We start from the raw sequence: 115066 nt of genomic DNA on the forward strand, positions 1-115066 counted from the left end.
ATGTCGGCGTTGCGCAGCAGGTCCTCGGGCCGCTCGCCCCCGCTTTCCGCCAGCGCGATGCCGATGCTGGCCGCGGTGAACAGCTCGTAGTCGCCCAGCGTGACCGGCTCGGCCAGCGACGAGGCTACGCGCCCGGCGATGAGCGTGGCTTCCCCGGCCGCTTCCAGGCCGTCCAGCAGCACGGCGAACTCGTCGCCGCCAAAGCGCGCGACCGTGTCCGTCAGGCGGACGGCGGCGCGGATGCGGTCGGCCACCACGTTCAGCAGTTCGTCGCCCACGTGGTGGCCCAGCGAGTCGTTGACCACCTTGAAGCGGTCCAGGTCCAGAAAGAGAACGGCGCACACTCCGCTTTCCCGCCGCCGCACGCGCAGCAGCGCCGTCGTCAGCCGCTCCATGAACAGGTGGCGGTTGGGCAGCCCGGTGAGCGGATCGTGCAGCGCCTGGTGAATGAGCCGGTCCTCCACCCGCTTCTGCTCCGTCACTTCTTCGCCAAAGACGTGCACCGCGTTCAGCGACGGCTGCGGATGGTACGTCCAGGTAAAGACGCGCGGGCCCACGGTGGCCTCGCGGTGGCGGATTCCGGCGGACTGCTGCAGGCAGCGGCGGATGAGCGATTCGTGGTCGCGCGGAAGCAGGGCGGCGGGCCCGTCCAGCCGCATGTCCAGAATCAGCCGCTCCGCCGCGGGGTTCACGTACTGCGGCGCCCCGGCCAGGTCGCATTCCAGCAGGGGATTGGGCGACTGCTCGGGGATGGCGGCCAGGCGGCGGATCTGGTCGTCGCGGCGGCGGCGCTCGGTGACGTCGCGGGAGTTCACCACCACGCCGCGCACCACCGGGTCCAGCAGCAGGTTGCGCCCCACGCCCTCGAAGATGCGCCAGCTTCCGTCGCGGTGCCGCACGCGCACCTCCAGCGGGAGCCCCGTGGAGGGCACGGCGCGCGCCCTGACCAATTCTTCCAGGATGCGGGCCGCGTCCTCCGGGTGCACCAGGTCCATCACGTTGGCGCCGATCAGCTCCTCGGGCTCGTAGCCCAGCAGGCGCTTGACGGAGGGCGTGATGTAGCGCGTGGTGCGGTCGGCGTTGATGACGTGGATGACGTCGCGCGCGTTTTCCACCAGTGAGCGGAAGTACGCCTCGCTTTCGCCCCGCGCGGCTTCCGGGCCGGGGAGCGCGGGCGGATCGTCGGACGGCGGGAGGATCGAGTACGGCCGGTCGGTGACGGGCACAGCGGGGCGGGGACGAGGAGACGGGGCGGCGAAGTGCCGGCCCGGGCGCAAGCAGTGATGTGGGTGATGTTTGTCGAACGATAACGGATTGCGGTGTGTCACGCCACGGCGGAATCCGGCCGCCATCGATCCGCCAGATTGGCCCGCCCGCCCCGCCGGAGCAGCCGCGCCGGCCGTCCATCCCAGCGTGATGCATCCCGCCCGGACGGGACCTTTTCCGACCATCCCCCCCGGACAACTCCGCCGCCCGGACGGATGCTCCGCCCGTCCGCCGGCCCTATTCCCTATTCCCCATTCCCTATTCCCTGCAGTTGCCCCTATCTCTCCCCCGCCAGCTCCGCGGCCGCCACCGCCGCCTCGCCGCGCCCGGCCAGCGCAAAGTACGCCACCATCGCCGAAGCAAAGACCGCGGCCAGCGCGAGCTTGGCCTCGCGCGGCAGGTCCGAGGGGGAGATGAAGCCCTCGATCATCCCGGCGATCACCAGCATCATCGCCGTCCCCATGATGAGCGCCACCGCCTCGCGGCCGCGCGTCACCAGCACCTCGCGCCGCGTGCGCCGGCCGGGAAGGAGAATGCCGGAGCCCATCCACAGCCCCGCGCCTCCCGCGATGCAGATGGCCGTGAGCTCGATGCCGCCGTGGGGGAGCACGAAGGTCCACAGGTGCAGGCTCTGCCCCACGTTGGCGAACATGGCGGCCACGGTGCCCAGCAGCACGCCGTTCATGATCAGCACGTACGCCGAGCCCAGGCTGGCCAGCACGCCGCCGGCGAACGCCAGAAAGGTGACCTGCACGTTGTTGCTGATCAGCCGCGTCGCCATCACGGGCATGAAGATCTGCGGCACCTCCACGTACCCCTCGCCGCGCGCCTCCTTGGCCGCCGCGTTCTCCGCCCGCGCCATCATCTCCGCGGGCACCAGCTCGCGCGCCATCTCCGGCCGCGCGCGGATGGCGGCGAAGCAGAGCAGGGCGGGGAGGTAGAAGAGGACGGAGGCGATGGCGATGGGCTTCCACAGCCGCCGCGCCAGCGCCGCGAATCCCCCGCCGGCGAAGTCGCGGAACCGGCGCCAGGTGCGCTGCGGCGGGCGGTAGAACAGGTTGTGCCCCGTCCCCACCATCCGCTCCAGGGAATAGAGGAGCTCCGGCGAGCCGCCGTACGTCCGCGCGCGGGCCAGGTCCGCCGCCACGCCGCGGTACAGCGTGGCAAAGCGCGACACGCGCCCCTCGTCCAGCGTGTCCAGCCCCATGCGCCGCGTTTCGTCCAGCGTCTTCTGGTACTCCGCCCACTCCGCCCGCTGCCGCCGCACCAGCGCCGTGGCCTGCGCGGTTCCCGCCCGCCCGCCCGCGCCCGCGGCCCGGCGGCGCTCCGTCTCTTCCTGGTGCAGCAGGGAGAGATAGGCGTCCGGGCTCATCGCCGTGCGGCGCGCGTCCTCCATCACGTGCCGCTCCACCCGCGCCATCAGCTTGCGCGAGAGCTCCGCGCGCACCGATCCGTCCAGCGAAAGGCGGCGCTGCACGTACATGGACACGGCGGTGAACTCCTCCGTGCTCATCCGCGGCGGGCCCAGTGCCGGCCCGGCGGGCGCGGTGGATTCCTCGGGGATGGCGTGCCCGGTACGGTCGCGCACCACCACCGTCCCCGCGGCCAGGTCGCCGATGCGCTTGGTCTGCGGATGCAGCATCATCGACAGCCCGCCGAAGATGCACGAACCCCCGGGCTGGATGTCGACGATCACCTTGATGAAGGTCCGCACGGCCGCGGCGCGCACCGTGACGGGATAGCCGCCGTCGTGCACCACGCGGATCCCCATCCGCTTCTTGCCCGGCGTCTGCCCGTCGCGCAGCCCCTCGAAGAAGATGAAGTAGCCCCAGACCATCAGAAAAATGAGGATCGTCACCACACCCATCCCCAGGCCGCCCACCACGTTCTCCGCACCGATGGCGGAAAGGATGAGCGAGGCGACGATGCCGAATCCGAACACCGAGCCCATGAGGATGAGCGCGTCCAGCAGCAGCGCGGTAAAGCGCGAGCCCAGGTCCGCCAGTTCGTAGCCGATGGCGACGTGCTCGGGGGTTTCCACGTCCACCTGGCGGTCGGCCAGGACGTGTGCGGGGGCGGTCTGTACCAGGGTCATGCGGAGGGCGGATCGGCGGGGAAGGCGTGCGCGGACGCGTGCGCGCGGAATCTATCCGCGTCCCGCCACCCCCGCGAGTGCGCACGGAGCGGATCGCGCGGCGAGGGGCGCCCTCCATCGACCCGGCGCGCGGATGGCTCTAGATTCGTCCGCGGGCGGAAATACCGGATCATCACCAGCAAGGCGGGCGGGATGCACGAAACGGGAGAGGTGCGGCTGCACCGGGAGGCGGAGGGCGTCACGCGCATCGACCACGGTTGGCGCGGCGCGGGGTTCATCGCCTCGTATCTGATCGAGGACGGTGACGGGCTGGCGCTGGTGGAGGCCGGCCCGGCGTCCACGCTGGATACGCTGCTGGCCGGCATCCGCGCGGCGGGGCGGGACCCGGCGGAGCTGACGCACATCCTGCTCACCCACATTCACCTGGACCACGCCGCGGGCGCCGGGCACCTGGCGCGCATCGCCCCGCGGGCGCGCGTCGTCGTTCATCCCCTGGGCGCCCACCACCTGGCGGACCCGTCGCGCCTGCTGTCCAGCGCCGCCCGCATCTACGGCGACCAGATGGAGGCGCTGTGGGGAACCATGATCCCGGTGGATGACGAGCGCATCGACGCCGCGGAGGACGGCCTGGCGGTGCGGGTGGGCGGGCGCACGCTGCGCGCGGTGGAAACGCCCGGCCACGCGGACCACCACCACGCCTGGCACGACCCGGACGCGGGGCTCGTGTTCAGCGGCGACGTGGGCGGGGTGCGCCTGGACCACGCGCTGCACGTCCGTCCCCCCACCCCGCCACCGGACGTGGACACCGGGCGCTGGCTGGCGAGCGTGGAGCGGCTGCGCGCGCTGCGCCCCCGCATCCTCCTTCCCACCCACTTCGGCGGAATCCACGATCCGGAGTGGCACCTGGACGATCTGGAAAGCCGGCTGCGCGCGTGGACGGCGCTGGCGGAGCGGTTCGACCTCAAGGACCGGGACGGCTTGGCGCGCGCGCTGGCGCAGTCGGCGGACCCGGAGCTGCTGCAGGCGAGCGGCGACCCGGCGCTGGTGGGGCGCTACGCGGAAACCATCCCGTACGACATGATGGCGGCCGGCCTGCTGCGGCAGCGCGGGCGCATCGCCCGGGAGCAGCGGTGACCGAGGGAACGGAGCGGGGAGAGGCGCCGGGGTTCCGGCTTTCCGAGGTGATTTCCGCGCTTTCCTACGCGCTGGACCTTACCGAGGGACAGCCGGAAGGCCACTCCATCCGCACCTGCCTGATCGGAATGCGCATCGGCGAGGAGCTGGGGCTGGATGCCGGAACCCGCGACTCCCTCTTCTACGCGCTGTTGATGAAGGACGCCGGGTGCTCCGCCAACGCGGCGGAAACGTCGGCCCTCTTCGGCGCGGACGATCCCGCGGTCAAGCGGTCGTGGAAGATGGTGGACTGGCGGCGCAGCGGCCCGGGGCTGCGGCACGTGCTGCGCAGCGTGCGCCCGGGGGAGCCCGTGGGCCTGCGGCTGAAGCAGGCATGGCGCATCGTCGCCGGACCCCCGATCACCGCGGATCTGGTGCGCGCCCGCTGCGAGCGCGGCGCCGACATCGCCCGCATGCTGGGCCTTTCCACCCAGACCGCGGCCGCCATCCGCGCGCTGGACGAGCACTGGGACGGCGGCGGCGTGCCCCTGGGGCTGCGCGGGGAAGAGATTCCGCTGCTGGCGCGCATCGCCTCGCTGGCGCAGACGGTGGAGGTGTTTCACGCCGCGCGCGGAACTGCGGCGGCGCTGGCCATGGCGCGGCGGCGCGCCGGGCGGTGGTTCGACCCCGCCCTGGTCCGCGTCCTGGACGGCACCCGCCGCGACACCGCCTTCTGGAACGCGCTGCGGGGCGACGTGCGCGCCCGGGTGGCCGCGCTGGAGCCCGCCGGGCGCGAGATGCGGGCCGACGACGGCGCGCTGGACCGCATCGCCGAAGCGTTCGCGCGCGTCATCGACGCGAAGTCGCCTTATACTTTCCGCCACTCCGAAGGGGTGGCGGCGTACGCCGAGGCCATCGGGCGCGTTCTGGGCTTCTCCGCGCCGGCCCAGCGCGACCTGCGCCGCGCCGCCCTGCTGCACGACATCGGCAAGCTGGGCGTAAGCAACCGCATTCTCGACAAGCCGGGAAAACTGACGGAAGAAGAGTTCGCCGCCATGCGCCTTCATCCGGAGTACACGCACCGCATTCTGGCCCGCGTGGGCCCCTTTCGCGAGCTGGCGGAGCTGGCCGCCTCGCACCACGAGCGCATGGACGGGCGGGGCTACCACCGGGGCATTCCGGCGTCCACTCTTTCCGAGGCCGCACGCGTTCTGGCCGTGGCGGACGTGTGCGACGCCCTCAGCGCCGCGCGGCCGTACCGGGGGGCGCTCCCGCGCGAGCAGGTGCTGGAGATCCTGGGGCGCGACGCGGGCCCGGCGCTCTGCCCCGTTTCGGTGGATGCGCTGCGCCAGGCGCTGGACGCCGATCCCGGGCTGGGGCCGCCCGCGGAGGGGCCGTCCGGAGTGGTGGGTTCTTCCGCTGTTTCGGCGTAATCGGAGCGTCCGGCGCCGCGCGCTCCGTAACGGTTTGGAGACGCTGCCAGAATCGCCGCAACTCGTTTCACACCATCATCTTCCCCTTCGGAACCCCCGATCCGGGGCAGTGTACGCCTCCTTCGCGCCGGAGCAGCCCGTACATCGGTGCGGGGCGGGTGCTTGACAGGGGCGGGAGCACCGTGCACCTTAACCGGCGAACCCTGCCAGCAGGGCTCGCGGCGCGGTTTTCCCGTACGTGAGCGGACGACCCTCCGTCAGGCGCCCTCCCGGGTGTGTGGCGGAGTTTCGATCTAACGTTCGCTTGCCGGACGCGGGGCGGGGAAAATCACCTTGCCGGGGGCCGGTCAGAATCTGGGCCGATCGTTCGTTCGGTATCCGGAGCCGGGGGTCGCCTACCGGGCGCAATCAGAGATCCACGCGGGAGGAGGGCAATGTTCAACAAGCTCGTCGCGTCCGAGGGCCGAAAGTCCGGCTTTCTGTCGCCGACCAACGTCTTCATCTCCGGAGTGCTGCACGTGGTGCTCATCGGGGGCCTGGTGGCCGCCGGTGTGAACGCCGCGGAGCGCGCGTCCCGGGAGAAGGAGGAACTGGTCGATTTCGTGGAGGTGGAGGAGGAGAAGCCCAAGGAGCCGGAGCCGGAGCCGGAGAAGCCCAAGGAGCCGGAACCGCCGCCACCGGAGCCGGAGCCGGCCGCGGCGCCGCCCGTGGTGAAGGGGTTCCAGACGCTGACGCCGCCGGCTGAGCCGCCGGCCACCATCGCGCCGCCCAACCCCAACCAGCAGGCGGTGTCGCCCGAAGACTTCACCGCGCAGGGTCAGGAAGGCGGCGTAGCCAAGGGCGTGGAGGGCGGTGTGGCGCAGAGCACGGCGGAGCGCGAGGCCCCGGCCGACGTCGGCACCTACGAGCTTTCCGCGGTGGAAGAACAGCCCCGCCCCACCAACGTGGCGGAGCTGCAGCGGCAGCTGGAGCGCAACTATCCGCCGCTCCTGCGCGACGCCGGGGTCACGGGCACGGTGCAGGTCCGCTTCCGCGTGCTGGAAGACGGCCGCGTGGACGCCGAAAGCATCCAGGTGACCAACTCGTCGCACGAGCAGTTCAACGACCCGACCATCCGGTCGGTTCAGCGGCTGCGGTTCCGTCCGGCCAAGGTGAACAACCGGGCGGTGAAGGTGTGGGTGGAACTCCCCATCCAGTGGCAGGTGGCGCGCTGAGCGCGTGCGCCCCGGGAATCCGGGGCGCGGCAGGACACCAGGGCGGCGCGGCCGGGCAGGTCCGCGCCGGACAGCAGGCAAACATCACGGAAGGCGCAGGCGCGCTGAGGAGATCGTAGAACCATGGATATTGCGAAGATCTGGGCCGACACCGGGTTGCTTAACCGCGGCATCGTAATCTTCCTGATCCTGATGAGCATCACGTCGCTGACGGTTGCGATCTGGAAGTGGCTTCAGTTCCGCCGGATGGCGGCCGCGACCAAGCAGTTCGCGCCCGCCTTCTCCGCGGCGCTGGAAAGCGAGAACATTCCGGAAGCCCTGGCGCTTGCTGATCAGTACCCCAAGTCGCACGTGGCCCGCGTGCTGGGCGAGTCCCTGCGCGAGGTTGCCCCGCTGCTGAGCGATCCCCGCGCCGCCGGCGCCGCGATCGTGTCCTGCGAGCGCTCCGTGGAGCGTGAGCAGATCCTGCTGGCCAACGAGCTCAAGAGCGGGCTGGGCCTGCTGGCCACCATCGGCTCCACGGCGCCGTTCGTGGGTCTGCTGGGCACCACGCTGGGCATCGTGAACTCGTTCATGGGCATGTCGGAAAAGGGCGGCGGCCTTGAGGCCGTGTCCGGCGGTATCGCCGAGGCCCTGATCGCCACGGCCATCGGCCTGGTGGCGGCCATCCCCGCGGTGTGGCTGTACAACTACTTCACCGCCAAGCTCGACACGCTGTTCTCGGAACTGGCCTACGCCGGTCGCGAAATGATCGACTGGATGATGACGCGCCAGGCCCGCCGCGAAGTGGGCGGCGCCACCTACGGAGACTGACCTATGGCTGGAGGACATGGCGGAAGCGCAGCCTTTGGCGGATCGCCGCTCCCCACCGTGGCGGGCGTGACCTCGAACGTGACCTCCGACATCAACGTCACGCCGATGATCGACGTGATGCTGGTGCTGCTGATCATCTTCATGGTGGTGACGCCGTCGCTGGCCTACGAGGCCAAGCTTCCCAAGGCGCGCACGGCGCTTCCCGAAAAGGAAGACCGCGTTACGCTGGGTGTGGACAACCAGGGCAAGTACTGGCTGGAAGACGTTCAGAACCCGGGCCCGATCCCGCTTGCCCAGCTGGAGCAGCGGCTGCGCGACGAGTACGCCAAGCGCCCGGGCGACCACAACCTGTACCTCAAGGCCGACAACGGCGTGGAGTACTCGGTCGTGCTGAGCGCGATCGACGCCTCGCGCCGGGCGGGTGTACGCCGCATCGGCCAGATCACGGAACTGCCCGCGGGGGCGCGCGTCCGCCGCGAGTAGGTTCGTGAAGCCTTTCGCCTTCGCCGCGCCGTATGGCGCGGCGGGGCACCGACACTGAGCACGGAGAGTCAATCCCATGGCTATGGGAGCCGGCGGGAGCAAGGGCGGCGCCATGAGCGAGATCAACATGACGCCCATGATCGACGTGCTGCTGGTGCTGCTCATCATCTTCATGGTGGTGCAGCAGGGCCTTCAGCGCGGTCTGGTCGTGCAGGTGCCGCCCCCGAAGGAAAAAGAAGAAATCTCGCAGAAGCCGCCCGATGACGACCAGATCGTGCTCGAGGTGGAGCCCGGTCCGCGGTACGCGGTGAACCGGCAGCCGGTAGAGGCGGCCAACCTGGAGCCGTTCCTGCGCCAGGTGTTCACCGGCCGGGCCCGCAAGGTCATCTTCGTCAAGGGCGCCGAGAACCTTACGTACGGCGACGTCGTGCGCGCGGTGGACGCAAGCCGCGCGGCCGACATCACCATCGTGGGCCTGGTGCCGCGTCCCGAAGTGGGACCGGCCACCGTGGTGGCGCCGCCGGCGCAGTAAGCCGCGGCCGCTTCTGGAACGCTGATGGACAACGAACCGGCGCCTTTCCCCTCGCGGGAAAGGCGCCGGTTCGCTTTCGTGCATCCCTGTCAGAATACGGGCACTCCGGTGCGTTGGATCAGTACACCCGCACCGGAGCCCCCCGCATGCACCGCGACCCCATCGCCGGTTTCCGCGACCCGCTCGCCCGCATCGACCTGACGCCCTTCATCGGCGTGGCGCTGGTGCTGCTGCTCGTCTCCATGGTGATCACGCCCGGGAACGGCCCCTACCACTACACTCCGAAGGCACGCACCTCGGCGGAGATGCGGCGCGGCATGGTGACCGTCTACCTGGGCCCCTACGATCTGGCCTATGTGGAGGGCGCCCCTTCGGCCGGTCCGGTCCGGAGGACGGAGATCGCGCACTGGATGGGTGTCGCGCTGCGGGCGCTGCCGGAGGATCGCCGGGGGACCGTGTACCTGGATGCGCATTACAACGCCCCGTACGCGGACGTGCTTTCCGTGCTGAGTGCCGCCTCGGACAACGGCGTTCGGCGGGTGGGGCTCATCACGGTTCCGCCGCGCGACTGAACCGCGCGGATTCTTCTCACGCAAAGCCGGGAGGATGCAATGGCGATGGGAACTGTCGGACGGCGGGGCGGGTTGACTGCGACGATCAACATGACGCCCATGATCGACGTGGTGATGGTGCTGCTGATCGTGTTCATGGTGGTGCAGATGGGGCTGCAGCGCGGGCTGGTGGTGCAGGTGCCGCCGCCTGAGCCGTCGTCCATCGACAGCACCGATCCCACCGCGCTGGTGCTGCAGGTGCGCGCGGGCGGCCGGTACGCGGTCAATCACCAGCCGCTGGACGGAGAAAAGGTGCGGGAGCAGTTGGCGGCGATCCTGGCGCCGCGGCCCCGGAAGGTGCTGTTCGTGGCGGGTGAGGGACCGCTCTCGTACGGCGAGATCGTCGCGGCGGTGGACGTGGGCCGCGCGGCTGGAGCCGAGGTGATCGGGCTGAGTCCGGCGAACTGAGCGCTCGCGGAGGGACGCGGGGGTGGCGGGGACGCGCGGGGGAGCAGATGAGGGAAACGGACGAGGCCGGCGGCTCTGGAGAGCGCGCCGGCCTCGTTGTTCATCCACCGAAGACCGAGATCAGGCGGCGGCGTCCACGCCCAGGTTGCGGCGCAGCAGCGCCTCCGGGTCCGGATCGCGGCCCATGAAGCGGCGGAACAGCTCCGCGGGATCTTCCGCGTCGCCCTGGCTCAGCACGTGTTCAACGTAGGCGCGGCCGGTTTCGCGGTTGAAGAGCCCTTCCGTGGCAAAGCGGCTGAACGCGTCCGCCTCCAGCACCTCAGACCACAGGTAGCTGTAGTAGCCGGCCGCGTATCCGCCGGAAAAGATGTGGGCGAAGCTGGTGATGAAGTGGTCGCGGGCAAAGCGCGGCGCGAGCGAAAAGTCTTCCATCACCCGCTGCGCGCGCGCCACCGGGTCCTCGCCGGAAGCGGGGTCAAAGCGCGCGTGCAGCTCCAGATCCACCGTGCCGAAGCTCAGCTGCCGCATCTGATGGTGGGCGCCCATGTGGATGCGGGCCGCGCGCATGCGGTCAAAGAGCGCGTCGGGAATGGGCTCGCCCGTCTGCCAGTGCCGCGCGAACAGGTCCAGCGCGGGGCGCTCCCACGTCCAGTTCTCCATGATCTGCGACGGCAGCTCCACCCAGTCGGTGGGAACGCGGGTGCCGCCCAGCGCGCCGATCTCCACGCGCGAAAGCATGTGGTGCAGCAGATGACCGAACTCGTGAAAGACGGTCTGCACCTCGCGATGGGTGAGCAGGGCGGGGTGGTCACCCTCCGGCGGGCTGACGTTGGCGGCCACGAAGCCCAGATGCGGCTCCCACCCGTGCGCACGCGGGCCGCCCAGGATCATTCCGCTCATCCACGCGCCGCCGCGCTTGTCCTCGCGCGGAAACCAATCCGTGTAGAAGCCGCCCAGCCGGTTGCCACCCTCGTCCGCGACATCGTAGAAGCGCACGTCGGGGTGCCACACGGCCGCCAGTTCGCGCGGCTGCACGGTGACGCCGAACAGCCGGTGCGCGATTTCAAACAGTCCCTCCAAGACGCGGTCCAGCGGGAAGTAGGGGCGAAGCGCCTCGGCGTCCAGGTCAAAGCGGGCCAGCCGCATCCGCTCCGCCGCGAACGACACGTCCCACGGCTCCAGCTCGCTCATCCCCAGTTCGTCGCGGGCAAACTCGCGCAGCGCGGCGATTTCGCGGTTCCACGCCGGGCGGGTGCGGGCGGTGAGGTCCTCCTCGAACGCGATGGCCCGGTCGCCGCTGCCGGCCATGCTTTCCTCGAGCGTGTACTCCGCCCAGTCGCGAAATCCCAGCACGCCCGCCAGCTCGCGGCGAAGCTCCAGCAGCCGGCGGATGAGCGGGCGGTTGTCGTGCTCGCCGGAAGAGGCGCGATTGCTGTACGCCTCGTACATGCGCCGGCGCAGATCCCGCCGCGCGGAGTACTGCAGGAACGGCTGAAAGGAGGGAATCTGCAGGGTGAAGCGCCACCCCTCCACCCCCTTGGCCTGCGCGGCGGCGCGCGCCTGTGCGCGGGCGGATTCCGGCAGCCCCTCCAGCTCCGCCTCGTCCGTCACCACCAGTTCGAACGCGTTTGTGGCGTCGAGCACGTTGTTGGCGAACTTCTGCGCGACGGACGACAGCTCCACCCGCAGCGCCTCGATGCGCGACTTGGCCTCGTCCGGCAGGTCCGCCCCGGCGCGCACAAAGGCGCGCACCATCTTCTTCAGGTGCCGCGCGCGCACGCCGGTGAGCGCCCGCGCGGCTTCGGTGTCCGCGTACGCCTTGACCGCGCTCCACAGCCCCGGGTTGAGGGCGATGCGGGCGTTGAAGGCGGAGATCTCGGGAACCATCTCCTGCCACGCCGCGCGCAGTTCCGGCGTATCGTGCACGCCGATCAGGTGCGAGACGGGGCGGGTGACGCGGCCCATCCGCTCGCTGACCTCCTCCAGTTCAAGCACCGTGTTCTCGTACGTCCGCTCGCCCCCGAGGGTGACGATGGCCTCCAGTTCGGCTTCGGCGCGCGACAGGGCGGCGCGGACGGCGGGAACGACGTGCTCCGCCTGGATCCGGTCGAAGGGGATCGGGAGTTCGGTCCGCAGCAGGGGATTGTCGTGGTCCGCGAAGTCGGTGCGAGCGGTCATGTGCGCAAGTACGAGGGGTGCGGTTGAAAGGGGCGGACGGACCGGCGGAACCGCACGGCGCGGGCCAGCGCGGGCGTTCAGGCCGCGGGTGCGGGGGCGGCGAAGCCGGACACGGTGCGGGCCCATTCCGGGCGGGCCAGGACGATGCGGAACCAGGGCGTGAACGCGGCGGGGTCGGCGCGCATCTCGTCCTCGATCTCCTCCGGCGAGGCCCAGCGCCACCCGTCCACCTCGCCGGGCTCGGGGTTCGGCTCGCCCTCCCAGCGGCCCAGAAAGACGTGGTCGAACTCGTGCTCCACCAGCCCCTGCCCCACGTCGGCGCGGTACACAAAGGTGAAGGCGGGCTCCATGGGGCAGTCGAAGCCCATTTCTTCGCGCACGCGGCGGCGCGCGGCGGCGTCCACCCGTTCGCCGGGGCGCGGGTGCGAGCAGCAGGTGTTGGTCCACAGCCCGGGCGAGTGGTACTTGGACGCGGCACGGCGCTGCAGCAGCATCTGCCCCTCGCCGTTTACGACAAAGACGGACAGCGCGCGGTGCAGGCGCCCCTCGGTGTGGGCAAGCTGCTTTTCCAGAACTCCCACTTCGGCATCGTTTTCGTCGACCAGCACGACGCGTTCTTCCATGCGGCTCCGCTCCCGTGACCGCCGAAGATTCGGCGGAGGCTGAACGAACATTCTACATCCGACGGCCGCAACCTCCGGGCCGCCGCTCACGCCGGGGCGGCGGATTGGAGCAGATCGCCCCATGCGTGCGTGCTCTGATGCGGTCCGGATCTGTACGTCCGGCGGAGGCGGATCGTTCCGCGCACCGGGGCGGGTCCCGTCCAGAGATTCGGCCGGATGGGGGGCGCGAACGCAAGGGAGCGCTCGATCCCGATTTTCTGCGGAAAGCTTTGTACGTCGGCGGCCGGGGAGGCCCCTCCCCCGGCCCCTCCCCGTGCAAACTGCCGCACGGAGAGGGGGGGAACTGCAACGACTTCACACTTCGGATTGTGCCGCGGCCGGAGAGGGCCCACTCTCCCCGGCCCTCTCCCCGCTGTCGCGCGAGAAAGCGAGACCTCAGCGCGCGGTCGGCCTGTGGCACCGTCCGCCTGCTGTTGTGACGGTAAAGGTCCACACCTGTTCGATGCAGTACATCCCGTTGCTCATCCCAGGCTCGCGGTCCATCAGCGGGCGACATCCGGAGAGCGCAGAACCCATCGCGTCAGACGATGCGGACGCCGCGGCGGACGGTGACGGGGGAGCCGTCGGCGAGCAGGGCGGAGCGCGGCGGGCCGGACAGGCACTCGGCGAAGGCGGAGCCGTAGAGCGCGCCCACGTCGCCGTCCAGCACGGCGGATTCGGCGCGCCACACGTTCCAGCGCGGATGCTGCACCTGGTACTCCACGCAGCCGCCGTCCCGCTGGCGCGCGTAGCCCCAGTAGTGCTCGGTGATGAACTCCTCTTCCGATCCCGCTACCAGCGGCGCGGAATCGCCCGTGACGGCCACGCGCAGCAGCGACGGGCGGCGGCGGTGGCGCCATCCGTACTCCACATCGCCGCCCGTGCCCGGCCGCACGGTCACGCGGTGGCGCATGGGGAGGGCTGCGTAGTTTTCGTTGTACACCCAGCGCGCGACCGCCGCGATGGCCATGCGCGGCACGATCTCCTTGATGAACACCACGCCGCGCCGCCATCCCTCCGGGCCTTTGCGCCGGACATAGAAGCGCAGATTGAGCTCTTCGAAATTGCGGTGGAACGGGATGGGGATGCCGAGCACGCGCGTGTTCAGGAAGCGGAAGCCGACGACGCTGGCGTAGGTGACGCCGTTCCACGCATCCAGCTCCGTCCCCGCGGGCACCAGCGGACGGAGCAGGGCCGGCGGCATCTCGTAGTTCAGCATCGCCAGCCAGCGCCATTCCGCGGTCAGGAATGCGCCGCGCGCGGGTTCGTCGGGAGCGGAGTCGGCCATGGGGCAGGAACGGCGATGGAGGAGCGCGGACCGCGTATCGCCGGGAAGGTCGCGCGGGCGGGGAGGGCGGGCAAGGGTGCTTCGGGCGGCTCGGGCGCGCTTCCGGTGAATGCGGGTGTGGCCCTCACCCCGCGTGCTGCGCACGACGACCCTCTCCCACGAACGGATGTGGGAGAGGGAGCACACACCAGAATCGTGCGTTCCGGATGGTGACGTGCGGCGGCGGGCTCCCCCCTCCCCCCAGCCCCCTCGCCCCGCAAGCGGGGGAGGGGGAGCCGTTCGGTGCGGAGGCGGGGCCGGTGCGCGTCCCCGGTTACCGCTCCGCGGTGAGAACCTCCTTGGCCGACACGAATCAGGCCGCGGCAGACTGCATCCTCAACCGACGTCAGGCTCCGCGCAGTTGAAGCCCCGAACGTGGACGCGACAGCGGCCACGTGTCGGGGGTTACCGCTGTTTGAGCGGCGGATTTATTCGCTCAGGAGAGCCGCGGAAGCGTCCGATGGCGTGGTCGATCCCCGGGGCTGGGGTTTCTTTCTCCCGCATCTCTCCGTGCGCACGGACGCACGGACGCACAGAGAGATGCGTAGATGAAGGGCACCGCGGTCCATCAACCCAAACTGCGCGCGTCAGATGCCGCTGGGAAAGGTCTCGGGCGGCTCGTCGTTGACCCACAGGGGCGTGCGCTCCAGCGGGTGCAGGGCGCGTGTGGTGTCGAAGTGGATCACGCCGTCGAACTGCTCGGAGAGCGACGCGTGGAAGTAGTGGCTCCAGCGCTCCGTCTCCGGCTTGTAGATCACCCCGATCGCCCGCTCCAGCCGGTCCGGGCGCAGCGCATCGGCCACGGCGCCGTCCGTGATCGGCAGAAAGAAGTTGGGGATGCCCGCCTGATGGAAGAGCGCTTCGTAGCTCCCCTCCATCCCCGGCCGCACCTTCTTGCGCTCGGCGGGCGCGTCCCACTCCGACGCGGCGGTCACCGTGCCGGTGTAGGTGCTGAAGCCGATGAGCCGCGCGCGGTCGCCGTGCCGCTCGCGCATGAGCTGGCCCACGCTCCACTCGCCCTCGCGCCCCATCTGCGTGGCGCTCGCATCGCCCAGGTGGGAGTTGTGTTCCCACACCACGATCCGCGGCGCGATCCCCTTGCTCTCCAGGTGCGCGGCCAAGGCATCCAGCGTATCCGCCATGTGGCAGTCGCGCAGGTTCCACGACGACACGCGCGCGGCGAACATGCTGCGGTAATATTCCTCCGCGTTCTTTACCAGCCGCGCGTTCTGCTCCGCGAAGAACAGCTCGTCCTCCGCGCCGCCCACGGAATCGCCGGCTCGTGCGCGAAGCTCCTGCAGCTGCCGGACAGCTTCGTCTTCGCACGCGCGGGTGATGCCCAGTTCCGCCGCGTACCCGTACGACTGCGGATCGCCGCCGCCCACGCGGTGAAAGCAGCCGTAGCGCTCGCGCGCGCGGCGGGCCGCCTCGGGATCCACCTCATCCAGGTACCCGATCACCGCTTCGATGGAAGAGAACATCGAGTACAGGTCCACGCCGTAGAAGCCGGCCTGGGTTCCGTCATCCCCCAGCCCCGCGTTGTGGTCGCGCAGCCAGGCGACGAGCTCCACGATGTCGTCGTTGCGCCACATCCACTGCGGAAACCGCTTGAACCCGCCCAGCGCCTGTTCCGGCGTGGCGTCGTCGCCCATGCCGCGCACGTAGCGGTTCACGCGGTACGCATCCGGCCAGTCCGCCTCCACGGCCACGGCGGTGAACCCGCGTTCGGTGATCAGCCGCCTGGTGATTTCGGCGCGGGCGCGGTAGAACTCGTGCGTGCCGTGCGTCGCCTCGCCCAGCAGCACGAACTGCGCGTCGCCCACCAGATCCAGCAGCGCGTCCCAGTTCCCCTCCGGCCCCGCCAGCGGGATCGCGGCCGCCCGGATCGCCGCCAGCGCCGCCTCGTCGTTCCGCTCCTCCACCCGTCTCGCCATCTGCCTCCCTCCCGTTCGCGTGGATCGCGGCGGGCGCGCACCGTCCATGCCACCCCGAGCACAGCGTTGGGCGTGGATGACGGACGTGCCCGGCGAGCGTAACGGCCCGCGTCTCGCTACTATCCCGCCGGTCGGCGCGGCTGAGTTTTCGGTTTACCGTGGATGGGGATGATGAGCGGATCGGGCGTGCGGCGGATGATGGGGTTGGCGATGGTGACGGCGGTGACGGCGGTGGCGGCTTCGGTGGATGCGGCCGCGGCGCAGCGGGCGGAGCTGGCGGGATGGGCGCGGATGGCGGCGGACACGTTCACGGACGGCCCGCCCTCCGGCCAGTTCGACGCGCAGGGTGTGCGTGCGTCCTCACCGCGCTTTCCGTCGCAGCCGGTGCAGGGGTTCAGCGGAATCCAGTTCGGGCCCGCGTGTGGCGCTTTCTGGTCGACGGGAGACAACGGCTTCGGCACCCGCGCCAACAGTCCGGACGCGCTGCTCCGCATCTACCGTCTGACGCCGGAGTTCCAGACCGCGCGCGGCGGCGCGGGCCGGCTGCGCAGCGACGGCTTCATCCCGCTGGCGGACCCGGACAGGCGCGTTCCCTTTCTTCTCGTTCGCGAATTCGTCGGCGACCGGCTGCTCACCGGCGGCGACCTGGACCCGGAGTCCATCGTCGCGGCGCTGGACGGCACGTTCTGGCTGGGCGACGAGTTCGGCCCGTTTCTGCTGCACGTTTCGGCGGACGGACGGCTGCTCGCGCCGCCCATCCCGCTTCCCAACGGCGCCGCGGGGACGGTACGCTCGCCGCAGAATCCCGCGCTGACGGCCACGGGCACGGCGCCGGGCGCGGCGGGCGGCGCCAACCTGGGCGGCTCGCGCGGGGTGGAAGGAATGGCGCGCATGCCGGAGAGCGGAGGCCTGCTCGCGCTGCTGGAGGGTACGGTGGCGGGCGACCCCGCGGGCCGGCTGCGGTTGTACACGTTCGATCCCGCGCGCGGCACCTTCGGCGACACCATCCGCTACTTTCCGCTGGATGACCCGTCGCACTCCATCGGCGACATGGCGGCGGTGAACGAGCACGAGTTCCTGATCGTGGAGCGCGACAACGCGTTCGGCGACAGCGCCGCGTTCAAGCGCGTCTTCCGCGTCGACCTGGCGCGCGCGGACGCGGAGGGCGTGGTATCCAAGGAACTCGTGGCGGACCTGCTGGACATCGCCAATCCGCACCGCCTGGGCGGATTCGGCACGACGTACCGGCTGCCGTACATCACCATCGAGAACCTGCTGGTGATGGACAGCCGCACGCTTCTGGTGATGAACGACAACAACTATCCCGCCACCGGCGGGCGCGGGCGCGACGTAAAGGACGCGACGGAGATGATCCTTATCCGCCTTGCGCGGCCGTTGAACCTGGCGCGCGGCGTGGGCCGGCCGGCGGAGTGTGCGGACCCGCTCGCGGGAGCACGCCGATGACGGATTCCGGTACCATGCGTCCCGGCCTGCCGCGCCTGTCGTTCTTCTGCGAACTGCGGCCGGAGCCGCTGGCGCGCCTGTTCGCCGACGCGCGCGTCCCCCTCCTTCTGGCCGAGCTGGAGGCGACGGTCACGCTGGGGTTGATGGACCTGAGCGACGAGCGCGCCGCCGTCGTTCGCATGCTGAACGAGCGCGGGATTCCGCTGAACGCGTGGATTCTGCTGTCTGAAGAGGGCGGGTACTGGTGCCACAGCGGCAACGGCGGCGAGGTCTGCGCGCGTTATGACGAGTTCCGCGCGTGGACGGAGCGGCACGGGCTGCGGTGGGAGCGCGTGGGCATCGACATCGAGCCCAGCATTCACGACGTCCGCGACGCGCGCGCCAACCCGTGGACGCTGCTCACGCGCGGCGTTCCGCGGCTGTTCGCCCGCATCGACGAGGCGCGCGCCACGTACGAGGGGCTGGTCGCCAGCATTCGCGCGGACGGCTATCCCGTGGATGCGTACGTGTTTCCGTTCATCCACCACGAACGGCGCGCGGGGACGGCGGCGCTTCAGCGGCTGACGGGAATGCTGGACGTGGCGGTGGACCGCGAGGTGTGCATGCTGTACACGAGCTTCGTGCGGCCGTACGGGCCGGGGCTGCTGGACCTGTACGCGGAGCACTTTCCCGCGGTGGCCATCGGCGTCACGGGCGGCGGGGTGGAGGAGGGGCTGCGCCCGCCGCCGTCGCTGTCGTGGGACGAGTTCGCGCGCGACCTGCGCATTGCCCGGCGCCACACGGACGACCTGCACGTGTTCAGCCTGGAGGGATGCGTGGACCGTGGCTGGCTGGCCCGGCTGACGACGTTCGACTGGAACGTGCACGAGCCCGTGCCCGAGTTCCGCGCCCGTGCGGAGGTGCTCGCGGGGCGGCTGGAACTGGCGCTTCGCGTGCTGGAGCGGCCGGGGCTGGCCGCGGCGGCGGCCGGGCTTGGCGCGGGGCTGCTGGCGTGGGGCGGGTGGCGGGCGGTGAAGGGAATAGGGAATAGGGAGTAGGGAATAGGAACGACGGTTCGTTGGCGATGAGAGTCTATCGGCGGGGCAGAGCGCTGGGGGTTGACCTAAGTGATTGATAAGTATATAATTACAGCACGCACGAGACCGGAGGCTCCCTTGTTTGAGCCGACTCCATTGAAGCCGGGGGCCCACTCTGGCGATGGATGCAGCGCCCGCAAGGATGCCGCAGAAGCCGCCGACGGGTCACCCACCTGATCAGAAACTTGATCTGGCTTCAAACACAGTCTCCGGTCATGTGCACTCGTCGCGGGGTGGAGCAGCCTGGTAGCTCGTCGGGCTCATAACCCGAAGGTCGCGGGTTCGAATCCCGCCCCCGCTACTACAGAACACGCCTTCGTACCTTTCCGGTGCGAAGGCGTGTTCTGCTTTCCTCGCTTTCCATCCCGGCTCATGACCCACGCTGACGGGAAAAGGCGGCGCTTCCGCGAGCGATGATCCTGTGCTAAATTTTGGCACACTCCGTTGCGAGGCTGGATGAGCAATTCCGAACCATCATCGCTGCGCCTGATTTTTCCATCGATGTCGATGGCGCGGCTGGTCATCTTCTTTTTCGTGCATCCCGGCGAGCGCCTGCACATCCGCGAACTGATGCGGCGAACCGGGCTTCCAAGCGCCTCCGTACAGGCGGAACTCCGTCGCCTGACCGCGATCGGAGCGCTGGCGCGCACGGATGAGCCGGGCCGGTCGCTGTACACCGCGAACGATGCACATCCATCATGGCGCGCGTGGGCGATTCTGATTCAAGCCTGCGCGGCGCCATCCGACGTGATCCGCGAGGCTCTGGCCGGCCTTCCGGAGATCACCTGTGCCTTCATTTTTGGATCCACCGCGCGGGGCACCGCGGCTCCGGAAAGCGACGTGGACGTGTTCATTGTCGCGGAGCAGCCAGCACGCGCAGCCACAGAACGCGTCCTTGCCGAGGTGCCGATCCTGATTGGCCGTGAGATCGACGTGATCGGGTACGACGCGGAGGAACTGAGCGCCCGGCTGGAGTCGGGGAACGCATTCGTTGAAGATGTTCTTGCCGCGCCCAGGATCTGGATCCGCGGCGGCCCGCAGAGCATTCCCGTACTGGAGCCGGCGTGAATACTCGCATTCAGTTGATGCTGGACAGCCGCCAGTTGGAAGAACGCCAAGCCAGCGATTCCGAGGTGGAAGGCATATGGAACAAGGCCGTCCGGAGCCTCAACAGTTCCATGCTTCCGCGGTTGGATCCGGATGCAGCGTTCACACTGCTGTACCAGGGAGCGCTGCAGGCATCCACCGCCGTGGTGCGTGCCTCTGGGCACCGGGTGCGCGGAGACGGCCATCACCACCACACGTTCTTCGCTGTAGCGGCCCTCGGGGCTGGTGCGCTTTCCGGCGCCGCGCGCGACCTGAACGTGATCCGCCAGCAGCGGCATGGCGCCATCTACGACTGGGAGCGCACGACCGATGAAGCGGCTCTTTCCGCGCTGACCGCCGCCGCACGAAAGCTGTTCGCGGCGGGTGAGGCGTGGCTGATCGCCGAGAGGCCGCGGCTCGCGCTTGCTCCGCCGCCGTTCCCGGACTGACGCGCTCGCCGCCTCGCCGGAATTTCGGGCATCTCGCGGCACCACAGTCACTTGCAGAGACTCCCGCGGGAACCTTGTCCCGCACTCCGGGGGTACGCCGTTCATCGCACCCATGCCGCACCCCTCCCGTAACCCACTGTCCACGCTGGCTTTGGGGAACGGATCATGCTTTCTTCGCCCAGGCGAGGGGGGCGCGGCACGCGCGCGGCCCCTTGCTCACCGGGGCCGTCCGCGCTCCGCCCGCAGTCTTCGTGGTACGCATGACCCGACATCCAACCGCACGGCTCTGGGCAGCCTTCGTGGGACTTTCCACGGGGCTGGCCATCAGCAACGCCTCTGGCGAGCGCGCTCTGATGCGCGCCGTTCCGGGCGTGGCGGCGCTTTCGCCATCCCTTCCCGGCGACCCCGTTCCCCGCTTTACCAACGCGCGCATGGCGGTGGCGGTGGAGGCCGCGCGCGAGCACCTGGATGCGAACCGGCCGTGGGCGGCGTGGAAGGAACTGCGCGGCTTCGTAAAAGATCCGTCCGAGGCGCCCGACGCGGTGGTGCTCATGGCCGCCCGCGCCGCGGCGGGATGGGATGGATGGGCCCAGGTGCGCCGGCTGCTGGAAGGCCAGACCTGGCTGGAAGAGCGCAGCGGCGGCGAAGGGCTGTTCCTGCTGGCCCGCGCGGAGGAAGCGCGCGGCGACTGGTCGCGCGCGGCGGACGGATACCGGCGCTACCGCGCGGTCCGCAACGCCCCGCGCGAGGCGGAGGCCAGCGCGCGCATGGGCCGCGCGCTGTCGCGAAAGAAGGATCCGCGCGCGGCGGACGCGTTCGGCGACGCCGCGGGCGAACTGGGCGCGCAGGGCGACTGGATGCGGGTGCTGCAGGCGGAAGCGCTGGCGCGCGCGGGCGATCCCCGCACGCCGGGCATCGCGGACGCGCCCAGCACCAGCGCCGCCGTCCGCGTCCGGCTTGCCCGCGCGGACGCGGGCTACCGGCTGGCCAAGGGCGACACCGTCTTTGCCCTGCAGCGGCTGACGCGCGAAGAGTCGCTCCTGCGCTCCGCCGGGGCGGACCCGCACGCGGCCGAGCTGGCGCTGGAGCGGGTGCGCATTCTGGTGAACACGCGCCGCCCGGACGAGGCGCGCCAGGTGCTGCGCGGCCTGTGCGCGGACACGTCCGTCCCCGCCGCGCTCCGCCTGCGCGCGGCGACGCGGCTGGGCGAGGTGGCGGACGGCGGCACGGCGGATGAGCAGATGGCGCGCGCCGCGGCCTATGAGGCCGCGAACCGTCCCGGCCTGGCCGCCCGCAGCCTGCGCGCGGCGATCCGGGCGGGCGCGTCCAGCGACCCCGCGCAGCGGCTGCGGCTGGGACGCCTGCTGTACGAGGAGCGCGACTTCCGTCCCGCGCGCGAAGTTCTTGCGGGGCTGGGCGCGGATCTGTCCGATCCGGCGCAGGCCGCCGAGGCGGAACTGTACGCCGCGCGCGCGCTCAGCCGCGTGGACGCGGGCGCCGGGCTTGCGGAGCTCCGCAAGCTGGCGGAGCGCCGTCCCGGCACGGCCGCGGCGGGAACCGCGCTCTTTCTGCTGGGCGACGCCGCGGGCGACGTGGAGACCGGGATCGCCTACTACCGCCGCGCGGCGGACATTCCCGCGTCGCCGGACGCGCGCGAGGCGCTGATGCGGCTGGGCGACCGGCGGCAGAAGGCGGGCGACCCCACCGGCGCGACCGCGGCGTGGGAGTCGTACGTGGCGCGGTATCCATCCGGAGAAACGACGGCGGAGCTGGCGTACAAGGTGGGCGTGCAGCACGAGCGCGCCGGCCGTGCCGACCGGGCCCGCTCCATGTACGGGGCAGCGATCCTCGCCGATCCCGTGTCGTACTTCGCCATCCGCGCGGGCGACCGCTCCGGGGCCGACCCGCTGGCCCGCGCGCTGGCCAACAACCGCGCCTGGCCCGCCACCCCGCGCGACGCAGGCGACGCCAAGGAAGCGCTCGGCAGGCTGGAAGTGCTGGACCGGTTGGGGCTGCAAACGGAGTGGAAGGAAGAGCTGGACTGGCAGACCGTGCGGCTGACCCCGCGTCCCGCCGCTCTGCTGGCGCTCGCCGAGGGGCTGACGACCAGCGGACATCCGGTGGAGGGAATCCGCCTGGGCCGCGCGCTGCTGGAGCGCCGCAACGGCGAGTGGGACGCGCGGCTGCTGCGCGTCGTGTTCCCCTTTCCGTTCCGCGACGTGCTGACGGCGGAAGCGGATCGCGCGGACGTGGATCCGTATCTGCTGGCCGGGCTGGTTCGGCAGGAGTCGTCTTTTCGGCCCGACGCGAAGTCGTGGGTGGGCGCGACGGGGCTCAGCCAGATCATGCCGGCGACCGGCGCGTGGCTGGCGCCCAACGCGGGCGTCAGCAACTTCGACGCGAGCCTGCTGGCGGTTCCCGAGATCAATCTGCGGATGGGCGCGCGCTACCTGGGCGACCAGCTGGAGCGGTACCGCGGCAAGCGCGATCTGGCGCTGGCCGCGTACAACGCCGGTCCGTCGCGCGCGGACCGCTGGCGCCGCGAGCTGGGCTACGGCGCGGACGTGGACGCCTTTCGCGAGCGCATTCCCTTTGCGGAAACCCGCGAGTACGTGCATGTGGTGCTGCGCAACGCCGCGGTTTATCGCCGGCTGTACGGCGGATCCCGCTCGCCCGGTCTGGCTGGCGACCGCTGATCCGCCGGACGCCGGTCATCGAACGATGATCTTCGGATGATGATCGTCGGGCGCCGGTAGTCGGACGATCAATGTTCGGAGATGATCATCGGGCGCGTGACCTGTCGGACTGCGGTCCGTCGAAGGAACCGTGGACGATGATTCCGAGCAATGATCGTCGAACGATGCGCCGGGTGATGCCTGCGTGGCGATAGCCGACGGAGGCTGTCTGGACGGCGTTCTTCGACCGATGATCCGCCTGGCGATGGTCGGCAAGCTGGCCGGGCGTTGACCGTTGCGCCCCTTGATCCTTACACTGTGCGGCCGCCGTTTTCTGGCGGTCCGTTCTGCCTCGTGACGTACTTCATGCACATCCACCGAATCACCGCCGTTCTGCTCGCCGCCGCCGCGCTTGCGGCGGGGCCCGCACGCGCCCAGTCGCTGCAGGGCTCGCCCGCGAGCATCGAGCGCATGTACCGCCAGGCCCGCGCGCACGACCTCACGTTCTACCGCACGGCAAGCGGGGTTCGCGGCGCGGCCCGCGACGGCGACCTCGTGCGGCTGAGCGGCAACGAGGACTACCGGCTTTCCGGCGTGTCGCAGCCGTACGCGCTGGCCATCACCCGCACCTTCGTGCAGCGGCTGGCGGAGCAGTACCACGACGAGTGCGATGAACGGCTGGTCATCACCAGCGCCGTGCGCCCGCGCTCGGTGCGGCTGGTGAACTCCACCGAACTGACGGTGCACCCCACGGGGATGGCGGTGGACATCCGCCGTCCCGCCGCGCGCCGCTGCCTGGCGTGGCTGCGCAACCGGCTGAGCTACCTGGAAGGGGAGGGCGTGCTGGAGGCCACCGAAGAGCGGCGTCCGCCGCACTTTCACGTGGCCGTGTTCCCCGGCCCGTACCGCCGCTACATCGGGCGGGACGAGTCGGGGCCGAGCACGGAGCGGCGTACGGCGGCGAGGCCCGCTGCGCCCGCCCGTCCGCGCAGCAGCACGTACCGCGTGCGCGAAGGCGATTCGCTGTGGACCATCGCGCGGCGCCACAACCTTACGGTGGAGCGGCTGCGGACGGTAAACGACATGCGCAGCACGCGGATCGTGGCGGGACAGGTGCTCATCATCCCCACGCGCTGAACGGGACGAGGGACGACAGAACGCGGAGCCGGCGGAACCTTTCCGCCGGCTCCGCTTTGTTGTGTGTGGGGATGGATGACGGCGCGCAACCGGAGGACGGATCGCGTCCACCGGGCGGGACATCGCGCGGATGACAATCGACAGAAAACCCAGCAACGGCGCGGGATTCGGACGGGCACCCGCGTTGCCCTGCGGCATGGTGCGCCGTGCGGACGTTCGCCCGGCTGTCCACCACGGATCCGTGGCAAATCAAGCGGGAGAATGCATGATGAAAAGGTTCCTGCGCGGCCTGGCGATGGCCGGGGCGCTCGTGCTGGGCACGAGTTCGGTCGCGTGCGCCGGTACGGGATGGGAAGACGTGCTGTCCAACGGCGGCGGCCTGTACGACCGGCAGATCAGCGGCGAGGTGCGCGGCGTGAACACCCGTGCGCGGCGCATCGAGCTGCGGACCGACCGGGGTGGATACGAGACGGTGCGGTACGATTCGCGGACGGAAGTAGTGTACGGAAACCGGCGCTATGCCGCGTCGTCGCTGCGCCAGGGCGACTGGGTGAGCCTGCGCGTGAGCCGCGACCGCCGCGGCGACCAGGTGGCGGAGCGCGTGACCGTGCGCGAATCCGCCCGCGACCGTTCCGCGCGTTCGGACGACCGGTACGACCGCCGCAATGACCGGCGCGACGACCGCCGGGACGACAACCGCGGCCGGTACGACGGACGAAGCGCGGTGCGGTCGCTGGACGGGCGGGTGGGGCGCGTGGACCGCAACCGCCGCATGTTCGAGGTGCGCACCAGCCAGGGCACCGTGTGGGCGACGGTGGTGGGCGCCACCAGCCGCGAGCGCGACCGCATCCGCGACCTGCGCGCGGGCGAGTACGTGCGCCTCCGCGGCCGCTTCACCAGCAACTCGCGGTTTGAGGTGGAGTCGTTCCGGTAAGGCGGATGGAGTGGTTGGATGATCGTCCCGGATCGGATTTGATCCGGACGATCTGACGAAAGTAAAGAGCCCCGGCACGTGGACCGAATCAGCGGTCGCATGCCGGGGCTTTTGTTTGTTCGGGTGGGATGGCTGCGTGAGTGATGGATGGCGGCCCGCGTCCCCAGGCTGTGAGGCCCCTCCCCCGGCCCCTCCCCGCTCCCCTCCCGGCCGAAGCAGAAGAGCGGAGAGGGGAGAACTGCGGCTCATCCCGTTCCGGAAGGTGCCGGGCGGCCGGAGGGGGCCCCCTCCCCCCAGCCCCCTCCACCCGCTCCGCGGGAGAGGGGGAGCCGTTCGGCGCGGGGGCGGGCTGCGGCGCGCACCCGCCGTCCGATGCAGTTGAAGCCCCCATCATGGACGCGACAGCGGCCGTGAGTCGGGGCTTTGCGCCCTTGGAGCGGCGGATTCATCCGCTCAGGGAAGGTAGCGATCCGCGCCAAGATGGGTAGGCCGGAGGTCCCGCCGTCCATCTCTCGTGCCACGATCCTAGTCCGCCGCGGCGTCGCGGGCGGGCTGCGCGCCGGCGGTGGGGCGGCCGAGGGGAAGGGTCAGGGTGAAGGTGCTGCCCTCGCCCTCCTGGCTGACGGCCACGAGATCCCCCTCCATCGCCCGCGCCAGGTCGCGGCTGATGGCCAGCCCCAGTCCCGTGCCTTCCGCCGCGCGCGTCAGCGCCGGATCCACCTGCACGAACGGCTCAAAGATCGCCTCCAACTTGTCCGGCGGAATCCCCCGCCCGGTGTCCCGTACGGAGATGCGCGCCGAGTTTCCCTCCACCGTCCACTCCAGCTGCACCGCCCCGCGCCGGTCCGTGAACTTGACCGCGTTGGAAAGCAGGTTCAACACGATCTGCTCCAGCCGGTCGCGGTCCGCGCACGCGGTGACCGCCGGGTCGCCGCCCGCGTAGGTGTAGCGAAGCTCCTTGGCGCGGATCTGCGGCTCCACCAGCGGCTCCACCGAGCGCAGCACCTCGTCCAGCGGCACCTCGCGAAGCTCGTACTGTACGTGCCCCGCCTCGATCTTGGCGAAGTTCAGCACGTCGTTGATCAGCCCCAGCAGGTGCGTCTGGTTCCGGTGGATCTTTTCCAGCGCCTCGCGCTGCGGCTGCGTCACCGGGCCGTGGATCCCCATCTCCAGCAGCTGCGTGTAGCCCGCGATGGCGTTGAGCGGGGTGCGCAATTCGTGGCTCATGGTGGCCAGAAAGGCGCTCTTGGCGGCGTTGGCGTCGTCCGCGGCGGCGCGGGCGCGCTCGGCTTCGATGGTGCGCTCGGCCAGGTTCTCGTACGCGTGCTGCAGCTCCTCGTGCGCCATCTCCATCTCCGCCTGCGCCTCCTCCAGCTCGCCCGTCTGCTGCTCCAGCACCACGCGCGCCTCCTCCGTTTCCCCGAACAGCCGCGCGTTGTCGATGGCGACCGCGGCGCGGCGGGCCAGCTCTTCCGCCAGGGCGAGGTCCTCATCGTCGTAGCGGCGGCCGGACTCGGCGTAGACGAGCGAGATGGCGCCCAGCACCTTGCCCCGGGCGATCAGCGGCACGCACACGTAGGAGCGCAGCCCCAGCGCGCGCACCGCGGCCAGCTGCGCGGCCTCGCGCGTGTTGGCCACCAGCAGGGCGTCGGGGATCTCGGGCGCGATCTCCGCCTTGCCCGTGCGCAGCACCGACGACACGCCGTAGGGCGCGTCCAGGTCCGTGGGCCAGCGCTCCTCGATCTGCCGCACCAGCTTCACCTTGGCCGGATCGGTGTGCTCCACGGCCAGTCGGCGCATGACCCCGTCTTCCGTCAGCATGTCGACCGCGCACCAGTCCGCCAGCGCGGGCACCACCAGCCGCGCCACGCTCGCCAGCGTCGTCTCAAAGTCCAGCGACGACACCAGCACGCGGCTGGCTTCGGCCAGCAGCTCGCGCCCGGCTTCCGCCCGCTGCCGCTCGGTGACGTCGGAAGCGGCGCCCACCCACTCGCGGATTCCGCCGTCCTCCTCCGTGACCGCCACGGCGCGCAGGGCCAGCAGCCGCCACTCGCCGTCCGTGCGCAGCACGCGGTGCATGGCGTCCACGTCGCGCACTTCCTCCACCGCTTCGCGCCACAGGCAGGCCGCGCGCTCCCGCTCGTCGGGGTGGATGGCGTTCAGCCACCCCCACCCGCGGTACGCCTCGAACTCCATCCCCGTGTACGCGGCCCACTGCGGCTGCTCGGCCAGGATGGCGCCCTCCGGCCCGGTGGTGAACACGACTTGGGACGACGCGGTGACCAGCGAGCGGAAGCGGGCGGCACTCCGGCGCGCGGCCTCGGCCTCGGCGGTGCGGGTGCGCAGCCGGCGGTCCACCAGCGTGGTGAGCAGCGTGATGCCCAGAACCACGAGCGTGCCCAGCACTACGCCGCTGGCCAGGCCGTTGGTGCGCAGCACGTGGTCGTCGGGGACGAGCATGGGGCCGGGCAGGGTGCGGAAATGCGCGGCGGACATGGCGGTGTAGTGCATTCCCGCGATGGCCAGCCCCATGACCACCGCGCTCGCCATCTTGGCCGCCAGCCCGCGCCGGGTGTCGTCGTTGCGGTAGCGCAGCGCCAGCCAGAGCGCCGCGCCCGACGCGCCCACCGCCACGGCGACGGATTCCGCCACGCGCACGGGATCGTAGCGGATGACGCCGTGAATGCGCATGGCCGCCATCCCCACGTAGTGCATTCCCGCGATCCCGGCGCCCATCAGCAGCGAGGCGGCGGCGAGGGCCAGGGCGGTCACGCGGGGGCGGCTGGTGACCCAGAGCGCCAGGAGCGACGCGGCCACCGCCACCACCATGGAGACGATCCACCGCGGCACGTCGTAGGTGATGGGCACGTCCAGCCGGAACGCCAGCATCCCCACGAAGTGCATGCTCCACACGCCGATGCCCAGCGCCAGGCTGCCCCCCGTGAGCCACGCCGCGCGAAAGCGGCCGCTGGCCTGGCTGACCCGCGCGGCCAGCACCAGCGCCGTATAGGAAGCCAGAATGGCGATCACCACCGAGAATACCACCAGGGTGGTGCTGTAACTGCCTTTCATGATCCCGTTTGCATCAGTGCGAAGACCGTCCCGTATGCCGGGGGATACAGGCAAGAAGACGGCCTCGCGGAGCGATGGCCGCCGCCCCGCCCATCGTCCATGCACGGAACTTGCCCCCGGCCCGCCCACCCCGCCGTCCGGCGGGACGAGTTGACGTGATCTACACGCGAACGGAGAGGACCCACATGGCCGACATCGACATCGAGCGCAAGAAGAAAAGCCCGCTTCCCTGGATTCTGGGACTGCTGGCGCTGGCCCTGCTTCTTTTTGTGCTGATGCGCAGCTGCGGCGGCGACGACACGGTGGAAGAGACCGGCACGGTGGTGGACACCACGACGTCGCAGACGGTGGCCCCCGTGGCCCCCATGCCGGTAACCGACACCACCGCGGCCGCGACGGGTGCCGCCGCGGCGGGCGCGGCGGCCGGCACGGGCTGGATCGCCTCGGTGCTGGGCGGCCAGATGGCCGGGCAGACAGCGTCGGGCGAGGCTTCCGTCCCCGCCACGCCGTCGGACCGCGGCTTCTGGCTGGAGGAGAACGGCCAGCGCGTGTACGCCATCCTGGCGGAGCGGTATGAGCAGATCAAGGACATCGATCCCGGCCAGCGCGTGCGCATCAGCAACGCAAAGGTGATGGCGGGTTCGGAGTCGGCGCAGATCCCGGCGGACGTGGATGCCGAGGCCAAGGCCACGGCCGCGCAGCAGCCGTACTTCCTCCTGGTGCCCGCCAACGGGGTGGAGATCACGGCCGGGGGCAACACCACGGCCAACTGACCCGGCCCGTCTCCGGACGGGCGCCGCGGGTGATGGATGAGGGCGGGAGCAGATTCTTGCTCCCGCCCTCATCTGTTCCCGAAAAACGCTTGTTCCCCAGCGGCTACAAGGGATTTACGAGCAAAGTCGATTTTCCGGCACCCCGCTTGCACAACGCCGCCGCCCGATCCGGGGCGGGGGCCCCGGACGGATGGTGGACAGCCAATGGGAGCAGACGATCATGGCGACGAACGAACCGATGGACCGCGTGGTGCCGCTGAACAGCCTGCCCTCGTACAAGGTCGCCGACGGCGAGCCGGACATCCGCGGCTGGGACGTGATGTCGGCCGACGGCCGCCGCATTGGCCGGGTCGACGACCTGCTGGTGGACACCGGCGCCAACAAGGTGCGCTACGTGGACGTGGAAGGCGACCGGGGCCACATGTGCGTCCCCATCGGCCTCGCCCGCCTGGAGCGCGACTCCCGCCAGGTGATGGTAGACCGCATGCAGGCCGACCAGTTCGGCGCGCTGCCCACGCACGAGCGCGGCAACGTGACGCGCGACTACGAGATGCAGTTGGGCCGCGCGATGGACACGGACTTCGACACGCGCACGTCCAACGGCACCAACCTGTACGGCCATGAGGGCTTCCGTGACGAGGGCGCCGTCCGCCTCGTGCTTTCGGAAGAAGAGCTTGCCGTGGGCAAGCGCCAGGTGGCCGCGGGCGAGGTGGGCGTGAGCAAGCGCGTGGAGACCGAGCACGTCACCGACCAGGTGTCGCTGCGCCACGACGAGGTCGACATCGAGCGCCGGCCTATCACCGACGGCTACTCGGCCACGGGGATCAACGAGATCGGCGCCGAGGAGATCCGCGTGCCGCTTCACGCCGAAGAGGCGATCGTGGAAAAGCGCGTCGTCCCCAAGGAGGAGCTCATCGTCCGCACCCGCGAGGTGGTGGAGACGGAGACCGTGGAGGCCGACCTGCGCCGCGAGCGCGCCGAGGTGCACCGCGAGGGCGTGACGGAGCGCACCGTTACGGACCGCCCGCTGACCGACAACGACGGCCTGAACAACCGCTGATCGCTGCACGGGCAGGATGATGACGGGCACCCCGCGAGGGGTGCCCGTTTTTTTCCGCTCTGGCGATCCGCGGTGTCAGGGCGCTTCCAGAAAGCGGGTGATCCACAGGTTCATCTCCGCCTTCTGCGCGTCCGTGGCGCCATCCAGCATGTCGTTGTGGATGGTGCCGGGCAGGCGGATGACGGTCATCCCGTAGCGCGCCTGCTCCTCCGCCGACGGCAGTACGCCCAGGTCCGCCAGCTGGTCGGCGGACCGGAGGGAAAGGATCGCCGGCCGGGCCGATCGCGGGAAGGGAAAGCGGCGGCTGTCAAAGGAGATGACCTTGTCCACGTCCTCCGGATGCTCGCGCGCAAAGAGCATCACCATGTCGCCGCCGTTGGAGTGGCCCATCAGCAGCGGGTGACCCGTGTCCAGCGAGGGTTCGCGGCGGTGCAGGGCCCGCAGCGCGAAGGCGATGTTCTCCGCGCCGCGGCGCCAGAAGGGGAGGCGCGCCGGATAGATTTCGCCCGTCGTGGGCATGGGCCCGTCGCCGGGAAGCTCGTGCTGCAGGCTGGCGACGTAGTAGCCGTGCGCTACCAGGGTGCGCGCCACGAACGAGTAGTCCGTGTTCCGGCCGCCGTATCCGTGGTTGATGATCGCCAGCCTGCGCGGCGGACCGCCGGCCGGCCGGTCGTAGGCGACGACGGGGATCAGGCGGCCGCGTGCCGAGTCGAACAGGTCGAAGCGCGCGGTCCGCATCTGCGTCCCGGCTTGGGACGGGACGGCGGCGTTCGGCGCCGGGCCGCCGCCGCCCGCGCACCCGCAGAGCAGGGCCAGGGCGGCGCAGGCGGAAAAGACGCGCATCGTACGCGATCGGGGCGGACGGTGGAGCGGGTTCATCATCCGCGGCATGTTGAAGATCGGGGGCGTTGGGGCGTATGTTGGCGCCCGTCTATTCACATCCATCAGAACCCAGCGGCGGAGTTCGCCATGAAGATTACCGGAACCGTCCTTGTCACCGGCGCCAGCGCGGGGATCGGGGAAGCGTGCGCCCGCGCCTTTGCCGCCGCGGGCGCGCGCCTTGTGCTCACCGCGCGGCGCGAGGACCGCCTGCGCGCGCTGGCGGACGAACTGCGCGTGGAGCACGGCACCGAATCGCACCTGGTCACGCTGGACATGCGCGACCGTGAGGCGGTGCTTTCCATGCTGTCGTCGCTGCCGGGCGAGTTCGGCGCGGTGGACGTGCTGGTGAACAACGCCGGGCTGGGCCGCGGGCTGGACAAGGTGCAGACCGGCGACGTGGACGGCTGGGACGAGATGGTGGACACCAACGTCAAGGGCCTGCTGTACGCCACGCGCGCCGTCACGCCGGGGATGGTGGAGCGCGGGCGGGGGCACGTGATCAACATCGGCTCCGTCGCCGGGCACGAGGTGTACCCCGGGGGCGCGGTGTACTGCGCCACCAAGCACGCGGTGGGCGCCATCACCAGGGGCTTGCGGATGGATCTGCTGGGCACCGGCGTGCGGGTGAGCACGGTGGACCCGGGGATGGTGGAAACGGAGTTCAGCGTGGTGCGCTTCGCGGGCGACCGGGAGCGCGCGGACGCCGTCTACCGCGGATTGACGCCGCTGGTGGCCGCCGACATCGCGGACGCGGTTCTGTGGGTGGCGAGCCGGCCGGCGCACGTGAACATCGACGAAATCATCATCAAGCCGACGGACCAGGCGAGCGCCACCCTCGTGAATCGCTCCTGACGAACAACTGCCGTTTCACACGGAGGTCACGGAGGGTTTCACGGAGGTCACGGAGGAAAAAATCAACAAAAAGCCTCACACAGAGCCGCAGAGACACGGAGAGAAAAGGATGGGGATGAATCCACTCCCATTCCTTCTTGATCTTTCTCTGCGGCTCTGCGTCTCCGTGTGATGTTCTTCCCTTCCTCCGTGACCTCCGTGCATCCTCCGTGGACTCTGTGTGAAACGGCAGTTCTCCTAGCCGGCGGCCGGGGACAGAAGCTTGGGCGCGGGCGCCATGAGGGTGCGGGGATTGGCGTAGGCGCGCTCCTGCAGTTCCGGGATGGTGGCCCCCGCGACCAGGAACTTGCCCGCGCCCTCCACGAAGCGGCGGCGCAGAAGCTCCGCCTGCTCGGGGGAGATTCGTCCCTCCGCCAGCGCCTCGCGCACGCGCTGCAGCACGGGAAGGCTTTCCGCCGCCTGCCGGTAGCGCTGCGCCGCCGTCAGCTCGCGGTAGAAGACGACGCGGTCCCACAGCGCCAGGATCAGCTCGCGGACGGCGTCGATCACCGGCGCGGCGCCCATCAGCTCGAACGTCTTGTCCGTGCCCGCGTCGCAGCCCACGACGCTCAACCCGCCCGGGTCCAGCCCCTGCAGCGTGGCGCACGCGCCGTACAGCTGGTCCACGCCGTCCAGCAGCGTGGCCAGGCGCGCGGGAGTGCTCCAGCGGCGCGGCGCCTCGATGACCTGAATGGTGAGCAGCGCGTTGCCGGACGCGGTTCCGCCGCGGCGCAGGGCGTCCAGCGCGGGCACGCCCTCCTGCGCCAGAAGGCCGGCCACGCGCGGCAGGTGCTGCGTGGCGAACCGCACCCGCTCCGCAAAGCCGAACGCCTCCTGCGCCCGGTTCTCCGCGGCGATGAGGAGCGACCACGTGTCGGCCTGCTCCAGCGCGGACAGGCCCAGTTCTTCCGCCAGCATGCGCGCGGGACGGGTGTAGCGGCTGGCGCGCAGCCCGTACTCGCGCAGGGCGGAAAGCAGGCGCGTGAGCAGCTCGCCGGGCACGGGCTCGCGCCGGTACCCCAGCCGCGCCACCTCCACCAGCGGCAGCTCCAGCGCGCTTTCCGCCAGCGCGCCCACAAGCTGTTCCACGCCGTGGATCAGGTCCGATTTGCGCATGGGGACGGAGGTCGAAAGTCGGGCAGAAAGGGGAGGCGGAACGTAGGCCCGCGGCAGTGGTGCGGCAAGCGCCTTCCGGTGTACCACGGGACGCGCGATGCAGGACGCTCCGCACGCCCCGGCGTGAGGTGGCGAGAGGCGCCGTGCATGCGTAAGTTGTTGCGGCTCGCCCTGCGCCGGACCGGCGGCGGGGCCTTGAGGCGCGCCGCCTCCGCGCCACCACGAGGGTAGTTTCCATGGCACAGCTTCGCGAGTTCACCGGGCCCAACGCGGCCTACGTGCTCGACCTGTTCGAGCGTTATCAGCGCGACCCCGCCTCGGTGGACGAGGGCTGGGCCGGCTGGTTTGCATCCCTGTCCCCCGCGGACCTGCAGGCGCTGGAAGGAACTCCGGCCCCCGCGCCCGCCGCCTCCGGCACCGTTCCGCAGGCCGACTTCGCCAAGGCGCTGGCCGCGCGCGAGCTGGCCCGCTCCATCCGCGGCCGCGGGCACACTGCGGCCCGGCTCAACCCGCTGGGCGGCGAGCCGGACGTGGATCCCATCCTGGATCCCGCGTACCACGGCATCACCGAAGCGGACCTGGCCGCGCTCCCGGCCTCCGTGGTGGTGGGGCACCGCAGCGACGCGCCCAACGCGCTGGCCGAGATCCAGCGGCTGCGCGGCATCTACAGCGGCACGGTGGGATGGGAGTTCCTGCATCTCCCCAACCCCGAGGAGCGCAGCTGGCTTCGCGAGGCCGTGGAGTCCGGCGAGTACGCCCGTCCCCTCCCCGCCGAGCGCCGCCGCGCCCTGCTGGACCGCGTGTCGCAGGTGGAAGGATTCGAGCGCTTTCTGCATCGCGCCTTCTTCGGGCAGAAGCGGTTCAGCATCGAGGGAACGGACCTGATGGTTCCCATGCTGGACGAGGTCATCAGCGAGGCGGCGCGCGCCGGCGCGGGCGACGTGCTCATCGGCATGGCGCACCGCGGCCGGCTGAACGTGCTGACCCACGTGCTGGGCAAGCCGTATTCGATGATGCTGGCCGGCTTCGCCAGCGCGGCCGCCGCGCCGTCGCTGGACGCGTACCAGAACAGCGACGAGCCGTCCGGGGACGTAAAGTACCACATGGGGTGGAGCGACACGCGGCAGGTGGAAGGCCGCGAAATGCGCGTTCGCCTGTCGCCCAATCCCAGCCACCTGGAGTTCGTGGGGCCGGTGGTGGTGGGAATGACGCGCGCCGCGCAGGACGACACCACCGGCCCCGGCGCGCCGACCGTCGATCCCAAGCGCGCCGTTGCGGTGCTCATCCATGGCGACGCGGCGTTTCCGGGGCAGGGCACGGTGCCGGAAACGTTCAACATGCAGTCGCTGCCCGGCTACGCGGTGGGCGGCACGCTGCACGTCATCGCCAACAACCAGGTGGGCTTCACCACCGATCCGCAGCAGGGGCGCTCCACGCGCTACGCCAGCGACCTGGCCAAGGGCTTCGAGGTTCCCGTCGTCCACGTCAACGCGGACGACGCCGAAGCCTGCCTGGCCGTGGCGCGCCTTGCGTTCGCCTACCGCGCGCGGTGGAGCAAGGACATCGTCATCGACCTCGTCGGCTACCGCCGCTGGGGGCACAACGAGGGCGACGAGCCGCTCTTTACCCAGCCGGTGATGTACGGGGTGATCAAGGACCATCCCACCGCGCGCGAAGTGTACGCCGCGCGGCTGGTCGAGGACGGCGTGCTGACGCGCGAGGAGGCGGACGCCGCCTACCAGCGCGTGCTGGATGAGCTGTCGAAGACGCTGGAAAACCTGGGCGACAGCGCGGCACACCCGCACGACGAGCCCTCGCCCAACGGACGCGGCGGGAGCGAGACGGCCGTTTCGCGCGACGTGCTGCTGGAGCTGAACGGGGGGCTGACGGCGCGGCCGGAGGGCTTCGTGCCCAACGCGCGGCTGGAAAAGGTGCTGCAGAAGCGCGCCGAAGCGGGCAACGGCGAAAAGAACATCGACTGGGGGCACGCCGAGGCGCTGGCCTTTGCCTCGCTGCTGGCGGAGGGCACGCCCATCCGCATCACCGGCCAGGATGTGGAGCGCGGAACGTTCAGCCACCGCCACGCCGTGCTGCGCGACGCGGGCACCGGCGCGCGGATGAACGTCTTTCACCTGCTTCCGCAGTCGAAGGCGTCGTTCGAGATCCACAACTCGCCGCTCTCCGAGATGGCGGTGATGGGCTTCGAGTACGGCTACAGCGTGGCGGATCCCGCGTCGCTGGTGCTGTGGGAGGCGCAGTTCGGCGACTTCGTGAACGGCGCGCAGGTGATGATCGATCAGTACCTGGCGTCGTCGCACCAGAAGTGGGACCAGCGCTCCGGCCTGGTGCTGCTGCTGCCGCACGGGTACGAGGGGCAGGGCCCGGAGCACAGCAGCGCGCGCCTGGAGCGCTTCCTTCAGCTCTGCGCGGAAGACAACCTGCGCGTGGCCAACTGCACCACGTCCGCCAACTACTTCCACCTGCTGCGCCGCCAGGCCGCGCTGCTGCAGGGCGATCCGCGGCCGCTGGTGGTGATGAGCCCCAAGAGCCTGCTGCGCCATCCGCTGGCGCTGTCGTCCATCGACCAGCTGGCGTCGGGCGAGTTCCAGCCCGTGATCGCGGACGCGTCGGCGGCCGAGCGCGCGGAGGGCATCACGCGCCTGGTGCTGTGCTCCGGCAAGGTGTACGTGGACCTGGTCGGCAGCACGGAGGACCATCGCAAGGAGCGCGCGGCGGTGGAAGGCATCGAGCGCGTCGCCATCGGCCGGGTGGAGGAGCTGTATCCGTTCCCCGCCGAGCAGATCGCGGCGCTGGCCGCCACCTATCCCAACCTGCGGGAAGTGGTGTGGGTGCAGGAAGAGCCGCGCAACATGGGCGCGTGGAGCTTCATCGCGCCGCGTCTGGCGGCGGTGATCGGCGAGGTTCCGCTGCGGTACGAGGGGCGTCCGGAGCGGGCGAGTCCGGCGGAGGGCTACATGCACCGGCACCTGGCCGAGCAGAACCGGCTGGTGTTCGCGGCGCTCAAGGATGCGCCGGAGGCCGCCGCGCCGGGCCGGGCGGCGCGGCTGATCGGGAAGCGAAAGTCGTAAGGGCAGGGAATAGGGAATAGGGAATGGGGAATAGGTGAACTGATCAGATGGATCGGGATCAGGCGCCGGTCCTGATGACCCGGTTGGATGAGGAGTGCGGGTGAGGTGAGCCCCGCCGGTTGCCGTCCCTATTCCCCATTCCCTATTCCCTATTCCCTGCAGTTCCATCATCTGCTGCGGAGCACGAAAGCATGGCCGTTGAAATTCGCGTCCCGCCTCTGGGCGAGTCCGTCGTAGAGGCGACGGTGGGACGGTGGACCAAGAAGCAGGGAGACCAGGTCGCCAAGGACGAGGTCCTGGTGGAGCTGGAGACGGACAAGATCACCGTCGAGGTGGCGGCCCAGGCGGCCGGCGTTCTCGGCGCGATCGCCAAGCAGGAAGGCGAAACGGTGGGGGTCAACGAGCTGCTCGGCTCGCTGGAGGCCGCCGGCGGCGCGTCCCCCGCGGACCAGGCGGGGCTGACGGCCAGCGCGAAGTACGAAGAGAAGCCGCAGAGCGACCAGCCGGTCGCCTCCGCGCCCGCGGGCGAGGCGCAGACATCTCCGGCTGGCCGCGCGCTCGCGGCGGAAAAGGGCATCGACATCGCCTCGGTCCCGGGCACCGGGCCCAACGGCCGCGTGACGCACCAGGATGTGCAGGGCGCGGTCGCTGGTGGCGCTTCGGCTCCGGCGCAGGCCCCCGCGGCTCCGGCCCAGGCCGCTGCCCCGGTGGCGGCGCCCGCTGCGGCCCCGGCTCCCACCGCGCCCAAGGCGGCTCCGGCCGCGGCGCAGGCCGGGCGCGAGGAGCGGCAGAAGATGACCCGCCGCCGGCAGACCATCGCCCGGCGCCTGGTGGAATCGCAGCAGACCACGGCCAGCCTCACCACCTTCAACGAGGTGGACCTCAAGGCGGTCATGGACCTGCGCAAGGCGCGGCAGGACGACTTCGTCAAGAAGAACGGGGTGAAGCTCGGCTTCATGTCGTTCTTCACCAAGGCCGTCATTGGCGCGCTGCGGCAGTTTCCGCGGCTCAACGCCGAGATCCAGGGTGACGAGATCGTCCTGAAGCACTACTACGACATCGGCATCGCCGTCGGCGCGGAAGAGGGCCTGGTCGTGCCCGTGATCCGCGACGCGGACCGCATGAGCTTCGCGGCGATCGAAAAAACGATCGGCGAACTCGGCAAGCGCGCCAAGGACGGCAAGCTGACGCTGGAAGACATGCAGGGCGGCACCTTCACCATCACCAACGGCGGCACGTTCGGGTCGATGCTGAGCACGCCCATCCTGAACCCGCCGCAGGTGGGCATTCTGGGGATGCACAACATCGTGGAGCGGCCGATGGTGGTGAACGGGCAGATCGAGATCCGCCCGATCATGTACGTGGCGCTGACGTACGACCACCGCATCGTGGACGGCAGCGAGGCCGTGCGCTTCCTGGTCACCGTCAAGCGGATGCTGGAAGATCCGATGTCGATGCTGCTGGAAGGGTGAACGGAAGTGCGTTAGTGCTGCGTGCGTGAGTGCGTGAGTGCTTTCGGTGGATGAAAGAGCCTGCTCCCGGTCCGGGGGCAGGCTCTTTTCGTTCGCGGAGGACGGATGTGGGGAGGTTCGATTGGATCGGGCGCATGCTGAGGCAGCCCTCACCCCCCAGCCCCCTCTCCCGCAAGCGGGAGAGGGGGAGACCTGATCGTGGCGGCTGATCGCGGCACCCGGCCGCGCGGTTCTGCGCTGTTGAAGCTCCGAACCGGACGCGCCAGCGGCCGGTGTCGGGGGTTCCCGCTGATTCATTCGCTCAGGAATGCCGAGGCCGCGCCGGACTCCGCCTGCGCGCTGGAACCTCCCGCCCCGACCAACCCTCCCCCAGTCCGTTTTGGGGGAGGGTGGGCGAGTAGTGCGAGCCCGGGTGGGGGCCGCCGTGGAGCCCGCCCGCCGCACGCGTCTGGGGTGTGCTCCCTCTCCCACATCCGTTCGTGGGAGAGGGTCGTCGCGCGCAGCGCGCGGGGTGAGGGCGTCACTCGCGGACGCGCGCCACCCCGCCGGCCACATCCAGATTCCTCCGCTGCACCCATCCCGGCAGCAACGACAAACGGGGCGGCTCTCGCGTGGAGAGCCGCCCCGTTCCGTCCATCAACCAGCCGTTGCTCAGGCCGCCGAAGCGCCCAGCAGCTTGGCCAGTTCCTCGGGCGACAGGTCCTTGCCGGCGTTCTTGCCCATGCGGCGACCGCGCGACGCACGCGCTTCCTTCTGCGTGGGCTTGGTGTTCATCGTGACCGTGGTGGTCTCGCTGCCTTCCTCGCTGAACACGCTGAACCCGGGCACGTTCACCCGCGGAATCCGCGCGCCCACCAGGTGCTCCACCGCCGCCACGTCGCCGATCTCGCCGCCCGACATGAAGGTGATGGCCACGCCCGTCTCGCCCGCGCGCGCCGTGCGTCCCACGCGGTGCACGTAGCCCTCGGGGTCCTTGGGCGCGTCGTAGTTGATGACGTGGCTGATGCCGTCCACGTCGATGCCGCGCTGCGCCACGTCCGTCGCGATCAGGATTTTGACCTCGCCCGCGCGGAACGACTCGAGCGCGCGGACGCGCTGGGCCATGTTGCGGTCGCTGTGCATCGTCTCCACCGTCAGCCCGGCGCGCGTCAGCTGCCCGGCCAGGCGGTCCGCGCCGAACTTGGTGCGCGTAAACACCAGCGCCGAACGAACTTCTTCCTGCTTGAGGATCTTGAGCAGCAGCTCGGGCTTCTTGCTGGGCTCCACCGGGTAGACGAACTGCTCCACGCCTTCCGCGGTGGTCACCTTGGGCGCGGCTTCCACCGTCACGGCGTCGTTCAGCATCTCGTACGCCAGCGACTTCACCGAGTTGGGCATGGTGGCGCTGAAGAACAGCGTCTGCCGCCCGGTGCGCTTGCAGCGCCGCAGGATGTTGTCGATCTGGGGCTTGAACCCCATGTCGAGCATGCGGTCGGCCTCGTCCAGAATCAGCACTTCGATGTTGCTGAGGTCGACGTTGCCGCGCTCCAGATGGTCGTTCAGGCGGCCCGGCGTGGCGACCAGAACCTCGACGCCGGCGCGCAGGTCGCGCAGGTCCTTGTCCAGCGGCACGCCGCCGTACACGATGCCCACGAACATCTCGGTGTTCACCGCGTACTGCCGCGCGTTGTCGGCCACCTGAATGGCCAGCTCGCGCGTGGGGCACAGAACCAGGCAGCGAAGCCCTTCCTTGCCGCGCAGGCGGTGCAGGGTGGGAAGCATGAACGCCGCCGTCTTGCCCGTGCCGGTGGGCGCCTTGCCCAGTACGTCACGGCCTTCGAGGGCGGCGGGAATGGCCTGCTGCTGAATGGGCGTGGGCGTTACATAGCCCATCGCGACTACGTTGCGCAGGAGCTCCGGCGCAAGGTTCAGTTCAGTAAACTGCATGTTCTCTCTTGTGTCGTCCGCAGGTGGCCCGGGCTCGTCACTTCCGGGTCCGAATTGCAGGGTGGCCGCGGTTCGCCGCGGCCGCATCGTGGATGTGTTCGTTCAAACAATCCTGTAAGATAGTGGAAAGGGGCAATTTGCGCCACGGGGCCGCGCCCGCGTGCACGGATGTTGCCCCTCCTGCGGATGACGGAACGAATCCGTTCCATGCCCGGTTCCGTTTCGTCCGCATCCCATCGTCGTTCTGTGACCGGTTCCGCCTCCTCAACGAGCACTTCGCGGCTGGTACGCGCGCCGCGGCAGGCGGTGTACGACGCGTTTACCCGGCCGGACGCGCTGGCCGCCTGGCTGGCGCCCGAGGGGATGACGGGGCGCGTGCACCAGTGGGATCTGCGCGTGGGCGGCGGATACGTGATGTCGCTCTACTATCCGAAATCCATGGGGGACGGGCACGGCAAGACGGCAGAGGGCGAAGACCGCTACACGGCGCGCTTCGTGGAACTCGATCCGCCGTCGCGCGTGGTGCTGGCGATCGACTTCGAGTCCGATGATCCCGCGTTCGCCGGCGAGATGATCATGCAGACGACGCTGGAGGAGCGGCCCGGCGGAACGGAGGTGACCATCGCGTTCCGCGGCCTGCCGCCCGGAATCCGGCCGGAGGACAACGACGAGGGCACCCGCTCGTCGCTGGAGAAGCTCGCGCGCTATGTCGAAACGGCGCGGGACGGACAGGCCCGAGCCGGACATCATTGATCGCGTGCATCACGGCCCGTGCGGGTCATTCAAAGAACGTTTCAGGAGATGGGTGGATGGAAGAAGCTGGGATCAGCAGAATCGGAATCTCCTGGTACAAGCGCGAGCAGTACGGCGCGATCCGGGCGTTGATGACGGACGGCGGCAACCTGCCGGTGACGTACGATGCGTGGTTGCAGGCCGCCGAAACGCTGCTTGCCCGCACGCGCGGACGCGGCATGCGCGCCGTAATCGATGCGGACGAGTTTCGCGCGTGGTGCAAGGCGCGGCGCATTCGCCCCAACGGCGACGCGCGCAGGCTGTGGGCGAACAAGGTCGTCGCCGAAGCCGCGGGGTCTGCGGGAGCCGCGGCCGAGTAGGGTTGTTGATGGGTGATGGCGGGACGAGAGCGAGGGGCGGCCGGTGCCTCCCCTCGTCTTTCTTCATCAAAATCGCCTGATGGGATATCCTGACGGTGGAATCGTGTACTCCGGATAACCCGGCGCGGCCGCGGGCAGCCCTCTCCCCCCGGCCCCCTCTCCCGCAAGCGGGAGAGGGGGAGACCTCAGCGCGGCGGCAGACGGCGGCACCGGCGACGCGGTTTTGTGCTGTTGAAGCCCCGAACCGGACGCGCCAGCGGCCGGTGTCGGGGGTCCCCGCTTCCGGAGCGGCGGATTCATTCGTTCCACGGCATTCGCCCACGCGCCGATCTCAGCTGCCCGCACCAAACCATCCGCCCCGCCCCAACCCTCCCCCAGTCTTTTTTGGGGGAGGGTGGGCTGGTGGTGCCGGCCCGGGTGGGGGCCGCCCGTGAACTCGCCGCAAACACCGGCAACCATCCCGCACCCAACCGCAGAAACGCAAACCGCCCCCGTCCGGCGTGGACGGGGGCGGTTTGATCGATCGACCGCGTGCCGATCAGCGGATCAGCGGATCAGCGATCAGCGGTTGCGCGAGCTTTCCACCCGCAGCGTGTAGTCGCCCGTCTGGCCGCTCTGGTACGAGTTGGCGCGGATCACGTACTCGCCGTCGGCGGGAAGCGTCACTTCCAGCAGGGTGTCGGTGCCCTCACCGCCGTCATCCATCTTGGCGACCTCCTCGAACTCGCCGTTCACCATCCGCCCGATGGTCACAAAGGTGTCGAACGCCTCGGACGCCATGGTGATCTTGATCTGTTCGCCGGCGCGCCCGGCGTACGTCCATGCATCGTAGAACGAGCCGTCGGACTCCAGCGCCATGTCGTCGTCTTCCAGCGTGCCCGTGGCCGTGACGCCCGCGCGCACCGGCTGCGGCGTGTGCACCACCGCCTGGCGCTCTTCCATCGACACGATGTAGTCGCCGGTGCCGTCTTCGCCGTACGCGCTGGCGCGGATCACGTAGTCGCCGTCGGCGGGAATCACGAAGCGCAGGCGGGAGTTGGTGCCTTCACCCGCGCCGTCGTCGTCCGTGGCCAGCGACGTGAAGGCGCCGTTCTCCATCCGCCCCAGGTCCAGGTACGTGTCGAAGTCCTCCGCCTCCATCTTCACGGTGACGCGCTGTCCGGCGCGGCCGCGGAAGGTGTAGGTGTCGTACGGGCGCTCGGACTCGTCGTCGATCTCGTCCGTTTCGCTGATCTGCCCGGTGGCGCGCTGGCCCAGCGTCAGCGGCAGCACCGTGGCGTTGGAGGCGGGGGCCGGGTTGAGCGCCAGGGTGTAGCTGCCGGCGCCGTCTTCCGGAAGCGACTGCGCGATCAGCAGGTACGAGCCGCTTTCCGGCGCGGTGAAGCGCACGCGCGAGTTGGTGTCGCCGCCCCCGTCGTCGTCGCTCTTCACCGTTTCCATCACCGGACCGATCATGCGCGCGACGGTCAGATAGGTGTCGAAGTCGCCGGACTCCATGGTGGCGACCAGACGCTGCCCCTTGGCCGCGTCAAAGCGGTAGGCGCGAAACGGCCCGCGCTCCAGCGCGCTGGGGTTGCTGCCGCTGAGCGAGCCCTGCAGCCGCTGCCCCACGCCGATGCGGCCGCCCTCGGCCGGGCCGGTCGCCATGCCGCCGGGCGCGCACGCCGCCGTCGCGCAGATCACTGCCAGTGCCGCCGCCCCGCGCTTGATGGTGCTCATGTGTGTTCCTGAAAGGAAAAAGGAGAGGTGCGCAGGGCGCACCTTCAGCGACGGGACCGTGCCACCAGCACGTACGCCCCGGTTTCACCCTCGCTCAGCGCATTGACGCGAATGGTGAAGGTCCCCGTGCGGGGAAGAGTCACCACCAGCCGCGCGTCCTGGTCCTGCCCGCCGTCGTCATTGCTGTCGATTTCTTCGAACGACTCCCCGGTCCCCGTTCCCAGGTACAGGTACGAGTCGAAGTCGTCCGACGACAGGTCCACTGTCACCTGATCGCCCGCGCGCCCGTCCCAGGCGTAGTCGCGGTAGTGCGAGCCGTCTTCCATCGTGGGATGCGCGGCGGTGAGCTCCCCGCTGGCGGGGGTGCCGGGCCGCAGCGTTTCCACCGGGAAGTCCGCGAGGACGCCATCAGCCCCGCCGTCCGGCATGGCAATGGTGTCCTCCATCTCGACATCTTCCGATTCCAATTCCGGCTCGGCGACGTCGCCCTCCTCCACGCGCACGGTGTAGGCGCCGAGCCCGGCGTCAAAGGCGAAGACGGCCACCTGGTAGACGCCGGTTTCGGGAAAGGTGTAGACGGCCTGCGAGTTGGTTCCCTCGCCGCGATCGTCGTTCCCCCCCAGCTCCTCCCACGCTTGGTCCACCGGCTGCCCGATGGAAACCTGCGTGTCGAAGTCGCTGGATTCCACGCTGACGGTCACGGTCTGCCCCGCGGTGCCGCGCAGCGTGTAGCGGTCTTCCGGCCCGTTGGCGGCGGCGAAGTCGTTGTCGTCCAGCGTGCCGGACACCCGCCGGCCCACCGCGAGCGGCGTGGTGGACGGATCGCGCCACGCGCGGGTGACGAGCTGGTACGCGCCCCTCTGCCCGGCTTCCAGCGCGGAGGCGCGCAGCAGGGAGCGGCCGGCGCGGTCCAGCGTCACCAGGATGTACGAGTTGGTTCCGGTGCCCGCGTCGTCGTTGCTTTCCGTGGGGGTCCACTCGCCCTGCGCCGGGCCCGCGTGCAGCATGGTGTCAAACTGCTCCGACGTCATCCGCACGATCACGCGCTCGCCGGGGCGCCCCTGCAGCAGCCACGCGTCGTACGACTGTCCGTCCTCCATGCGCGGGTCGGCGGACGACAGGCTTCCCGCGGTGTTCTGGCCCACGCGCAGCGGCTCCTGCGCGTGCAGCGGCGCGGCCAGCGCGGTGCCGGCGAGGAGAAGAAAAGACGTGATGCGGACCATGCGAAGGCTTCCCGTGCGTCTGATGCGGATCATGCGGGCGCGCGTCGCCCGCCGGACGCGGAGGGTATGTAGCAGAATGAGAGCCAGCGCGTAATCTACGCCCCCGACGTGGACGCGAAAGCGGTCGCCCCTGCCGGTCCACGATCTTCGGGGCCCTGCTACCTGTTTCTGTTCCAGCAAGTTCCCGCTCTGCGCGCGGGCGAGCCATGCGGGCCAAACCGCAGGGCCGGGCGATCCATCCGGAGGCGGGCGGGCGGCATACGCAGCGGGTGCGGAGGCCCGCGGTCCGGCCGCTGTTCATCCACCGGGATCGCTGTAGATTGATGTCGCTGAACCGCCGTCGTGGAAAGCACTTCCCGCCACGGCGGATGCATCCGTTCCGATTCTGACCGACCTTTCGCGGCCGCCGCTTCCGGCCGCCGCGCGTACCGCAATCCGATGAACGTTTCCGAAGTCCGCCCGGCCGGCCGATGGACTCCCCGGCGCATCGCCGGGTTTCCGCTGTTCGCGGCGCTGCTCTGGCTCATCGGCGCCGGCCTGGTCGCGCCGCTGCTCATCCACCTGCTGGGCGCGAACTCCGTCCTCACACCCGTGCTGGCGGACTGGCGCGCGCACCTGCGCGACGGCGTCCTGATCCTGGGTGTGCTCGCCATCACCGTTCCCGCGGTGGCGGCATTGGGTCCGGAGCGCATCGGGCGGTGGCTGCAGCCGGCCACGGCGGAGGCGCTGGCGGCTATCCGCGTGTGGATCTCGCTCATCCTCCTGGCCAGCGTGGCGTGGGAAGACCTGCCGAGCAGCGCCGCGCTCCCCCGCGGCATGCTGAAGATGAACGGCCAGTGGCTGGTGGAGCTGCTGCACGGCCTGCCCATCGGCTTCGACGCGTTCCTGGCGAGCGAGCCGTCGCTGCGCGTGTTCGAGTGGGCGACGGCCGTGCTGCTGGTGGCGGCAATGGCGGGAGTGTGGTCACGATGGACGGTGCCCGCGGCGGCGGTGGCGTACATGCTGTTCGCCAGCATTCTGCGCAGCTACGCATGGGGCTACCACACCGGCGTCATTCCGCTGTACTGCCTTCTTCTGCTGTCGTTTACGCCCTGCGCGGACGCTTGGTCGGCGGACCGCTGGCTGCGCGCGCGCCGCGGCCTGCCGGTGGAGCCCGCGCGAGTGCCGCGGCTGCGCTACGCCATCGGCCGGTACCTGGTGTGGATGGCCATTGCGCTCCCGTACACGCTCGCCGCGCTCAGCAAGCTGCGGAAGGGCGGGTTCATGTGGTGGCGCGGCGACTACATGGAGCAGCGGTTGATGGCGGGGGTGCTGGAGCCCATGCACTTCGACTTTCAGGTCGTCTTCTACATGATCCGCCTGCCGCTGTGGATCTTTGGCGTGCTGGGCTTTGTGGCGCTCATGGGCGAGCTGACCTTTGTGCTCGTTCTCGTAAACCGCGCCGCGCGGCTGGTGCTGCCGGTGGTGATGGCGGGAATGCACGTCGGCATCCTGCTGCTGCAGAACATTCTGTTTCCCGACCTGATCGCCATTCAGGCCGTGTTCTACGACTGGACGCCGGTGCGCGACCGGGTCGCGGCATGGGCGGGAAAGGCGCGGGTGGCGGCGTCGATGGCGATGGACGGGGCGCTGGACGCCGGCCGGCCGGTGATGCGGCAGGCGCGGCTGGCGCAGGCGTTTCTGCTGATCGCCGTGGGGTGCTGGGCCACGCGGACGGAGCGCTTTCCGTTCACGGCGATGCAGATGTTCAGCGGCGTGCACCGGCGCGAGCCCGTGGAGTACGTGCGTCCGATGGTGGTGTACGAGGATGGGAAGCGCGAGCCAGCGAAATTCGAGAACTGGATCGGCGCGGTGGCGGATTCGCGCTACCGCTGGCTGCTGCGCTCGTGGGACACGGACACGGCGCGCATCACGCGGCTGCGCGAGTTTCTGGACGTGGCGGCCGAGCGCGCCGACCGGCACGCCGCGCCCGGGCGGCGCGTGCGCGAGTTCCACATGGAGGTGCGCCGTTGGGACTACGCGCACAACCCGCGCGATCCGGAGCGCGGGCGCCTGCTGTACGAGGTGCGCCACGTTCCGCGCCGCCCGGGCCAGGGCCGCGCCGTCGCCGCCGCGCCGCGGTAGCGCCTCTCCACCGCACGGACGCCTGAGATGCGCTGACGAACCGTTCTTTCGGATGATGATCGGGCGGAGCGGACCTCCACGTGATCGCCCGTCCTCCGCGAGGGTGTGTGACCCGGCGTGGAGCGCGGGGCCGATCAGATGCTGGGCGTGGCGGCTTCGATGGTGATGCGGTACGCGCCCGTCTTGTGCGGGTCCAGCGAATTGGCGCGCACGACGATCCTCCCCGCGTCGGGAAGCGTAAGGACCAGGCGGCTGTCCGTTCCGCCCGCGCCGTTATCATCGCCTGCCGTCTGCCGCCACAGCGCGCCCGCGCCGGAGCCCGCGGCCAGAAAGGCGTCGAACTCCGTGGAGCGCATCACCAGCGTCACCCGCTCGCCCGGCCTGCCGCGGACCTCGTACTCGTCGTAATACGATTCATCTTCCGCCTGCGGGTCGCTCTCCTCCAGCCGCCCGCGGGTCTCCTCGCCGCGGTTGAGCACCACCGGCGCGGGATGGGCCTGCGGCGGCGGGGAGACGGAGAGGCCGCACCCTCCCAGCGCCGCGGTGAGCGCCAGGACGGCGGGGCGGGGCAAAAGCCTGCAATCAGCGGAGTTCATCGGTCCGGTGCGCGTGCGGTTGATCGTCAGATCGCGGATCAGGTGGCCGGGAGCACGGAGCGGGCCGGAGCCGCCGCATCCGCCCGCAGCCACGCGCGCCCGGCGATCACCGCCACGCACGCCCACGCCAGCAGCGCCCCCGCCGCGACCACCATCCCCGGCGACGGCTCCAGCACGGGGCGGCCCGCCACCGTCTGCCACGCGATCCCCGCGCACGCCGCCAGCCACGCCAACCCCGCAGCGTGCACCAGCCCGCGTGTGCGCGCCCCATCCATTCCCGCCCAGGTGAGCAGGATGGCGACTACGGGAAGCGCCTGCAGCCCGTGAAAGCCGATGGCGTGAAGCGGAAGGATGCTTCCCTCGCCCACTCGCGATCCGGCGACCGTGCTCATCCACAGCCCGGACGCGAAGGCGGCGCCAAAGGTGGCCACGGCGGCGTAGCGGAGGGAAAGGAGGAGCGCGCCGTCCGCGCCGTCCATCCGGCGCCGCAGGATCTTCCACGCCTGCACCGCGAAGAGCACGATCAGCCCCACCGCGGTCAGAAAGAAGACGCCGCCCAGAATCTGGTCCGCCACCGCGCCCGCCCGGGTAAAGCGCGGATCCAGCCCGCGCGCGATCTGCACGTTCTCCAGCGCGAACGCGTACGCCACCAGCACCACGTTGGCGGTGCGCCACGCCATCAGCCCGCGGGCGCTGAAGCGGGCGAGCGGGAGAAACAGGATCAGCGTCAGCAGGTAGATGCCGACCGCGATGTCGAACGTCATCGCCTTCTGCAGATGGCCTTCCGGGGCGACGAACTCGCCCCCGCGCACCACGATCGCCGCCGCGCATCCCATCCCAAGAACGATCCCGAGCAGGGCCAGCGCGGTGAGCACCCGCTCGCGGCGGTACAGCGCCATCGCCCGCGACACCGCCAGACGCGCGGCGGTCACGACGCCGTCCCGCGCGCTGATGCGATCGACCGTCGGCGTGGTCTCCGCGGGTTCCGCGTGCGCGGTGCGGCGGCTTCGGCTCAGGCCGCGCAGGGCCAGGTACGCCAGCAGCCCCACCGGCCCGAACATCAGTGTCGTGAACAGAACGACGGACTGCACGGGGAGCGGCAGCCAGCGTTCGCGCATGTTGTCACGGTAGATCCACAGCGCCACGGCCTGATCGAACGCCAGGATGTGGATCCACGCGACCAATGCCACGTCCGGCATGGCCAGCAGGCGCAGCACGCCCTCCGCGTTGCCGAAGTCGCGCATCATCCCCGGCCCCAGACGCGCGAACAGCGGAACGATGCCGGCCAGGTAGATGATGGAAAGGAAGATGGGGAAGACGGCGCGCTCCGCGATCCACCGCGTGACGCGAAAAGTGGGGAGCAGGATGAGCAGCAGCCAGCCGATCATCGCCACGCCGGCGATGCTGAACAGAGTCATGTACATCGGGGCGAACTCCGGGGAGGCGGGGGAACAGCCGACTGCATGGGAACGTCGGAACGGGCGCCCGTGTTTCGGCGGAGGGAAAAGAGGACCTCACGCAGAGCAGCAGAGGCGCAGAGAAAAGATGGAAGAAGACGATCAACCGTCTTGTCTGTTCTCTCTGCTGCTCTGCTGCTCTGCGTGATGCTCTTTTTTTTGCGGGGGCGGCACCGGAACAAAATCGCGGATGCCGCACCAGGGCGGCATCCGCGATTTCGTTCATCCGATGGCGATGGCCGCGCTCAGGCGACCATCATCATCGGTTCTTCCAGATACTGCTTCAGCGTCTGCAGGAACGCCGCGCCGGTCGCGCCGTCGATCACCCGGTGGTCGCAGCTCAGCGTCATGCGCATGCGCTGGCGGACGACCATCTCCCCGCTGTCATCCACCACCACCTTGGGCCCGATGGCGCCCACGGCCAGGATGGCGGCCTCCGGCGGGTTGATGATGGCGGTGAACTCCTCGATGCCGAACATCCCCAGGTTGCTGATGCTGAACGTGCTGCCCGTGAACTCCTCGGGCTTCAGCTTCTTTTCCCGGGCGCGTCCGGCGAGTTCCTTGACCTCGGCCGAGATCTCGCCCACACCCTTGCGGTCCGCGTCGCGAATGACGGGCGTAATGAGCCCTTCCTCGATCGCCACGGCCACGCCGATGTGCACCTGCTCGTACAGGTGGATGGAATCGCCCGTCCACGCCGCGTTCACGAACGGGTGGCGGCGCAGCGCCATCGACACGGCCTTGATGACCAGGTCGTTGGGGCTGGTCTTGATGCCTTCCTTGGCGAAGCGCTCGTTGATGCGCCCGCGCAGCGCCATCGCCTCGCCCATGTCCACCTCGACCGTGAGGTAGAAGGTGGGCACCGGGCCGATGGACTGCGCCAGCCGCCGCGCGATCGCCTTGCGCATCTGGCTGATGGGGTGCTCGCGGAAGCGCGCGTCCGTCGTGGGCGCCACCGCCGCGGCCGCCGGCTGCGCGGCAGCCTGGGCCGGCGCGGAGGCCTGCGCCTCTGCCTGCTGCCCGCCGCGCGCGACGGCGTCCTGAATGTCGCGCCGGATCACGCGGCCGCCGGGGCCGGTGCCCTGCACGGCGCCCACCTGCAGCCCCGCCTCGGCCGCCAGCCTGCGGGCCAGCGGCGACGCCTTGACGCGTCCGCCCTCGCCCTGCGCGGCTTCCGCCGGAGCGGGCGCCGCGGCGGCGGCCGGAGCCGCTGCCTGTGCGGGCTCGGCCTTGGGCGCTTCCGCCGCCGGAGCCGCCGTTTCCGCCTTGGGAACCTCGGCCTTGGGTGCTTCCGCCGCGGGGGCCGGGGCGGAGGTGCCGCCGCCTTCCAGCGCGGAGATGTCCTCGTCGGCCTTGGCCACGATGGCGATCATCACGCCCACGTTGGCCGTGTCGCCCTCGTTGATGAAGCGCTTGCGCAGCACGCCGGATCCGCGGGCCGCCAGCTCCATGGTGGCCTTGTCGGTTTCCACCTCGGCCAGGACGTCGCCCTCCTTTACCTCGTCGCCCTCGGCCTTGAGCCAGGTGACCAGGCGCCCTTCCTCCATCGTGGGGGAAAGGGCCTCCATGTAGACTTTCGTCGCCATCGTCTGCTTCGGTTCGAAAGTGCGTGAGTGCGGCGTGCGTGAGTGCGTACGTGCGAAACCCTTCCGCACTCACGCACCCGGCACTGACGCACTATCGGTAAAGGACCTGGTTCAGCTTCTGAATCACCAGCTCAACGCTGGGCTTGGCGGCCTTTTCCATCGCCTTGGCGTACGGCATGGGCACGTCCGCCTGGGTGACGCGAAGGATGGGCGCGTCCAGCATGTCGAACGCTTCTTCCTGGATCATCGCGGCGATCGTCGCCGTGATGCCGCCGAACGCCCAGCCCTCTTCCACCAGCACCACGCGGTTGGTCTTGGCGACCGTGCGCATGATGGCGTCGGTGTCCAGCGGGCGCAGCGAGCGCAGGTCCAGCACCTCCACGCTCACGCCGTCCTTTTCCATCTGCGCGGCGGCCTGCAGCGCGGTGTGGATCATCTTGCCGTGCGTGATGATGCTGACGTCGCTTCCCTCGCGCTTGAGGTCGGCCACGCCAAGGGGGATGATGTAGTCGTCATCCTCCGGAACCTCGCCCTTGAGGTTGTACAGCATCTCGCCCTCGAAGACGCACACCGGGTCGTCGTCGCGGATGGCGGCCTTGAGCAGTCCCTTGGCGTCCGCCGGGGTGCCGGGGACCACCACCTTGACGCCCGGATAGTGCGCCACCTGCGACTCCAGCGCCTGCGAGTGCTGCGCCGCCAGTTGCAGCGCCGCGCCCGTGGGGCCGCGGAAGGTGATGGGCATCTTGAACTGGCCGCCGCTCATCGAACGCATCTTGGCGGCGGAGTTGAAGATCTGGTCAAACGCCAGGATGGCGAAGTTCCAGGTCATGAACTCGATGACGGGGCGAATGCCCGTCATGGCCGCGCCCACGCCCAGGCCGGCAAAGCCCAGCTCGGTAATGGGCGTGTCCACCACGCGCATGTCGCCGAACTTTTCCAGCAGCCCCTTGGAAACCTTGTAGGCGCCGTTGTACACGCCGACCTCTTCGCCCATCAGAAAGACGTCGGGATCGCGCTCCATCTCCTCGGCGAGAGCCTGGTTGAGCGCTTCGCGATAGGTGATCACCGCCATATCAGCGTTCCCTCATGTCGAAGTACAGACGGCCGTTGACGTTCTCTTCGGCGTAGATCTCGGTGTACAGCTCGCTCACTTCGGGCTCCGGCGACTTTTCGGCGAAGTCGGCGGCCTCTTCGGACACCCGCTTCACTTCTTCATCCATCTTTTCCAGCTCTTCCTGGCTCAGGATGTTCTGCCTGGCCAGCAGGTCGGCGAAGATGCGGATGGGGTCGTTGGCCTTTTCGTTCTCCACGTCTTCCTTGGTGCGGTACACGCCGCTCACCGGGTCGGACATGGAGTGGCCCACGAAGCGGTACGTGCGCGCCTCGATGAGCGTGGGGCCGCCGCCGCTGCGGGCGCGCTCGACGGCTTCCTTCGTGACGCGGTACATGTCCAGCACGTCCATGCCGTCGGCGACGGCGGACGGCATCGCGTACGCCGTGGCCTTCTGGTAGATGTCGTAGAGAGACGACGCGCGCTCCCACGCCGTCCCCATGCCGAAGCGGTTGTTTTCGACGATGAGGATCATGGGAATCTTCCACAGCGCCGCCATGTTCAGCGACTCGTGGAAGGCGCCCTGGTTTACCGCGGCCTCGCCGCAGTACACCTGGATGACGCGGTCTTCCTTGCGGTACTTGATCTTCCACGCTACGCCCAGCGCCAGCGGAATCTGGCCGCCCACGATGCCGTGGCCGCCCAGGTAGTTGTGCTCGGCGCTGAACATGTGCATGGAGCCGCCCTTGCCCTTGCTGCAGCCGTCCGCGCGGCCGTACAGCTCGGCCATGATGGCGCCGGGGGTGATGCCGCACTGCAGCGCGTGCACGTGCTCGCGGTAGGCGGTCATCACGTAGTCGTCGGGCGTCTGCGCGCTGATGGCGCCGATGGCGACCGCTTCCTGCCCGATGTACAGGTGGCAGAAGCCGCCGATGCGGCCCAGGGCGTAGGCTTCGGCCACCTTTTCCTCCAGGCGCCGGGCCAGCAGCATGTCGTACATCATTTTCTTGAGCTGATCGGGGCTCAGCCCCTGCATCCGCTCCTCGTCCGACAGGCGGGGCTTGTGCTCCGTCTGCGACGCGCGGTCGAGCTCGCCGCCCGCTTCCGCCGCCGCTTCCGGCGACCGGTCTTCCGCCTGGACGGTTTCCGTCACGGCGGCCGAGGTGTCCTTCTTCTTGTCGTCTGCCATCAGTCCGTTATCTCTGTAGCGGTGATCGGGCACCCCGTGCCGCCATTTGTTCCGAGCCGGAACATTCTCCCCGTACTCCCTCCAAGGCGCGACGGAGAGTTCCCCGCCGGCGCCGTCCCGCATTTGCTGCCCTTCTCAGCGGGCGCGTCCTGCTGCAACCCCTGAACCACGCTCATCCGCCGGGCGCGATTCCGCCCCTCATGACCTTCGTTGGCCGGCGGATCACTCCGCCGGCGCTTCTTCCTGTTCCGCCGCCCCAAGCCGCAGTCCGGCGTAGATTCGCGCCAAGCTCAGCGTGGCGTTCAGCGACTCGATGCGGATCTCCGAATCCCGTCCCTCGGTCTCGCTGAATCGCCAGAAGCGCGAGTCCTGCCGGGTGTACTGTTCCACCCGGGGCCGATCCTGCGAAACCAGCAGATACTCACGCAGGCTCGGGATCCGGCGGTAGTTCTCCCACTTGGTCACGTGATCATAGTTCGCCGTCGTGGGCGACAGCACCTCGATCAGAACCACCGGATTCAGCATCATCTCAATGCCGCGAAGCCGTTCGTACTCCGGCTCGCCGCAGAACACGATGACATCCGGCACAAACTTGTTGTCCGCTACTCCCGCCGCCACAAGCGTATCGCGCAGAATCTCGCATCCGGAGTTCTCCAACTGCCGGTCCAGCGAGGAGGTGATACGCTGGGCGATGCGCCCGTGAAGGATGGACGCGCCGCTCATGGCCACGATCTGCCCGTCGACGAACTCCAGCCGCTGCTCGCTGGCTTCGGCGGCCGCGATGAAGTCGTCCAGCGTTACCGTCGCGTTCTTCGGATTCGTGGCCATGACCGCTCCCTCCGGTTCAGCGCAGGCCGCCGATCTGAACCAAGCGCGGCGCGGGCGGCGTCACCATCGCGGCGCGGATCGCGGCTTCCTCGGGGTCGATCACCGCGCCGGAATCCACGTCGGCCTCCAGGATCTGCGTAATGCTTCCCGGACCGCCCGCGTCGATGGTGCGCGCCTGCTCCTTGGCGTGGTACGACGAGCGGACCAGCGGCCCGCTTTCCACGTGGCCGAAGCCCAGCTCGCGCTCGCCGATTTCCTTCCAGCGGCGGAACTCGTCGGGGTGCACCCACCGGTCCAGCGGCACGTGGTGCTCCGACGGGCGCAGGTACTGGCCCAGCGTGAGGATGTCGACCGAGGCCTCGCGCAGGTCCTTCATGGACTGGTAGATCTCGTCCTCGGTCTCGCCCATCCCCAGGATGATGGCGCTCTTGGTGAGCTGCGCCGGGTTCATCCGCTTTACCGCGCCCAGAAAGCTGATGCTGCGCCAGTAGCGCGCGCCGGGACGGATCAGCTTGGACAGCCGCTCCACCGTGTCGATGTTGTGCGCCAGGATCTCCGGGCGCGCTTCCACGACGTTGCGCAGGGCGTCCTCGTTGCCCTTGAAGTCCGGAATCAGCACCTCGACGGTGCAGCCGGGAACGCGCTCGTGAATCTGGCGGATGGTTTCGGCATAGATGGTGGAGCCGCCGTCCTTGAGCTCGTCGCGGTTCACCGAGGTGATCACCGCGTGCTCCAGCCCCATCGTCACCACCGAATCGGCCACGCGGCGCGGCTCATCCCAGTCCAGTTCGGTGGGCATCCCGTGGGCGACCGCGCAGTACTTGCAGGCGCGGGTGCAGACGTCGCCCAGGATCATGAACGTGGCCGTGCCGCTTTCCCAGCACTCGCCGATGTTGGGGCAGTGCGCTTCTTCGCAGACGGTGTGCAGCCCCTGCGACCGCATCAGCGACTGCAGGCGCAGGTAGTTGGTGCCTCCGGGCGCGCGGACCTTGAGCCACTCCGGCTTGCGCGCGCGATGGGCCACCGGCTCGCTGCCGTCGGGGCGCGGCAGGTTGACGGTGCCCTTGCTCTTTACGATCCCGTTGTCCTTGCCGGCGGGCGCGTAGCCGCGCGCGGGGACGTCGGGCGTGGAGATGCCGCTCATATGACTGCTCCGTGGGGCGAACCCCACCGTTGCACTCGGTTGGCTCCGGCCACGGCGCAACGCCGCGGGGCGGAACCGGGTTTCGCGAATGGTGCAAAGGTACGCCCCGGCGCCGCTTGGGGCAACGCCGGGGCCCATCTTTCTTGCACGTTGAGCGCGGTTCAGTCCCTTTCCGCCATCCCGCGCGGGGGCGATTCGGCCAGCAGGCGCGCGTCGTCCACATCAGCGGAACGAAGCTGGTCGATTCCGTTTGCTGCCAACCGGCGCGCGGCGGCGGCCGGGCGCGCGTCCCCGCGGTCCAGCGCCCACTGCGCGTGCGCGGCGAGGAGGGCGGCTTCCATCCCGCGCCCCAGGGTGAGCGCAAAGCGCCGCGCGCCCGCCTCCACCATCACGCGGTCCGCCACGTTCGCGCCGAGCCACGCCATTGCTCCGTGGATGGCGGACGACGCGGATTCCGCCACGGCGCGGAGCGACGGGTCGCGTACGGCCGCGGCCAGCGAGGCCGCTTCCGCCGCCAGCCGCTCCGGCGCGCCGGGCGACGACAGGGCGCGCAGCGTGTCGAGGGCGAGCACGTTGGTCGTCCCTTCCCAGATGGTGAGCACCTGGGCGTCCCGCAGCAGCATGGGGATCCCCGTGTCCTCCACGTACCCGGCGCCGCCGAACGCCTCCACCACCTCGCTGGTGACGGAAACGGACTGGCGCGCCGTGGTCAGCTTGGCGAGCGGCGTCAGCACGCGCAGCAGGGGGCGGTCCCCCTCCTCCATCACCCCCGCCTCGTCGCGGCCGAGCAGTTCGGCGACGCGAAAGGTAAGGTGCAGGGCGCCCTCGAACTCCGCCTGCAGCCCGGCGAGCGTGTCCGCGTGCAGCGGCTGGTGGATGAGGCGCGTGCCGAACGCTTCCCGCCGCGCCGCGTAGTCCCGGGCGAGGGCGATCCCGCGGCGCATGAGGGCGCAGGCGCTGACCGCGTTCCACGTGCGCGTCACGTTCAGCATGGGCGCGATGGAGCGCACGCCGCCGGAAAGCGCGCCGACGGGGATGGCGGGCACGCCGTCCAGCGTAAGCTCCGCCGTGGGCAGCTTTTTCGTCCCCAGCTTCTCCTTCAGGCGGTCGATGCGGATGTTCCGCAGCCGACCGTTGGCGTCGCGCGGCTCCAGGTAGAAGAGCGCGAGCCCAGCCCCTCCCGGCGGATTCCCCTCCGGCCGGGCGAGGGTGAGCGCCATCTGCGAGGTGGCGGCGGAGGTGAACCACTTTCGGCCATGCAGGCGCCATCCGCCGTCCGCGTCCCGCCGCGCGACGGTTTCCGAGCGGCCCACGTCGGAGCCGCCCGTGGTTTCCGTCATCCACTGGCCGCTGGTCCAGACCGCGGCGGGGTCGCGGGAGGTGAGATGGGGGACGGCGCGGGCGATCAGCTCCTCGTTTCCCGACGCGAGCAGGGCACGCGCGGCGCCGTCCGTCATCGCCAGCGGGCAGGAGTAGATGTCCGTGGAGGGCGTGAACAGGTAGGCGAGCGCGAACTGGTGGATGCGCGAGAGCGCGCCGTGCGCCCGCTCGTACGCGACGGCCACCACGCCGTGCTCGGCCGTGATGCGCTCCGCCTGCCGCCACAGGGGCGTCAGTTCGATGCGGTCCACGCGGTTGCCCCATGCATCCCACTGCGTCAGCGTGGGCTCGCTCGCCCGGTCCGCCAGCTGCGCGGGATACAGTTCGGCGGAGACGCGGCCCATCTCCCGGAGCGACGGTTCCACAGCGGCCAGGACGCCGGGCGGGAGCAGGCGCGCGAGGAGGGAGAGCAGCGCCCGGTCATCGTCGTACTGGTTGGCGAGCGCGGGCGGGGTCTGCGTGAAGGGCATGGGGCGGGTTGTGTGTCTGGGGAGGGGCGGACGCATGATCATTGATGCAGAGCCCGTGCACCGTCAAATGCCCGGGATCGCAACGAGCAGGCGCCGCCGATCTCCGTGAAAGATGCGCGGTCCATCATGGACAGCCGGGCTCACGGCCGGCTGTCAGGTTCTTCTGCCGTGACAGGCGACACCCCTCATCGGGCTCGGGTCCGCGGCCCGTCCGCCTCCGGGCTACGCGACTGTTCTTGGGCAGCCCATTCTTGTGCTGCATTTCAAAGTAACCGGAGGGGTTTCTTCTCCTGTGCAGATAGAGTCTCCAAACGGTGGATTGCCGCACTTAGCTCGGTGACAATCGCACACGACTGATCGGTAAGCTCAAGGGAGATTCTGTCTCCCAAGTGCCGATTGCGACTTCATCCGGCACAATGGAAATCTTCCGCCGTTTGCGAAGGTCTTTTGTCGGATTCCGAAGTGTACAGGCCACGGTTCCGGGCATCAGGACCGCTATTACGCGCCAGCTTACAACCTTTCAAGGGCGCGGTTATCATCGGTCTGCATCACGGCGCGGCTCCCGTCCTCCCCGGGCCGCATTCCTTCCAGACGCTTCCATGCCGCAACACTCCCGCTCCGCCCTCGCCCGCCATGCGCGGGTACTCGTTTTCGTCCCCTTCCTCTCCGCCGCGGGCTGGCTGGGCCTGCGCGAACTCGCGGCCCGTCCATCCGCACCCGCGCGACCGGCGGCGAGCGCGGGGCACGCGGCTTCATCCTCCTCCAATCCTGACAAGCTGCATGCGGCCGCGAAGCCGGGCGCCGGCGCGAGCGGGATGGCGGCTGCGTTCGCGCCGCCCACGCCGCCCGTGCCGCCCTCCCCGCTCCCCGCGCTCAGCGAGGTGGTGCGGATGGCGTACCGCCAGGTGCTGGACCGCGATGCGACGCCGGCGGAGATCACGGCGCGCGTGTCGTGGATCTCCACCGGGGGCGGAACGGTGGCGGCGCTGGTGGCGGATCTGGCGAAGTCGGCGGAGTACCAGGCGGCGTTCGTGACCGGCCACGGCGCCGATGTGGCGGTGGACTCGCTCTTCCGCCACCTGTGGGACCGTCCCGCCACCCCGGCGGAGGTGACCAAGTGGAGCCCGCGGGTCACGGCTGGCAACTACCGGCAGGTGGTGGACTCCATTCAGGCCGACTGGTACCCGGCGGAGCAGTTCGGGCGCGACGCGGTGCCCGGCCGCCCCGTGACGCACTGGGACTCGCGCGCGCCGGTGATGGTGGTGCCGGGCACGGGAACGGATGCCTCGCGCGGCCAGTGCCTGAGCGCGCCGGCCGGCCTGGACGGCGTATACGAGTGCGGCGAACTGCGGGTGGCGCACGCGCTTCCCGCCGTCCGCGTGCTGAACCGCAGCCGCGCCCCCACGCTTCTGTACGGCAGCGACCAGGCGCACCCGATCCCCACGTTCGGCGTCTACGTGACGCCGCCGACGGGGCGCGCCGCGCTGACGCAGGTGACTGTGCGCGTTCACACCGGGCGCAGCATGCCGGAGGCGGGGGTGCTGCAGGCGCAGGCTACCTGGCGGGGGAGCAACTTCACCCCGGGGCAGACCAGCCACGTCTCGCTGAGCTACAACGCGCTGGAACAGAACACGGGCGTGTACGACTACTTCCTCGTGGTTACCGCCACCTACGCGGACGGACAGACGCAGGACTGGATCCGCCGTGGACGGTTCGCCATCGTGAACCGCAGGAACAGCCCGTTCGGCCGGGGCTGGTGGCTCGCCGGGCTGGAGCAGCTGGTGCTCTCGCCCAGCAACAACGGCTACAAGGAGATCCTGTGGGTGGGCGGGGACGGGAGCACGCGCCTGTACCAGCAGGGTCCGCTGGCGCGCGACAACGGGATCTGGGTGGCCCGCAACCCGGGCGGGCGGCCGGATACGCTCCGCACCAACACCACCTACCAGGACGCGGCGTACGTGCGGCGGTTGCGCAACGGCGCCAGCATCTACTACAGCGCGGACGGCAGCCACATCGCCACCGTGGATGTGCTGGACCGGCATACGCACTTCTGGCACGACTCCGGACGGCTGCAGGCCGTGTTCACGCCCACGGGCGTGGGCTACCTGGCGCACAAGCCGCCGTTCCGCTTCTACTACGACGCGAACGGCCGCCTGAACCGCGTGACCTCGCCCGACCTGGCGGGCAACGCGGCCCGCACCGTCACGCTGGGTCCGGACGCGACGGGGCGGCAGCTGTGGATAAAGGATCCGGGCGTGCCGGCGCGGCAGTTTCAGTACGGGGAAAACACCGAGCCCGGCCGGATGACGCGGAGCATCAGCCTGCGCGGCACCACGACGCGGTACGAGTACGACTGGGGCGCGGAGCTGTCCCGCGCGACCGTGTGGATGGGCGACCCGGCCAGGGACATCGGGTACGTGTACTACAACGCGTCCACGCGCGGGCACCCCAACATGGGCCTGCCCGTCCCCGCCGCGCAGGTCATCACCACCATCGACGGGCCGCGCCAGAACGCGGCGGACACCACGCGCTTCTGGCTGGACCGCTGGGGCGGGCCGGTGGCGGCGCAGGACCCGCTTGGGGCCGTGACCACCGTCACCCGGGGGGATACCCGCTTTCCCGCGCTGCCGACGGAAACGGTGGCGCCCAACGGACTGCGCTCCACCGCGGAGTACGACGCGCGCGGCCGGGTGACGTCGACGCAGGTGATCAACCCGCTGAACGACGGGCGGAACTCGCGGACCACCGTGCTCTACGACGACACGTGGGACGCGCCGGTGCGGATCGCCCGCTATGAGGTCTCGTCGACCGGTGCCCTGACGCAGCTGGTGGGCAAGGACACCATGGCCTACGACGCGGCGACGGGGAACCGGCTGTGGCAGCAGCTGGGGAACGACGCCGGGCGCCGCGTGAACTACGGGTACTATCCCGCGGGGAGCGCCTTCGCCGGGATGCCGGCCACCGTGCGCACGCCGGCGAACGTGGAGCACGGGGTGATGGGCGACTCCATCTACTACGACGGCGTCGGGAACATGGCCTCGACGGTGAGCCCTACCAAGATCCGTACCGAGTACGTGAACGACGGCCTGGGTCGCCCGTGGATGACCACCAGCCCGGTGGACCCGGCGCACGGCCTGTTCCGCCGCGACAGCGTGGTGTATGACTCGGCGGGCCGCGTGGCGCTGACGGTCAGCCGCGGGCCGGCCATGTCCATCGCCACGACCAATCCGTCGCTCGGTGCGCCATGGACCACGCCGGAGGAGCGTCTCTACGTCGAGAACGTGTACAACACGTACGGCGAACTGACAGCCGTGCGCCGCTGGGCCGTGCCCGACACCGCGCACGTAGGTGTATTCCATACCGGGTTCGAGTACGACGCCGCCGGGCGCAAGACGGTCGAGATCGACGCCAAGGGAATGCGCGACTCGACGGTGTACGACAACGCCGGGAACGTGGTGGCCACGCGGTCGCGTCGCGGCTACCGCATCACCCTTGCCTACGACGCAGCCAACCGGCTGCGGACCCGCACCATCCCCGGAGCCGGGGTATCTCGCCGCGACACTATTCCCGCCGGCGGGCCCAATAACTTCCTGTTCCCCCGGTTCGGGACGGACGCGTCGGGGAACGCTACGGTCGCGAACGGGACGGTCGACCTGCAGGGGGATGTGGAGCGGTACTCGTACGACGTGATGGGCAACATGTTGTACGCGGCCAACCGCGACGCCATCGTGCGGCGGGGATACAATCCCAATGGTTCCATCTCGGGCGACACGCTGGTCATCGCCACGTACGCCACGCGCGACACCACGCAGCACGTGTACGGGCTGCGGTACGCCTACGACATGGCGGGGCGGCGGACGGCCCTGGTCCACCCGGCCACGCTGGCTCCCACGGGCGGGTGGACCGTCTATAACAACTACGATCCCACTACGGGCGCGCTTGCCTCGGTGCAGGATCCCGTGGGTACGCACCAGTTCGCCTACAACGTCGCGGGTGAAATGACGGGCGAACTGTACCCGAACGGAGTGACGGAAGTTTACGCGCACGACGGGGAGGGACGACTGCGCAGCAGGCGGCTGACGATCCCCGGCCCGGGGCTGGTGGATTCCGACTCCATGGTGTACGACGCCCGCGGCAAGATGGTGTTCGTGCAGCAGCAGATCGGCACCGTGCAGAACTTCTACTCGGGGCTGGGCAGCCTTGCGTGGTCGCGGATCGGAGACGGGACCTCGTACACCGAGCAGGGCTACATCCAGGACGCGCTCGGCAACACCGCGACGGAAGAAAAGTTCGACTACGCCACGCAGGACATTCCGCAGCTGCACGTGCGGAGGCGGATGTACGAAGCGGGCACGGGCCGGCTTGTCAGCGAGGCTGGGGCGCCGGGGTGGAACGCCGACAACACCGCGGTCCGTCAGGTCCGGTTTGATTCGGCGGGCAACACACGCTGGTCCAGTGACAGCCGCCTGTACGACGGCATGGTGAACACCCGCCGCAACGAGGGCAGGGTCAGCTACTACGACCCGGCCGACCGGCTGCGCGTCGTGGACATGAAGGCGTGCGCGTGGAGCACGGCATCCATTCCCCACAGCGTCTACTGGCGCTTTCCGCTGGGCGCGACGGAGATGAAGTGCTACATGCCGCGCGCGGGTGACCGGTCGGTGTACGAGGAGTACCGGTACGATGCGCTGGGGCGCCGTGTGCTGGTGCGCAGCCGTGAAATCTGCGAGATGGCGTGCCTGGACAAGGTGACGCGGACGGTGTGGGATGGAGACCGGCTGCTGTGGGAGATTCGCGCCGGGGGTGAGGATCCCGAGCGCGACGTGACCCCCGCGGGTCAGCTTCCGCCGTACCAGATCACCACCGGGCGGGTGGCGTACACGTTCGGAGCGGCGCTGGACCATCCCCTGGCGGTGCACCGGTTCGACTACCGGGACTCGCTGTTCACCCGGTACGACACCGTGCAGGCCCCGCTCAGCATGCAGCCGCTGACCATCTACCCGCACACGAACTGGCGGGGCGACTACAAGATGGGCACGTTCATCACGGGCGAGCGGCAGCGGTGCGCGCGGGTGCCCACCACGGAAGGCGACCTCGAGACAGTGGACGGTTACCAGCCGGGCGGGTCCAGCGAACAGGGCGCGCTTCCAAACGTGAACGGGATGTACTGGTACTGCTTGGCCGCGGTGCAGTGGTCCGGCAGCCACATCTGGCTGGACAACAGCCAGAGGGGCACGCCGCCCGGCAACCCGGACTTCTGGGTGGGGAGCCTGGTGCACAACAAGCGGGACCTGACGGGAAACCTGTACATGCGGAACAGGTACTACGATGCGCAGGCGGGCCGCTTCAGCCAGGAAGACCCCATCGGCCTCGCGGGCGGGCTGAACGCGTACGGGTTCGCGGCGGGGGACCCGGTCAGCTACTCTGATCCGTATGGCTTGAGCGTGGATTCAATCAAGGTTCAAGGTCGAATTGCACAAATGAACATCACCTACCTGAGGAATCACTCGCGCGCGTTCAGACGCCTTTATGATGAACTCGATGCAGATCCTAAGGTTCGTATTCTGATTCGCGAGGCGAGGAATGAGGAGGAGGATCAAATTGGAAGAAACTCATTCAGCCCGCCAACTCAACCGGGTGGATGGTCCGAAATATTCCTGAGCCGTTCTTTCACTGAACAAGCGAATTACGACAACGCCAGATTGGGGCGCGACTGGCGATACAATTGGGCAGCTACTCTAGGGCACGAACTGGGGCATGCTGGGGGGTACTACGGAAAGTTGGACGCGAGCTGTGGAGCCGACCCGAACCCGGGCGGAACGGGCTGTATCATAGACTTTGAGAACACGGTCCGCTCGCAACTTCCGTCCGTTATGCGAGCGTGGCTAGGGGTTCGGCAATATTACTGATCTCAGTTCCAGAGTTGCGGAGACCGTGGTGATGAATCTTCTTCGAGCAATGCGAATGGTCGGTGTACCGCTCTGTCTGGCAAGCGCTTGCCGCAGCGCCGATCCGGTATTCTGGCAAGCGGGTGAAATCTACCGGTTGACTCTCGTTGCGAGGGAGCGGCCAGATCTCAGCCCCAGCGCGAGAAAGTACCATGGCACGTTGCGGGATACACTTGTTCTTTTGTTGAGAGTAGATTCTGTCTCCGATTCTGGTGCACTCGGCGTCTACAGTGGTCAGTTGCGTGGATTCGGAGTGCGAATAGGTGCTCCTACGCCTGCTGGCAGGGAGTTCCAGGCGTCCGGCGACAGTGTGCTTATCATGGAACTTGCCCCTCGTGTAACTGATGGCGGACTTAGCTTGAGGGGAGAAGTACATGAAGGATCGATTGCGGGGAACTGGTCCACGGAATCGGTTCCACAGGCGACAGGAGTATTCACGATAACAAAGCAGTAAAAGGCTCGGTTGCGGGATGCGATGTTGCTGGTCTTTTCGTTGTTGTCCGGAGCCGGACGGGCAAACTTCGAGGTTGAGGCTGTTCAGTGAGCCGAGGCCAAGGCTGTCACTGGAGATCTCTCTTTCGGCGGACCCGGTCTCCGAGTGACTCTGCCAGTATCTACGCTGCAGTACTCCGGCGGTACGGGGCGGGTTCATCCCGGTTCGACAACCAGCCCGGGCCGTGGCGGTGCAAGTGGAGAGGAAACCAGGCGGGCTCGCTGCTCCCGGAGTTCGTGACTTTCCTCTGAGTTGGCGGGTGGGGAACACGTTGGTTTTCATCCCGGCCCGGGGCGGCGACCCGCTCCGCGCGAACCGGCTCGCCAAGCCGCACACAATCGGCCCCCGTCATCGCTCGTGTACCCGGCTGACGCGTCACACCGGCACCTCCACGCGCGAGACGACCGGGGCCAGCCGCTCCGCACTGAGCGCCCGCAGCGCCAGGTCCACCCGCTGCCAGCCCACCGGCCCGGTGACGGCCACCCGCCGGTCCCCGTCCGCCAGCACGGCGGTGGACACGATCCCCGCCCGGCTCAGCGTGCGCTCCAGGATGCCTCCGGCCGCCTGCGTGCGCGCGACGCTGAGCGCCCAGCGGTGCTCGCGCGTGTCGGCAACGGAGAGGGGCGCGACCGGGGCGGGGCGGGGAAGGCGGCCGGCGCCCCGCACCAGATCCGCCAGCAGCGAACTCGCCGTCGGTGATCCGCCCGCGCCGGGGCCGCTGAGCGCCACGCCGCCGTTGGCCCGGCTCTCGATCACCACCACGTTCTCCTCGCCGCGCGTGCGGCCCAGCGCACCGGCGGAGGGAACGATCACCGGCTCCACCGCCGCCACCACGCCCGCCTCCGTCTGCACCGCTTCGGCGACGAGGCGCGGCGCGCCGCCCAGCAGCCGCGCGTCGGCCGCCAGCCGCTCCGGGTCGGGGTCGATGCCGCGGCGGCGCAGGACCAGCGCGTCGGGGCGGATGCCGAACGCCAGCCATCCCAGGATGCGCAGCTTGTCCGCCGCGTCCTCGCCGGACAGGTCGCGCGCGGGGTTGGCCTCCGCGAATCCGCGCGCCTGCGCGTCCGCCAGGGCATCCGCGTACCGCCATCCCTCGTCCAGCCGGGTGAGGATGAAGTTGGTGGTCCCGTTCAGCACGCCGCGGATGCGCGCGATCCCCGTAAGCCCCAGTGAGTCGCGGAGCGCGCGAATGACGGGAATTCCGCCCGCGACGGCGCTCTCGAAGTCGATGCGCGTGCGGTGCCGGCGCGCCAGCTCCGCCAGTTCCGGCCCGTGCGCGGCGATCAGCGCCTTGTTTGCCGTCACCAGCCGCCGCCCGCGGCCCAGCGTCGTCCGCGCGATGCGCAGCGCGGGATCCAGCCCGCCGATCGCCTCGACGACGACGTCCGCGTCCTCCGCCAGAAACGCGTCCAGGTCCGTGGTCAGCAGCGCGGGGTCCAGCTCCGATGGACGGGGCCGGCCCGCGTGGGCCACCAGGACGCGGACCAGCCGCACCCGCACGCCGTGCCGCGCCCGGATCTCCCCTGCGCCCTGGTGAAGCAGGCGCACCAGCTCGCCGCCCACGGTGCCGCAGCCGGCCAGCGCCACGCGCAGCGTCCGCGGTTCGCGCGGCGGTGGCGTCAAACGGACCGGCGCGCCGTCAATCTCCAGCAGGGTGCTCATCGTCTTGCTCCTTGGGCGGCGCGTGTGCGCCTGCGAGTGCGTCGGCCAGAATGCGCCCGGCCTGCTCCGGTTCCAGCAGAAAGGCGTCATGCCCGTGGATCGAGTGGATCTCGCGGTACGCGGCGCCGGACGCATTCGTCCACGCCCGCACGTCCGCGGCGCCGTACAGCAGGTCGCCGGGGATGCCGACGCCCACGAGCCTGTCCGCAAGCGGATGGAGCGCCGCGCGAATTCCGCCACGGCCGCGCCCCACGTCGTGCGAGTCCATCGCGTGCGTCAGCGCCACGTAGCTGCCGATGTCAAAGCGGCCGCGCAGCTTGCGTCCGTGGTGCTCCAGGTACGAGGCGATGGACCAGCGCCCGTCCTCCTCCGTCCCGCGCGCAAAGCGGATCTCCTGCTCCTCCGCCGTGCGGTACGTCATCATCCCGATCATCCGGGCGATCTCCAGCCCGCGCTCGCCGCCCGCCGCAATCGCCTGCCGCTGGATGTGATTCCACGCGATGGCGGATGCCGTGTGCGCGGCCGGCGCGGCAAAGATGACTGCGGCGCGCGGGATCGACGGGTGTTCCGCCATCCACTCCAGCGCCACCATTCCGCCCAGCGACCCGCCGGCGACGAGCGCGACGGAGCCGATCCCCAGTTCTTCGATCAATCGATGGATCAGCCGCGCCTGATCGCGCGTGGTGACGCGCGGAAGCGCCTCCCTGCCCGGCTCGGACGGACCCGTGGTTCCGTAGCAGGAGCCGAGCAGGTTGGTACACAGCACGGCGTACCGGTCCGTGTCGATGGGCAGCCCGGGGCCGATGGTTCCGCGCCACCAGTCGCCCGCGGCGTCGGCGGAGCCGGTGAGTGCGTGGATCACGAGGACCAGGTTGTCGCGCGCGGCGTTCAACTCGCCGTCCAGGTGGTACGCCTGCCGCACGTCGCGCAGGACCTCGCCGCTTTCCAGCGTGAACTCGGGAACGTGCTGCGTGCGAAGCTGGCGATCGGTCACGCGGCCTCCGAAAGCGCGGCGGCGGGGCGGATTCGGGTTCCCCCGCGGCCGGAAAGCGGCGCCCACCACGCGTAGACGCGCAACGGAACGCGGTCCGCCAGCGCCCGGCGCGCGGCTTCGGGATGGACGACACGCGCCCCCGCCTCGGCGAGAACGACGAGGGCGAGCGGATCGATTTCCGCCAGCGCGCGGGCATCCGCATCCGTCCGCGGATCCTGGTCGTGCACCGCGGAAACGTCGGTGATGATGTGGCACTCCGCGCCCAGCGCCGCCGCGATCGCGACCGCGGACGTGTCTGATCCGCCGCGCCCCAGCGTCAGCGTTTCCCCATCCGCCCGCGCGCCCTGAAAGCCGCTGACCACGGGGACGACGCCGGATTCCAGGAGGGCGAGGAGCGGTCCCTCATCGACCCGCTCGATGCGGCCGCCGCAGAACTCGCCTGCGGCGCGCACCCCCGCCTCACCGCCGCGCAGGCTGCGCGCGGGGACGCCGAGCCCCGCCAGCGCCGCGGCCAGCAGCGCCGCGCTCAGGTCCTCGCCCGTGGCGAGCGCGCGATCCGCCTCGCGCGCGTCCGGCCGCCCGCCGGGAGCGACGGCGGACAGCCGGCGGACCAGCAGGTCCGTCGTCCGCCCCGCCGCGCTCACGACCACCACGGGCCGCCGTCCGCGCGACACGTGCGCCGCGATGCGCGCCGCCGCCCGGCGCACGCGCCCGGCCGAGCCGAGCGACGTGCCGCCGAACTTCAGGACGATGATCCGCCCGCTCACAAGCCGACGGCGGCGCGCAGGGCCGCATCCAGATCCGCGATCAGGTCCACCTCGTCCTCGATGCCCACGGACAAACGGATCAGGTCCGCCGTCACCCCCGCTGCCTCGCGCTCCACCGGCTCCAGCTGCTCGTGCGTGGTGCTCCAGGGGTGGATGATCAGGCTCTTGGCGTCACCCACGTTGGCCACGAGGGAAAAGAGCTTGCTGGCCTCGATCACCTTCTTGGCCGCGTCCTCCCCGCCCAGCACGCCAAAGGTCAGCACCCCACCGAATCCGCCATCCAGGTACTTCTTCGCCGTCTCGTGCGTGGGGTGGCTTTCCAGCCCGGGATAGCTGACCCACGTCACCGCCGGGTGCCCCTCCAGAAAGCGGGCGACGGCGAGCGCGTTGTCGCTGTGACGGCGGATTCGGAGATGCAGCGTCTCCAGCCCCTGGAGGAAGAGGAAGGAGTTGAAGGGCGACACCGCCGCGCCGATGTCGCGCAGCAGCAGCACGCGCAGGCGGATGGCGTAGGCGATGTTGCCGAACGTGGGCGCGAAGCTGAGGCCGTGGTAGGCGGGTTCCGGATCGACGTAGAACCCGCGGAACCGCTCGCTGGCGGCGTAGTCGAACGTCCCGCCGTCAATCACCACGCCGCCGATGGCCGTTCCGTGCCCGCCGATCCACTTGGTGGCGGAGTGGACCACGACGTCCGCGCCGTGCTCCAGCGGGCGGGCCAGGAAGGGCGTGCCGAAGGTGTTGTCTACCACCAGCGGAACGCCGGCCGCGTGCGCCACGTCGGCGATGGCGCGAAAGTCGGGGACCTCCAGCTTGGGGTTGCCGATGGTCTCCACGTAGACCGCTTTCGTGGTCTCGTCGATGGCGTCGGCGAACGCCTGCGGATCGTTTCCATCCACGAAGCGCGTGGTGATGCCCAGCCGCCCAAGCGTGTACTTGAGGAGCGTAAAGGTGCCGCCGTACAGCGCGGATGAGGCGACGATGCTGTCGCCGGCCTGCGCCAGGTTGAGCAGGGCCAGCGTCTGCGCGCTCTGGCCGCTGCTGGTGGCCACCGCCGCCACGCCGCCCTCGAGTTCCGCGATGCGGCGCTCGAACACGTCGGTGGTGGGGTTCATGATGCGCGTGTAGATGTTGCCGAACTCCTTGAGGCCAAAGAGGCTGGCCGCGTGGTCCGGGCTGTTGAACACGTACGACGTCGTCGCGTAGATCGGCACGGCGCGCGCGTTCGTGGCGGGATCGGCCAGTTCCTGCGCGGAGTGCACGGCGCGGGTGCCCAGGCCCAGCTTGCGTTCGGTTTCGCTGATGATGCTCATGATTCGGTGCTCCTGGCGTGGTGATGCGATGGACGAAAAAAAGCCCGGCCCTCTCCGTGGGGAGAGGGCCGGGCGGGGTTCAGATTGGCGGAGGCTGGCTCCGGCGATCCGTTCGCGCTATCCGTGCGACCTGCGTGCACGTGCGCGCCCGTCCGTCTCTCCCGTGGGGAGGACGCACTGACACATCATGCACATGCACATCAGGGAAGCGGCGCGGATCGCCATCGTCGTGTTCTGCTCGTCTGTGGTGGGCGGATGATTCCGCCCGCTGGTTCTACTATGGCCCGGAGCTCCGGGCCCTGTCAACCCGCGTGATCACGGGCCCTGCACGATACTCCCCCGCGTACCTCCGCGTACCTCCGCGACCTCCGCGTGAGATGCAGTTCCAGAGTCAGCGGCCCGCGCCCATCATCGAGACCACCAACGTGGAATGCCTGCCTACCGCTCCCAGGGCAGCTCGGACTTGCCGAAGTGGCCGTAGTTGGTGGTCTGGCGGTAGATGGGCTGCAGCAGTTCCAGCCGCTCGATGATGGCCGCCGGGCGGAAGTCGAAGTTCTCGCGCACGTACTCGGCCGCGGCGCGCGCGTCGCCGGTGCCGAACGTGTCCACCTTCACCGACACCGGCTGCGCCACGCCGATGGCGTACGCCACCTGCACCTCGGCGCGCTGGGCCAGCCCCGCCTTGACGATCTCGCGGGCCACGAAGCGGCAGAAGTACGCGCCGCTGCGGTCCACCTTGCTGGGATCCTTGCCGCTGAACGCGCCGCCGCCGTGGCGTCCCATGCCGCCGTACGTGTCGACGATGATCTTGCGGCCGGTCACGCCGGCGTCGGCCGACGGGCCGCCCTGCACGAAGCTGCCGGTGGGGTTCACCATCACCCGCACGTCGTCGTGGTACCAGCTGCCCAGCGCCTCGGGAATGACGGTGGTCACCACGAAGTGGCGGATCTCTTCGCGGCTCACGTCGGCCGAGTGCTGCGTGCTGATCAGCACGTCCGTCACGGCGACCGGCGTGTTGCCTTCGTACACCACGGACACCTGCGTCTTGCTGTCCGGGCGCAGCCAGCTGACCGTGCCGGCCTTGCGGTGCTGGGCCAGAATGCGGGACAGGCGGTGCGAAAGCAGAATGGGCAGCGGCATCAGCTCCGGCGTCTCGTTCGTCGCGTAGCCGAACATGATGCCCTGGTCGCCCGCGCCCTGCTCGCCGCTCTCGCTGGTGTCCTCGTCCACGCCCTGGGCGATCTCGGCGGCCTGCGCGGAAAGCAGGCTCACGATCTTCACCGTGTCGGCATGGAAGGGCTGGTCCGCGTCCGTGTAGCCGATCTCGCGGATGGCCTGGCGGACGACGGCCTCGAAATCGACCTTGGCGTTGCTGGTGATTTCGCCGGCGAGCACCACGTGGTCCTCCTTGACGAGAACTTCGCACGCCACGCGGCTGGCCAGGTCCTGCTGCAGGTGGGCGTCCAGAATGCTGTCGGCGATGTAGTCGCAGACCTTGTCCGGGTGCCCTTCGCTCACCGACTCGGAGGTGAACGTGTACGTCACGGTGGCCGGCGCGTCCGTGGAAGTCAGCACGGTGCTCATCGGTGCTCCTGCGGTGGTACGGTGATCAAAAAGGATGCAGAGGCCGCCGGATGAAGCAGCCCGAGTCGTCGACGGCGGATGATCCGCCTTGCAGTTCCCGCCCTGGTGCGCGCCGTCCCGGGGGCAAGGCGCGCAAAAAAGCCCCAACGCAAAACGCGCCGGGGCTACCGAGCGCTTTAGCACATTTATAACGCGGAGCAATCGCTGCAACTCGCCGCGGCACCCGTGAGGGTACGGCCAAGATGATAATGGCGCTCCGCTCCGCGCGCAAGTAGGACCGCGTTACGGCGGGAACAGTCCGCGAGGCCAGGGCACGGGGATACGCCGCTGTAGGGGTAATATCCAAAAGGACTCAGATCATTTCGGGTACAAAGGTGTTGCGCGGTGGTGTCCGGGCGATTACCGTGGATTCCGGTTGGGCTGGCTGTTCTCACTCTCCAGCGGAGCATCCGTCCATGAAGAAAAGCTGGTATCTGGTTGCCGTTCTGCTGGTGGCGTCCGCATGCGAGCCGCGTCCGGTGCAGACCACGATCCCTCCCGTCACCGTGAGCAGAACCATGAGCGACGCGGCTGAAACCGGGCGCGAAGCCGGCCCGGGTGTGCGCTATATCGGACCCGGGGAAGTGGACCCCGCCATCCGGGAGAGCGCCGGCGCCGTGCACGCCCGGATCGCGGACCGCATGGCGGGCGAGGCCGCGGCGCGGTCGCAGCAGTGGAGGACCGTTCCCGTCGCGATTGCGCTGACGGACGAGGCGCTGCTTTCCGGTGCGGTGGCCGTGCTCGTCCGCGACCCTGCCGGACGAGGGAGCCGGATGCTGATTTTCTCCAGGGAAAGCCTGGATGATGAATCGTTCATCCTCGCCGACCTCGCGCTGCGCCGGGACGAGATCGCGAACCCGTCGATCACGGGCAGACGAATCATGTTCGTGACTCGCGATCAGCGGATCTTCAATGAAAGCGGCGCGGAGGAGCCCCGCCTGTCGATGCAGAACCTGTCGAGAGGTTCCAGCGCGTTTGCCGCCCGTCTGCGCGAGGCACCGTCCGCCGGTGATGTGCTGGTGCCGGGCGTGGGGAGAGTAACCGTGCTCGCCCCGGTCCCGTGAGCACCGCGGCCCGGGTGGGCGCGGCCGCATTGGCGGCTCGTGGGGCGGTGCTGCTGGTCGCGGTTCTGTGCGCCGCCGAGTTGCAGGCCCAGAACTATCAGGGACCGGACGGCGATGGGCTGTGTCCCGCCAGGGTGGGGATGGTGGCCAACCACAACGGCGAGTTCTTTCGGGGAGAAGGAATCGTTGAGCAGGACCTGGTCTTCTGGACCCGTTACCGCTTCGTGGCCCACAATCTTGGTGGAATGGGCGGCATTGAGATGGCCGGGTTCTTCTACCTGTCCAAACCAGACTGCTACTGGAACGAGACCGGAATATTTCTGATCGTTTCTCCCGTGATCGAGTACTACGGCCCGCCTCGGAACGGCGGCACGGGAGGCGTGCCAGAACAGCCGACCGACACGGACTATCTGTACGTCGGCGGCGTGCGCTATTCCTGCTACAACTACACCAACGACGACGGCCAGCACATTCAGCACTGCGATCCAGACCCATGATTCCGCGCATCGGCGAACTTCGCCGGCTATGCGGATTCACGCATGAAACGAAGCGCGTGCGCACGGAGACCGGACGCACGCGCTTCGTTCATCATCCACCTACGTAACAGTCAGGTGCTGAGCGAGATGTCGCGCAGGTAGTCGAACGGGTAGATGCCGGTGTTGTGGCCGTCGCTCCACTCGAACCGCAGCGCGTAGTCGCCCACGTACTCCACCGAGTTGGGATGCACGTCCATGGGCACCGCGGCGGGGTTCAGCAGCGGGCGGCCCGTCATCTCCTCCACGCAGCCGGCGCAGGGGCAGCACAGGCGAAGGTAGCGCGGCGGATAATCGGACACGCCGCCGTCCTTCCAGCGGATGCGCAGTTCCGATCCATCCTCCGTCGGCCCGACCTCGACCGGCGTGTTCTCGTCCGTCCTCACGGCGCCACGGTGAACGGGGCGGTCACCTCGGTGTCATCCCACGACATCACGATCGCGCCGCCGTTCTGCGCGTTCCGGATGCGCATGGTGAACTGCTCCACCGCCTCGCCCCGCGTGCGCGCGGCCTGCACGGGAACGCGCGCCAGGTCCTGCGACGCATCGTACTCCGTGCCCCACTCGCCCGTCTTGCGGTTGATGATCAACTGCCAGCCCTGCGGTCCCGGGATGGTCCACAGCGTGTAGGCGCCGGCGGGGACTCGCGTGCCGCCGAACATCAGGTCGCGGCTGGTGCGGAAGCTGGTGGCCTCGTTGGCGCCGGTGCGCCACACCTCGCCCCACTTCACCACGCTGCCGAAGATCTGACGTCCGCGCCGCGCGGGGCGGCCGTAGGAAAGCGACATCTGCGCGCCGCCGACGGTGGCGTTGATGGAGTCGCGCGGCGAAAGCATCCCCATCGCCCGCCCCGAACGCTCGGCCTGCAGAAAGCGCGCGGCGACCGCCTCCACCGGGATCGAGGCCACGCGCTCCACCGTCACCTGCCGCGTGCTGTTGGGGCTGATGACGCCCATCACCCGCCCGCGCCCGTCCACGCGGATGCGCGACTCGCCGCCGGGGGTGGTGAACGTCACCGAGTCCGCGCCCAGCCGGCGGACCATGACGGGCATTCCCGCCCGTGCGCCCGGCGACAGCATGGGCACGACGACGGAGTCCGCCTGGCCGAAGCGCGCCGCGTGCAGCGCGTGCTCCACGAATGCGTAGGAATCGCTGATGTACGGATACGCGCCCGGCGCCAACGCGCGGATCTGGCGCACTGTGTCGCCGCGGGCGATGCGCACGGTGGCGCTGTCACCCGCGGGCAGTTCCACGGTGATGACCTGCGGCAGCAGCGTGGAATCGTTCATCACCCGCGTGGTGACGGTCATGCGCGACACGCTGCCGTCGGGGCGCAGTTCGGCGTCCAGGGTGCGGAGCGCGGTGCGGGGCGAGCGGCTCACCATCTGGCTGCGCAGATGGGTGGCGGTGCGCTCGTACTGTTCCACCGCCACGGTGTCGCGGCCCAGGCGGACCACGAACCCGCCGCGGTCCTGCGCGGCGGCGGGGAGGGCGGCGCCCGTGGCCAGAACGGCCAGCGCGGCGGTGCTCAAGAAGTGCTTCATGAATGCCTCGGGAGACGGGAGTCGCGCCGGAGTCCACGGGTCCGGCGGCGTGCAAGGTGCCGCGCGCGGGGCGGGTGGACAAGGGCGGCCCGGCGGTTGCACCCGCATTCTGGTCCACATTCAGACGGGGGTGACGGGGATGGCGTACGGGGTGATCCAGTTCGTGGAGGCGGGGCGGCCGGTGGCGACGCTGGTGCGGACCGAGCACGGCCAGCCCACGGGCGCGGACGGGGTGATGGATGCGCTGGCGGCGTTCATCGAGCAGACGTCCGGAACGCTGCTGCGGCAGGGGTCGCCGGGCGGGCTGTACATGGCGGAGCTGTTCACCGCGCGCGAGGTGGAGGCGGGCCACGAGATCCGCGTGGTGGGCGGATCGGGGGAGCTGGGGATGGCGGCGGAAGAGGCGGGCCGCCTTTCCGGACAGGGATACTACTACGAGTTCGTCGTGGGCCCCGAAGGCGACCGCAGCCCGCCCACCGTGCACATGACGCCGGTGTCGAAGCCGCCGCGCACGGGAGAAGAGAGTGCGTGAGTGCGGGGTGCGTTAGTGCGTGAGTGCGAGGGATGGAAAGCTCGAGGAATGCTGATGGTTCGGTGCGGAGGGCGGAGTTTGCGGGCGGCCCCCACCCGGGCTCGTACTACTCGCCCACCCTCCCCCAAAAAAGACTGGGGGAGGGTTGGGGGTGCGGCAGGTTCGGTGCGGGAAGCGGAAATCGGTGCGTGGGCGGAATCTGTTGAGCGAATGAATCCGCCGCTCCAGAAGCGGTAAGCCCCGACTCATGGCCGCTGTCGCGTCCACGATCGGGGCTTCAACTGCGTACGGGCGATCACGGATTGGTCCTCCGCGATCTGTGGTCTGGCCGGGTGCGCGCCACCCTCGGCCGCGTGCGCCAGAAGGCTGGAGTGCGACGCCCCGAGTAGTTGAAGCCCCGAACGGCGCCTGTGGGCGACGTGTTGGGGCTTCCCGCTGTTCGAGCGGCGGATTCATTCGCTCACGATTCCCTCCGGCGCGACAGGGTTGGCTGCCGGTTCCGGACTCGCCGCCCCTCAACCCTCCCCCAGTCCTTTTTGGGGGAGGGTGGGCCGGTGGTGCCGGCCCGGGTGGGGCCCGCCCGAGAACTCCGCCCCTCGCACCGAACCGTCAGCACGCCTCGCCGCTTCTCATCCCTCGCACTCACGCACTAACGCACCCAGCACTCACGCACGTCTCCCCTACGGTTGGATCCGCACCGTAAGATCCGCGCTCCGGATGACCATTTCCCCCGTGCGCGGGTCCGTCGTCACGTTCGCGGGGGCGCCGCGCACCTCCACCGTGCCGCCGCGCGTGCGGCCGGAAAACCGCAGCCGCTGCGGATCGTCGCCGCGGCCGGCGTCGGGACGGTTCTGCGCGGTCAGCACGGCGTTGCGCGCCACTCCGCCGCGCGTAAACGACAGCCGCACCGCCTGCCCCGGCCGGATCGCGCCGAACCGGTTTCCGCCCGCCTCGGATGCCAGCGGAATGCCGTCCACGTGCGTCAGCCTGTCGCCGCCGCGGATTCCGGCGCGCGCGGCGGGCGTATTCTCCTCCACCCGCGTCACCGTCAGCCCGTCGCGAAAGGAAAAGCTCGTCCGCCCGTTTTCCGTGCGGATGGAGCAATGCTGGCACGACACGCCGAACCCCATCCATCCCTCCGGCATGATGTCCGGCGGCGGCGGCGGCGCGGGAGGAGCCGGAGGCGCGGGCGGGCGCGGCCCCACGGGTCCGGCCGGCCCGCGCGGAGGCGTGGGCGGGCGGGGAGGCGTGGGAGCACGTCCAGCAGCCGGCGCGGCGGGGGCGCGGGGAGGCGCGGGAGGACGTCCCGCGGACGCGGGTGCACGCGGAGGCGCCGGGGCTCGTACAGCGCCCGGAGCCGCGGGTGCACGCGGAGGCGCGGGGGCGCCGCCTGCCCGGGGCGGCGCGGGCGGACGCGGAGGCGTGGGGCCCACCGCTTCCCGCGGCGGCGCGGGGGCGCGGGGCGGCGCAGGCGGGCGCGGCGGCACCGGCAGGCGGCGGCAGCGCGAGCCCGCGACCACGTCCACCTGCCGCACCTGTCCGCCGCGACGGACGGAAAGGCGCACCCGGTCGCCCGAATCGATGTCGGAGTAGCGGCGGCCGCCCTCCGCCGTGGTGATCAGCTGCCCGTCGATGGCCACCAGCGCATCGCCGTCCCTAAGCTTTCCTTCCGCCGGGCCGTCCGCGCGCACGCCCCCGATGCGCGGCTCGCCGCCGCTGAAGCTCATCCGCAGCCGTCCGCCGTTGGTGGACTCGCTGCGAAAGCTGCAGTCCGCGCACGACAGGCTGTTGAAGCCCAGGTCCGGCTCGCGCACCTCGTTGGGCCCGCACCGGGCCGCCTGCGCCAGCGCGGGTGCGCCGGCCAGCAGCGTCGCCAGCACCGGTGCCCGCCACGTCCATCGATTCATCGTCATCATCCGCTCCTTGCGGCTCGTTGTGCGTTTCAGAACCACAGAACCTGCTGTTTGGCGCGATGGGCGGCGGCTGTGTCCGTTCGGGGATTGCTCGCCATCACCGCGCCCGCCACCGCGTCGTTGGGGGCGATGCGCACCATCTGCCCGGCGGCCGCGCGAAGCATGTGCGCCGCCACTTCGCGCCCCTGCGGGTCCGCCGCGCCGGCGCTGTCCATCGCCGCAAAGTGCCGCAGCGCCTGCACGTACGCCGTCCCCGTCTGCTGCACCAGCATGGCCGCCTGCTGGCTGTTGCGGGCCTCCATGGCGCTTACCACCTGGGCCGTGGCGCGCCCGCCCATCCACTGGCCCACGGCCACACCGCTGGCGAACAGCGCCAGCGAGGCCGCCACCGCGCCGCCGATCCACGCCATCGGCAGGCGGCGGATGCCGCGCGGCGCGGCCGCCTGCACCAGCCCGTTCTCGCGCAGGGCGCGAACGGTGCGTTCCTCCAGCAGTCGTCCCGGCTGGCGTTCGCGCGGCAGGCCGCGGAGCGCGTTCAGCAGGGCGGGCGGCAGTTCGTCTTCGTGCGGATCAGGCGTGTTCATGGGCTTCCTGCGTTCGGGGCTCCAGCATGCGCCGGAGCGCCCTGCGTGCGTGGGACAGCTGGCTCTTGGAGGTGCCGGACGCAATGCCCAGCCGCTCCGCGATCTCGTCGTGGGTGTATCCCTCCACGTCGTACAGAACCAGCACCGTTCGATAGCCAACGGGGAGCAGCGCCAGCGCCCGCTCGATGTCGATGCGGTCGCCGTCCGCGGCGGGCGGCCGCGAGGGCTCGGGCGTGTCCGCCTCCATGGGCAGCTCCCACCGCCCCTGCTTGCGAAGCAGCCCGCGCGCGACGTTCAATCCGATTCCCGTCAGCCACGTGCCGAACGCGGCCTCCCAGCGAAAGGTGGCGAGCGCCGACGTGGCGCGGATCCACGTTTCCTGCACCACGTCTTCGGCGTCGTGCTCGGCGCCGCCCACGATGCGCAGCACGAACTGAAACAGCCGTGGCGTGTGCCGGGCGTAAAGTTCGCGAAATGCGCCTTCGTCGCCGCGTAGCAGCAGCGCCTGCGCAAGGGACTGGTCGGATACCGCCGGGGCTTCGGCTCTCATGGTGCAACTGAGTGGCGCGCCGGGGGACGATGGTTGCACGGAGTTTCCGGACCTGGCGTGCCCGTCATCGGGTAAGCAGAGGCAAGTGGATGCGGATCAACAGGATGGGGATGATGAACGACTTCGGGCGGATGGGCGGATGGATGCGTTTCGGTGAGCCGATGACGATCGCGGAGGCCGGCAGAACCCTTCGCTTGACGAGGATCGGTGGATCCCGGCGGATGGGGATCGTGCCGCGGATCGTCGCGCCGGTGATGCTCGCCGGGATGATGGCCGCCTGCGCCGCGTCCGCGCCGCCGCCGGAGCAGGGGCCCGCCCCGGTTGCGGAGGTGCCGCCGCTCGTCGTCGAGGAGCCGTCGGTGCAACCCTCTCCGCCCGCCGCCCCGCCTCTCGTGGAGCTCAGGCCCGCGCCGCCGGCGGAGCTGCGCTCGCTCGGCTCGGAGCCGATCGGGGAGCGCGATCTGGCCGCGCTGGGGCTGACCGGCCGCGAGAAGCCGAACGGACTGGAGTACCGGCTGCGGCAGTCCGTGCCTGCCAACCTCCCGGCGTACGTGCCGCGCTTGCTGGACGGGCTGGAACTGTACATCGCCGACCCGGCGGAGGGCGGATGGATGGCGTTCTACCGCGACCCGCTGTCCATGGCCGAGGATGGCCCGAACGCGCGGTTCCGCGCCGTGCTCTTCGGCGGGGACGGCGGGCGCACGTGGGATGTGGATCTGAATCCGTTCCTCTCCCGTCCGGACCGGCTGGAGATCCAGGACGTCCGGTACGCGGACGGACGGCTGTACTTCAACGAGGCGTGCCAGTCGTACTCGCGCGAGGCGGGCGGCGCGTGCTCGTCGCTGGTGAGCGTGGACCCGGTGCGGCGCGCGGTGGAGTGGCGCACGCCGCCGCTCACGTCCAACAACGTGCTGCTGGTGCAGGGCCCGTACATCGTCGCGGGCTACGGCTTCACCGCCGAGGCGGACCGCCTGGTACTCGTCGACCGCGCGACCGGCCGCGTCCTCCACCAGCAGCCGCTGGACAGCGGGCACACGTACCTGGAGTTCGCGGGCGACACCCTCGTCGTCATCACCGTAAACCGCGTCCACCGCTTCCGCATCGAGCCGCGGTAGCCCGCGGCGGGAGGAGCAGCGTCCCTTTGTCGCACCGATGACGCGAACTGTATCGCGCTCAGATGCAGAATGCGCAAACGTGGCGTAAGACGATGGAAAACGCTATGTTAAGCTTGCTCGGTGTGCTGCCCGACCTTACAGTCGGGACATGGATACCATCTATCTGCTCCGCGGCGCCACCTTCCGCTGGCACGATGACAAGGCGCGGAGCAACGCCGAGAAGCACGGAGTGACATTCGAGGAGGCCGCTGAGGTGTTCTTCGATCCGCTTGGTAGAAGCGGTGACGCATCCAGAGGCGACGAGGAGCGCCAGTTCCACATGGGGCGGACCTGTCTGGGGCGCTCGTTGCTTGTCGTCTACGTGGAGCGAAGCGGCAGCATCAGGATCATCTCCGCCCGCTCTCCCACTCGCGTGGAAAGGAAAATGTATGAGCGATCCTGAGGAATTTGAGATCGTGCGGTTCCATCCGCGGCCTTCGGAAACCGTTGAACTGTCGGTCCCGCTGGACGCGCTCGCCATGCTGCGGCGTGTGGCTGAAGTGCGCGACGTGTCTCTTCACGGCCTTCTTCAACTGTATGTTGGTCAGGCACTTCGAGAGGACTACGACGCGTTCTTTCCCGGGGAGGCAGTTCCGTCGGTTCTCCGGTCGGCGCAGGCAAAGACGCTCGGCAGCGGCGCGGGCGACTGATCCTCGCTTGCGGTGATGGAGAACGAGCCCCGGCCGGAGATGCGTCTCCGGCCGGGGCTCGCTGTTCATCCCAACAGACGACGATCACAGGACGGCGAACTTGCCCTTGATCTCGTTCACCAGTTCGATGTAGCCGGGGCGCGTGCGGATGTCGGGATGCCACGCCAGGTCGCGCTCCAGCAAGTCGATCTCTTCCATGATCCGCGCGCCGGGAATGACGGCCCCCGCCGCGTCGCGCTCGCGCCCCATCAGCCAGATGGTGTCGCACACCGCCACAGCCGCCGACACGTCGTGCGTCACCAGGATGAGCGTGTTGTGCTCGTGCGTCTGGCTCACCTCCTGAATCAGCCGCTGCACGTTCTCCTGCTGGATCACGTCCAGCCCGGAAAACGGCTCGTCCATCACCAGATACAGCTCCGAGCACAGCAGCTGCTGCGCGATGGCCACGCGCTGCCGCTGCCCGCCGGAAAGCTGCATGGGATACTTTTCCGCGTGCGCCGCCAGCCCGAAGCGCTCCAGGTACTTGAGCGAGGCGGCGCGCGCCTGCTCCCCGGTCATTCCCGCCTGCTTCGCGGCGATCACCAGGTTGCCCAGCACGGAACGGTGCTCGAACAGCACGTAGTTCTGCGCCACCACGCCCACGAGGCCGGGGCTGGCCGGCTTTCCCTCCGCACCCACCTTCACCGACCCGGAATCCGGCTTCAGCAGCCCGGCCAGCACGTGGAACAGCGTGGTCTTGCCGATTCCGGAAGGCCCCAGCAGCCCCACCACCTGCCCCTGCGACATCCCCGGCCGCACCACGTCGCGCACCGTGGCGTTCAGGTCGCGAAGGACGGGAACGCCGCCGCGCGTTACGCTCACGTTCTGCAGCTCCAGCAGTACGCCGGTGCGCTCGAACTGAAATTCGCTCGACATCGCCCCTACCTCCGCACGGTGGTAAGGGCGGCGTGCGGCACCACCGTCGCCTTGAGCCACGCCAGCGCCGCGTCCTGCAGAAAGCCCGCGAGCAGAAATACGATCTGAACGGCCAGGATGGCGGCCAGGTTGAAGTGCTTGTTCTGGTCCATCAGCAGGGCGCCGATGCCGCCCTCGCTGCGGCTGATGCCCTCCACCATGGTCAGCATCATCCATCCGATGGCGGCGTTCTGCCGCAGGGCGTCCAGCGCCGGCCCCATCTGTCCCAGGATGATGACCTCCCACACCACGCGCCACTCGCCCATGCGCAGCGTGCGCGCGTGGTCCAGCTTTTCGCGCGGGACCTGCGCCACCACGTCCACCATGGACGTCAGAAAGAAGGCGGAGATGCCGAACACCAGCAGCGCCACCTTGAGCGGCCGCCCGCCGCCCAGCGACATGGTGAAGATGAAGGTCAATCCCACCAGGCTCAGAAAGCGCGCGCGGGTCAGCGCCAGGATGAAGGGGCGCACCGCGGCCACCACCGTCAGGTACGCCAGCCCCATCGAAAGGATGGCGGCGATGACGAGCGACTGGGCGAACAGCCCCAGGCTGGTGGCCAGCTCCGCGATCAATCCCTGCTGCGAGGTCAGCGTCCCCATCGCCTCGAACACCCGGCCCGGGCCGGGGAAGTAGGCGGGGGAAAGCAGCCAGGCCAGCAGAAACAGGGCGGTCCATCCCGCCACGAACATCCAGTACGCGCTGGCCGGCACCCACTGGTTGGGGCGCAGCGCGGGTCCAAGTGAAGCCATGGGCGGTGTCGGGCGAAAGTAGGAGAAAAGAAAGTGCCCAGTCTCAAGTCCCCGGTGCCCAGGTATGAACCGGGCACCGGGCACTGGGGACTGGGCACTTTTCTTCGTTTTAGCTGCCGATGACGATTTCCACGCGGCGGTTGGCGGCGCGGCCCGTTTCGGTGCGGTTGCTTTCCACCGGCTGCGTGCTGCCGTGCGCAAACACGCGCAGGCGGCCCTGCGGGAAGGTGCTGGCCGAGCGGCGCTCCAGCCACTGCTTCACCGCCATGGCGCGGTCCTCGGACAGCTGCTGGTTGGCCGTGGCGTCGCCCACGTTGTCGGTGTGGCCGTGCACTTCCACCGCCAGCGAGTTGATGGACAGCACGTCAAACAGCTCCTGCAGCTGCTTTTCCGTCTCGGGCGTCACATCCGCCGAGCCGGTGCGGAAGGTGATCTGGTAGTTGCGGCGGCCCACCACGCGCGTCACCGGCGTGCTGGCCGAGCCGTAGCTGGTGGTTTCCGCCTGCCCGCCGGTCGCTCCGCTGCTGGACACACGCTGCGAGATGGCGCGCAGGTAGCTGACGTCGAACACCGAGTCGTACGCCGGAATGCTGGGCACCAGGTCCGGGTACTGCTGCGTCACCAGCTTGCCGAACACCGTGTAGGTGGCGCGCATGCGGCTGGTCTCCGGCGTGGTTCCCGACGCCAGGCCGAAGAGCTGAAGGTTGTCGGCCAGGTTGTTGGCCTTGCTCCCGCCCAGCTCCACCTGCAGCCCCTGCTTGTCCGGCTCAGTCACGCCCTTGTAGTAGCGCTCCCAGTAGGCCGCGTCGGCGCCGGACTCCTGGTAGATCTCCTGGCTGATCTCCGCCGCGCGCGTCAGCGCCTGCGGGTGCGCCAGCACCTGGTCGCCGCCCTCCAGGAACGCCTGCAGCACCTTTTCCACCGTGGCGCGGTTGTCCTGGTTCCACTTGTGGATGCCGATGAGCACGTGCGGCATCTGCGAGCTGTACTCCTTGGTCGACACCACGGAGACGATCCCGCCGCGCTCGCGGGCCGCCGTCACGTCCGCCGGCGTCCAGGTGACGATGCCGTCCACGCAGACGCGCTTGGTCTCGCCCGTCCGCTTGCCCTTGGCGACGACGGGGCGGTCTTCGCAGTAGTTGGACACGTACTTTTCCGCCGCGTCCGTGTAGCTGCTGGTGTTCACCCAGTTGACCGCGTCGGCGTCCCAGGTACGCTCGTCGGGGTTGTTGGGGATGTTGTTGTCGCCCATGAAGCGCTGGGCGATGTTCCAGTCGCCGTCGCGCAGCACGCCCGCCACCAGCGCGCCCCGCATGCTCTGCGGGTTGTCGCGCCACTTCTGCGGCCCCATCAGCTTGTCTTCACCGCGCGAGTAGCCGCACGAGCCCACCACTTCCGCCCGGTACTCGGGGCCGAAGCTCGCCGTGAGCTGGCTGTTGAGCGCCGACAGAAACGCGCCCGCGCCGTCGCCCATGATGCCGATGAAGTGAATGCCGTCGCGCGGCTGCGCCTGCCCGGCGTGCATTCCCGCCGCCAGCTTGGTGAGCTGCGCCATCAACTGGCTGTTGTCGTCCTGGCGGCTGATGAAGACCTTGACGCCCTGCTTGGCCATCAGCGAGCCCTCGGTGGTCACGGGACCGCCGTTGGCCAGCATGCACCCCATCTGGCTGTTCCATGCCCAGAAGTTCACCCGCACCTCCGGCGCGCCGGGGAGCGCGGCCGGCTTGTCGGAGGGGAGCCCGGCGAAGGCGGCGTTGGACTGGCTCTTTTCGGTGGCGGCGTCCAGCCCCTCCACCTTGTCGGGGACGAAGGAGCTCAGGATCTTCTTGCCGAAGCCGTTCTTGGCCATGTACCGCAGGCCCAGGCCGATCAGAAGGACGACGACCAGTCCGCCCAGCACGCGGACGGTCTTCTGTCCCGTCGAAGTCAATCGCATGATTGCGTAGAGGAGTCAGGGGGTTGTGCCGCCGGCCGCATGCTCGCGGCCGGCGTCCTGCGCGCGGCGGATCAGCGTCCGCCGCGAAGCTTGCCGCGCCACCGGTCTTCCGGCTTGGCCCCCATGGGCGTGCCGCCGGGGATCCCGCTGCTGAACCCGGCCAGCGGGTCGCCCGCGCTCAGGGCCCGTGCCGAGCCTGCGGGATCGGCCTTTTCCACCGCGCTCACCTTCATCTCCGCCTCGGCCAGCTGCGCCAGCCCGTCCTGCCGGAAGGCCATCTGGTTCAGGTCCACCGCGTGGTCGAAGTCGGTCAGGTCGATGAGCGTCTGCAGCTCGCCCAGGCGCTTCTCGTAGTCGTCGCGGATGCGCTCGGCGGCCATGTTGCGCACCTCCAGCAGGTCCGTGTCGCCAAAGATCCCCTGCGCGGCCGTCGTGGCGGCGCCCACGGCCTTGGTGATGGTGTGCTTGTCCGCCAGTTGGTTCGCCTCGTCCTCGGCCGTCTGGATGTGGTAGTCCGCGCGGCGCAGGACGCGTTGAAGCAGGCCCTCGATGTTCTGCATCTGGCCCTTCATGGCGTCGTACTCCTCGATGTCGCGCGAGCGGCGCGCGGCGATCTCGGCGTGCGCGTTCAGCCCGTCGTCATCCCCCGTCCCGCGGGCGGCGCCGGCCAGGCGAAGGGCCTGCTGACGCTCCTTTTCGCTCTGCGCGATCTTGGACTCCAGCATCCGCCGCACTCCCACCAGCCGTCCCAGGCGGTCCTGGATCACGGCGCGGCGCTCCTTCATCTGCTTGACGAAGGCGTGCAGGATACTGACGGGATCCAGCTCCACGAAGTTGCCGGTAATCCACCGGGAAATCATCTGCAGCCCGTAGAACAGCAAGGTGCGCGGGCGGTCCCAGACGAACACCATGCAGTAGACCAGCGCCAGCGCGCCCAGCAGAAAGCTGAGGTACAGCGTGTTTTCGGCGATCTCGATCAGCTTGGGGAGCAGGGTGATGAAGCCCCAGGCCAGCCCCACCCCCATGCCGGCCAGCAGCCCCATTCCCACCTTGCCCTCCGGGCGCTGCCAGTACGTGCGCTTGCCGGCGGGGGTGCCGCCGGAAGAAATCTCGGCCATCAGCGGGCTCCCGCGGCGGGGGGAATGAGGGGTGCAATGCGTGCGCGTTCGGCGGCCAGTTCGGCTTCCACCACGGCGTACGAGGCATCGAAGCGGGCCGAGTTGCCGTCGATGCTGGCGCGCGCCTGGGCCAAGCTGGCTTCCAGCTCGGCCTGGCGCGCCTGCAGTTCGCGGATCTCCTCCGCCTTCTTGGCGATGGCGGTCCGCGCGGCGTCGATTTCCTTTTGCGCGCCGCCGATGGTGGCCTCGGTTTCGTCGCCCACGGCCTTCTGGAACGCGGTGCGTTCGCCGGCCAGAATGCGCAGGCGGTCGTCGATGGCTTCCGCCACCTGCTGCGCGGTCACGCCGTGGCTGGCCTGCGCGGCCGCCAGGGCCAGGGTGGCGCGCTGGGTGTCGTCGGGCACGGCGCTCAACGCGCCGAACAGCGTGCGGAACTGCCCGTACGCGGCCTTGCCGCTGGCGCCCACGGCGGCCTGAAGCTGCTGCACGAATTCCGGGTCCGGCGCGGCGCTCCCCGCGGCCACGGGGGCGGCGGGTGCCGGGCGCGGCGCGGCGGCGAGCGTCACGTCCGCGGGGGCGGCGTGCGCGGGCGCGCGCTGGGGGGCGGCCTGGGGTGCTTCGGGATCGAACTCCACAAAGGTGCCCAGGGCGTCACGCCCCGCGTCCTTGAGCTTGTCGAAGATGTCCTTCATCGGTGGCTTCGCCGGCGCGGCGCGGGCCGCTGCTGGAGGTGAAGTGGAGGCGCGGGTGGATGATCCCTGAACAGCGCGCATCCCGCCTCGCGATGCCGTCCGTCTATCCTGGAGGCGCCGCAAGGTGTTGTGCCCCTACGGATTGCGCCCGCCGCGTGTTTCGGGTGAAGTCAGGCCGGCCCCGCCGTGGAATCGGGGCGCGGACAGATTGGACGATGTGTGGAGATGGCGGATCTGACTGGAGCCCGTGTGGGCGGCCGGCGCGGGTGCGCCGATCCGGTGGGCAAAACGGGATAAAGCGGGTGGATGTTAACCGTCCGGGGGTGGGCAGTCAACGCTGAAGAAGCAGGGAATAGGGAATAGGGAATAGGGAATAGGTACGGCGGGCAGGGGTGGTGCGATGGGCATCCGTGCATCACAGGGAACCCGGCTTGATGTGGATCGGCTTGTTGCGGCTCCGCCGGTCGAACCTCCTCGAATGACAGAAAGGTCTGCCTCCGCGCCGTTCGGCCCTCAACGCAGTTGAAGCCCCGAACGGCGCCTGTGGGCGTCGTGCCGGGGCTTACCGCTGCTCGAGCGGTGGATTCATTCGCTCTCGATGCCTGCGGCGGCCGACTATGCCATGTCCCGCTGGTCGCCTGATCGCCCGATTGCGCTCAGCCGCCGCAGGTCACGACCAGGCAGCCGGGCAGCGTAATGACCGCGATCAGAACGGCGGCGCGGATGATCTTTCGCGTCATGGAGCGCTCCATGTTGGGGTTTGGATGGATCGCGGATCCGGCTTTACATCCGCCGGATCGCGAGCGCCAGGTCCGTGGTGACGGGGATGTCGGAAAGGGACAGGCCGTCCTCACCGGCGTCGGCTTCCGTGCGGCCGGCTTCCATCCCGCGCCGCGTATCCCACATCACGACGGAGTAGCGGCCGGGTGCCAGGCCGGGAACGCGCAGCCCGGCGGCGATCGGCGGCGCATCCTGCCGCACGCGCCCGTCCTCCGCCAGCGCGTCCGTGCGCAGAAGCCACACCAGCGCCTGCGCGTCGTCGCCCGACGCGCACACGGTGAGGCCCGCCGTGCGCAACTCGATCTCCTCGTTCAGGTTGCGGCGGCGGAACGCGGTCCAGTCCATCTGGTCCAGAAAGCGCGCCATGGCTCCCTGCGCCTGCCGCATTCCGACCGTGAGGATGTGCGGATGGCGGTTGGGCCACCGCATTCCGCCACCGGCTGCACCGCTGGCCAGGTGCGCCCACTGCATGTGCCGGAAGTATTCGTCGTCGAACGCCTCCGGCAGCGTGATGCGCCAGTCCTTGAAGCCGTGGATGGGCCCGTGCTCCGTGTCCAGAAACGGGCGCATGTCGCCGATTTCCCGCAGCGCCTGCCGCACCAGCCGCCCCGTATCGATGGCGCACGCCACCGTGTCCTGCGGGTGGTCGATGCTGCCTTCCATGTAGATGTGCGTCGTGGCGAAATCGAGCGCCGGATGGCGGAATACGGTGTCCGCCAGCGGCAGATCCGGCCGCCAACGCAGTTCCGGCCCGAACATTGAGACGGTCTGCGGGTGCGCGCGCCCGTACAGCCGCGTTTCCAGCGACCGCACGTGTTCCGACACCTCGTGGATGAACTCGTTGAACACGTCCACGCAGTCCGCCCGGTCGCCGACCTGCGCGGGGTGAATCTCGTTCCACAGATCCCACGCAAACACGGTCCCGCTGCCGCCCCACCGCTCCACCATGAACGTCAGGCGGTTCTTGATGGCGGCGCGCGTATCGGGGCACAGCAGCACCTGCCCCTGGTGCGCGCACGGACCACCCTTGTGGCGGCTGATGGGATGGTGCTTGAAGCGCAGCCACATCCAGAAGGTGTCGTACGGCGTCAGCAGCAGGCGGATGCCGTGGCGCGAACAGAGAGCGATCAGGTCGTCCCAGACGCGCACCATGTGCGGCTGAAAGGTGCCCAGCGGCTTCTCCAGATACCGCCCCTTGTGCGCGCACTCCAGCATCAGGCGCAGCACGGTAATGCCGTTTGACGCCAGCCACGCCAGATGCCGGTCTACCGCGTCGACGTCCTTGCGCCGGTACAGAGGACCCAGTTCCGGCCACGTGAGCGCATCGTTGTAGCCCACCGGCGTCCACGGCGCGCCGGTCTCGTCCATGAAGTACGGGGCGTCCGGCGCCACCCGGATCCACGGCATCTCCACGCCGGCCAGCGGCTCCGGCGCCCTGCGCGACCGCTTCCGCGGCGCCTCGATCGTACTGCTCATCACACCCGCTCCGCCACAAAGAACATCCGCCCCGCCTGGTCGTCCATGCCCAGATCCGTCTCGGCGCGGTGCATCCGCGCCGTGAACCCCGCGTCCCGCAGCAGTGCGAGAATCTCCGCTTCGTCGTAGCAGCGCTCGTGCACCACCACGTCCGAACGCCGCCACGAGCCGTCCATCAACCGGAAGAGCGTCACCGTCACCGTGCCCAGCCGCGCGTCCGCGTCGTACTCGCCGCGCATGATGGACGCGTGATCGTCCTCCACCGTGGTGAACGTCTCCCCGCGCCAGTGGCGGCGAAAGCTGGAGTCGTCGTTCAGGTCGAACAGAAAACGCCCGCCCGGCGCCAGCGCGCGGTGCACGCAGCCGAACACGCGCGCCAGTTCGCCGTCGCCGGTGACGTGGTTCAGGCTGTCGAAAAGCGACACGACCGCGTCCACCGGCACATCCACCGAAAAGTCGCGCGCGTCCGCCCGGGCGAACTCCGCGCCGGGCGCTTCTTCCGCGGCGATCTCCAGCATTCCCGCCGACCCGTCCAGCCCCGTGACCGCGAATCCGCGCTCCACCAGCGCCCGGCTGATGCGCCCCGTTCCGCAGCACAGGTCAAGCACGCGCGCGCCGGGACGCAGGTCCGCAAGCACAAGCTGGTCAACCGCTTCCAGCAGGCGAAAGGGGATGCCCTGGCTCCAGTAGCGGTGATAGAACCAGGCGAAATCGTCGTACGCGGAGTAGGTGTCCGTCTCGGAAGCCGTCATCGTGCGCGCTCCGGCGAGTCCGCGTGCAGGATGCGGATGCGATGCGTGCGCTGGTCGACCGCGCCCCAGTCGTACTTGTACTTCTCCTGCCCGCGCAGGAAATCGAACTCCCGTGCACCTTCCGCCATCGCCTGCTCCATCGCGTATCCGGCGATCAGCGTTCCGGGATTATCGCGCCCCAGCCCGGGCTCGAACCCGCCCAGGTAGGCGTGCACGCGCCCGTGCCCGCCCAGGCCGTGAAAGATGGCCGCGAGCCGCCCGTCAAAGCGCATCCCGTGCAGCCGCAGCAGCCCCGCATCCATCAGCCGCTCCGACGATTCGCGGTGAAAGCGCCGCATCAGTTCACCCTGCAGCAGCCCGTCCTGGCCCTCCGCCGCCCAGCGCTTTTCGTGCAGGCGGAAGAAGGCGTCCACGAACTCGCTCAGGCTCTCCTTATCCGCCGTCTCGAACGCCAGCGGTGCCTGATCGCTCAATCTCCGCACGCCGCGGCGAAGATTCCTTCTCAGCCACGAGGAGCGCGCGGCAAAGAAGGCGTCCTTGTCGTCCGCCAAGGCGAGGACGGGGCAGAGCGACTGCGGATGAGACTCCGCGCGCAGGCCGTCCGGCATCGGCGCGGAAAGCAGCGGATCGCCGTCGCGGATCTCCTCCAGGTCGCACACGTCCCAGCGCTCCGCGTGCGCGGCAAGGTGCGCGAGGATGGCGGAAACCGCGCCGCCGTCGTCCGCCGGATCCAGCAGCGGGCCCACGTAGTCGGTGTTGGCGATGCCGATGGGCGACACCTGGCGCACGGACGGGTCCGGACCGGGGTGGATGAACAGCGGCGCCACCGCGGCCAGCCGTCCCTCCACGCGCGCGGCCAGGGTCCACAGCGTCCACCCCGGCTGATCGCCGAAGCAGTTCCACCACGGAATCAGCCACGCCGGGTGTTGAAACGGCGTCGCGGCGGGGCAGCGCTCCCACAGTTCCGCCCACTCCGCCGCGAACGCCTCCAGCGCTTCGACGGACGTGATCTCGTCTACGCACACGGATGCCGCCACGGCCGCGCTCACGCGTGGACCTCCGCGCCGCGTGCGAGGCGGGCGTACGCGTCCAGGTAGCGCCCCGCCGTGCGCGCGACGTCGAAGCGCTCGCGCGCGGCGGCCCGGCACATTTCCGGATCGATTGCCGCCACCCGGCGGATCGCGTCTGCCATCCCCCGCTCGTCATCCACGATGAATCCCGTCACGCCATCCTCCACCACTTCCGGCAGCGCGCCGATACGGAACGCGATGACGGGCGTTCCGCAGGCCAGCGCTTCCATCGCCACCAGCGAGCTTGTTTCCGGCGCCGTGCTGGGAATCAGCAGGCAGCGCGCGGCGGACAGAAGCCGCCGCTTGCGATCCATTCCCACCGCGCCGATGAAGCGGCGCGTGCCGTCCAGCCGTGGCGCGATCTGTTCGGCGAAGTACCGCTGGTGATCGGGATACGGGTAGACGTGGCCGGCGAGCAGAAGCGGCACCTCCGCCCGGCGCGCCGCCTCCAGCGCGTGGTGGAATCCCTTTTCCGGGCAGATGCGGCCCAGCGCCATCGCCCAGCCGCGCTTGCGGGCGGACGATCGCAGTCTGTCGATCGCAACGCCGTTGGGGATGGCGTCCAGCAGCGCGGGGCAGGCGGGGCAGTCCGCGCGCTGCGCCTGGCTTACCGGATTCAGCCACGTCCCGGGCCGGGCGGAGGCGAACACGTCCGCCGGATACCACGACGGCGGCAGGTGCAGCGTCGCCAGCGCGGGAACTCCGGCGGGCGGCATGTATTCGTGAAAGTCGATGCCGTGCAGGTGGATGAGGTCCACCGGCCACCGCAGCAGCGCCAGCGTCACCGCGTCGCGCACCGCCTGATGGACTTCCGCGCGCGCCGCGTCCGTGATCTCGCCATCCACGGAGGGAACGGGGATGAGCGTTCCCGCCACGCACGAGCCCGCCTGCGCGACGACGACGGAGGTGTGCCCCGCGCGGACGAGCGCATCGTCCAGCGCCCACAGCACCTGCTCGGCGCCGCCGACGGAATCCGCGCTCACCGGCGCGAACGGGTAGGCAATGCTCAGCACCGTCAGGCTCATGCGGGCACCCCGATCAGCGCGCCGAACCCGTTCGCGCCATCCGCCGGACCGATCCCGAGTTCGCGCAGCGCATCCGCCGCGCGGGAGCGCCACGCGGCGCCATCCGCCCAGCCAAAGACTTCGTAGTTCAATTGCCCCGCGTGCGGTGGCTGGCGAAAGTCGTACGCGGGCGCGGGGCGGAAGCGCTCCGCATCCACCGGGAACTGCGCGAGCGTGGCGGATTGGGAGGCGTGGCAGGCGATCATCTCGCGCTTGGCGGCCTGCTCCTCATCGGACAAACGAACGGTAACCGCACCGGCCTCCGCGCCGGGGAGCCAGGAGCCGACGACCATCCGTTCCTCCTCCGCGTGATACAGCGGATACTCCACGATCGCGGGACAGCGCCGTCCCTCTGCCGCCAGCAGCGCGCACGCGGCGTGGACCGCGAACGCAACCGCGTCGTGGTCCGGGTGCCCGCCCTCGTACGCGGGGGCGAGCACGGCGTCCGGCTGTGCGGCGGCGATCTCCCCTGCCATCCGCCGCGCGATGTGCGCCAGGTGCGCGGACGCTTCCTGGTCCGCCACACCGAATCCGCACACCCGCTCCGCGCCGATGCCCACGACGGCGAGCGCCGCGCGCAGTTCGCGCCGGCGCACCGCCGCGTACTCCTCGCGGCTGTTCAGGGACGGGTCACCCCACCATTCCCGCCGATGAGGCGCACCATCCGTCACGCACACCAGACGCGCGTCGCCCAGGCGCCGCAGCACGCCGCCCGCGCCGATCGTCTCGTCGTCCGGATGCGCGAACGCGACCAGCAGGCGCGGCGCGGGGCCGCCATCCGCCAGCCAGCGCAGAAACGGGTTCGCGCTATCGGGCATAGCGCCGCACCATCCGCGCGCAGAAGTCCACGTATTCGTTGATGTCCCTGGGCGGGCTGGTGTAGTGCGGCACCACGCCCCGGTGCTCCGGCGTAAAGCAGAAGGTGACCGTCAGCTCGAAGTCTTCCAGCGCCTTCATCTGCCGGTCGAACCAGTCCAGCGAGTTGGGACGGTCGTCGTCCGACCAGCTGAGGCCGGTGCGAAGGCGCTTGACTCCCATCTTTTTCAGCCAGCGCACGGCGTCATCCAGCCGGTGATCCTCGTAGTGGAACCACTGGCAGATGCCCAGAAAATCCGCGTGCTCCGCGAATGCGTCCATCGCCGGCTTGGGCGTGCCGTCTTCGCGGATGAGGCCCATGTGAAAGTGGCGGAAGTACGACGAGCCTTCGCGCTGCTTGTGGCGGGTGGTGGCTTCCCACGCGCCGGGCAGGTCGAACAGGCTGTACCAGTGCACGCGCTCGGACTGGCCGCGCAGCACTTTCGCCGTACGGTGCAGCCCTTCCGCCTGCACGGCATCGCCCGCAAAGGTGCTGATGCCGACTTCCGTCACCCACACCGGCAGATCGGTGACGGCGCGGACGGCGTCCAGCTTCTCCGGCCAGTCTTCTACCGCCCAGAGGTTCCAGTCCAGCGGAAAGCCGTGCACGGCGACGACGTCCATCGCCTCCAGAACGCCCTGCCCCTTCATGTTGCCGATGAAGCGCGGGTCGATGGGCGAAACCCCGCCCAGAACCCGTTTTACGTGCGGCGCCTCGGCGTGCACCGCTTCACCGGTGGCGCGCGCCATCTGGGCAAAGGTCTGCCAGCCGGGATCGATCCCGAAATCCCAGTGCGACGTGTTGTTCGGCTCGTTCCACACCATCACCGCTTCGATCACGGACGCGCGCCTCCCCGGGCGGGGTACGCGGCGCGCGGCTCGTCGTCGTGGATCTCGGCGCGGCGGCACAGGTAGACTTCCTGCTCCGGGTGCTCCACGATGTCGAAGCCGGCGCTGCGCAGCATGGCTTCCGCGCCCGCCGCGTTGGGCACCCACCAGTTCGTGGGATCGCCGCAGTAGCGCTTTTCGATGAAGTACATCTGCGGATAGCCCGGCTTGCCGAAGTGGTCCTGCTCCCAGAACTCGTAGTCGCCCTGCACGTCATCCACTTCCGTCGTGCCGCGCTGCATGCTCTGGAACAGGAGCAGATCGCCCACGACGTGCTCGTGCAGCAGGTCCAGCGCGAGCAGCGGGTGGCGCAGGTGGTACAGCACGCCCATGAAGATGACGAAATCGAACTTTTCGCCGAGTTCCGCGATGTCGTACACGGACATGTTGCGGAACTCGATGTCGTACCCTTCGACCTCGGCGGCGAAGCGCGCCTGGTTCAGGTACAGGTCTTCGCTGTCGATGCCCACCACGCGCGAGGCGCCGCGCCGCTTCATCTCCATGCTGTAGAAGCCCGCGTTGCAGCCCACGTCCAGCACCGTCTTGCCCGTGAGGTCCGCGGGAATGGCGTGCGCGAACGAGCGCCACTTGATGGCGGGGTAGTCGCCCAGAAAGTGGTCGGGGGCGGTGCGGACGCCGCGCAGATCCAGGTTGTGGAACCACGGGCCCAGCTCGCGCACGCGGCGCTCCAGCTCTTCGGTGCCGTTGTCCAGCGCGGCGTCGGTGGGGCTCGAAATCAAAGATCCGTCTCCGGAATCAGGGTGTGTCAGGTCAGCGCCAGCGCGCCGCCCGGGGTGTGTTCAGCCAGAATGGCGGTGCCCAGCGCGCACAGCGGCGACGGTCCGCCGTCCGGCGCGGGGCGCAGCGAAAGCGCCTGGATGGCTTCGCGATAGCCGTGCAGCGTCCCCACGTCCACGTACGTTTCTCCCGCGCGGACGGCCCGCGCCTCGCCGCCGCCCGCCAGCCACGCGTTCACCAGCGTGCCGATGTACTCGTCCTGCCGGCCGCGCTCTTCCCACAGGTCGTGCAGCTCGCCCAGCACCCATCCCGGGAGCTTGAAGGCGCCCCACACCCAGTGGGTGGACGCGCCCGGCTGCTTGACCTGGATCTGCTGCACGCGCCCATCCTCATCCGTCACCACCGCGTCAAAGAACTCGGGGCGCTCCACGGGAAAGAGGAGGAACGAAAGCACGCCGTCCGGCAGCGCGCACATCCCGTCCTCCGGAAACCACACCGTGTCCGGCAGGCCGACCAGAACCTGCTCCTGCGGATGGATGAGGGGCAGCACGCGAAAGATGGAATCACACAGACCGGACGGCTTGGGCTGCACGGTGTACGACACGTGCGCCGACCCGAATCCGCCACCGTAGTACTGCACGATGTCGCTCTTGGCGGGGCTGATGACAAAGCAGATCTTGCTGGCCCCGGCGCGGATCATCCGCTCCACCAGGTACTCGCTCACCGCCTTGGGCCGCTCCACGCCGTCCGCGTCCACGCGGCTGCCCACGGGGAGCAGTTCCTTGCTGAAGGCGAGGGGCTGAATGCGGCTGCCCGCGCCCGCCGCCGGCACGATTCCCCACATGGTCAGGCCTCCACCGCAAAGGTTTCGCGCTCCGCCCACGCGGCCTGCGCGGGACGGATGGCGTCGTTCAGCACCGCTTCCAGGTCGATGACGCGCCGCTCCGACGTGTGCTCCGCCAGCGTGCGCTCGCGCGCGGCGCGGGCCAGCGCGGCGCGTTCCGCGTCGGACATCTGCAGCGCGGCCATGACGTCTTCCGTGCTTTCCGCGACGAGGATTTCCTTCCCCGGGACGAAAAAGGCGTCCAGCCCCTCCCACGCGTCGCTCACCACGGGGCAGCCGCACGCCGCCGCCTCGAACAGTCGGCCGCTGGGGCACCATCCCATTTCCGCCATGGCCCGGCGGGTGACGTTGAGCGTAAAGCGCGATGAGCTGTAGAAGGCGGGGTGGTCGCCCGGGGGCAGGTGCTTGCGAAACCAGATGTTCCGCGTCCAGGGAAACTCCTGCGGATACTGCGCGCCGCCGATGAGGAAACGCGTATCCGGCATTCGCCGCGCGGGTTCGATGAACAGCCGCTCCAGCGCCGCCTGCCGGTCCTGGGCGTACGTTCCCAGGTAGGAAAGGTCTGCCCGGTACTGCTCATCCAGCGGCACGGGATGATGGATGGCCGGATCGACGTGGCCGTAGAGCGGGGCGACGCGGCGGGCGCCCAGGCGGGTCTGCAGGTCGCGCAGGGCGGTGCCGCCGGTGTAGCTCAGAACGAGGTCAAAGTCGCGCAGCCCGTCCGCGCCGATGTACGAAACGGGCCTGCCGCTGGCGAGCGCGTCCAGCGTCACCGGCGTGTCCAGGTCATAGAAACAGCGCACCGGCGCGGACGATTCCAGCACCAGCGCCGTGGCGTCGAGCGCGTCGGCCTGGTACGAGGTGACCATGGCCACGTCGGCGTCGGCCAGGTGGCGGCGTGCCTGGGGAAGCACGGACGCCCAGTCCGGATACAGGACCAGGGTGGCGCCGTCCAGGTGGTTCAGGTCGCGGTTTTCGGCGTAGTAGGGAACGTCTTTTTCAAAGAAGACGACGTCGTGGCCGCGGGCGGCAAGCGCGCGGATCAGGCCGCGCCAGAGCGTTGCGTGGCCGTTGCCCCACGACGAACTGACCGTGAGCCCGAAAATGACCAGCTTCATGCGGTGCGCACCGGGTGGGCGGAGCGCGGGTGCCGGGGTCGGCGCCCGCCGTACGCTCCGGCCGCAAAAAAGCGCGTTCCGGCCAGAGCGAAGAGCCCGCCGTAGCAAAGTCTGCACCGTACAAACCTGCTGCGTTCGCTCCGGATGCTTTGTGGCGGCGCAAGTGCGTGCCGCGGGGTGAGTTGAGGGGCTGTAGCAGAGAAGCAGCTGGATCCGGCCGGGGATTATCCGCCGCGCTGAGGTCTCCCTTCCCCCAGGGTTTTTTGGGGGAAGGGCCGGGGATGGGGGCCTCTTTCCGCACGCGCCACCCCGTCCGTCCGGCGCTGTCGCCGCGCCCTCCGCCTTTCGTACTTCCCTACGCCCGCATCACCAGCACGATGTCCTCATCCAGCGCGGCCGCCGCGCGTGCACGCGTCATCCAGCTCACGCCAAAGAAGACCAGGATCGACAGCACCAGGGAGAACGCGCTGACGGTCACGCCTGTCGGAAAGCGGTAGACGTTGATGGCGGCCATCGTCTCGAACCCCAGCGTGACAACCAGCCCGGTGACGATGGACGCGATGGCACCCTCCCGCGTGGCGCCCTCCCAGTTCAGGCCGATGGCGAGCGCGGGAACCAGCGTGCTGGCGAACAATCCCCATCCAAAGATTCCCAGAAACGCCACGAACGCGCCCGGCATGAGCGCCAGCCACGCGGCCAGGAGCGAGATGCCGACGGTGCCGATGCGACCCCAGCGCAGTTCGTTCCCCACACGTTTTCCGAACGCGGCGGGCAGATCGCGGGTGAGCGCCGCCGCACCGATGTTCATGAACGAGTTGACGGTGCTCATGATGGCCGCGGCCACCCCGGCGAAGACGAGGCCGGCCAGGAGCATGGGCGTGTAGCCGAGCAGAAACAGCGGCGTCGCTTCTTCCGGCCGGGCCAGCGCGGGCATGCGGCCGCTCGCCACCAGCGCCTTTACCGTCACGCCCACGCCAAAGAACAGCAGCATGGTCATCACCAGCGTGGCCGTCATCAGCAGCGGATACCACTTCAGCCGCCGCGGGTCGCGCAGCATGTAGTATTTGTGCAGCACATGCGGCTGCCCCATGGTGCCCACGCCAAAGACGAAGAAAAGCGAGAGCGCGGCGCCCGCGCCCAGCTTTCCGAACGGCGCCAGGAACTCGGGATCGCTCGCCATGATCGTCCGCGAAATGGCACTCATCCCGCCACCGGCGTGCAGCGCGTAGACAAAGACGAGGGTGGACGCGATCGCCATCAGCGTGCCCTGAAAGACGTCGGTGTAGACGCCGGCCAGAATGCCGCCCGTGGCGGAATACGCGAGGATGGTGAGCATCCCCAGCCACACGCCCAGCGTCAGCCCCGTGCCGAAGACCGCGTCGATCACCACGCCCAGCGCCAGGATGTTCGTCGCCATGTAGCCGATGACCGCCACCAGAATCGCGATCGCGCTCCATCCCTGCGCGGCCGGTGACCGGTACCGTGCGCCAATCGCCTCGGGAATGGTGATCAGCCCGCGCACCTCCGCCAGCAGCCGCAACCGCTTGGCGAGCACCCACGAGGTCATCGCGGCGGTGACGGAACTGGACAGGGTCAGAAAGACGGCGCCCATCCCGCTCAGGTACACCAGCCCCGGCCCGCCGATGAAGGCAAAGCCGGAAACCGTCGCGCTCATGGCGGCGAGCGTAAGGGCGATGAGCCCGATTCCGTCACCCGCGGCAAAAAAGTCGTTGGCGGTGCGCGTGCGCCGCATGGCCCACACGCCAATCGCGGCGACGATGACGAAGTAGGCGAGCGCGACGGCGGCGATGGTCGGCTGGGCGAGGCGGGGAAGGGAAGTCTGGATCAACCCCATGATTCCCGTCATCGGCGCGCCTTTCTGCCGCGGGCGCGCGCCGGGACGCGGCGGGCCTGGATCTCGGCGGCGGCCTGGCGGATGCGCGCGAGGTCGGCGTCGTTCAGCGTCATGTCATCAAAGGTGAGGGCGTACGCGATCGGAAGGATGAACAGCGGCAGCAGCCCGATGCCGAAGACCATCAGCGCGGCGCGCGTGGGCAGGCCCAGGAACAGGACGCGGTCGGCGCTCGCGGGCGCCAGCAGCACCGCGGCGAACGCTCCGCCGAGCAGAATGGACATGAGCGCGAGCGGAATGCGCAGCCGGCCCAGGCCGCCGTCTCCGCGCACGGCGCCGAGCGCGCAGGCCGACATCATTACCGCGGTGGTGCCCATGGCGATGGGCCACGCGGCCCACCCGGGGGGCGGGCCGGGAAGAAACGCCGACCCGTAGCCCACGGCCAGGGCCAGGGTGCCGGCGAAAAAGGCGAGCAGGGCGTTGCGTCGGGCCATCGGTGTCGCGGGCCGGGGAATGTGAGTCCGGTGCAAGGTGAAGCGAGGCAGGTTCGGGGGATGGCGGCCCCCTGTCAACCGGCCGCGAGCCGCCACAAAGCGGACGGGTGGATTTGTTGTGCTCGGGAGATGGCGCATTCGGAAGGAGTGGCGGCGGATCGGCCTCAGGCGCGGCCTCATCCTTTTGCGCCAGTGGCGGCCACTGCGATGCGCGTCTCACGGTTGGCTCGCCGCACAAGAGATCCTTCGGTCGCGCGCAGTCCGGTGTGGCTGAAAATGCGGTGAACGCTCCCTCAGGATGACATGATTTGGGGGTCGTCCAGCGACATTGTAGCCCCCACACGATGTCATCCTGAGGAGGCGCCGGACGGCGTATCCGGCGCGCCTGACATTGGCGCCGACGAAGGATCTACCACCCGCGCGAGCCAACGTCGCGTGATGCACGCCCGTTCGCACGCCGGGGCAAGATCCTCGGAATACGCGCTGTCACGCTGTCCGCGCGTCACCGGCCATGCAGGAGTGGACCCGCATCGCGCCCGCCCGGGTACGCCGTCCAATCACACTCCTTTTGACGCATCCCGGGCCGCGCGTTAGCATGCGTGTGGCCCTCGATCACCCATCTCCCGGCGCAGGCATGCCAGACGAATCGCAGCAGCCCTGGGTCGTCGTCGCGTCCTACGGCTCCATCTGGCAGGCCGACTTCGCCGCCGAAACGCTGCGCGAAGCCGGCATTCCCGCCAACGTGGAAGGCGGGCAGAACGTCGCCATCTTCGGGCTCGGCTACCAGGGCCCCACGCAGTTCGGCGTCCGCGTGCGCGTTCCCTGGCATCGCGAGCAGGAGGCGCGCGATCTGCTGCACGACGACGAGGACCTGCCCCCTGATCCGGAGGATGAATCATGACGCCGCGTATCCTGTTGCCCCTGCTCATCCTGGCCGCCGCGTGCTCCGGATCGGACGACGGGCCCACGCCGCCCGCGGGCGAAACCGCCATCCGGCTGGAGGCGGTCGCCGCCGGGCTGCAGTCCCCCGTGCACGTCACCGCGCCGGCGGGCGATGCGCGGCTGTTCATCGTGGAGCAGCCCGGGCGCATCCGCATCGTGGAGAACGGACAGCTTGTTTCCACGCCCTTTCTGGATCTTTCCAGCCGCGTGAGCAGCAGCGGCGAGCGCGGCCTGCTGAGCGTCGCGTTCCATCCGCGATACGCGCAGAACGGCTTTCTGTACGTCAACTACACGGACCGCAGCGGCGACACGCGCATCGAGCGCTATCACGTCAGCGCTGACCGCAACCGTGCGGATCCCGCGTCGGCGTCGCTGGTCGTCACCATCGCGCAGCCCGCATCCAACCACAACGGCGGGCTGGTGGCGTTCGGGCCGGACGGGCTGCTGTACGTGGGGATGGGCGACGGCGGCGGCGCGGGCGATCCGCAGGAAGCCGCGCAGGACGTGCGGAATCTGCTGGGCAAGATGCTGCGGCTGGACGTGGACGGCGCGCAGCCCTACGCCATTCCCGCCACCAACCCGTACGCCGGGCGCACCGATGCGCGCCGCGAGATCTGGGCGCTGGGACTGCGCAACCCGTGGCGGTTTTCGTGGGATCGTGTCGCCGGCACGCTGCTGGTGGCCGACGTGGGGCAGAACCGGCTGGAGGAGGTGAACGTCGTTCCCTCCACCCAGCCCGGCGTGAACTACGGATGGGACGAGATGGAGGGCTCCGGCTGCTTTGAGCCCGCCACCGGCTGCCGGCGCGACGGGCTGACGCTTCCCGTGCTGGAGTACACGCACGACGACGGCTGTTCGATCACCGGCGGATTCGTGTATCGCGGGCAGGACATCGCCGGGCTGCGCGGACACTACCTGTACGCGGATTTCTGCGAGGGGTGGATCCGCGGCTTCCGCTACGCCGATGGGCAGGCGACGGATCGCCGCACGTGGCTGGAAGGGATCGGCAACATCACCTCGTTCGGCGAGGATTCGCGCGGGGAACTGTATGTCGTGGTGCAGAGCGGAACCGTGTACCGCATCCGCTCCGCGAGCTGACAACACCGTTTCACGCGGAGGACGCGGGTGCGCGGGGGCGGCGGCGGACTTTCGCGCGTCGCCCCGGTCCTCGTGATGCGCGGTCTGTGAAAAACCGCATCTCACGCGGAGGCCGCGGGGGTCGCGGAGGTCGCGGGGACGGAACGGGCGACGGCGGGAAGGGGTTGGTGGAGCCGGGCGGAGGAAACGGGCGAAGTCCGTCCTCGGCCGCCCGGCAGTCGTCCATCAGGTGAAGTAGATCACCATTGCCGCCACGGCGAGGTCAAAGGCGGCGCAGAAGCCGGGGAATCCGCGGTGCACGCCGGGCGCGCCGCCGCGAAAGTGATGCACCGGGTCCCACGCGGCGTGCGCGGCAAATCCCGCCGCCAGCCAGATGGGCGACCACCACAGGCTCAGGGCGGCTACCACCAGCATCACCGCGCCCACGCCGAACTCGGTGGCGGCCCGTGCGCGCGTGGCTCCCGTGCGCACCGCCGCGCCGCCGTAGATGCCGCCGGTGAACGCCAGAATCAGCGTCAGCAGATCGTACGCGCCGTCGCGGTGCAGAATGAAGAGCGCCACGAACGGCAGCGCGAGCGCCAGGCCGGTCAACAGCGAAAGCGCCGTCCGGGGCGCGCGGGCAGGTTCAGCGTGCATGTGCCGTGGATGGATGGCGATGTCGTTGGGAGCGTTCAGCCCTGCGGCCGACGGATCCGCCGCGGGCCAGTGTCGCGGGTCAACCGCGTTTCAGAGGGGCTGTCGCGAAGGGAAAGCAGCGCATCGAAGCGTTCCGGCTGCGCGAACTCGCCCCGCACGTCCACGATTAGCGGCATGCGGCGGCCGTTGATGCGCACCTTGTACCAGGGCGCCGAACCCGTCGTCACCCCCGGCCCCGGGGTCCCGTCTTCATACCCGCCGAGCGTGACGTCCGCGGCGGGAACCGTGAAGCTCACCGGCACCAGGGCGCCCCAGAGGGTGATCGTCACGTCACCGCCCTCGTCCGCCTGCTCGATCTTCGTGACGTAGCACGCGTGCATGTACAGCACGATGCCGCAGATGATGAGGACGCCCGCGGCCAGCATTCCGCCGCCCAGCGCAATCCTTACCGGCAGCGGGGCAAGTTCGCCGCCTTCGGAGGGATGCACGCCGTAGCGGTTCAGCGCCTCCCATCCCCCATACAAGAGCGCCGCGCCGCTGATCAGGCTCAACACCATCACCGCGCGCAGCAGCACCAGCCGCGTCCGTCCCGTCCGGTAGATGACCGTCATCAGAAGTCTCCGTCCCTTTGATCCATCGATGACCGATACGGGTTCGCCCGCCTGATTCTTCACCCCGGGGCGGTGCTCACGCGCGGGCGGGGATGCGGTCCGCGGGAAGGACGAGCGGGAGCAGAAGCGCGGCCGCGAGCGCAAACCCGGCGCCGGCCAGAAACGCCGTCCTTGCATCGTACGTCTGCCAGAGCGCGCCGAACAGGACGCTGGCCGGCAGCGCCGCGATCCCGATGGCCGCGTGGTACGCGCCGAACGCGCTTCCCCGCAGCCCGTCCGGCGCCAACCCCGCCACCAGCGCCTTTTCCGGCGCTTCCGTCAATCCAAAGAACAGGCCGTACACCAGGAACAGCGCCCACACCTGCCACTGCGCGCCCGCCCAGGCGAAGCCCGCGTAGACGGCCGCGTACACCATCCACCCCGCGATGATGCTGCGCCGCGCGCCCCACCGGTCGCTGAGCCGCCCGCCCCACACGCTGAACAGCGCCTTGCTCACGTGCAGCGCAGCCCACAGAAGCGGGATCGCCGCGATAGCCACGCCGGCATCCTGCGCGCGCAGCAGCAGAAACGCGTCCGAGGCATTGCCCAGCGTAAACAGCGCCAGCACGGCCAGATAGCGCGGCAGCACGGGCCCCAGGTCGCGCAGGCGGGGCAGGGGCGCGGGCGCGGCCAGCGGGCCGGCCGGGCGCGCGGGGGCCGTTTCGCGCACCTTCCACAGCACCGCGCCCAGCGTCAGCAGGCCGGGAACGAGCGCCCAGGCGAACACCGTCCGCAGGTCGCCGGGATACACCAGCAGCAGCGCCGAGGCGATCAGTGGGCCGGCCACGGCGCCGGAGTGGTCCGCCGCACGATGGAGCCCGAACGCCGCGCCGCGCTGCTCCGCCGGTACGGATTCCGCCAGCAGCGCGTCCCGCGGCGCCGTGCGGATCCCCTTGCCCACGCGGTCCGCGATGCGCACCGCCAGCACGTGCCATCCCAGCGTCGCCACGGAAATCAGCGGCCGGCCCAGCGCCGCGATTCCGTAGCCCACGGCCGTGGGCCGCTTGCGCCGTCCGGTGCGGTCCGCCAGCCACCCGCTGGCCAGCTTCATGAGGCTGGACGCGCTTTCCGCCACGCCCTCCACCACGCCCACGAACGCGGCGCCCACCCCCAGCGTCCCCGTAAGGAACAGCGGGAGCAGGGGATAGATCATCTCGCTGGCGGCGTCGTTCAGGAACGACGTCACGCTCAGCCAGAGTACGTTTCCGCGCATCAGCCCGCGCGCGGAGGCCGGGGCGTCTTGCCCCGCCGGGGACTCAGGTGCAACCATTGTCAGTGTCCCCGGGGTCAGAGCCGTCCGCCGGATGCAGACCACATCACATCAGCACGAAAGCAAGATGCCTTCCCGCTCTCGATCCGTCTTCGCCGCGCTGGCCGCCGCCCTGCTGTGGGGCGCGCCCGCCGCCGCGCAGCAGCCCGACACCCTGCGCATGCAGACGGGCCGCAAGTATACGCGAATGCTGTACGCCTCGCACATGGACAGCCTCTACGCCCGTCTGGCGCCGCAGATGCGCGAGCGGGTGGGCACGGCGGAGCAGTTCGCCGCGTTCCGCACCCAGATGGGCGGGCAGATCGGCGACGAAACGGAAGTCGTGGCGGAGGAGATGGTGCCCGGGCCGCCGCAGGCGTTCGTCTACCGCCGCACCGCGCGCTTCAGCCGCGTGCAGGTGCCGGTGGAGATCATCTTCGCCACCGATTCGGCGGGGCTCATCCACGGCTTCAGCGTGCAGCCGCGCCGCGAGGCCGCGCCCAGCCGCTTCATGGACTACCAGACCAAGACGCCGCTGCGGCTTCCGTTCGACGGCGAGTGGTACGTGTTCTGGGGCGGGCGCACGCTGGAGCAGAACTATCACGCAATGACCAACATCCAGCGCTTCGCGTCCGACATCATCATCCGGCGCGACGGCAGTTCGCACACGGGTGACGGAAAACAGCTTGCCCAGTATTACTGCTACGGCCAGCCCATCCTGTCTCCCGCGGACGGTACGGTCGTTACGGCCGTCGACAGCTTCCCCGACCAGCAGATCGGCACCACCAACCGCGCCAACCCCGCGGGAAACCACATCATCGTGGATCACGGGAATTCGGAGTTCAGCATGCTGGCGCACCTGCGGCCGGGAAGCGTGGCCGTACGCCCGGGCGACCGCGTGCGCGCGGGGCAGAAGCTGGGCGAGTGCGGCAACAGCGGCAACACCAGCGAGCCGCACCTGCACTACCAGCTCCAGGACGGCCCCGTCTTTGGCCAGGCGGAGGGGCTTCCCGCCCTCTTTCGCGGCTACACGGCGGACGGCCAGCGGGTGGAGGTGGGGATGCCGGTGAAGGGGCAGACGGTACGGCAGTAGGGAAGAAAAGAAGGGCTCAGGATCAAGTGCTCAGGGACAAGTGCCCGGTTCCCGCGCGGGGGCCGGGCACTCTCATAATTCCGCCGTACGCTTCGCCCTCAGGAAGCCCCGATTCCCGGTACGAATCCTCCCCTCTCCGGGCGGAGGTCTGCACGGCGAAGGGCCCCGTCCGTCCCGCAAAAAGTGCCCGGCGCCCTCACTGGGCACCGGGCACTTCGGCACTGAGCACTTCTGTTCTATCTCAGTCCAGCAGCAGCAGCGCGATGATCACGCCCACCGCAACCGCGGCCACCGTGTACCACCAGCTCGTGCTTCCCGGAGGAGCATCGGCGTGCTTGGCCTCGGCCGCGGCCACCTGCTGGCGAACCTGGTCGCGCGAGGGGAACAGCTGCGCGTCCACGGTGGCCGCCGAGGTGGTGACGGGGGCCGAGACCGCGGGCGCCGCGTCCGAAACGGACTGCTGCGCGGCGGCGGGGGACGCGGCAAGCATCAGCGATGCCGCGAGCACCAGAAACTTCTTCATGGACGATTCCTCCGTACCAGGTGTCGATCATCCGCCCAGAGCCCGGGCGGCGCACCCGCGTCCATCGCAAGCGCCGTGCGCGGTCAGCGGGCGGAGTCGGCCGCCGCCTCGGCCGCCAGGCCCCGCAGCACCGCCATCAGCCGCGCCTCATCGCCCTTGAAGTGGTGCCCGCCGCGCAGCATCACCTCCGTCATGGGCGCGGTGCGCATGGCCGGGCACGCGGCCTTGTCGTCCCCCCGCGCCCAGATGCACAGCACGCGCAGGTCGCCCAGCCGCTCCACCTCCGGACGCGTGGCCCGGCTGGGCGCGCCGCTGGTGCCCCACCACTGCTCCAGCCGGAACTCGAACACCGCGTCGTGCGCCATGGCGATCAGCGCCACCCCGGCGATGCGCGCCCGCGTGTCCGGCGGCAGGCGGTTGATCTGGAACGGAAGTACGTCCGCGCCCATGCTGTAGCCCACCAGCAGAACCTTTTCGCGCCCCCAGCGCGCGGCGTAGTGGCGGATGGCCAGGTCCAGGTCGCGCGCCGTCTGCTCCGGCGTCTTGGGGCGCCAGTAGTAGCGCAGTGAGTGCCACACGGCCGAGGGCACGCCCTCCCCCTGCAGCTCCCGCCCGATGCGCCGCCCCAGCCCGCCCGTGGGCCCGTCGCCGGTGAGCACGATGGCGAACACGCGCCCCGTGTCATCCGCCACCGGCAGCTCCGCCAGCGGAAGCGAGCGCGCCCGCGTGGACACAGCGCCCGGCACCGGCGGAATGCGCACGCGGCTGCACGCCGCCGCCAGCCCCGCCGCGGCCGCAACGGCCAGCAGCGAGGCGGCGATCCGCACCCCGCGCCTCAACCGGGCCGCCCGCGGCGAAAGATGCCCCGGTAGCCGCCCGCGATCAGCGCCGACACATCCGCCGTCACCCGGGGCAGCGCCAGCCCGCCGGGGTACGCCAGGTAGCGCGGCTCCCACGCCGGGTGGAACTTCTCCTTGTAGGTGCGCAGCCCCTGAAAGTTGTACAGCGCCTCGCCCCGCTGAAACAGGAAGTTGCCGATGCGCGTCCACGCCGGCGCCACCGCCGACACCTCCAGCCCGGACAGCGGCGCCATCCCCAGGTTGAAGCGGCGGTAGCCCTCGTCCCGCCCCCACAGCATCAGGTGCAGAAGCAGCGCCTCCATCACGTTGCGCGGCGCGTCCGTCCGGTAGCGCATCAGATCCACCGAAAGCTCCGCCCGGTCCGGCCCCGGCCACACGGTGGCAAAGGCCACCAGCCGCCCGTCCTGCTCCACCAGCGCCACGGGAAAGCGCCGCGCGTACTCCGGCGAAAAAAATCCCAGCGAAAATCCCTTTTCCGCCGAGCGCTTCCCCCGCAGCCACTCGTCAGACACTTCGCGCAGCCGGGGCAGCAGCGCCGGCACCTCTTCCGCGGGGGCGATGCGGAAGGTCAATCCCGCCTTGGCAAAGCGGTTCAGCACCAGGCGGAACGGCTTGCGCTCCGCGCCGTCCATGTGGAACGACGGCAGATCCACGAACGCCTCTTCGCCCAGCTTGGCGAAGGTGAGCCCGAAGTCCGCGTACTGGTGCAGCCTTTCCTTCCCCACCTGGTAGAAGACGGGAACGCCGCCGTAGTCGTCGCACCGCTCAAAGAAGCGGCGGATGAGATCGGGAAAGGAGCGCGGGTCGCCCACCGGATCGCCCATGGCCACCCAGGTGCCGCCCTGCACCGCGTACATCAGAAACGCCTGCCCGTCATCGCTGAACATCACCGTCTTGTCCCGCAGATACACGAGGTAGGGGACGGTGGACGACTGCGACTGGATGAGCCGCGACGCGTTCTGCAGGTCCTCGTCCGACGGCAGCAGGATGCCGGCGGGGGCGGGCTTGAGGAGGCGGAGCACGCCGAACGCCAGCATCAGAACGATGGCCAGCATGGTGGCCCGCAGCGCGCGCGGAGCGTCCTGGTTCAGCGCGAACCGCCACCACAGCTCGTCGCTGTACTCCACGTGCTTGAAGGCAAAGAAGCCCAGCCACACCGCCGCGCCCACCACGGCGACGAGTCCGAACACCCATCCGGGGGAGAACTTGGCGGCAAAGAAGCCCGTGCGACGGTCAAAGGCGGGGCGGCTGGCGGCCAGGGCGACGAGGACGCCGGCCAGCATCGCGGCTTCCTCGTAGTCCGCGCCCTTCAGCAGCGACGCGCCGATCCCCGCGGCCAGCATCACCACGCCCAGGTAGTACGCCATGTCCAGCCGGCGCGCCACGCCGTTGCTCACGATCAGCAGTCCCACGCCCGCCACGCTGCCGATCAGGTAGCCCGCCTCCACCAGCACCAGCGGCAGGTGATGGTCAATCCACCGCAGCCGGTGCGCCTCGGTGGGCGTGGCGCCGGAAACGAGGAGCAGCGCGCCGCCCAGGAACATGAACATGGCCAGCACCCGCGGCGCCAGCTGCTGCGAAACGTTGCCGAACCAGGTGCCGAACCGCGCGAACTGCTGGCGGCGCAGGCGCACCTCGTCCGCCACCAGAATCACCAGCGCCACCGACAGCGGCGCGATGTAGTAGATGAGACGGTAGACGACGAGCGAGGAGATGATCTGGCTGGGCGTAAGGTACGGGCCCAGGAGGATGATCATCGTCCCCTCGAACACCCCCACGCCGCCGGGCACGTGGCTGATGAGCCCCACCAGCTGCGCGGCCATGAAGGCGCCCAGCAGCACGCCGAAGGTCAGCTCCGTGCGCGGCAGCAGGACGTAGAAGCCGGCGCCCGCCAGCGTCCAGTCCACCGTCGACAGCATGAACTGCAGGACGACGATGCGCGGCGGCGGCACGGGAATGGTCCACCGCCACACCCGCACCGGCTTGCGCCGCAGCACCGCCACGGAGATGTACAGCACCCCGATCCCGATGAGCGACCACCCGATGAGCGACACCAGCGCGGAGGGGAGCAGCGCGCTCATTCCCGGCGGCGGATCCAGCGCCATGCTGTATCCGGACAGCACCAGAAAGCCCAGCCAGAACGTGCCGCTGTAGAAGACGACGATGCGCGAGATCTCGTCCGCCGTCAGCCCCCACCGCGAGTAGAAGCGGTAGCGGACAGAGGTGCCGGAGATGATGGCGAACCCCACGTTGTTCGCCACCGCGTACCCCACGAACGAGGTGACCGCCACCTTCCAGTTGGGCCTGCGCCCCACGTACAGAAAGGCCAGCAGGTCAAAGCAGCAGAGAATGCAGTAGTTGATGGTGGTAAAGCCCATCGCCATCCACAGCGCCGACCCGGGCAGCGCGTGCATGGTCTGCCGGACCTCGCGGTAGCTCACGTCCTGCAGAGCCTTGTGCAGCACCCACACGGCGGCGGCAAACAGGGCCAGCCCCGCCAGCGGAGAAAGCCAGCGGAGCAGAACCGACGCCCGGGACGGAGATCCCTGCGGCGCGTCTACGGGCGGTGCGTCCGGTGCTTGAGTGTGGGCTTCCACGCGCGGCAGGACTGGGAAACGGACGGGGCGGGCAATATGGCGCCGCCACGGCGTCCGGGAAAGGACGCCGCCCGTGGTGAAAAAAACGCGCCGCAGGGTCGGCGGGGGCCGCCCGGCCGCCAGGATGCGGGTGCACCGATCCGCACATCACCGCTGCGACGGATGCACCGAAGCGGGCTGTCCTGCACCATTCCGGTGCACCCGCCGGACACCCTGAACCGGACGTTTATCCGCAAACCGTTGCGAAAAGGTAGTTTGCGATCCCGCTCCGGATGGGTCCCGCGCTTGCCTTGGATTGACGGCACTGCCCAACCGGGCCGCTCCGCACATCTGGCGGGCCGCCCGAATCTTCCTTCCGCGTTACCAGGAGATCTTCATGCGCCGCTCCCTCCCCTTCGCCGCCTTTGCCGCCGCCCTCGCGGTGGGGGCCTGCCAGGATGCGCAGCTCGCCACGCCGTCCGACGCCGCGCTTTCCCGCTCCGACAACGCGCCGCTGTACGTGGTGACCTTCAAGCCGGGCGTGGACGTGGACGCCGCCACCGGCGAACTGGCTCACGGCAACGGCCTGGCGGTGCGCTCGGTGCGGCACCACGCGGCACGCGGCTTTTCGGCGGTGATTCCGGAGGCGCGCCTGGCGCGGATCGCGGCGGACCCGCGGGTGGAGATCGTGGAAAAGGACTACGTGGTCACGCTGCGCCTTCCCGTGGAAGGGCAGGGCAAGCCCTCCACCGGCGGCGGCACCACGCAGACCACGCCCTGGGGCATCACCCGCGTGGGCGGCGCTGGCGACGGCACCGGCAAGACGGCGTGGATCCTGGATACCGGCATTGACCTGAACCACGCGGACCTCAACACCAGCCGCGCCTGCCACACGTACTTCGCGGGCACCAGCCCGGCGGACGGCAACGGGCACGGCACGCACGTGGCGGGCACCATCGCGGCCAGGAACAACGGGCAGGACGTGGTGGGCGTGGCGGCCAACGCGTACGTGTGCTCGGTACGCGTGCTGGGCAACAGCGGCAGCGGCAGCTACGCGGGCATCATCGACGGCATCAACTATGTGGCGGCCAACGGCGCCTCGGGTGACGTGGCCAACCTGAGCCTGGGCGGAAGCGGCACCAACGCCACGCTGGAAAAGGCCGTGCAGGACGTGGCGGCCAAGGGAATCCGCATGGTGCTGGCCGCGGGCAACGACGGGCAGAACGCCGCCAACTTCACGCCGGCGCGGGTGAACGGAAACAACATCTACACCATTTCGGCCATCGCCAGCAACGGGTGCATGGCTTCGTTCAGCAACTTCGGCAACCCGCCGGTGGACTTTGCCGCGCCGGGCGTGAGCATTCTGAGCACCCGCAAGGGCGGCGGAACCACCACCATGAGCGGCACCAGCATGGCCGCGCCGCACGTGGCAGGCATCCTGCTTCTGGGCGCGGTGCGTGGCGATGGCACGGCCACCTGCGATCCGGACGGCAGCCCGGACCCCATCGCGCACCGCTAAGCCGAACTCCTCGCCGCCGCGCTGCCCCGCGGCGGTCTGGACCTCAGCGCAACGACGGCCGGAGCCCCCACGGGCTCCGGCCGTTTCTTTTTGCGCCTGAGATGAGCAAAACCAAGTGATTACTGGCCTGTCGAAGCGGAAAGGTGTCCAGATTGGGGCTTGACGGAGATCCCCCGGTCGGCTAGACTGGTGTCGACAATAGCCCCCACGCCTAGACGCGGAGCAGCCATGCTCCGCGGACGCGCACCAGGGGGCTTTTTCTTTTCCGGCATGTGCGCCTGATCGCCGTGTCCACCACAAAGGCCGCCTACACCAAACCCGCGCTTTCCCCGCCGGATCTGCTGGCCCACCTGGCGTCCCGCGGGCTCGCCGTACCCCACCCGCTCAATGCGCTCCACGCGCTGGAGTACGTGGGGTACTTCCGGCTGCTCGTCTACATGCGGCCGTTCCAGATGGAGGATCCGGTCTCGGGCGTGCGGCGGTTCATCGCGGGCACGACGTTCGAGGACGTGCTCGCGCTCTACGACTTTGACCGCGAACTCCGGCTTCTGTGCCTGGACGCCGTCGAGCGGATCGAGGTAGCCCTTCGCGCGGCGGTCGCCAGCCAGGTGTCGGTTCCCGCCGGTCCCCACTTCTACCTGGAGCCGACGCACTTCGACCGGATCGACGCCTTTGTGGATTTCTATCAAACGGCCAGGAGGGAAGACCGGCACCTGACCGCAAGGCACTACCGCCGGCGATACCACACGCCCGAACATCCGCCCGTCTGGTCGATGATGGAAGCGAGTACGTTCGGGGTACTCTCGCGCCTGTTTTCCGGCCTGGCCGTCGGACATAGAAAGGCGATCGCCCTCCGCTTCGGCTTTGATGAAAAGGTGCTCTCGTCGTGGTTCCGGTCCATCAGTCTGGTACGGAACCTGTGCGCCCATCACGGCCGCCTGTGGAACGCGCCGATGCACGTGGATCAGCCCCTCGCCGCGACAAGGCTGCGTTCCGAGCAGACGCCGACGGATCACCTGTACGCACGTCTGGTGGCGCTCGCCGCACTGGTCGGGATGGTCGATCCCGATTCCGACTGGAAGCGCAGGCTGATCCGGCTGCTGTCGCGCTATCCATCTGTCCCCCTTGCGCCCATGGGTATCCCGGCCGGATGGGATCAGCGGCCATTCTGGCGCTGACCACACTGGGAGAACGGTGGCCGGAGCTGCGAGCCTCCCCCGCGCGTGCCCGGCGCTGACCTGTCCGCGCGAGCCGACCGTCCCTCGCGCGCCAGTGCCGCCGCCCCAGTCCGCGAAGGCGGACTTCGTGCTTTTCCAGCGGCGAATTCATTCGCTCCTGGATGGCGGACGCGCCGGACGCCGCCGCCTCGCACCGAGGCGTCCCCCCCCAGTCCGCGCAGGCGGACTTCGCGCCGTTGTTGCCGCGACTTCAGTCGCCCCAGCTCATCTGCCCCAGCCCCGCGATCCCGCCCCAACAAAAGAACGGGCGCGGTTGCCCGCGCCCGTCTTCATCCATCCATCTCCCTACGCGGCTTCGCCGATCTCGAACCGCTGCAGCGAGCGTACGCTGTACACCGCGATCGCGATCACCACGATCGCCCCCATGATCAGCGCCGTCTGCCCGGGAAGCGGCGCCGTAAAGAAGCTTCCGCGCACCGTGGCGATCGCGTCCGCCATCGCCAGCGTGTACTGGCGAATACTCAGCGCCCGCGTCCCGGCGAACAATCCGCCCAGCGTGCCCTCCCACATGATCACGTACAGCAGCCCCGCCACCAGCGCCCGCCGCGTGCGCAGGCTCAGCGCCACGAACAGCGCGCAGTACAGCACCCCGCCCGCCGCGATGGCGCAGGTAAAGCCCCACACCACGTTGGTGTGGTCCAGCCGGCCCAGCATCACCAGCCCCGTGGCGATCGTGGGCGGAAGGATGACGGCGGCCGTGGCCACCCCCGCCGCCAGCACGCGCGTCAGCACGATGCGCCACCGCGCGATGGGCTTGCCCAGCACGTACGTCACCGTGCCGTCCTCAATCTCCCCCCCGAACACCGACGTGCCGATCACCAGCGCGGCCAGCGGCAGCAGCACGGGAATGATCAGGCTCTGGTAGAACTCCAGCGTGTCCTTCATCCGCTCGTCGGGGGTGCCGGCGCTGAAGGCGCGGGCCAGCAGCGCCATCCCCACCGGAAGCCACGCCAGCAGCACTACCCACAGCGCCTTGCGGTTCCCCGTGAACTGGCGGAAGGCCACGGCGGCCAGCGTGCGTTCAATCGAAAGGTTCATCGCTTTACCAGGTAGCTGAAGACGCTTTCCAGCGATTCGTCCGTGGGGCGCAGTTCGTACAGCGTCACCCCCGCCGCGCGCGCCACCCGCGGCAGCGCCAGCGCGAACGAGCCGCGGTCCCCCGCGCGCACGGTGAGCACCTCGCCCAGCTCCAGCCCCTGCACCGAGGGCTCCGCCATCAGCGCGGCGGCCAGACGGCGGTCGTCGCTGCTGCTGAGCGTGTAGGTGTGCGGCCGGTCCGTCATCAGCCGGCGGATCTCGCGGAAGTGGCCCGACGCGGCCAAGCGTCCGGCCACCACCACCAGGACGTTGTTGGCCAGCTGGTCCAGCTCCTCCAGGATGTGCGAGGAGATCAGGATGGTCCGCCCCTCGTCGGCCAGGCGCTTGAGCAGCGACATCATCTGCATGCGCTGGGCGGGGTCCATTCCGTTGAACGGCTCGTCCAGCAGCAGAATGCGCGGGTCGTGCACCAGCGCGCCGGCGATCTTGGCGCGCTGCCGCATTCCCTTGCTGTATCCCCCGATGCGGCGGTGCATGGCCCCGCGCAGGTCCACCGTGTCCACCGCGCGCTCCGCCGCCGCGTCCGCGTCGGGCAGGCCGTGCAGCCGCGCGTTCATCCGCGCGAACTCGTACGCGGTCAGAAACGGGTACACGGCCTCGCGCTCGGGCACCAGCCCCACGTGGCGGTACACCTCGGGGTTCTTCCACGCCGTCATCCCCGCCACGCGCACCTCGCCCGCGGACGGCGCCAGAAAGCCCGCTATCATGTGCAGGATGGTGCTCTTGCCGGCGCCGTTGGGCCCCAGCAGCCCGGTGATCCCCGCGCCCAGGCTGAAGCTGATGTCGTTGACCGCCACCACGTTGCCGTACCAGCGCGACACGTTGCGCAGCTCCACCGCGGTGGCGGACGACGCCGGCGCGGCGGGCGCGGCGGCTTCCAACAATCCCACGCTCATGTGCGGATCCTCGAGTAGCGGTACAGCAGGATGCTGGTGAACAGGACGGCGATCCCAGCCACGGTGCCCAGGTACACGCCGGAGGGAAGGTGTGCCTGCGCGATCGGGTTGCCGCGCCCGGCCTCCTTGCCGAACAGCTCCAGAATGGCGCCCTGCACCACGAACACCGGGTTCAGCAGCAGCCCGTAGTCCGACGCCCGCGCCTCCAGCTCCGACAGGATCCCCGCGATGGCGAACGTCACCAGGTACAGCCCCAGCACCATGGCGCTGGCGATTCCCCGGCGCGACACCAGCGACGAAAGCGCGAGCGACAGCGTGCCCAGCACCGCCGCGGCCACCAGCCCCGCGCCCAGGATTGGGAGAAAGTTGCCGGACTCCGCCCGCACCGCCGCGCCGAAGTCCGTCGCCATTCCGAACCGGCCGATGAGGATGATGAACAGCGGCGTGAACGACAGGATGAACACCGCCGTGGCCATGGCGGCCAGCTTGGCGAGCGCGTAGTCGCTGGTGCGCAGCGCGCGGGAGAAGTAGAGCGGGAGCACGCGGTTGTGCTGGTCGCGGCTCACCAGTTCCGGGGCCTGCGCCGCGCAGAAGAGCGCCACGCTCACGCCCACCCATCCGAAGTAGTTGTGGTACTCGATCAGCTTTACGCCCTCGCCCAGCGTGGCGCCCACGGCCACCTGCAGCGCGGCGGGAAAGTTGATGACCGCGAACAGAAACCAGGGAATCCACAGCGACTTGATGCCGCGCCCCAGCCCGAAGGCGGTGCGCAGCGAGTGCGTGTACAGCGTGCGAAAAGCGTAGCCCCGCCCCAGCCGCGCGCCCTGGTAGTTGCGGTACCCGATGTCGTAGATGGTGCCGGCGACGGCGTCAGGCGCGAGCGGCATGCGCCTCCTGTGCGGTGGGGGTGGGCGATGCGGGGCGGAACAGCTCCTGAAGGCTGTGGCGGCGGCGCTCCATGCGCACCAGCGACAGTCCCAGCTCGGCCGCGCCGTCGCGGACGGCGTCGTACGGGCGGTCGTCGGCCAACGGCAGCAGAACGAGCGCGCCCTCGGTGCGGGCTTCCACGCCGGCGCGGGCCAGGTACGCCAGCAGCGCCTCCGTCCCCTCGTCCACCTCCACCGCCAGCAGGTGCTGCGAGCCGGTAAAGGAGTGCAGCGGGGCGGCGCTCTTCAGATGGCCGCCGTCGATGGCCACCAGGTATTCGCAGACGCGCTCGATCTCCCCCAGCAGGTGCGAGCTCACCATCACCGCGATGCCGAACTCCCTGCCGGTGCGGCGGATGAGCTCCAGCATCTCGTCGCGGCCGGCGGGGTCCAGGCCGTTGGTGGGCTCGTCCAGCAGCAGCAGGCGCGGATCGTGGACCAGCGACTGGGCCAGCTTCACGCGCTGCTTCATCCCCGTGCTGTAGCCGCCGATGAGCCGGTAGCGCTCTTCGTACAGCCCCACGTGGCGCAGCATCTCGGCGGTGCGCTCGCGCGCGGCGGCCTTGGGCAGCCCGCTCAGCCGGCCCATGTGCGACACGAAGTCCGTGGCCGTCATGTCCGGCGGAAGGCAGTCGTGCTCGGGCATGTAGCCCACCAGCTGGCGGATTTCAATCCCCCGCGTGCGGGTGTCCATGTCGAACACGCGCACGTCGCCGCGCGTGGGGTGCAGCAGGCCCAGCAGAGTCTTGATCAGGGTGCTCTTGCCGGCCCCGTTGGCGCCCACGAACCCGATGATTCCGGGCTCCAGCTCCAGCGAAAGGCCGTTCAGCGCGGTCACGCCGCCCGGGTAGGTGTGCGTGAGGTCGCGTACCGAAATCAGGGACATGCGTCCGTTTCAGTGATGCGGAGGGGAGGGGCGAGTGGCCGGATGGCAGAGAAGCCGTGCGGAGGTGAACGGGAAAGCTAGCGGCGGAGTTTCAGCCGCGCGAGGCTGGGCTTTCCCGTATGCGCGGTTTTTCGATGAGAATTGGATGATGAACGGCAACTGCCCTCATCCGGGCGATGCGGCGAGTGCCGGCACGCGGAAAACTCGGAAACTGCCCTCACGCGGGGGTCGCGGGGGTTCGCGGGGGTCGCGGGGGAACTGCGGGACGGGATCGCGAACTGTTGAATCCTTCAAGGCTGGAAGCCGCTCGCGGTAGAGGGCAGTCCCAATGGTTTCGCCGCCCTCGCGGTCGAGCGCACGACAAACGCGTCCACCACCTGTAGTTGCCGGTACGCCGAAAGGCGTCATCCTGAGACTCAGGATGACGCCTTGTGGCGTGAAGATCGAATGGCCGGGGTCGACGGCCGAGGCTGGTGAGGGCCGGGTCTTCCCGGCATCCCTCGCAAGTCCACAGAGCGTCGGGTGAGAAACGGAGCGGGGCCCGGCGATGGTCGCCGGGCCCCGCTTCTATCTCATCCGGTGCGGTCAGAAGCCCGGAGGATCACCCTGGCGCGAGCCGCCGCCGTGCTCGGTCGGCGGATCGGCCGGCTTGGTGTCTTCCGTCATCTTGGGCCACGTGGTGCCGCTGGCCCCGGGAACGCTGCTCCCCGTCGATCCCGCGCCCGTGGATCCCAGTCCGGACGATCCCGTCGATCCGAATCCCGAGGAGCCGGTTCCCGCCGAGCCCGTGCCGGCCGAGCCGAGGCCCGATCCGCCGCCCGTGGATCCCAATCCCGAAGAGCCCGCGCCGGAGCCGAACGCGGAGCCCGCGAGCGGATCGGTGGACGCGGTGCCGGCCGTGCCCACGTCCGGCGACAGGCCGCTGGAGGCCGCCGGCGTGTTGTGCGCGCCGGTGGTGCCCGTGGCGCCCGGCGTGGTGCTGGTGGACGACGGCGACGGCGAGCCGGAACCGCCGGCCGCGCTGGCGTGGCGCGCCTCGGTGCGCTCCGCCCGCTCGTCGAACTCGCGCCGCAGGCCGTCCAGCGCGCCCTGAATGCGCGTAAGCAGCCCGTCGATGCGCGGCTGCACGTCGGCGATGAACTCGTCCACCCGCGGACGGGCCCGGTCGCGCGCGTCCTGAATGGTCGGCTTGAACTGCTCCACCGCGCCATCCACCCGCGTCTCCAGCTCTTGGAACGCCTGCTTGATCTTGGGCCGCAGATCGCCGAACAGCGACTCCAGCTTGGCGTTGATCTCGCCGAACGGATCGTGCCCGCCACCCGTCGATCCGGTCGAACCCGCCGATCCAGCGGAGCCCGTCGATCCGGTCGATCCACCGTACCCGGCAGAGCCCGCCGAGCCGGTTTCCGCAGAACCGGACGCGTTACCGGAGCCCATGCCGGGGCCGCCGTCGGTGCGGCCGGCGGGGATGGCGTGGCCGCCCAGTTCCGCCGCCGCTTCCGAGCCGGAAATGGGGTTCACCGTGCCGCCGGAGCCGCCCGTGATGCCGCTGCTGTGCCCGATGGGCTCGCCCGAGCCGCCGGCCGGTCCGCCCGTGCCGCCGGTTCCACCGGTGCTGCCGGAGCCGTAGGGGTTCTGATCCATGGATGATTCTCCGTGTGGGCCTGTGCTGCCTGGCCGCCGGCGGATGCCGGCGCCCGGGGGACTACGTTGCCACTGAGACAGGGTTTCGCAACGCACCGCCCGTGCCGCGCACCCCGGCCTTTCGCCCGTTCCCCCGCGCCCGTAGACTGGCGGGCCGGATGGTTTCCCTTTTCCGCACCTTTCCCGCGCCCGGATTTCCCATGCGCATGGCACCGCTGCTGGCCCTTCTGGCGCTCGCCGCACCCGCGGCCGCGCAGTCCGGCACTCCCCGGTCAGGAGAACGCATGCTCGTCGTCGCCAACAAGCAGGACGCGACCGCCTCGCTCATCGACCCCCGCTCCGGCACCACGGTGGCCACGCTCCCCACCGGCACCGGCCCGCACGAGGCCGCCGTGAGCCACGACGGGCGCTGGGCCGTGGTCAGCGACTACGGCGACCGCACGCCCGGCGGCACGCTCACGGTCATCGACCTCGATTCGCGGACGGTGGCGCGAAAGATTGATCTGTCGCCGCACCGCCGGCCGCACGGCGTCGCCTTTCTTCCCGGCGACCGCACGCTGGCCGTGACCTCCGAATCCAGCCAGGCGGTGCTGATGGTGGACTTCGCCTCCGGCGCGGTGACGGCCATCCCCACCGGGCAGGCGGGCTCGCACATGCTGGCCGTATCGCCGGACGGCGCCACCATCTACACCGCCAACGTGGGCGGCGGCAGCGTGACGCGTATCGACATCGCCACCAAAGAGGCCCGCACGGTTTCCGTCGCGCCGCGGACGGAGGGGATCGGGCTGTCCGCGGACGGCGCGCAGGTGTGGGTGGGGAGCAACGACCAGAACACCGTCACCGTGCTGGACGCGCGCACGCTGGCGGCCCTCGACACGCTCCCCGCGCCCGGGCTCCCTTACCGCGTCAACGGCGGCGGCAGGTGGATGGTGGTCAGCAATCCCATGAACAGCACGGTGCGCGTGTTTGACGCGGCCAGCCGCGCGCAGGTGGCGGAAATCCGCATTCCGCTGGACCCGGCGCGCGCGGTGCCGCAGGCGCAGGGGAGCGCCGGGCCGGTGGGCGGCGTGGTGACGGCGGATGGAGCCACGGCGTACATCGCGCTGCAGGGGATGAACGCGGTGGCGGAAATCGACCTGGTCCGTCACACGGTGGTGCGCGTGCTCCCCACGGGCGCGGGGCCGGACGGCATTGCGCTCGCCGTGCGCCGCTGAGGCGCGCGTTCTCGACAGAAGTGGCCGGGCGCGCCATATTCCCGGCGCACCGCCGCATGCGCGCGGCGCGCGTACTCCGTGAATTCAAGGACGATACCTACGATGGCGACCGTTGACCTTTCCACCGCCGGCGTCCCGCTGACGGTTCTGAACGACGACGAGCAGGCCTTCCGCGACGCCGTCCGGCAGTTCGCGGAAGACGAGGTCCGCTCGCGCGTGACGGAGATGGACGAGCACCAGAAGATGGATCCCACGCTGATCCCCCAGTTCTTTGAGCTGGGGCTGATGGGCATTGAAGTGCCCGAGGAGTTCGGGGGCACTGGCGCCTCGTTCTTTACCGCCGCGCTGGTGGTGGAGGAACTGAGCCGCGTGGACGCCAGCGTGGGCGTGATGGTGGACGTGCAGAACACGCTGGTGAACAACGCCTTCCTGCGCTGGGGCTCGGACGACCTGAAGGCGAAGTACCTGCCGCAGCTGTGCGCCGAAAAGGTGGGTGCCTACGCGCTGTCCGAGGCCGGCTCCGGCTCCGACGCGTTCGCGCTGGCCACCCGCGGCGTCAAGGCGGACGGCGGCTACCGGATCACTGGCCGCAAGCTGTGGATCACCAACGGCGCCGAAGCGGAAATCTTCATCATCTTCGCCAACGTGAACCCCGAGGCGGGCTACAAGGGGATCACGGCGTTCATCGTGGAAAAGAGCTTCGACGGCTTCTCCGTCGGCAAGAAGGAAGACAAGCTCGGCATCCGCGCGTCGTCCACCACCGAGCTGGTGCTTGAGGACGTGTTCGTGCCGGACGAGAACGTGCTGGGCGAGGTGGGCAAGGGGTACAAGACGGCCATCGAGACGCTGAACGAGGGCCGCATTGGCATCGGCGCGCAGATGATCGGCATCGGGCAGGGCGCGCTGGACGCCACGGTGAAGTACGTGCAGGAGCGCGAGCAGTTCGGCAAGCGCATCGGCGACTTCCAGGGCGTGCAGTTCCAGATCGGGCAGATGGCCACGGAGCTGGAGGCCGCGCGGCTGATGGTGTACAACGCGGCCCGCCTCAAGGACGCCGGCATGCCCTTCCTGCACGAGGCGGCGATGGGCAAGCTGTTTTCGTCGCAGGTGGCGCAGCGCATTGCGTCCACGGCGGTGGACCTGTTTGGCGGATACGGCTTCACCCGCGAGTACCCGGTGGAGAAGTTCTACCGCGACAGCAAGATCGGCAGCATCTACGAAGGCACCAGCAACATGCAGCTGCAGACCATCGCCAAGAACCTGATGAAGTAGTCAGGATCGGCGGTTCCGCTGGATGCTGGACGGCCACGCTCTCCGAGCGTGGCCGTTTTCGTTGCCGCTCAACAGCAGGCTTGCGCATGTTCACTATCTTGGGCATTGTTCACCCATGAATGAACAATCACGTTCACTACGTGATGAACCGGGCGACTCTCATTGAACGATCAAGGCGCGATCGCTGACGCCGACAAACTCGCCGCTCTCGGGCTTTTGAAGCAGGCGCTGAGTCCCGAGTGCCGCGTCATCAGCCGCGAAACGGCCGCGGATGGGCACAACGGCGAGATCTATCGCGGGGAAGATGAATCGCCGATTCACCTGCGGCTGCGAAGGTGGTCCGCGGAAGCGGCGCCGTCCGACGATCCCGAAACGGTGTGGGTTCTGAGCAGCGGGCGTCCCGCCACGCTGCGGATGCTGCGGGAGCAGCGGCAGAACTTCGTCGCGCTCACCGGGGCCGCGCGGCTCGTGAACCGGTGGCTGTACCTGGACCGGACGGACCTTGAGCCGGCTGAACGGTCACCCTCCATCCCCAAGCGCTTTCAGCCGTTCGCGGATCGCAACTCGCTCGTCGTGCGAACGCTGCTGGCGCACCCCGGGCGAACATGGGGCGTGCGCGAACTCGCACAGGAATCGGAAGTCGCGCTCGGAACCGCATCGGGCGTGGTTCGCGCGCTCGCGGAGACGGGCGCCCTTCGCGCGGAGCCATCCGGACGAAAGCTGGAGGTCCGGGTGGATGATCCGCGTCCGCTGCTGAAGCGGTGGTTCGCCGCGTACTCGTGGGAGCGGAACGAGCGCGCCGCCTATCACGCACCGATGGGAGATCCGGAGCGCTTCATCCAGCGCCTCCCGAAGCTTCTGGATGGACAGCAGTGGGCCCTGACGATGCAGGCAGGCGCGTCACGCGTGGCGCCGCATGCAGCGTGGGACCGGGTGCACATCTATGTGGCGGTTGACCAGGCCGCAGACCTGCGGATCGGAAGCGACCTGGGC

Annotated in this window: 95 protein-coding genes and 1 tRNA gene (2 of these 96 cut by a window edge); 39 read left to right on the forward strand and 57 right to left on the reverse strand. The window is 69.7% G+C overall.

Annotation, left to right across the window (positions count from 1 at the left end; translation table 11 throughout):
* Together HNQ61_RS11130 and HNQ61_RS11135 are read right to left on the reverse strand one after the other, a co-directional pair.
* Positions 1 to 1226, reverse strand: the 5' portion of a protein-coding gene (locus HNQ61_RS11130; protein ID WP_170034504.1) for an EAL domain-containing protein. 856 nt of this gene lie to the left of the window's left edge; 1226 of the gene's 2082 nt are visible here — the first part of the coding sequence; the start codon lies at positions 1224 to 1226; its stop codon lies beyond the left edge, outside the window.
* 317 nt (positions 1227 to 1543) lie between these two features.
* Complete coding sequence (locus tag HNQ61_RS11135) at positions 1544 to 3361, reverse strand: stage II sporulation protein M (protein WP_170034506.1); 1818 nt, start codon at positions 3359 to 3361, stop codon at positions 1544 to 1546.
* A 192-nt stretch (positions 3362 to 3553) separates the two neighbouring features.
* Between HNQ61_RS11135 and HNQ61_RS11140 the strand changes: the two genes are divergently transcribed.
* The 8 genes from HNQ61_RS11140 (at position 3554) to HNQ61_RS11175 (ending at position 9968) form a co-directional block, all read left to right on the forward strand.
* Positions 3554 to 4495, forward strand: a complete 942-nt coding sequence (locus tag HNQ61_RS11140; RefSeq protein WP_170034508.1) for an MBL fold metallo-hydrolase — start codon at positions 3554 to 3556, stop codon at positions 4493 to 4495.
* Positions 4492 to 5907: an HD domain-containing phosphohydrolase gene (locus HNQ61_RS11145; protein ID WP_170034510.1), complete on the forward strand. Its 1416-nt coding sequence runs from the start codon at positions 4492 to 4494 to the stop codon at positions 5905 to 5907. The genes HNQ61_RS11140 and HNQ61_RS11145 overlap by 4 nt, the downstream gene beginning before the upstream one ends.
* A 434-nt stretch (positions 5908 to 6341) precedes the next feature.
* Positions 6342 to 7121 (forward strand): energy transducer TonB, encoded by a 780-nt coding sequence (locus HNQ61_RS11150; protein WP_170034512.1) that lies wholly within the window; start codon positions 6342 to 6344, stop codon positions 7119 to 7121.
* A gap of 123 nt (positions 7122 to 7244) precedes the next feature.
* The gene (locus tag HNQ61_RS11155; protein WP_170034514.1) at positions 7245 to 7934 is read left to right on the forward strand and encodes a MotA/TolQ/ExbB proton channel family protein; all 690 of its coding nucleotides are present in this window, start codon (positions 7245 to 7247) and stop codon (positions 7932 to 7934) included.
* Between the two features lie 3 nt (positions 7935 to 7937).
* Entirely contained in the window at positions 7938 to 8417 is a 480-nt protein-coding gene (locus HNQ61_RS11160; RefSeq protein WP_170034516.1) for an ExbD/TolR family protein, read from the forward strand.
* 76 nt (positions 8418 to 8493) lie between these two features.
* Positions 8494 to 8949, forward strand: coding sequence for an ExbD/TolR family protein (locus HNQ61_RS11165; protein ID WP_170034518.1), 456 nt, complete (start codon positions 8494 to 8496; stop codon positions 8947 to 8949).
* A gap of 146 nt (positions 8950 to 9095) precedes the next feature.
* Positions 9096 to 9521, forward strand: a complete 426-nt coding sequence (locus HNQ61_RS11170; RefSeq protein WP_170034520.1) for an ExbD/TolR family protein — start codon at positions 9096 to 9098, stop codon at positions 9519 to 9521.
* A gap of 39 nt (positions 9522 to 9560) precedes the next feature.
* Positions 9561 to 9968, forward strand: coding sequence for an ExbD/TolR family protein (locus HNQ61_RS11175; protein ID WP_170034522.1), 408 nt, complete (start codon positions 9561 to 9563; stop codon positions 9966 to 9968).
* A gap of 120 nt (positions 9969 to 10088) precedes the next feature.
* On the opposite strand, the gene HNQ61_RS11180 is transcribed toward HNQ61_RS11175, so the two are convergent.
* From HNQ61_RS11180 to HNQ61_RS11195, 4 genes are all read right to left on the reverse strand, one after another.
* On the reverse strand, positions 10089 to 12146 hold the full coding sequence (locus HNQ61_RS11180; protein WP_170034523.1) for a M3 family metallopeptidase: 2058 nt from the start codon (positions 12144 to 12146) through the stop codon (positions 10089 to 10091).
* Positions 12147 to 12223: 77 nt separating this feature from the next.
* Positions 12224 to 12769, reverse strand: coding sequence for an isopentenyl-diphosphate Delta-isomerase (gene idi, locus HNQ61_RS11185; RefSeq protein WP_170034524.1), 546 nt, complete (start codon positions 12767 to 12769; stop codon positions 12224 to 12226).
* Between the two features lie 580 nt (positions 12770 to 13349).
* Positions 13350 to 14096 (reverse strand): YqjF family protein, encoded by a 747-nt coding sequence (locus HNQ61_RS11190; RefSeq protein ID WP_170034526.1) that lies wholly within the window; start codon positions 14094 to 14096, stop codon positions 13350 to 13352.
* A gap of 626 nt (positions 14097 to 14722) precedes the next feature.
* Positions 14723 to 16069 (reverse strand): erythromycin esterase family protein, encoded by a 1347-nt coding sequence (locus HNQ61_RS11195; protein WP_170034528.1) that lies wholly within the window; start codon positions 16067 to 16069, stop codon positions 14723 to 14725.
* Positions 16070 to 16240: 171 nt separating this feature from the next.
* Here HNQ61_RS11195 and HNQ61_RS11200 point away from each other — a divergent pair, with 171 nt between their 5' ends.
* The 8 genes from HNQ61_RS11200 (at position 16241) to HNQ61_RS11235 (ending at position 24890) form a co-directional block, all read left to right on the forward strand.
* Entirely contained in the window at positions 16241 to 17533 is a 1293-nt protein-coding gene (locus HNQ61_RS11200) for an esterase-like activity of phytase family protein (protein WP_205761468.1), read from the forward strand.
* Positions 17530 to 18570, forward strand: coding sequence for a hypothetical protein (locus tag HNQ61_RS11205; RefSeq protein ID WP_170034530.1), 1041 nt, complete (start codon positions 17530 to 17532; stop codon positions 18568 to 18570). The genes HNQ61_RS11200 and HNQ61_RS11205 overlap by 4 nt, the downstream gene beginning before the upstream one ends.
* Positions 18571 to 18836: 266 nt before the next feature.
* Positions 18837 to 18910, forward strand: a tRNA-Met gene (locus HNQ61_RS11210).
* A 155-nt stretch (positions 18911 to 19065) separates the two neighbouring features.
* The gene (locus HNQ61_RS11215; RefSeq protein WP_170034532.1) at positions 19066 to 19677 is read left to right on the forward strand and encodes a nucleotidyltransferase domain-containing protein; all 612 of its coding nucleotides are present in this window, start codon (positions 19066 to 19068) and stop codon (positions 19675 to 19677) included.
* Between the two features lie 17 nt (positions 19678 to 19694).
* Positions 19695 to 20144, forward strand: a complete 450-nt coding sequence (locus HNQ61_RS11220; protein WP_170034534.1) for a hypothetical protein — start codon at positions 19695 to 19697, stop codon at positions 20142 to 20144.
* A gap of 260 nt (positions 20145 to 20404) precedes the next feature.
* Positions 20405 to 22840: a lytic transglycosylase domain-containing protein gene (locus tag HNQ61_RS11225; protein WP_170034536.1), complete on the forward strand. Its 2436-nt coding sequence runs from the start codon at positions 20405 to 20407 to the stop codon at positions 22838 to 22840.
* Positions 22841 to 23185: 345 nt separating this feature from the next.
* A complete protein-coding gene (locus tag HNQ61_RS11230) occupies positions 23186 to 23956 on the forward strand; it encodes a DUF5715 family protein (RefSeq protein ID WP_170034538.1) in 771 nt (256 codons plus the stop codon).
* Between the two features lie 265 nt (positions 23957 to 24221).
* Positions 24222 to 24890 carry a hypothetical protein gene (locus tag HNQ61_RS11235; RefSeq protein WP_170034540.1) on the forward strand — a complete coding sequence of 223 codons (669 nt, stop codon included), beginning with the start codon at positions 24222 to 24224 and terminating at the stop codon, positions 24888 to 24890.
* A gap of 525 nt (positions 24891 to 25415) precedes the next feature.
* Here the strand turns inward: HNQ61_RS11235 and HNQ61_RS11240 are convergent.
* The gene (locus HNQ61_RS11240; RefSeq protein WP_170034542.1) at positions 25416 to 27962 is read right to left on the reverse strand and encodes an MHYT domain-containing protein; all 2547 of its coding nucleotides are present in this window, start codon (positions 27960 to 27962) and stop codon (positions 25416 to 25418) included.
* Between the two features lie 185 nt (positions 27963 to 28147).
* Between HNQ61_RS11240 and HNQ61_RS11245 the strand changes: the two genes are divergently transcribed.
* Entirely contained in the window at positions 28148 to 28735 is a 588-nt protein-coding gene (locus HNQ61_RS11245; RefSeq protein WP_170034544.1) for a hypothetical protein, read from the forward strand.
* A 220-nt stretch (positions 28736 to 28955) separates the two neighbouring features.
* Positions 28956 to 29795 (forward strand): DUF2382 domain-containing protein, encoded by an 840-nt coding sequence (locus HNQ61_RS11250; protein WP_170034546.1) that lies wholly within the window; start codon positions 28956 to 28958, stop codon positions 29793 to 29795.
* 75 nt (positions 29796 to 29870) lie between these two features.
* Here the strand turns inward: HNQ61_RS11250 and HNQ61_RS11255 are convergent, their stop codons facing one another.
* Complete coding sequence (locus HNQ61_RS11255; RefSeq protein WP_170034548.1) at positions 29871 to 30638, reverse strand: serine aminopeptidase domain-containing protein; 768 nt, start codon at positions 30636 to 30638, stop codon at positions 29871 to 29873.
* Between the two features lie 126 nt (positions 30639 to 30764).
* Between HNQ61_RS11255 and HNQ61_RS11260 the strand changes: the two genes are divergently transcribed.
* Complete coding sequence (locus tag HNQ61_RS11260) at positions 30765 to 31529, forward strand: SDR family NAD(P)-dependent oxidoreductase (RefSeq protein WP_170034550.1); 765 nt, start codon at positions 30765 to 30767, stop codon at positions 31527 to 31529.
* A gap of 237 nt (positions 31530 to 31766) precedes the next feature.
* Here the strand turns inward: HNQ61_RS11260 and HNQ61_RS11265 are convergent, their stop codons facing one another.
* Positions 31767 to 32684: a hypothetical protein gene (locus HNQ61_RS11265; protein ID WP_170034552.1), complete on the reverse strand. Its 918-nt coding sequence runs from the start codon at positions 32682 to 32684 to the stop codon at positions 31767 to 31769.
* Positions 32685 to 32920: 236 nt separating this feature from the next.
* On the opposite strand from HNQ61_RS11265, the gene HNQ61_RS11270 reads away from it, so the two are divergent.
* Positions 32921 to 35773 (forward strand): 2-oxoglutarate dehydrogenase E1 component, encoded by a 2853-nt coding sequence (locus HNQ61_RS11270; RefSeq protein ID WP_170034554.1) that lies wholly within the window; start codon positions 32921 to 32923, stop codon positions 35771 to 35773.
* 191 nt (positions 35774 to 35964) lie between these two features.
* Entirely contained in the window at positions 35965 to 37245 is a 1281-nt protein-coding gene (gene odhB / locus HNQ61_RS11275) for a 2-oxoglutarate dehydrogenase complex dihydrolipoyllysine-residue succinyltransferase (protein WP_170034556.1), read from the forward strand.
* A gap of 651 nt (positions 37246 to 37896) precedes the next feature.
* Here the strand turns inward: odhB and HNQ61_RS11280 are convergent.
* On the reverse strand, positions 37897 to 39171 hold the full coding sequence (locus tag HNQ61_RS11280) for a DEAD/DEAH box helicase (RefSeq protein ID WP_170034557.1): 1275 nt from the start codon (positions 39169 to 39171) through the stop codon (positions 37897 to 37899).
* A gap of 246 nt (positions 39172 to 39417) precedes the next feature.
* On the opposite strand from HNQ61_RS11280, the gene HNQ61_RS11285 reads away from it, so the two are divergent.
* Together HNQ61_RS11285 and HNQ61_RS11290 are read left to right on the forward strand one after the other, a co-directional pair.
* On the forward strand, positions 39418 to 39924 hold the full coding sequence (locus HNQ61_RS11285) for an SRPBCC domain-containing protein (protein ID WP_205761471.1): 507 nt from the start codon (positions 39418 to 39420) through the stop codon (positions 39922 to 39924).
* A gap of 56 nt (positions 39925 to 39980) precedes the next feature.
* A complete protein-coding gene (locus HNQ61_RS11290; protein WP_170034561.1) occupies positions 39981 to 40283 on the forward strand; it encodes a hypothetical protein in 303 nt (100 codons plus the stop codon).
* A gap of 561 nt (positions 40284 to 40844) precedes the next feature.
* Here the strand turns inward: HNQ61_RS11290 and HNQ61_RS11295 are convergent.
* Positions 40845 to 42002 (reverse strand): PPC domain-containing protein, encoded by a 1158-nt coding sequence (locus HNQ61_RS11295; protein ID WP_170034563.1) that lies wholly within the window; start codon positions 42000 to 42002, stop codon positions 40845 to 40847.
* A 44-nt stretch (positions 42003 to 42046) separates the two neighbouring features.
* Positions 42047 to 43258 (reverse strand): PPC domain-containing protein, encoded by a 1212-nt coding sequence (locus HNQ61_RS11300; protein ID WP_170034565.1) that lies wholly within the window; start codon positions 43256 to 43258, stop codon positions 42047 to 42049.
* Positions 43259 to 43663: 405 nt separating this feature from the next.
* Between HNQ61_RS11300 and HNQ61_RS11305 the strand changes: the two genes are divergently transcribed.
* Positions 43664 to 45349 (forward strand): hypothetical protein, encoded by a 1686-nt coding sequence (locus tag HNQ61_RS11305; protein WP_170034567.1) that lies wholly within the window; start codon positions 43664 to 43666, stop codon positions 45347 to 45349.
* 134 nt (positions 45350 to 45483) lie between these two features.
* Here the strand turns inward: HNQ61_RS11305 and HNQ61_RS11310 are convergent, their stop codons facing one another.
* The 8 genes from HNQ61_RS11310 to HNQ61_RS11345 all read right to left on the reverse strand — a co-directional run bounded on the left by HNQ61_RS11310 (position 45484) and on the right by HNQ61_RS11345 (position 55050).
* On the reverse strand, positions 45484 to 45945 hold the full coding sequence (locus HNQ61_RS11310; protein ID WP_170034569.1) for a hypothetical protein: 462 nt from the start codon (positions 45943 to 45945) through the stop codon (positions 45484 to 45486).
* A gap of 38 nt (positions 45946 to 45983) precedes the next feature.
* Entirely contained in the window at positions 45984 to 47369 is a 1386-nt protein-coding gene (locus HNQ61_RS11315; RefSeq protein ID WP_183685648.1) for an ABA4-like family protein, read from the reverse strand.
* Positions 47370 to 47647: 278 nt separating this feature from the next.
* On the reverse strand, positions 47648 to 48988 hold the full coding sequence (locus HNQ61_RS11320) for a pyruvate dehydrogenase complex dihydrolipoamide acetyltransferase (protein ID WP_170034571.1): 1341 nt from the start codon (positions 48986 to 48988) through the stop codon (positions 47648 to 47650).
* Between the two features lie 91 nt (positions 48989 to 49079).
* Positions 49080 to 50060 carry a pyruvate dehydrogenase complex E1 component subunit beta gene (locus tag HNQ61_RS11325; protein WP_170034573.1) on the reverse strand — a complete coding sequence of 327 codons (981 nt, stop codon included), beginning with the start codon at positions 50058 to 50060 and terminating at the stop codon, positions 49080 to 49082.
* 1 nt (position 50061) lies between these two features.
* Complete coding sequence (gene pdhA, locus HNQ61_RS11330) at positions 50062 to 51228, reverse strand: pyruvate dehydrogenase (acetyl-transferring) E1 component subunit alpha (RefSeq protein WP_205761473.1); 1167 nt, start codon at positions 51226 to 51228, stop codon at positions 50062 to 50064.
* Positions 51229 to 51450: 222 nt separating this feature from the next.
* Positions 51451 to 52056, reverse strand: coding sequence for a Uma2 family endonuclease (locus tag HNQ61_RS11335; RefSeq protein ID WP_170034575.1), 606 nt, complete (start codon positions 52054 to 52056; stop codon positions 51451 to 51453).
* A 16-nt stretch (positions 52057 to 52072) separates the two neighbouring features.
* Positions 52073 to 53200, reverse strand: coding sequence for a lipoyl synthase (gene lipA / locus HNQ61_RS11340; protein WP_170034578.1), 1128 nt, complete (start codon positions 53198 to 53200; stop codon positions 52073 to 52075).
* A gap of 161 nt (positions 53201 to 53361) precedes the next feature.
* Positions 53362 to 55050 (reverse strand): acyl-CoA dehydrogenase family protein, encoded by a 1689-nt coding sequence (locus HNQ61_RS11345; protein WP_170034580.1) that lies wholly within the window; start codon positions 55048 to 55050, stop codon positions 53362 to 53364.
* Positions 55051 to 55649: 599 nt separating this feature from the next.
* On the opposite strand from HNQ61_RS11345, the gene HNQ61_RS11350 reads away from it, so the two are divergent.
* Entirely contained in the window at positions 55650 to 60959 is a 5310-nt protein-coding gene (locus HNQ61_RS11350) for an RHS repeat-associated core domain-containing protein (protein WP_170034582.1), read from the forward strand.
* A gap of 907 nt (positions 60960 to 61866) precedes the next feature.
* On the opposite strand, the gene HNQ61_RS11355 is transcribed toward HNQ61_RS11350, so the two are convergent.
* The 5 genes from HNQ61_RS11355 to metK form a co-directional block, all read right to left on the reverse strand.
* The gene (locus tag HNQ61_RS11355; protein ID WP_170034584.1) at positions 61867 to 63153 is read right to left on the reverse strand and encodes a homoserine dehydrogenase; all 1287 of its coding nucleotides are present in this window, start codon (positions 63151 to 63153) and stop codon (positions 61867 to 61869) included.
* Positions 63131 to 64147 carry an alpha/beta fold hydrolase gene (locus HNQ61_RS11360; protein ID WP_170034586.1) on the reverse strand — a complete coding sequence of 339 codons (1017 nt, stop codon included), beginning with the start codon at positions 64145 to 64147 and terminating at the stop codon, positions 63131 to 63133. The genes HNQ61_RS11355 and HNQ61_RS11360 overlap by 23 nt, the downstream gene beginning before the upstream one ends.
* Positions 64144 to 64914 (reverse strand): amino acid kinase family protein, encoded by a 771-nt coding sequence (locus HNQ61_RS11365; RefSeq protein ID WP_170034588.1) that lies wholly within the window; start codon positions 64912 to 64914, stop codon positions 64144 to 64146. Before HNQ61_RS11365 ends, HNQ61_RS11360 begins: the two co-directional genes overlap by 4 nt.
* Positions 64911 to 66224: an O-acetylhomoserine aminocarboxypropyltransferase/cysteine synthase family protein gene (locus tag HNQ61_RS11370; protein ID WP_170034590.1), complete on the reverse strand. Its 1314-nt coding sequence runs from the start codon at positions 66222 to 66224 to the stop codon at positions 64911 to 64913. The genes HNQ61_RS11365 and HNQ61_RS11370 overlap by 4 nt, the downstream gene beginning before the upstream one ends.
* A 438-nt stretch (positions 66225 to 66662) precedes the next feature.
* A complete protein-coding gene (gene metK / locus HNQ61_RS11375) occupies positions 66663 to 67808 on the reverse strand; it encodes a methionine adenosyltransferase (protein WP_170034591.1) in 1146 nt (381 codons plus the stop codon).
* A gap of 455 nt (positions 67809 to 68263) precedes the next feature.
* Between metK and HNQ61_RS11380 the strand changes: the two genes are divergently transcribed.
* Positions 68264 to 68911 carry a hypothetical protein gene (locus HNQ61_RS11380; RefSeq protein WP_170034593.1) on the forward strand — a complete coding sequence of 216 codons (648 nt, stop codon included), beginning with the start codon at positions 68264 to 68266 and terminating at the stop codon, positions 68909 to 68911.
* Positions 68908 to 69408, forward strand: a complete 501-nt coding sequence (locus HNQ61_RS11385; protein ID WP_170034594.1) for a hypothetical protein — start codon at positions 68908 to 68910, stop codon at positions 69406 to 69408. Before HNQ61_RS11380 ends, HNQ61_RS11385 begins: the two co-directional genes overlap by 4 nt.
* A 110-nt stretch (positions 69409 to 69518) precedes the next feature.
* Here the strand turns inward: HNQ61_RS11385 and HNQ61_RS11390 are convergent, their stop codons facing one another.
* Together HNQ61_RS11390 and HNQ61_RS11395 are read right to left on the reverse strand one after the other, a co-directional pair.
* Positions 69519 to 69830, reverse strand: coding sequence for a gamma-butyrobetaine hydroxylase-like domain-containing protein (locus tag HNQ61_RS11390; protein ID WP_170034595.1), 312 nt, complete (start codon positions 69828 to 69830; stop codon positions 69519 to 69521).
* Complete coding sequence (locus HNQ61_RS11395) at positions 69827 to 70987, reverse strand: DUF2911 domain-containing protein (protein WP_170034596.1); 1161 nt, start codon at positions 70985 to 70987, stop codon at positions 69827 to 69829. The genes HNQ61_RS11390 and HNQ61_RS11395 overlap by 4 nt, the downstream gene beginning before the upstream one ends.
* Before the next feature lie 130 nt (positions 70988 to 71117).
* Here HNQ61_RS11395 and HNQ61_RS11400 point away from each other — a divergent pair, with 130 nt between their 5' ends.
* Positions 71118 to 71519, forward strand: a complete 402-nt coding sequence (locus tag HNQ61_RS11400) for a hypothetical protein (RefSeq protein ID WP_170034598.1) — start codon at positions 71118 to 71120, stop codon at positions 71517 to 71519.
* 680 nt (positions 71520 to 72199) lie between these two features.
* On the opposite strand, the gene HNQ61_RS11405 is transcribed toward HNQ61_RS11400, so the two are convergent.
* From HNQ61_RS11405 to HNQ61_RS11415, 3 genes are read right to left on the reverse strand one after another with little or no spacing between them, the layout of a single operon-like run.
* A complete protein-coding gene (locus HNQ61_RS11405) occupies positions 72200 to 73432 on the reverse strand; it encodes a PDZ domain-containing protein (protein WP_170034600.1) in 1233 nt (410 codons plus the stop codon).
* 29 nt (positions 73433 to 73461) lie between these two features.
* Positions 73462 to 74016, reverse strand: coding sequence for a hypothetical protein (locus HNQ61_RS11410; protein ID WP_170034602.1), 555 nt, complete (start codon positions 74014 to 74016; stop codon positions 73462 to 73464).
* A complete protein-coding gene (locus tag HNQ61_RS11415; protein ID WP_170034604.1) occupies positions 74003 to 74566 on the reverse strand; it encodes an RNA polymerase sigma factor in 564 nt (187 codons plus the stop codon). The genes HNQ61_RS11410 and HNQ61_RS11415 overlap by 14 nt, the downstream gene beginning before the upstream one ends.
* Positions 74567 to 74655: 89 nt before the next feature.
* Here HNQ61_RS11415 and HNQ61_RS11420 point away from each other — a divergent pair, with 89 nt between their 5' ends.
* The 3 genes from HNQ61_RS11420 (at position 74656) to HNQ61_RS11430 (ending at position 76370) form a co-directional block, all read left to right on the forward strand.
* Positions 74656 to 75681, forward strand: coding sequence for a hypothetical protein (locus HNQ61_RS11420; RefSeq protein ID WP_170034605.1), 1026 nt, complete (start codon positions 74656 to 74658; stop codon positions 75679 to 75681).
* Positions 75682 to 75829: 148 nt separating this feature from the next.
* Entirely contained in the window at positions 75830 to 76123 is a 294-nt protein-coding gene (locus HNQ61_RS11425; protein WP_170034607.1) for a BrnT family toxin, read from the forward strand.
* A complete protein-coding gene (locus HNQ61_RS11430) occupies positions 76110 to 76370 on the forward strand; it encodes a hypothetical protein (protein WP_170034609.1) in 261 nt (86 codons plus the stop codon). Before HNQ61_RS11425 ends, HNQ61_RS11430 begins: the two co-directional genes overlap by 14 nt.
* Before the next feature lie 84 nt (positions 76371 to 76454).
* Here HNQ61_RS11430 and HNQ61_RS11435 read toward each other — a convergent pair whose 3' ends face one another.
* The 16 genes from HNQ61_RS11435 to HNQ61_RS11510 all read right to left on the reverse strand — a co-directional run bounded on the left by HNQ61_RS11435 (position 76455) and on the right by HNQ61_RS11510 (position 93753).
* Positions 76455 to 77285, reverse strand: a complete 831-nt coding sequence (locus HNQ61_RS11435) for an ABC transporter ATP-binding protein (protein ID WP_170034611.1) — start codon at positions 77283 to 77285, stop codon at positions 76455 to 76457.
* Between the two features lie 5 nt (positions 77286 to 77290).
* A complete protein-coding gene (locus tag HNQ61_RS11440; protein WP_170034613.1) occupies positions 77291 to 78076 on the reverse strand; it encodes an ABC transporter permease in 786 nt (261 codons plus the stop codon).
* A gap of 109 nt (positions 78077 to 78185) precedes the next feature.
* A complete protein-coding gene (locus HNQ61_RS11445) occupies positions 78186 to 80012 on the reverse strand; it encodes an OmpA family protein (protein ID WP_170034615.1) in 1827 nt (608 codons plus the stop codon).
* Positions 80013 to 80083: 71 nt separating this feature from the next.
* Positions 80084 to 81130, reverse strand: coding sequence for an AAA family ATPase (locus tag HNQ61_RS11450; protein ID WP_170034617.1), 1047 nt, complete (start codon positions 81128 to 81130; stop codon positions 80084 to 80086).
* A complete protein-coding gene (locus HNQ61_RS11455) occupies positions 81130 to 81822 on the reverse strand; it encodes a hypothetical protein (protein ID WP_170034619.1) in 693 nt (230 codons plus the stop codon). Before HNQ61_RS11455 ends, HNQ61_RS11450 begins: the two co-directional genes overlap by 1 nt.
* Before the next feature lie 783 nt (positions 81823 to 82605).
* Positions 82606 to 84078, reverse strand: coding sequence for a glycoside hydrolase 5 family protein (locus HNQ61_RS11460; protein ID WP_170034620.1), 1473 nt, complete (start codon positions 84076 to 84078; stop codon positions 82606 to 82608).
* Positions 84078 to 84830, reverse strand: a complete 753-nt coding sequence (locus HNQ61_RS11465; RefSeq protein WP_170034622.1) for a class I SAM-dependent DNA methyltransferase — start codon at positions 84828 to 84830, stop codon at positions 84078 to 84080. Before HNQ61_RS11465 ends, HNQ61_RS11460 begins: the two co-directional genes overlap by 1 nt.
* A complete protein-coding gene (locus HNQ61_RS29555; RefSeq protein WP_170034624.1) occupies positions 84827 to 85879 on the reverse strand; it encodes a GNAT family N-acetyltransferase in 1053 nt (350 codons plus the stop codon). The genes HNQ61_RS11465 and HNQ61_RS29555 overlap by 4 nt, the downstream gene beginning before the upstream one ends.
* Entirely contained in the window at positions 85876 to 86925 is a 1050-nt protein-coding gene (locus HNQ61_RS11475) for a glycosyltransferase family 4 protein (RefSeq protein WP_170034626.1), read from the reverse strand. The genes HNQ61_RS29555 and HNQ61_RS11475 overlap by 4 nt, the downstream gene beginning before the upstream one ends.
* Positions 86922 to 87782 carry a PIG-L deacetylase family protein gene (locus tag HNQ61_RS11480; RefSeq protein WP_170034628.1) on the reverse strand — a complete coding sequence of 287 codons (861 nt, stop codon included), beginning with the start codon at positions 87780 to 87782 and terminating at the stop codon, positions 86922 to 86924. The genes HNQ61_RS11475 and HNQ61_RS11480 overlap by 4 nt, the downstream gene beginning before the upstream one ends.
* Positions 87772 to 88659 (reverse strand): glycosyl hydrolase, encoded by an 888-nt coding sequence (locus tag HNQ61_RS11485; protein WP_170034630.1) that lies wholly within the window; start codon positions 88657 to 88659, stop codon positions 87772 to 87774. The genes HNQ61_RS11480 and HNQ61_RS11485 overlap by 11 nt, the downstream gene beginning before the upstream one ends.
* Complete coding sequence (locus HNQ61_RS11490) at positions 88656 to 89444, reverse strand: TIGR04290 family methyltransferase (RefSeq protein ID WP_420816091.1); 789 nt, start codon at positions 89442 to 89444, stop codon at positions 88656 to 88658. Before HNQ61_RS11490 ends, HNQ61_RS11485 begins: the two co-directional genes overlap by 4 nt.
* A 29-nt stretch (positions 89445 to 89473) precedes the next feature.
* Positions 89474 to 90289 (reverse strand): sugar phosphate nucleotidyltransferase, encoded by an 816-nt coding sequence (locus tag HNQ61_RS11495; protein ID WP_170034632.1) that lies wholly within the window; start codon positions 90287 to 90289, stop codon positions 89474 to 89476.
* 2 nt (positions 90290 to 90291) lie between these two features.
* Entirely contained in the window at positions 90292 to 91407 is a 1116-nt protein-coding gene (locus HNQ61_RS11500) for a CgeB family protein (RefSeq protein ID WP_170034634.1), read from the reverse strand.
* Positions 91408 to 91762: 355 nt separating this feature from the next.
* Entirely contained in the window at positions 91763 to 93274 is a 1512-nt protein-coding gene (locus tag HNQ61_RS11505) for a sodium/proline symporter (protein WP_170034636.1), read from the reverse strand.
* Positions 93271 to 93753, reverse strand: coding sequence for a hypothetical protein (locus HNQ61_RS11510; RefSeq protein ID WP_170034638.1), 483 nt, complete (start codon positions 93751 to 93753; stop codon positions 93271 to 93273). The genes HNQ61_RS11505 and HNQ61_RS11510 overlap by 4 nt, the downstream gene beginning before the upstream one ends.
* A gap of 634 nt (positions 93754 to 94387) precedes the next feature.
* On the opposite strand from HNQ61_RS11510, the gene HNQ61_RS11515 reads away from it, so the two are divergent.
* The gene (locus HNQ61_RS11515) at positions 94388 to 94654 is read left to right on the forward strand and encodes a putative signal transducing protein (RefSeq protein WP_170034639.1); all 267 of its coding nucleotides are present in this window, start codon (positions 94388 to 94390) and stop codon (positions 94652 to 94654) included.
* Complete coding sequence (locus HNQ61_RS11520; RefSeq protein ID WP_170034641.1) at positions 94651 to 95793, forward strand: PQQ-dependent sugar dehydrogenase; 1143 nt, start codon at positions 94651 to 94653, stop codon at positions 95791 to 95793. The genes HNQ61_RS11515 and HNQ61_RS11520 overlap by 4 nt, the downstream gene beginning before the upstream one ends.
* A gap of 225 nt (positions 95794 to 96018) precedes the next feature.
* On the opposite strand, the gene HNQ61_RS11525 is transcribed toward HNQ61_RS11520, so the two are convergent.
* From HNQ61_RS11525 to HNQ61_RS11535, 3 genes are all read right to left on the reverse strand, one after another.
* On the reverse strand, positions 96019 to 96429 hold the full coding sequence (locus HNQ61_RS11525; RefSeq protein WP_170034643.1) for a DUF6010 family protein: 411 nt from the start codon (positions 96427 to 96429) through the stop codon (positions 96019 to 96021).
* A gap of 35 nt (positions 96430 to 96464) precedes the next feature.
* A complete protein-coding gene (locus HNQ61_RS11530) occupies positions 96465 to 97040 on the reverse strand; it encodes a TMEM70/TMEM186/TMEM223 family protein (protein ID WP_170034645.1) in 576 nt (191 codons plus the stop codon).
* A gap of 76 nt (positions 97041 to 97116) precedes the next feature.
* Entirely contained in the window at positions 97117 to 98292 is a 1176-nt protein-coding gene (locus HNQ61_RS11535) for an MFS transporter (RefSeq protein WP_205761479.1), read from the reverse strand.
* A gap of 124 nt (positions 98293 to 98416) precedes the next feature.
* On the opposite strand from HNQ61_RS11535, the gene HNQ61_RS11540 reads away from it, so the two are divergent.
* Entirely contained in the window at positions 98417 to 99421 is a 1005-nt protein-coding gene (locus tag HNQ61_RS11540; protein WP_170034649.1) for a M23 family metallopeptidase, read from the forward strand.
* A 241-nt stretch (positions 99422 to 99662) separates the two neighbouring features.
* Here the strand turns inward: HNQ61_RS11540 and HNQ61_RS11545 are convergent, their stop codons facing one another.
* The 3 genes from HNQ61_RS11545 to mprF all read right to left on the reverse strand — a co-directional run bounded on the left by HNQ61_RS11545 (position 99663) and on the right by mprF (position 103401).
* Positions 99663 to 99944, reverse strand: a complete 282-nt coding sequence (locus tag HNQ61_RS11545; protein WP_170034651.1) for a hypothetical protein — start codon at positions 99942 to 99944, stop codon at positions 99663 to 99665.
* Positions 99945 to 100027: 83 nt separating this feature from the next.
* Positions 100028 to 100771, reverse strand: coding sequence for an AcvB/VirJ family lysyl-phosphatidylglycerol hydrolase (locus HNQ61_RS11550; protein WP_170034653.1), 744 nt, complete (start codon positions 100769 to 100771; stop codon positions 100028 to 100030).
* Between the two features lie 8 nt (positions 100772 to 100779).
* Positions 100780 to 103401: a bifunctional lysylphosphatidylglycerol flippase/synthetase MprF gene (mprF, locus tag HNQ61_RS11555; RefSeq protein ID WP_170034654.1), complete on the reverse strand. Its 2622-nt coding sequence runs from the start codon at positions 103399 to 103401 to the stop codon at positions 100780 to 100782.
* A gap of 376 nt (positions 103402 to 103777) precedes the next feature.
* On the opposite strand from mprF, the gene HNQ61_RS11560 reads away from it, so the two are divergent.
* Both HNQ61_RS11560 and HNQ61_RS11565 read left to right on the forward strand, forming a co-directional pair.
* Entirely contained in the window at positions 103778 to 104899 is a 1122-nt protein-coding gene (locus HNQ61_RS11560; RefSeq protein ID WP_170034656.1) for a S8 family serine peptidase, read from the forward strand.
* 272 nt (positions 104900 to 105171) lie between these two features.
* A complete protein-coding gene (locus HNQ61_RS11565; RefSeq protein WP_170034658.1) occupies positions 105172 to 106077 on the forward strand; it encodes an Abi family protein in 906 nt (301 codons plus the stop codon).
* 345 nt (positions 106078 to 106422) lie between these two features.
* Here the strand turns inward: HNQ61_RS11565 and HNQ61_RS11570 are convergent, their stop codons facing one another.
* From HNQ61_RS11570 to HNQ61_RS11590, 5 genes are all read right to left on the reverse strand, one after another.
* On the reverse strand, positions 106423 to 107175 hold the full coding sequence (locus tag HNQ61_RS11570; protein WP_170034659.1) for an ABC transporter permease: 753 nt from the start codon (positions 107173 to 107175) through the stop codon (positions 106423 to 106425).
* A complete protein-coding gene (locus tag HNQ61_RS11575; RefSeq protein ID WP_170034661.1) occupies positions 107172 to 108131 on the reverse strand; it encodes an ABC transporter ATP-binding protein in 960 nt (319 codons plus the stop codon). Before HNQ61_RS11575 ends, HNQ61_RS11570 begins: the two co-directional genes overlap by 4 nt.
* Positions 108128 to 109018 carry a hypothetical protein gene (locus tag HNQ61_RS11580; RefSeq protein ID WP_170034663.1) on the reverse strand — a complete coding sequence of 297 codons (891 nt, stop codon included), beginning with the start codon at positions 109016 to 109018 and terminating at the stop codon, positions 108128 to 108130. The genes HNQ61_RS11575 and HNQ61_RS11580 overlap by 4 nt, the downstream gene beginning before the upstream one ends.
* Positions 109002 to 109943 (reverse strand): ABC transporter ATP-binding protein, encoded by a 942-nt coding sequence (locus HNQ61_RS11585; RefSeq protein ID WP_170034665.1) that lies wholly within the window; start codon positions 109941 to 109943, stop codon positions 109002 to 109004. Before HNQ61_RS11585 ends, HNQ61_RS11580 begins: the two co-directional genes overlap by 17 nt.
* A 585-nt stretch (positions 109944 to 110528) precedes the next feature.
* A complete protein-coding gene (locus HNQ61_RS11590) occupies positions 110529 to 111587 on the reverse strand; it encodes an apolipoprotein A1/A4/E family protein (protein ID WP_170034667.1) in 1059 nt (352 codons plus the stop codon).
* A gap of 200 nt (positions 111588 to 111787) precedes the next feature.
* Here HNQ61_RS11590 and HNQ61_RS11595 point away from each other — a divergent pair, with 200 nt between their 5' ends.
* The 3 genes from HNQ61_RS11595 to HNQ61_RS11605 form a co-directional block, all read left to right on the forward strand.
* On the forward strand, positions 111788 to 112801 hold the full coding sequence (locus HNQ61_RS11595; RefSeq protein WP_170034669.1) for a beta-propeller fold lactonase family protein: 1014 nt from the start codon (positions 111788 to 111790) through the stop codon (positions 112799 to 112801).
* A gap of 102 nt (positions 112802 to 112903) precedes the next feature.
* Positions 112904 to 114073 carry an acyl-CoA dehydrogenase gene (locus HNQ61_RS11600; RefSeq protein WP_170034671.1) on the forward strand — a complete coding sequence of 390 codons (1170 nt, stop codon included), beginning with the start codon at positions 112904 to 112906 and terminating at the stop codon, positions 114071 to 114073.
* A 216-nt stretch (positions 114074 to 114289) separates the two neighbouring features.
* Positions 114290 to 115066: the 5' portion of a type IV toxin-antitoxin system AbiEi family antitoxin gene (locus HNQ61_RS11605; RefSeq protein ID WP_170034672.1), read on the forward strand. It continues 195 nt past the right edge of the window; the window shows 777 of its 972 coding nt (coding positions 1-777); its start codon is at positions 114290 to 114292; the stop codon falls past the right edge of the window.

Source organism: Longimicrobium terrae (assembly GCF_014202995.1).
GTDB classification, from domain to species: domain Bacteria; phylum Gemmatimonadota; class Gemmatimonadetes; order Longimicrobiales; family Longimicrobiaceae; genus Longimicrobium; species Longimicrobium terrae.

Bases quoted from the DNA above. Each gene is read 5' to 3' on its own strand.
- HNQ61_RS11305 (WP_170034567.1), top strand. From the start codon at position 43,664: ATGAACGTTTCCGAAGTCCGCCCGGCCGGCCGATGGACTCCCCGGCGC.
- HNQ61_RS11495 (WP_170034632.1), bottom strand. From the start codon at position 90,289: ATGTGGGGAATCGTGCCGGCGGCGGGCGCGGGCAGCCGCATTCAGCCC.
- HNQ61_RS11395 (WP_170034596.1), bottom strand. From the start codon at position 70,987: ATGAAGCACTTCTTGAGCACCGCCGCGCTGGCCGTTCTGGCCACGGGC.
- HNQ61_RS11560 (WP_170034656.1), top strand. From the start codon at position 103,778: ATGCGCCGCTCCCTCCCCTTCGCCGCCTTTGCCGCCGCCCTCGCGGTG.
- HNQ61_RS11265 (WP_170034552.1), bottom strand. From the start codon at position 32,684: ATGCGCAAATCGGACCTGATCCACGGCGTGGAACAGCTTGTGGGCGCG.
- HNQ61_RS11355 (WP_170034584.1), bottom strand. From the start codon at position 63,153: ATGAGCACCCTGCTGGAGATTGACGGCGCGCCGGTCCGTTTGACGCCA.
- HNQ61_RS11500 (WP_170034634.1), bottom strand. From the start codon at position 91,407: ATGAAGCTGGTCATTTTCGGGCTCACGGTCAGTTCGTCGTGGGGCAAC.
- HNQ61_RS11195 (WP_170034528.1), bottom strand. From the start codon at position 16,069: ATGGCGAGACGGGTGGAGGAGCGGAACGACGAGGCGGCGCTGGCGGCG.
- HNQ61_RS11270 (WP_170034554.1), top strand. From the start codon at position 32,921: ATGGCACAGCTTCGCGAGTTCACCGGGCCCAACGCGGCCTACGTGCTC.
- HNQ61_RS11205 (WP_170034530.1), top strand. From the start codon at position 17,530: ATGACGGATTCCGGTACCATGCGTCCCGGCCTGCCGCGCCTGTCGTTC.
- HNQ61_RS11160 (WP_170034516.1), top strand. From the start codon at position 7,938: ATGGCTGGAGGACATGGCGGAAGCGCAGCCTTTGGCGGATCGCCGCTC.
- HNQ61_RS11425 (WP_170034607.1), top strand. From the start codon at position 75,830: ATGGATACCATCTATCTGCTCCGCGGCGCCACCTTCCGCTGGCACGAT.
- HNQ61_RS11140 (WP_170034508.1), top strand. From the start codon at position 3,554: ATGCACGAAACGGGAGAGGTGCGGCTGCACCGGGAGGCGGAGGGCGTC.
- pdhA (WP_205761473.1), bottom strand. From the start codon at position 51,228: ATGGCAGACGACAAGAAGAAGGACACCTCGGCCGCCGTGACGGAAACC.
- HNQ61_RS11250 (WP_170034546.1), top strand. From the start codon at position 28,956: ATGGCGACGAACGAACCGATGGACCGCGTGGTGCCGCTGAACAGCCTG.
- HNQ61_RS11295 (WP_170034563.1), bottom strand. From the start codon at position 42,002: ATGAGCACCATCAAGCGCGGGGCGGCGGCACTGGCAGTGATCTGCGCG.
- HNQ61_RS11220 (WP_170034534.1), top strand. From the start codon at position 19,695: ATGCTGGACAGCCGCCAGTTGGAAGAACGCCAAGCCAGCGATTCCGAG.
- HNQ61_RS11545 (WP_170034651.1), bottom strand. From the start codon at position 99,944: ATGAAGAAGTTTCTGGTGCTCGCGGCATCGCTGATGCTTGCCGCGTCC.
- HNQ61_RS11405 (WP_170034600.1), bottom strand. From the start codon at position 73,432: ATGACGATGAATCGATGGACGTGGCGGGCACCGGTGCTGGCGACGCTG.
- HNQ61_RS11280 (WP_170034557.1), bottom strand. From the start codon at position 39,171: ATGCAGTTTACTGAACTGAACCTTGCGCCGGAGCTCCTGCGCAACGTA.
- HNQ61_RS11415 (WP_170034604.1), bottom strand. From the start codon at position 74,566: ATGAGAGCCGAAGCCCCGGCGGTATCCGACCAGTCCCTTGCGCAGGCG.
- idi (WP_170034524.1), bottom strand. From the start codon at position 12,769: ATGGAAGAACGCGTCGTGCTGGTCGACGAAAACGATGCCGAAGTGGGA.
- HNQ61_RS11540 (WP_170034649.1), top strand. From the start codon at position 98,417: ATGCCTTCCCGCTCTCGATCCGTCTTCGCCGCGCTGGCCGCCGCCCTG.
- HNQ61_RS11260 (WP_170034550.1), top strand. From the start codon at position 30,765: ATGAAGATTACCGGAACCGTCCTTGTCACCGGCGCCAGCGCGGGGATC.
- HNQ61_RS11255 (WP_170034548.1), bottom strand. From the start codon at position 30,638: ATGCGCGTCTTTTCCGCCTGCGCCGCCCTGGCCCTGCTCTGCGGGTGC.
- HNQ61_RS11520 (WP_170034641.1), top strand. From the start codon at position 94,651: ATGACGCCGCGTATCCTGTTGCCCCTGCTCATCCTGGCCGCCGCGTGC.
- HNQ61_RS11155 (WP_170034514.1), top strand. From the start codon at position 7,245: ATGGATATTGCGAAGATCTGGGCCGACACCGGGTTGCTTAACCGCGGC.
- HNQ61_RS11505 (WP_170034636.1), bottom strand. From the start codon at position 93,274: ATGACGGGAATCATGGGGTTGATCCAGACTTCCCTTCCCCGCCTCGCC.
- HNQ61_RS11335 (WP_170034575.1), bottom strand. From the start codon at position 52,056: ATGGCCACGAATCCGAAGAACGCGACGGTAACGCTGGACGACTTCATC.
- HNQ61_RS11190 (WP_170034526.1), bottom strand. From the start codon at position 14,096: ATGGCCGACTCCGCTCCCGACGAACCCGCGCGCGGCGCATTCCTGACC.
- HNQ61_RS11245 (WP_170034544.1), top strand. From the start codon at position 28,148: ATGGCCGACATCGACATCGAGCGCAAGAAGAAAAGCCCGCTTCCCTGG.
- lipA (WP_170034578.1), bottom strand. From the start codon at position 53,200: ATGAGCGGCATCTCCACGCCCGACGTCCCCGCGCGCGGCTACGCGCCC.
- HNQ61_RS11460 (WP_170034620.1), bottom strand. From the start codon at position 84,078: ATGAGCAGTACGATCGAGGCGCCGCGGAAGCGGTCGCGCAGGGCGCCG.
- HNQ61_RS11135 (WP_170034506.1), bottom strand. From the start codon at position 3,361: ATGACCCTGGTACAGACCGCCCCCGCACACGTCCTGGCCGACCGCCAG.
- HNQ61_RS11430 (WP_170034609.1), top strand. From the start codon at position 76,110: ATGAGCGATCCTGAGGAATTTGAGATCGTGCGGTTCCATCCGCGGCCT.
- HNQ61_RS11345 (WP_170034580.1), bottom strand. From the start codon at position 55,050: ATGCCCTTCACGCAGACCCCGCCCGCGCTCGCCAACCAGTACGACGAT.
- HNQ61_RS11315 (WP_183685648.1), bottom strand. From the start codon at position 47,369: ATGTACATGACTCTGTTCAGCATCGCCGGCGTGGCGATGATCGGCTGG.
- metK (WP_170034591.1), bottom strand. From the start codon at position 67,808: ATGAGCACCGTGCTGACTTCCACGGACGCGCCGGCCACCGTGACGTAC.
- HNQ61_RS11175 (WP_170034522.1), top strand. From the start codon at position 9,561: ATGGCGATGGGAACTGTCGGACGGCGGGGCGGGTTGACTGCGACGATC.
- HNQ61_RS11240 (WP_170034542.1), bottom strand. From the start codon at position 27,962: ATGAAAGGCAGTTACAGCACCACCCTGGTGGTATTCTCGGTGGTGATC.
- HNQ61_RS11320 (WP_170034571.1), bottom strand. From the start codon at position 48,988: ATGGCGACGAAAGTCTACATGGAGGCCCTTTCCCCCACGATGGAGGAA.
- HNQ61_RS11580 (WP_170034663.1), bottom strand. From the start codon at position 109,018: ATGCCGCTCGCGCCTGACGCCGTCGCCGGCACCATCTACGACATCGGG.
- HNQ61_RS11420 (WP_170034605.1), top strand. From the start codon at position 74,656: ATGCGGATCAACAGGATGGGGATGATGAACGACTTCGGGCGGATGGGC.
- HNQ61_RS11150 (WP_170034512.1), top strand. From the start codon at position 6,342: ATGTTCAACAAGCTCGTCGCGTCCGAGGGCCGAAAGTCCGGCTTTCTG.
- HNQ61_RS11595 (WP_170034669.1), top strand. From the start codon at position 111,788: ATGCGCATGGCACCGCTGCTGGCCCTTCTGGCGCTCGCCGCACCCGCG.
- HNQ61_RS11480 (WP_170034628.1), bottom strand. From the start codon at position 87,782: ATGCCCGATAGCGCGAACCCGTTTCTGCGCTGGCTGGCGGATGGCGGC.
- HNQ61_RS11410 (WP_170034602.1), bottom strand. From the start codon at position 74,016: ATGAACACGCCTGATCCGCACGAAGACGAACTGCCGCCCGCCCTGCTG.
- HNQ61_RS11465 (WP_170034622.1), bottom strand. From the start codon at position 84,830: ATGACGGCTTCCGAGACGGACACCTACTCCGCGTACGACGATTTCGCC.
- HNQ61_RS11230 (WP_170034538.1), top strand. From the start codon at position 23,186: ATGCACATCCACCGAATCACCGCCGTTCTGCTCGCCGCCGCCGCGCTT.
- HNQ61_RS11200 (WP_205761468.1), top strand. From the start codon at position 16,241: ATGAGCGGATCGGGCGTGCGGCGGATGATGGGGTTGGCGATGGTGACG.
- HNQ61_RS11165 (WP_170034518.1), top strand. From the start codon at position 8,494: ATGGCTATGGGAGCCGGCGGGAGCAAGGGCGGCGCCATGAGCGAGATC.
- HNQ61_RS11455 (WP_170034619.1), bottom strand. From the start codon at position 81,822: ATGAAGGACATCTTCGACAAGCTCAAGGACGCGGGGCGTGACGCCCTG.
- HNQ61_RS11445 (WP_170034615.1), bottom strand. From the start codon at position 80,012: ATGCGATTGACTTCGACGGGACAGAAGACCGTCCGCGTGCTGGGCGGA.
- odhB (WP_170034556.1), top strand. From the start codon at position 35,965: ATGGCCGTTGAAATTCGCGTCCCGCCTCTGGGCGAGTCCGTCGTAGAG.
- HNQ61_RS11350 (WP_170034582.1), top strand. From the start codon at position 55,650: ATGCCGCAACACTCCCGCTCCGCCCTCGCCCGCCATGCGCGGGTACTC.
- HNQ61_RS11440 (WP_170034613.1), bottom strand. From the start codon at position 78,076: ATGGCTTCACTTGGACCCGCGCTGCGCCCCAACCAGTGGGTGCCGGCC.
- HNQ61_RS11525 (WP_170034643.1), bottom strand. From the start codon at position 96,429: ATGCACGCTGAACCTGCCCGCGCGCCCCGGACGGCGCTTTCGCTGTTG.
- HNQ61_RS11180 (WP_170034523.1), bottom strand. From the start codon at position 12,146: ATGACCGCTCGCACCGACTTCGCGGACCACGACAATCCCCTGCTGCGG.
- HNQ61_RS11290 (WP_170034561.1), top strand. From the start codon at position 39,981: ATGGAAGAAGCTGGGATCAGCAGAATCGGAATCTCCTGGTACAAGCGC.
- HNQ61_RS11600 (WP_170034671.1), top strand. From the start codon at position 112,904: ATGGCGACCGTTGACCTTTCCACCGCCGGCGTCCCGCTGACGGTTCTG.
- HNQ61_RS11450 (WP_170034617.1), bottom strand. From the start codon at position 81,130: ATGGCCGAGATTTCTTCCGGCGGCACCCCCGCCGGCAAGCGCACGTAC.
- HNQ61_RS11380 (WP_170034593.1), top strand. From the start codon at position 68,264: ATGAAGAAAAGCTGGTATCTGGTTGCCGTTCTGCTGGTGGCGTCCGCA.
- HNQ61_RS11510 (WP_170034638.1), bottom strand. From the start codon at position 93,753: ATGGCCCGACGCAACGCCCTGCTCGCCTTTTTCGCCGGCACCCTGGCC.
- HNQ61_RS11170 (WP_170034520.1), top strand. From the start codon at position 9,096: ATGCACCGCGACCCCATCGCCGGTTTCCGCGACCCGCTCGCCCGCATC.
- HNQ61_RS11325 (WP_170034573.1), bottom strand. From the start codon at position 50,060: ATGGCGGTGATCACCTATCGCGAAGCGCTCAACCAGGCTCTCGCCGAG.
- HNQ61_RS11370 (WP_170034590.1), bottom strand. From the start codon at position 66,224: ATGAGCATCATCAGCGAAACCGAACGCAAGCTGGGCCTGGGCACCCGC.
- HNQ61_RS11300 (WP_170034565.1), bottom strand. From the start codon at position 43,258: ATGATCCGCATCAGACGCACGGGAAGCCTTCGCATGGTCCGCATCACG.
- HNQ61_RS11475 (WP_170034626.1), bottom strand. From the start codon at position 86,925: ATGAGCCTGACGGTGCTGAGCATTGCCTACCCGTTCGCGCCGGTGAGC.
- HNQ61_RS11585 (WP_170034665.1), bottom strand. From the start codon at position 109,943: ATGTCCCTGATTTCGGTACGCGACCTCACGCACACCTACCCGGGCGGC.
- HNQ61_RS11570 (WP_170034659.1), bottom strand. From the start codon at position 107,175: ATGAACCTTTCGATTGAACGCACGCTGGCCGCCGTGGCCTTCCGCCAG.
- HNQ61_RS11535 (WP_205761479.1), bottom strand. From the start codon at position 98,292: ATGCGCGGAAACGTACTCTGGCTGAGCGTGACGTCGTTCCTGAACGAC.
- HNQ61_RS11515 (WP_170034639.1), top strand. From the start codon at position 94,388: ATGCCAGACGAATCGCAGCAGCCCTGGGTCGTCGTCGCGTCCTACGGC.
- HNQ61_RS11575 (WP_170034661.1), bottom strand. From the start codon at position 108,131: ATGAGCGTGGGATTGTTGGAAGCCGCCGCGCCCGCCGCGCCGGCGTCG.
- HNQ61_RS11530 (WP_170034645.1), bottom strand. From the start codon at position 97,040: ATGACGGTCATCTACCGGACGGGACGGACGCGGCTGGTGCTGCTGCGC.
- HNQ61_RS11590 (WP_170034667.1), bottom strand. From the start codon at position 111,587: ATGGATCAGAACCCCTACGGCTCCGGCAGCACCGGTGGAACCGGCGGC.
- HNQ61_RS11225 (WP_170034536.1), top strand. From the start codon at position 20,405: ATGACCCGACATCCAACCGCACGGCTCTGGGCAGCCTTCGTGGGACTT.
- HNQ61_RS11215 (WP_170034532.1), top strand. From the start codon at position 19,066: ATGAGCAATTCCGAACCATCATCGCTGCGCCTGATTTTTCCATCGATG.
- HNQ61_RS11310 (WP_170034569.1), bottom strand. From the start codon at position 45,945: ATGAACTCCGCTGATTGCAGGCTTTTGCCCCGCCCCGCCGTCCTGGCG.
- HNQ61_RS11235 (WP_170034540.1), top strand. From the start codon at position 24,222: ATGATGAAAAGGTTCCTGCGCGGCCTGGCGATGGCCGGGGCGCTCGTG.
- HNQ61_RS11435 (WP_170034611.1), bottom strand. From the start codon at position 77,285: ATGTCGAGCGAATTTCAGTTCGAGCGCACCGGCGTACTGCTGGAGCTG.